The sequence below is a fragment of the Paenirhodobacter ferrireducens genome (assembly GCF_004022265.1).
GTDB lineage: Bacteria > Pseudomonadota > Alphaproteobacteria > Rhodobacterales > Rhodobacteraceae > Rhodobacter > Rhodobacter ferrireducens.
This window is the reverse complement of sequence record NZ_SAVB01000001.1, coordinates 1-111637: the sequence shown is the minus strand read 5'-3', so window position 1 is coordinate 111637 and position 111637 is coordinate 1. Positions and strand designations below refer to the sequence as shown.

General features: G+C 67.2%; 107 protein-coding genes, 2 tRNA genes, 5 pseudogenes and 1 other annotated feature (1 of these 115 cut by a window edge). Of the genes and pseudogenes, 37 read left to right on the top strand and 77 right to left on the bottom strand.

The window, feature by feature from the left end; genetic code table 11:
• The 3 genes in view from glmU to EOW65_RS00550 are tightly spaced (each overlapping or abutting the next) and all read left to right on the top strand, a layout consistent with a single transcriptional unit that may run on beyond the window.
• A protein-coding gene (glmU, locus tag EOW65_RS00560) for a bifunctional UDP-N-acetylglucosamine diphosphorylase/glucosamine-1-phosphate N-acetyltransferase GlmU (RefSeq protein WP_128147077.1) crosses the window boundary here: on the top strand, nucleotides 1-1101 show its 3' portion. It extends 246 nt beyond the left edge of the window; only the last 1101 of its 1347 coding nucleotides appear in the window; its start codon lies beyond the left edge, outside the window; it ends in the stop codon at nucleotides 1099-1101.
• On the top strand, nucleotides 1102-2916 hold the full coding sequence (gene glmS, locus EOW65_RS00555; RefSeq protein ID WP_128147076.1) for a glutamine--fructose-6-phosphate transaminase (isomerizing): 1815 nt from the start codon (nucleotides 1102-1104) through the stop codon (nucleotides 2914-2916).
• Entirely contained in the window at nucleotides 2916-3752 is an 837-nt protein-coding gene (locus tag EOW65_RS00550; RefSeq protein WP_394342718.1) for a DNA alkylation repair protein, read from the top strand. Before glmS ends, EOW65_RS00550 begins: the two co-directional genes overlap by 1 nt.
• A gap of 3 nt (nucleotides 3753-3755) precedes the next feature.
• On the opposite strand, the gene EOW65_RS00545 is transcribed toward EOW65_RS00550, so the two are convergent.
• Together EOW65_RS00545 and EOW65_RS00540 are read right to left on the bottom strand one after the other, a co-directional pair.
• Nucleotides 3756-4529 carry a gamma-glutamyl-gamma-aminobutyrate hydrolase family protein gene (locus EOW65_RS00545; RefSeq protein WP_128147075.1) on the bottom strand — a complete coding sequence of 258 codons (774 nt, stop codon included), beginning with the start codon at nucleotides 4527-4529 and terminating at the stop codon, nucleotides 3756-3758.
• Nucleotides 4530-4713: 184 nt separating this feature from the next.
• The gene (locus EOW65_RS00540) at nucleotides 4714-6870 is read right to left on the bottom strand and encodes a malate synthase G (protein ID WP_128147074.1); all 2157 of its coding nucleotides are present in this window, start codon (nucleotides 6868-6870) and stop codon (nucleotides 4714-4716) included.
• Between the two features lie 220 nt (nucleotides 6871-7090).
• Here EOW65_RS00540 and pepN point away from each other — a divergent pair, with 220 nt between their 5' ends.
• A complete protein-coding gene (gene pepN, locus EOW65_RS00535; RefSeq protein ID WP_128147073.1) occupies nucleotides 7091-9637 on the top strand; it encodes an aminopeptidase N in 2547 nt (848 codons plus the stop codon).
• A gap of 111 nt (nucleotides 9638-9748) precedes the next feature.
• On the opposite strand, the gene EOW65_RS00530 is transcribed toward pepN, so the two are convergent.
• The 6 genes from EOW65_RS00530 to argS are packed head-to-tail and all read right to left on the bottom strand — an operon-like array spanning nucleotide 9749 to nucleotide 15213.
• Complete coding sequence (locus EOW65_RS00530; protein ID WP_128147072.1) at nucleotides 9749-9958, bottom strand: hypothetical protein; 210 nt, start codon at nucleotides 9956-9958, stop codon at nucleotides 9749-9751.
• Nucleotides 9959-9962: 4 nt separating this feature from the next.
• Nucleotides 9963-10595, bottom strand: coding sequence for an SMC-Scp complex subunit ScpB (gene scpB / locus EOW65_RS00525; protein WP_121531321.1), 633 nt, complete (start codon nucleotides 10593-10595; stop codon nucleotides 9963-9965).
• Nucleotides 10592-11392, bottom strand: coding sequence for a segregation and condensation protein A (locus EOW65_RS00520; protein ID WP_128147071.1), 801 nt, complete (start codon nucleotides 11390-11392; stop codon nucleotides 10592-10594). Before EOW65_RS00520 ends, scpB begins: the two co-directional genes overlap by 4 nt.
• Nucleotides 11385-12389: a glycoside hydrolase family 3 N-terminal domain-containing protein gene (locus EOW65_RS00515; RefSeq protein ID WP_128147070.1), complete on the bottom strand. Its 1005-nt coding sequence runs from the start codon at nucleotides 12387-12389 to the stop codon at nucleotides 11385-11387. Before EOW65_RS00515 ends, EOW65_RS00520 begins: the two co-directional genes overlap by 8 nt.
• Nucleotides 12389-13414, bottom strand: coding sequence for an SPOR domain-containing protein (locus tag EOW65_RS00510; protein WP_128147069.1), 1026 nt, complete (start codon nucleotides 13412-13414; stop codon nucleotides 12389-12391). The genes EOW65_RS00515 and EOW65_RS00510 overlap by 1 nt, the downstream gene beginning before the upstream one ends.
• 53 nt (nucleotides 13415-13467) lie before the next feature.
• Complete coding sequence (gene argS / locus EOW65_RS00505; RefSeq protein WP_128147068.1) at nucleotides 13468-15213, bottom strand: arginine--tRNA ligase; 1746 nt, start codon at nucleotides 15211-15213, stop codon at nucleotides 13468-13470.
• Between the two features lie 228 nt (nucleotides 15214-15441).
• On the opposite strand from argS, the gene EOW65_RS00500 reads away from it, so the two are divergent.
• A complete protein-coding gene (locus EOW65_RS00500; RefSeq protein ID WP_128147067.1) occupies nucleotides 15442-16989 on the top strand; it encodes a DEAD/DEAH box helicase in 1548 nt (515 codons plus the stop codon).
• Nucleotides 16990-17136: 147 nt separating this feature from the next.
• Here the strand turns inward: EOW65_RS00500 and EOW65_RS00495 are convergent, their stop codons facing one another.
• The 30 genes from EOW65_RS00495 to EOW65_RS00350 form a co-directional block, all read right to left on the bottom strand.
• The gene (locus tag EOW65_RS00495) at nucleotides 17137-17931 is read right to left on the bottom strand and encodes a PhzF family phenazine biosynthesis protein (RefSeq protein WP_206363996.1); all 795 of its coding nucleotides are present in this window, start codon (nucleotides 17929-17931) and stop codon (nucleotides 17137-17139) included.
• A 201-nt stretch (nucleotides 17932-18132) separates the two neighbouring features.
• Nucleotides 18133-19758 (bottom strand): ribonuclease J, encoded by a 1626-nt coding sequence (locus EOW65_RS00490; RefSeq protein WP_128147240.1) that lies wholly within the window; start codon nucleotides 19756-19758, stop codon nucleotides 18133-18135.
• Between the two features lie 47 nt (nucleotides 19759-19805).
• Complete coding sequence (locus EOW65_RS00485) at nucleotides 19806-20582, bottom strand: type III pantothenate kinase (RefSeq protein WP_128147065.1); 777 nt, start codon at nucleotides 20580-20582, stop codon at nucleotides 19806-19808.
• A gap of 11 nt (nucleotides 20583-20593) precedes the next feature.
• Nucleotides 20594-21355 carry a biotin--[acetyl-CoA-carboxylase] ligase gene (locus EOW65_RS00480; protein WP_394342717.1) on the bottom strand — a complete coding sequence of 254 codons (762 nt, stop codon included), beginning with the start codon at nucleotides 21353-21355 and terminating at the stop codon, nucleotides 20594-20596.
• Nucleotides 21345-22784: an NADH-quinone oxidoreductase subunit NuoN gene (nuoN, locus tag EOW65_RS00475; protein WP_128147064.1), complete on the bottom strand. Its 1440-nt coding sequence runs from the start codon at nucleotides 22782-22784 to the stop codon at nucleotides 21345-21347. The genes EOW65_RS00480 and nuoN overlap by 11 nt, the downstream gene beginning before the upstream one ends.
• A 13-nt stretch (nucleotides 22785-22797) precedes the next feature.
• Complete coding sequence (locus EOW65_RS00470; protein WP_128147063.1) at nucleotides 22798-24333, bottom strand: NADH-quinone oxidoreductase subunit M; 1536 nt, start codon at nucleotides 24331-24333, stop codon at nucleotides 22798-22800.
• Nucleotides 24333-26441: an NADH-quinone oxidoreductase subunit L gene (nuoL, locus tag EOW65_RS00465; RefSeq protein ID WP_128147062.1), complete on the bottom strand. Its 2109-nt coding sequence runs from the start codon at nucleotides 26439-26441 to the stop codon at nucleotides 24333-24335. The genes EOW65_RS00470 and nuoL overlap by 1 nt, the downstream gene beginning before the upstream one ends.
• Nucleotides 26442-26447: 6 nt before the next feature.
• On the bottom strand, nucleotides 26448-26753 hold the full coding sequence (gene nuoK / locus EOW65_RS00460) for an NADH-quinone oxidoreductase subunit NuoK (RefSeq protein WP_121531345.1): 306 nt from the start codon (nucleotides 26751-26753) through the stop codon (nucleotides 26448-26450).
• Between the two features lie 63 nt (nucleotides 26754-26816).
• Nucleotides 26817-27419 (bottom strand): NADH-quinone oxidoreductase subunit J, encoded by a 603-nt coding sequence (locus EOW65_RS00455; RefSeq protein WP_128147061.1) that lies wholly within the window; start codon nucleotides 27417-27419, stop codon nucleotides 26817-26819.
• On the bottom strand, nucleotides 27416-27826 hold the full coding sequence (locus EOW65_RS00450; protein WP_113901018.1) for a carboxymuconolactone decarboxylase family protein: 411 nt from the start codon (nucleotides 27824-27826) through the stop codon (nucleotides 27416-27418). The genes EOW65_RS00455 and EOW65_RS00450 overlap by 4 nt, the downstream gene beginning before the upstream one ends.
• Complete coding sequence (gene nuoI, locus EOW65_RS00445) at nucleotides 27823-28314, bottom strand: NADH-quinone oxidoreductase subunit NuoI (protein WP_128147060.1); 492 nt, start codon at nucleotides 28312-28314, stop codon at nucleotides 27823-27825. Before nuoI ends, EOW65_RS00450 begins: the two co-directional genes overlap by 4 nt.
• Nucleotides 28315-28317: 3 nt before the next feature.
• A complete protein-coding gene (gene nuoH / locus EOW65_RS00440; protein WP_113901020.1) occupies nucleotides 28318-29355 on the bottom strand; it encodes an NADH-quinone oxidoreductase subunit NuoH in 1038 nt (345 codons plus the stop codon).
• Between the two features lie 25 nt (nucleotides 29356-29380).
• Nucleotides 29381-29779, bottom strand: coding sequence for a hypothetical protein (locus EOW65_RS00435; protein WP_121531351.1), 399 nt, complete (start codon nucleotides 29777-29779; stop codon nucleotides 29381-29383).
• A 5-nt stretch (nucleotides 29780-29784) separates the two neighbouring features.
• Entirely contained in the window at nucleotides 29785-31809 is a 2025-nt protein-coding gene (gene nuoG / locus EOW65_RS00430; protein WP_128147059.1) for an NADH-quinone oxidoreductase subunit NuoG, read from the bottom strand.
• Nucleotides 31810-31871: 62 nt separating this feature from the next.
• Nucleotides 31872-32174 carry a hypothetical protein gene (locus EOW65_RS00425; protein ID WP_128147058.1) on the bottom strand — a complete coding sequence of 101 codons (303 nt, stop codon included), beginning with the start codon at nucleotides 32172-32174 and terminating at the stop codon, nucleotides 31872-31874.
• A gap of 8 nt (nucleotides 32175-32182) precedes the next feature.
• Nucleotides 32183-32542: a hypothetical protein gene (locus EOW65_RS00420; RefSeq protein ID WP_164879944.1), complete on the bottom strand. Its 360-nt coding sequence runs from the start codon at nucleotides 32540-32542 to the stop codon at nucleotides 32183-32185.
• 20 nt (nucleotides 32543-32562) lie between these two features.
• Nucleotides 32563-33858, bottom strand: coding sequence for an NADH-quinone oxidoreductase subunit NuoF (gene nuoF, locus EOW65_RS00415; protein WP_128147056.1), 1296 nt, complete (start codon nucleotides 33856-33858; stop codon nucleotides 32563-32565).
• Between the two features lie 90 nt (nucleotides 33859-33948).
• Nucleotides 33949-34245, bottom strand: a complete 297-nt coding sequence (locus EOW65_RS00410; RefSeq protein ID WP_113901026.1) for a hypothetical protein — start codon at nucleotides 34243-34245, stop codon at nucleotides 33949-33951.
• Nucleotides 34246-34297: 52 nt separating this feature from the next.
• A complete protein-coding gene (gene nuoE / locus EOW65_RS00405; protein ID WP_128147055.1) occupies nucleotides 34298-35104 on the bottom strand; it encodes an NADH-quinone oxidoreductase subunit NuoE in 807 nt (268 codons plus the stop codon).
• Nucleotides 35104-36345, bottom strand: coding sequence for an NADH-quinone oxidoreductase subunit D (locus tag EOW65_RS00400; RefSeq protein WP_128147054.1), 1242 nt, complete (start codon nucleotides 36343-36345; stop codon nucleotides 35104-35106). Before EOW65_RS00400 ends, nuoE begins: the two co-directional genes overlap by 1 nt.
• Nucleotides 36346-36399: 54 nt before the next feature.
• Nucleotides 36400-37002, bottom strand: coding sequence for an NADH-quinone oxidoreductase subunit C (locus tag EOW65_RS00395; RefSeq protein WP_128147053.1), 603 nt, complete (start codon nucleotides 37000-37002; stop codon nucleotides 36400-36402).
• Nucleotides 37003-37015: 13 nt separating this feature from the next.
• Nucleotides 37016-37549, bottom strand: coding sequence for a NuoB/complex I 20 kDa subunit family protein (locus tag EOW65_RS00390; RefSeq protein ID WP_183077450.1), 534 nt, complete (start codon nucleotides 37547-37549; stop codon nucleotides 37016-37018).
• Nucleotides 37540-37905: an NADH-quinone oxidoreductase subunit A gene (locus tag EOW65_RS00385; RefSeq protein WP_113901030.1), complete on the bottom strand. Its 366-nt coding sequence runs from the start codon at nucleotides 37903-37905 to the stop codon at nucleotides 37540-37542. The genes EOW65_RS00390 and EOW65_RS00385 overlap by 10 nt, the downstream gene beginning before the upstream one ends.
• Nucleotides 37906-38160: 255 nt before the next feature.
• Entirely contained in the window at nucleotides 38161-38943 is a 783-nt protein-coding gene (locus EOW65_RS00380) for a crotonase/enoyl-CoA hydratase family protein (RefSeq protein WP_128147052.1), read from the bottom strand.
• Complete coding sequence (locus EOW65_RS00375) at nucleotides 38940-39800, bottom strand: hydroxymethylglutaryl-CoA lyase (protein ID WP_128147051.1); 861 nt, start codon at nucleotides 39798-39800, stop codon at nucleotides 38940-38942. The genes EOW65_RS00380 and EOW65_RS00375 overlap by 4 nt, the downstream gene beginning before the upstream one ends.
• A complete protein-coding gene (locus tag EOW65_RS00370; RefSeq protein ID WP_128147050.1) occupies nucleotides 39793-40443 on the bottom strand; it encodes a glutathione S-transferase family protein in 651 nt (216 codons plus the stop codon). The genes EOW65_RS00375 and EOW65_RS00370 overlap by 8 nt, the downstream gene beginning before the upstream one ends.
• Nucleotides 40440-42368 carry an ATP-binding protein gene (locus EOW65_RS00365; protein ID WP_128147049.1) on the bottom strand — a complete coding sequence of 643 codons (1929 nt, stop codon included), beginning with the start codon at nucleotides 42366-42368 and terminating at the stop codon, nucleotides 40440-40442. The genes EOW65_RS00370 and EOW65_RS00365 overlap by 4 nt, the downstream gene beginning before the upstream one ends.
• 127 nt (nucleotides 42369-42495) lie before the next feature.
• The gene (locus EOW65_RS00360; RefSeq protein ID WP_128147048.1) at nucleotides 42496-44100 is read right to left on the bottom strand and encodes a carboxyl transferase domain-containing protein; all 1605 of its coding nucleotides are present in this window, start codon (nucleotides 44098-44100) and stop codon (nucleotides 42496-42498) included.
• Nucleotides 44097-44570, bottom strand: coding sequence for a lysozyme inhibitor LprI family protein (locus tag EOW65_RS00355; RefSeq protein WP_113901036.1), 474 nt, complete (start codon nucleotides 44568-44570; stop codon nucleotides 44097-44099). The genes EOW65_RS00360 and EOW65_RS00355 overlap by 4 nt, the downstream gene beginning before the upstream one ends.
• Nucleotides 44570-45730, bottom strand: coding sequence for an isovaleryl-CoA dehydrogenase (locus tag EOW65_RS00350; RefSeq protein ID WP_128147047.1), 1161 nt, complete (start codon nucleotides 45728-45730; stop codon nucleotides 44570-44572). Before EOW65_RS00350 ends, EOW65_RS00355 begins: the two co-directional genes overlap by 1 nt.
• Nucleotides 45731-45979: 249 nt before the next feature.
• Here EOW65_RS00350 and EOW65_RS20180 point away from each other — a divergent pair, with 249 nt between their 5' ends.
• Nucleotides 45980-46090 carry an excalibur calcium-binding domain-containing protein gene (locus tag EOW65_RS20180; RefSeq protein WP_276319586.1) on the top strand — a complete coding sequence of 37 codons (111 nt, stop codon included), beginning with the start codon at nucleotides 45980-45982 and terminating at the stop codon, nucleotides 46088-46090.
• A gap of 56 nt (nucleotides 46091-46146) precedes the next feature.
• On the top strand, nucleotides 46147-46599 hold the full coding sequence (locus EOW65_RS00340; protein WP_128147046.1) for a CreA family protein: 453 nt from the start codon (nucleotides 46147-46149) through the stop codon (nucleotides 46597-46599).
• Nucleotides 46600-46638: 39 nt separating this feature from the next.
• Here EOW65_RS00340 and EOW65_RS00335 read toward each other — a convergent pair whose 3' ends face one another.
• Nucleotides 46639-47856: an N-acetylmuramoyl-L-alanine amidase gene (locus EOW65_RS00335; protein ID WP_128147045.1), complete on the bottom strand. Its 1218-nt coding sequence runs from the start codon at nucleotides 47854-47856 to the stop codon at nucleotides 46639-46641.
• Nucleotides 47857-47910: 54 nt separating this feature from the next.
• The gene (locus EOW65_RS00330; RefSeq protein WP_128147044.1) at nucleotides 47911-49050 is read right to left on the bottom strand and encodes a pyridoxal phosphate-dependent aminotransferase; all 1140 of its coding nucleotides are present in this window, start codon (nucleotides 49048-49050) and stop codon (nucleotides 47911-47913) included.
• Between the two features lie 189 nt (nucleotides 49051-49239).
• Between EOW65_RS00330 and EOW65_RS00325 the strand changes: the two genes are divergently transcribed.
• Nucleotides 49240-49986 (top strand): DsbA family protein, encoded by a 747-nt coding sequence (locus EOW65_RS00325; protein WP_128147043.1) that lies wholly within the window; start codon nucleotides 49240-49242, stop codon nucleotides 49984-49986.
• 135 nt (nucleotides 49987-50121) lie between these two features.
• On the opposite strand, the gene EOW65_RS00320 is transcribed toward EOW65_RS00325, so the two are convergent.
• The 4 genes from EOW65_RS00320 to hemA form a co-directional block, all read right to left on the bottom strand.
• Complete coding sequence (locus tag EOW65_RS00320; protein ID WP_128147042.1) at nucleotides 50122-50796, bottom strand: DUF1236 domain-containing protein; 675 nt, start codon at nucleotides 50794-50796, stop codon at nucleotides 50122-50124.
• A gap of 145 nt (nucleotides 50797-50941) precedes the next feature.
• Nucleotides 50942-52075, bottom strand: a complete 1134-nt coding sequence (ispG, locus tag EOW65_RS00315) for a flavodoxin-dependent (E)-4-hydroxy-3-methylbut-2-enyl-diphosphate synthase (RefSeq protein WP_128147041.1) — start codon at nucleotides 52073-52075, stop codon at nucleotides 50942-50944.
• Between the two features lie 85 nt (nucleotides 52076-52160).
• Nucleotides 52161-53417 (bottom strand): helix-turn-helix domain-containing protein, encoded by a 1257-nt coding sequence (locus EOW65_RS00310; RefSeq protein WP_128147040.1) that lies wholly within the window; start codon nucleotides 53415-53417, stop codon nucleotides 52161-52163.
• A gap of 111 nt (nucleotides 53418-53528) precedes the next feature.
• Complete coding sequence (gene hemA, locus EOW65_RS00305) at nucleotides 53529-54758, bottom strand: 5-aminolevulinate synthase (RefSeq protein ID WP_128147039.1); 1230 nt, start codon at nucleotides 54756-54758, stop codon at nucleotides 53529-53531.
• Between the two features lie 219 nt (nucleotides 54759-54977).
• Between hemA and EOW65_RS00300 the strand changes: the two genes are divergently transcribed.
• Complete coding sequence (locus EOW65_RS00300) at nucleotides 54978-56354, top strand: dipeptidase (protein WP_128147038.1); 1377 nt, start codon at nucleotides 54978-54980, stop codon at nucleotides 56352-56354.
• A gap of 44 nt (nucleotides 56355-56398) precedes the next feature.
• Here the strand turns inward: EOW65_RS00300 and EOW65_RS00295 are convergent, their stop codons facing one another.
• The 13 genes from EOW65_RS00295 to EOW65_RS00235 all read right to left on the bottom strand — a co-directional run bounded on the left by EOW65_RS00295 (nucleotide 56399) and on the right by EOW65_RS00235 (nucleotide 68249).
• Nucleotides 56399-56665, bottom strand: a complete 267-nt coding sequence (locus EOW65_RS00295) for a DUF1344 domain-containing protein (RefSeq protein WP_128147037.1) — start codon at nucleotides 56663-56665, stop codon at nucleotides 56399-56401.
• Between the two features lie 361 nt (nucleotides 56666-57026).
• The gene (gene proB, locus EOW65_RS00290) at nucleotides 57027-58133 is read right to left on the bottom strand and encodes a glutamate 5-kinase (protein ID WP_394342724.1); all 1107 of its coding nucleotides are present in this window, start codon (nucleotides 58131-58133) and stop codon (nucleotides 57027-57029) included.
• On the bottom strand, nucleotides 58130-59155 hold the full coding sequence (gene obgE, locus EOW65_RS00285; protein ID WP_128147035.1) for a GTPase ObgE: 1026 nt from the start codon (nucleotides 59153-59155) through the stop codon (nucleotides 58130-58132). The genes proB and obgE overlap by 4 nt, the downstream gene beginning before the upstream one ends.
• Nucleotides 59156-59337: 182 nt before the next feature.
• A complete protein-coding gene (locus EOW65_RS00280) occupies nucleotides 59338-59877 on the bottom strand; it encodes a GNAT family N-acetyltransferase (protein ID WP_128147034.1) in 540 nt (179 codons plus the stop codon).
• A gap of 190 nt (nucleotides 59878-60067) precedes the next feature.
• Nucleotides 60068-60337: a 50S ribosomal protein L27 gene (rpmA, locus tag EOW65_RS00275; protein ID WP_121531408.1), complete on the bottom strand. Its 270-nt coding sequence runs from the start codon at nucleotides 60335-60337 to the stop codon at nucleotides 60068-60070.
• Nucleotides 60338-60351: 14 nt separating this feature from the next.
• On the bottom strand, nucleotides 60352-60738 hold the full coding sequence (gene rplU / locus EOW65_RS00270) for a 50S ribosomal protein L21 (RefSeq protein ID WP_121531410.1): 387 nt from the start codon (nucleotides 60736-60738) through the stop codon (nucleotides 60352-60354).
• Nucleotides 60739-60931: 193 nt separating this feature from the next.
• Complete coding sequence (locus tag EOW65_RS00265; protein ID WP_128147033.1) at nucleotides 60932-62041, bottom strand: CaiB/BaiF CoA transferase family protein; 1110 nt, start codon at nucleotides 62039-62041, stop codon at nucleotides 60932-60934.
• 130 nt (nucleotides 62042-62171) lie between these two features.
• A complete protein-coding gene (locus EOW65_RS00260; RefSeq protein WP_128147032.1) occupies nucleotides 62172-63995 on the bottom strand; it encodes an ABC-F family ATP-binding cassette domain-containing protein in 1824 nt (607 codons plus the stop codon).
• A gap of 108 nt (nucleotides 63996-64103) precedes the next feature.
• Nucleotides 64104-64880 (bottom strand): MetQ/NlpA family ABC transporter substrate-binding protein, encoded by a 777-nt coding sequence (locus tag EOW65_RS00255; RefSeq protein ID WP_128147031.1) that lies wholly within the window; start codon nucleotides 64878-64880, stop codon nucleotides 64104-64106.
• Nucleotides 64881-64907: 27 nt separating this feature from the next.
• Nucleotides 64908-65582: a methionine ABC transporter permease gene (locus EOW65_RS00250; RefSeq protein ID WP_128147030.1), complete on the bottom strand. Its 675-nt coding sequence runs from the start codon at nucleotides 65580-65582 to the stop codon at nucleotides 64908-64910.
• Entirely contained in the window at nucleotides 65572-66633 is a 1062-nt protein-coding gene (locus EOW65_RS00245) for a methionine ABC transporter ATP-binding protein (protein WP_128147029.1), read from the bottom strand. Before EOW65_RS00245 ends, EOW65_RS00250 begins: the two co-directional genes overlap by 11 nt.
• Nucleotides 66634-66980: 347 nt before the next feature.
• On the bottom strand, nucleotides 66981-67739 hold the full coding sequence (locus EOW65_RS00240) for a GNAT family N-acetyltransferase (protein ID WP_128147028.1): 759 nt from the start codon (nucleotides 67737-67739) through the stop codon (nucleotides 66981-66983).
• Nucleotides 67740-67826: 87 nt separating this feature from the next.
• Nucleotides 67827-68249, bottom strand: coding sequence for an outer membrane protein assembly factor BamE (locus EOW65_RS00235; protein ID WP_128147237.1), 423 nt, complete (start codon nucleotides 68247-68249; stop codon nucleotides 67827-67829).
• Between the two features lie 151 nt (nucleotides 68250-68400).
• Here EOW65_RS00235 and EOW65_RS00230 point away from each other — a divergent pair, with 151 nt between their 5' ends.
• From EOW65_RS00230 to gatB, 9 genes are all read left to right on the top strand, one after another.
• Nucleotides 68401-68958: a YceD family protein gene (locus EOW65_RS00230; protein WP_128147027.1), complete on the top strand. Its 558-nt coding sequence runs from the start codon at nucleotides 68401-68403 to the stop codon at nucleotides 68956-68958.
• Between the two features lie 208 nt (nucleotides 68959-69166).
• Entirely contained in the window at nucleotides 69167-69373 is a 207-nt protein-coding gene (gene rpmF / locus EOW65_RS00225) for a 50S ribosomal protein L32 (protein ID WP_113901060.1), read from the top strand.
• Nucleotides 69374-69397: 24 nt separating this feature from the next.
• A complete protein-coding gene (gene plsX / locus EOW65_RS00220) occupies nucleotides 69398-70561 on the top strand; it encodes a phosphate acyltransferase PlsX (RefSeq protein ID WP_128147026.1) in 1164 nt (387 codons plus the stop codon).
• The gene (locus EOW65_RS00215; RefSeq protein ID WP_128147025.1) at nucleotides 70558-71532 is read left to right on the top strand and encodes a beta-ketoacyl-ACP synthase III; all 975 of its coding nucleotides are present in this window, start codon (nucleotides 70558-70560) and stop codon (nucleotides 71530-71532) included. Before plsX ends, EOW65_RS00215 begins: the two co-directional genes overlap by 4 nt.
• Before the next feature lie 134 nt (nucleotides 71533-71666).
• On the top strand, nucleotides 71667-71969 hold the full coding sequence (ihfA, locus tag EOW65_RS00210; RefSeq protein ID WP_113901063.1) for an integration host factor subunit alpha: 303 nt from the start codon (nucleotides 71667-71669) through the stop codon (nucleotides 71967-71969).
• A gap of 26 nt (nucleotides 71970-71995) precedes the next feature.
• A complete protein-coding gene (locus EOW65_RS20090; RefSeq protein ID WP_206363995.1) occupies nucleotides 71996-72829 on the top strand; it encodes a MerR family transcriptional regulator in 834 nt (277 codons plus the stop codon).
• A 111-nt stretch (nucleotides 72830-72940) separates the two neighbouring features.
• A tRNA-Pro gene (locus tag EOW65_RS00200) sits at nucleotides 72941-73018 on the top strand.
• 56 nt (nucleotides 73019-73074) lie between these two features.
• Complete coding sequence (locus EOW65_RS00195) at nucleotides 73075-74154, top strand: 2'-deoxycytidine 5'-triphosphate deaminase (RefSeq protein ID WP_128147024.1); 1080 nt, start codon at nucleotides 73075-73077, stop codon at nucleotides 74152-74154.
• Nucleotides 74155-74403: 249 nt separating this feature from the next.
• Nucleotides 74404-75921, top strand: a complete 1518-nt coding sequence (gene gatB / locus EOW65_RS00190; RefSeq protein WP_128147023.1) for an Asp-tRNA(Asn)/Glu-tRNA(Gln) amidotransferase subunit GatB — start codon at nucleotides 74404-74406, stop codon at nucleotides 75919-75921.
• A 51-nt stretch (nucleotides 75922-75972) separates the two neighbouring features.
• Here the strand turns inward: gatB and EOW65_RS00185 are convergent, their stop codons facing one another.
• Entirely contained in the window at nucleotides 75973-76515 is a 543-nt protein-coding gene (locus EOW65_RS00185; protein ID WP_128147022.1) for a flavin reductase family protein, read from the bottom strand.
• Nucleotides 76516-76762: 247 nt separating this feature from the next.
• Here EOW65_RS00185 and EOW65_RS00180 point away from each other — a divergent pair, with 247 nt between their 5' ends.
• Nucleotides 76763-77131 carry a DUF4177 domain-containing protein gene (locus tag EOW65_RS00180; protein ID WP_128147021.1) on the top strand — a complete coding sequence of 123 codons (369 nt, stop codon included), beginning with the start codon at nucleotides 76763-76765 and terminating at the stop codon, nucleotides 77129-77131.
• On the opposite strand, the gene EOW65_RS00175 is transcribed toward EOW65_RS00180, so the two are convergent.
• Nucleotides 77074-77376: a BolA family protein gene (locus tag EOW65_RS00175; RefSeq protein WP_369407164.1), complete on the bottom strand. Its 303-nt coding sequence runs from the start codon at nucleotides 77374-77376 to the stop codon at nucleotides 77074-77076. The genes EOW65_RS00180 and EOW65_RS00175 overlap by 58 nt on opposite strands.
• Nucleotides 77377-77509: 133 nt before the next feature.
• Here EOW65_RS00175 and EOW65_RS00170 point away from each other — a divergent pair, with 133 nt between their 5' ends.
• Nucleotides 77510-78133, top strand: coding sequence for a J domain-containing protein (locus tag EOW65_RS00170; protein WP_128147019.1), 624 nt, complete (start codon nucleotides 77510-77512; stop codon nucleotides 78131-78133).
• A 70-nt stretch (nucleotides 78134-78203) separates the two neighbouring features.
• Here EOW65_RS00170 and EOW65_RS00165 read toward each other — a convergent pair whose 3' ends face one another.
• The gene (locus tag EOW65_RS00165) at nucleotides 78204-78632 is read right to left on the bottom strand and encodes a SufE family protein (RefSeq protein ID WP_128147018.1); all 429 of its coding nucleotides are present in this window, start codon (nucleotides 78630-78632) and stop codon (nucleotides 78204-78206) included.
• A gap of 137 nt (nucleotides 78633-78769) precedes the next feature.
• Here EOW65_RS00165 and EOW65_RS00160 point away from each other — a divergent pair, with 137 nt between their 5' ends.
• Together EOW65_RS00160 and hisC are read left to right on the top strand one after the other, a co-directional pair.
• Nucleotides 78770-79264 carry a hypothetical protein gene (locus tag EOW65_RS00160; protein WP_128147017.1) on the top strand — a complete coding sequence of 165 codons (495 nt, stop codon included), beginning with the start codon at nucleotides 78770-78772 and terminating at the stop codon, nucleotides 79262-79264.
• A gap of 76 nt (nucleotides 79265-79340) precedes the next feature.
• Nucleotides 79341-80402 carry a histidinol-phosphate transaminase gene (gene hisC / locus EOW65_RS00155; protein ID WP_128147016.1) on the top strand — a complete coding sequence of 354 codons (1062 nt, stop codon included), beginning with the start codon at nucleotides 79341-79343 and terminating at the stop codon, nucleotides 80400-80402.
• A 38-nt stretch (nucleotides 80403-80440) separates the two neighbouring features.
• Here hisC and rnd read toward each other — a convergent pair whose 3' ends face one another.
• The 3 genes from rnd to purM all read right to left on the bottom strand — a co-directional run bounded on the left by rnd (nucleotide 80441) and on the right by purM (nucleotide 83487).
• Nucleotides 80441-81598, bottom strand: coding sequence for a ribonuclease D (gene rnd, locus EOW65_RS00150; protein WP_128147236.1), 1158 nt, complete (start codon nucleotides 81596-81598; stop codon nucleotides 80441-80443).
• Between the two features lie 258 nt (nucleotides 81599-81856).
• The gene (gene purN / locus EOW65_RS00145) at nucleotides 81857-82444 is read right to left on the bottom strand and encodes a phosphoribosylglycinamide formyltransferase (protein WP_128147015.1); all 588 of its coding nucleotides are present in this window, start codon (nucleotides 82442-82444) and stop codon (nucleotides 81857-81859) included.
• Nucleotides 82441-83487, bottom strand: a complete 1047-nt coding sequence (gene purM, locus EOW65_RS00140; protein ID WP_128147014.1) for a phosphoribosylformylglycinamidine cyclo-ligase — start codon at nucleotides 83485-83487, stop codon at nucleotides 82441-82443. Before purM ends, purN begins: the two co-directional genes overlap by 4 nt.
• Before the next feature lie 211 nt (nucleotides 83488-83698).
• Between purM and EOW65_RS00135 the strand changes: the two genes are divergently transcribed.
• Together EOW65_RS00135 and EOW65_RS00130 are read left to right on the top strand one after the other, a co-directional pair.
• Nucleotides 83699-83947, top strand: coding sequence for a hypothetical protein (locus EOW65_RS00135; protein WP_128147013.1), 249 nt, complete (start codon nucleotides 83699-83701; stop codon nucleotides 83945-83947).
• Between the two features lie 80 nt (nucleotides 83948-84027).
• Nucleotides 84028-84103 (top strand) — tRNA-Ile (locus EOW65_RS00130).
• A 459-nt stretch (nucleotides 84104-84562) separates the two neighbouring features.
• Here the strand turns inward: EOW65_RS00130 and EOW65_RS00125 are convergent.
• Both EOW65_RS00125 and EOW65_RS00120 read right to left on the bottom strand, forming a co-directional pair.
• Nucleotides 84563-85012 (bottom strand): relaxase family protein, encoded by a 450-nt coding sequence (locus tag EOW65_RS00125; protein WP_206363994.1) that lies wholly within the window; start codon nucleotides 85010-85012, stop codon nucleotides 84563-84565.
• Nucleotides 85006-85494 (bottom strand): plasmid mobilization protein, encoded by a 489-nt coding sequence (locus tag EOW65_RS00120; protein ID WP_128147012.1) that lies wholly within the window; start codon nucleotides 85492-85494, stop codon nucleotides 85006-85008. Before EOW65_RS00120 ends, EOW65_RS00125 begins: the two co-directional genes overlap by 7 nt.
• Before the next feature lie 427 nt (nucleotides 85495-85921).
• Here EOW65_RS00120 and EOW65_RS00115 point away from each other — a divergent pair, with 427 nt between their 5' ends.
• The 3 genes from EOW65_RS00115 to EOW65_RS00105 all read left to right on the top strand — a co-directional run bounded on the left by EOW65_RS00115 (nucleotide 85922) and on the right by EOW65_RS00105 (nucleotide 91557).
• Nucleotides 85922-86485 carry a YdcF family protein gene (locus EOW65_RS00115; protein ID WP_128147011.1) on the top strand — a complete coding sequence of 188 codons (564 nt, stop codon included), beginning with the start codon at nucleotides 85922-85924 and terminating at the stop codon, nucleotides 86483-86485.
• A complete protein-coding gene (locus EOW65_RS00110) occupies nucleotides 86454-90308 on the top strand; it encodes an amino acid adenylation domain-containing protein (RefSeq protein WP_369407166.1) in 3855 nt (1284 codons plus the stop codon). Before EOW65_RS00115 ends, EOW65_RS00110 begins: the two co-directional genes overlap by 32 nt.
• Nucleotides 90309-90489: 181 nt before the next feature.
• Nucleotides 90490-91557: a glycoside hydrolase family 3 protein gene (locus EOW65_RS00105; protein ID WP_164879943.1), complete on the top strand. Its 1068-nt coding sequence runs from the start codon at nucleotides 90490-90492 to the stop codon at nucleotides 91555-91557.
• Between the two features lie 198 nt (nucleotides 91558-91755).
• On the opposite strand, the pseudogene EOW65_RS00100 reads toward EOW65_RS00105, so the two are convergent.
• The 6 genes and pseudogenes from EOW65_RS00100 to EOW65_RS00075 form a co-directional block, all read right to left on the bottom strand.
• A pseudogene (locus tag EOW65_RS00100) lies at nucleotides 91756-91848 on the bottom strand (transposase); the annotation flags it as partial.
• Between the two features lie 79 nt (nucleotides 91849-91927).
• A complete protein-coding gene (locus tag EOW65_RS00095) occupies nucleotides 91928-93193 on the bottom strand; it encodes an ABC transporter permease (protein WP_128147009.1) in 1266 nt (421 codons plus the stop codon).
• Nucleotides 93193-93879, bottom strand: a complete 687-nt coding sequence (locus tag EOW65_RS00090) for an ABC transporter ATP-binding protein (protein ID WP_128147008.1) — start codon at nucleotides 93877-93879, stop codon at nucleotides 93193-93195. Before EOW65_RS00090 ends, EOW65_RS00095 begins: the two co-directional genes overlap by 1 nt.
• 17 nt (nucleotides 93880-93896) lie before the next feature.
• Complete coding sequence (locus EOW65_RS00085) at nucleotides 93897-94364, bottom strand: hypothetical protein (protein ID WP_128147007.1); 468 nt, start codon at nucleotides 94362-94364, stop codon at nucleotides 93897-93899.
• 74 nt (nucleotides 94365-94438) lie between these two features.
• Nucleotides 94439-96196, bottom strand: a complete 1758-nt coding sequence (locus EOW65_RS00080; RefSeq protein ID WP_128147006.1) for an alkaline phosphatase — start codon at nucleotides 96194-96196, stop codon at nucleotides 94439-94441.
• A 58-nt stretch (nucleotides 96197-96254) separates the two neighbouring features.
• Nucleotides 96255-96899, bottom strand: a complete 645-nt coding sequence (locus EOW65_RS00075) for a LysR family transcriptional regulator (RefSeq protein ID WP_164879942.1) — start codon at nucleotides 96897-96899, stop codon at nucleotides 96255-96257.
• Nucleotides 96900-97318: 419 nt separating this feature from the next.
• On the opposite strand from EOW65_RS00075, the gene EOW65_RS20085 reads away from it, so the two are divergent.
• From EOW65_RS20085 to EOW65_RS20075, 3 genes are read left to right on the top strand one after another with little or no spacing between them, the layout of a single operon-like run.
• Nucleotides 97319-97891, top strand: a complete 573-nt coding sequence (locus EOW65_RS20085; protein WP_206363993.1) for an FAD-dependent oxidoreductase — start codon at nucleotides 97319-97321, stop codon at nucleotides 97889-97891.
• Nucleotides 97849-98043: a hypothetical protein gene (locus tag EOW65_RS20080; RefSeq protein ID WP_206363992.1), complete on the top strand. Its 195-nt coding sequence runs from the start codon at nucleotides 97849-97851 to the stop codon at nucleotides 98041-98043. Before EOW65_RS20085 ends, EOW65_RS20080 begins: the two co-directional genes overlap by 43 nt.
• Nucleotides 98031-98378 carry an NAD(P)/FAD-dependent oxidoreductase gene (locus EOW65_RS20075; protein WP_206363991.1) on the top strand — a complete coding sequence of 116 codons (348 nt, stop codon included), beginning with the start codon at nucleotides 98031-98033 and terminating at the stop codon, nucleotides 98376-98378. Before EOW65_RS20080 ends, EOW65_RS20075 begins: the two co-directional genes overlap by 13 nt.
• A gap of 37 nt (nucleotides 98379-98415) precedes the next feature.
• Here EOW65_RS20075 and EOW65_RS00065 read toward each other — a convergent pair.
• From EOW65_RS00065 to EOW65_RS00055, 3 pseudogenes are all read right to left on the bottom strand, one after another.
• Nucleotides 98416-98717: pseudogene (locus EOW65_RS00065) on the bottom strand (integrase core domain-containing protein); the annotation flags it as partial.
• Nucleotides 98718-98721: 4 nt separating this feature from the next.
• A pseudogene (locus EOW65_RS00060) lies at nucleotides 98722-100124 on the bottom strand (IS30 family transposase).
• Nucleotides 100123-101182 (bottom strand): annotated as a pseudogene (locus tag EOW65_RS00055) (IS3 family transposase); the annotation flags it as partial. The pseudogenes EOW65_RS00060 and EOW65_RS00055, both read right to left, overlap by 2 nt.
• Nucleotides 100782-100900: a sequence feature (AL1L pseudoknot), on the bottom strand. It overlaps the preceding pseudogene by 119 nt.
• A gap of 263 nt (nucleotides 101183-101445) precedes the next feature.
• Here EOW65_RS00055 and EOW65_RS20345 point away from each other — a divergent pair.
• Nucleotides 101446-101982, top strand: a complete 537-nt coding sequence (locus EOW65_RS20345) for an NAD(P)-dependent oxidoreductase (protein WP_128147004.1) — start codon at nucleotides 101446-101448, stop codon at nucleotides 101980-101982.
• A 5-nt stretch (nucleotides 101983-101987) separates the two neighbouring features.
• Nucleotides 101988-102557, top strand: coding sequence for an NAD(P)-dependent oxidoreductase (locus tag EOW65_RS20340; protein WP_128147003.1), 570 nt, complete (start codon nucleotides 101988-101990; stop codon nucleotides 102555-102557).
• Nucleotides 102558-102784: 227 nt separating this feature from the next.
• Here the strand turns inward: EOW65_RS20340 and EOW65_RS00040 are convergent, their stop codons facing one another.
• The gene (locus EOW65_RS00040) at nucleotides 102785-103348 is read right to left on the bottom strand and encodes a TetR/AcrR family transcriptional regulator (RefSeq protein ID WP_164879941.1); all 564 of its coding nucleotides are present in this window, start codon (nucleotides 103346-103348) and stop codon (nucleotides 102785-102787) included.
• A 116-nt stretch (nucleotides 103349-103464) separates the two neighbouring features.
• Here EOW65_RS00040 and EOW65_RS00035 point away from each other — a divergent pair, with 116 nt between their 5' ends.
• The 5 genes from EOW65_RS00035 to EOW65_RS00015 all read left to right on the top strand — a co-directional run bounded on the left by EOW65_RS00035 (nucleotide 103465) and on the right by EOW65_RS00015 (nucleotide 110069).
• Nucleotides 103465-104529 (top strand): HlyD family secretion protein, encoded by a 1065-nt coding sequence (locus EOW65_RS00035; RefSeq protein ID WP_128147234.1) that lies wholly within the window; start codon nucleotides 103465-103467, stop codon nucleotides 104527-104529.
• Nucleotides 104526-107240 carry a ribosome-associated ATPase/putative transporter RbbA gene (gene rbbA, locus EOW65_RS00030; protein WP_128147001.1) on the top strand — a complete coding sequence of 905 codons (2715 nt, stop codon included), beginning with the start codon at nucleotides 104526-104528 and terminating at the stop codon, nucleotides 107238-107240. Before EOW65_RS00035 ends, rbbA begins: the two co-directional genes overlap by 4 nt.
• The gene (locus EOW65_RS00025; RefSeq protein WP_128147000.1) at nucleotides 107241-108353 is read left to right on the top strand and encodes an ABC transporter permease; all 1113 of its coding nucleotides are present in this window, start codon (nucleotides 107241-107243) and stop codon (nucleotides 108351-108353) included.
• A 1009-nt stretch (nucleotides 108354-109362) separates the two neighbouring features.
• Nucleotides 109363-109893 (top strand): ASCH domain-containing protein, encoded by a 531-nt coding sequence (locus tag EOW65_RS00020; RefSeq protein ID WP_128146999.1) that lies wholly within the window; start codon nucleotides 109363-109365, stop codon nucleotides 109891-109893.
• On the top strand, nucleotides 109890-110069 hold the full coding sequence (locus EOW65_RS00015) for a hypothetical protein (protein ID WP_128146998.1): 180 nt from the start codon (nucleotides 109890-109892) through the stop codon (nucleotides 110067-110069). Before EOW65_RS00020 ends, EOW65_RS00015 begins: the two co-directional genes overlap by 4 nt.
• Nucleotides 110070-110071: 2 nt before the next feature.
• On the opposite strand, the gene EOW65_RS00010 is transcribed toward EOW65_RS00015, so the two are convergent.
• On the bottom strand, nucleotides 110072-110251 hold the full coding sequence (locus EOW65_RS00010; RefSeq protein ID WP_128146997.1) for a hypothetical protein: 180 nt from the start codon (nucleotides 110249-110251) through the stop codon (nucleotides 110072-110074).
• An 87-nt stretch (nucleotides 110252-110338) separates the two neighbouring features.
• Nucleotides 110339-111541, bottom strand: a pseudogene (locus tag EOW65_RS00005) (IS3 family transposase).
• Between the last annotated feature and the right edge of the window lie 96 nt (nucleotides 111542-111637).

Here is a 111637-nt window from a genome sequence, read left to right as displayed (position 1 = left end):
CACGCCGTGGCGCAGGCCCTGCCCGCGCTTGCGGGCTTCGAGGGCCGGGTGATCGTGCTTTACGGCGACACCCCCTTCATCCGCCCCGAGACGCTTGAGGCGCTGGCGGCAAGCCCCGCCGATGTCACCGTGCTGGGCTTCGAGGCGGCCGATCCCGGGCGCTATGGCCGGCTGGTGGCGCAGGGTGCGACGCTCGAGCGGATCGTCGAGTTCAAGGACGCGACCGAGGCCGAGCGGGCGATCACCCTGTGCAACTCGGGGGTTCTCGCCTGTGACGCCGCGGTGCTGGCCCGCCTTGTCGCCGGGCTTGGCAATGACAATGCGGCGGGCGAATACTACCTGACCGACGTCGTCGCCGCGGCCCGCGCCGAAGGTCTGGCGGCCGAGGTCGTGACCTGCCCCGAGGCCGAGACACTGGGCATCAACACCCGCGCCGAACTCGCGCGCGCCGAAGCGCTCTTCCAGGCGCGGATGCGCGCCGAGGCGCAGGAGAACGGCGTCACCATGACCGACCCGGCGACGGTCTGGTTCGCGCTGGACACCTATATCGGCCGCGACGTGGTGCTGGGCCCGAACATCGTCTTCGGCCCCGGCGTCACCATCGAGAGCGGCGCCACGATCGAGGCCTTCTGCCATCTCGAGGGCTGCCACATCTCGCGCGGCGCCACCATCGGCCCCTTCGCGCGGCTGCGCCCCGGCGCGGAACTGGCCGAGGACGTGCATGTCGGCAACTTCGTCGAGGTGAAGAACTCGATCCTCGGCGAGGGGGTGAAGGTCGGCCACCTGACCTATCTGGGCGACGCCGACATCGGCGAGGGCACCAATATCGGCGCGGGCACCGTGACCTGCAATTACGACGGCGTGTTCAAGCACCGCACCACCATCGGCGCGAATGCCTTCATCGGTTCCGACACGATGCTGGTCGCGCCGGTGACGGTGGGCGACGGCGCCTTGACCGCCTCGGGCTCGGTCATCACCAATGACGTGGCCCCGGGCGCACTGGCGCTTGGCCGCGCCAAGCAAGTGTCGAAGCCGGGCCTTGCCACGAAATTGTTCGAGCGTCTCCGGGCGCAAAAAGCCAGCCTGAAGAAAGGCGCGTAAATGTGTGGGATCATTGGTGTTCTTGGCAATCACGAAGTGGCTCCGCTGCTGGTGGAAAGCCTCAAGCGGCTGGAATATCGCGGCTATGACTCGGCGGGCATCGCCACGGTGAACGGCGGCCGGCTCGACCGGCGCCGCGCGGTCGGCAAGCTGGTGAACCTCTCCGATCTGCTGGTGCACGAACCGCTCGCCGGCAAGGCCGGCATCGGCCACACCCGCTGGGCGACGCATGGCGCGGCGACGGTCGGCAATGCCCACCCGCACCGCTCGGGCCCAGTTGCCGTGGTGCACAACGGCATCATCGAGAACTTCCGCGAACTCCGCGAAGAGGCCGCCGCCGCCGGCCTGCGGGCCGAGACCCAGACCGACACCGAGACCGTCGCGCTCATCACCCGCATGTTCATCGACCGCGGCCTTCCCCCGCGCGAGGCCGCCGTCGCAACGCTGAAGAAGCTCGAGGGCGCCTTTGCGCTGCTGTGGATCTTCGAGGGCGAGGACGACCTGCTGATCGCCGCGCGCAAGGGCTCGCCCCTGGCGATCGGCCATGGCGACGGCGAGATGTTCGTCGGCTCTGACGCGATCGCGCTCGCCCCGCTCACCGACCGCATCACCTATCTGGCCGAGGGTGATTATGCCTTCGTCACCCGCAAGGGCGCCGAGATCTATGACGCCGAGGGCCGCCGCGCGAACCGCGACGAGACCCGCATCGACCTTGGCGCCACCCGCGTCGAAAAGGGCGGCTACAAGCATTTCATGGCGAAGGAAATCGCCGAACAGCCGGTGGTGCTGGGCGATGCGCTGCGCCACTATCTGGGCGAAGATGCCGTCAACCTGCCGGAGACGCTCGATTTCACCGGGCTCGACCAGCTGACGCTCGTCGCCTGCGGCACCGCCTTCTATGCCTGCACCGTGGCGAAATACTGGTTCGAGAGCCTCGCCGGCCTGCCCTGCGAGATCGACGTGGCGTCCGAGTTCCGCTATCGCGAGCCGCCTCTGCCGGAGAACAGCTTCGCCGTCTTCGTCAGCCAGTCGGGCGAGACCGCCGACACCCTCGCCGCGTTGCGCTATTGCGCCGAGAAGGTGCGCAAGACCGTCGCCGTGGTGAACGTCGCCACCTCCTCGATCGCGCGCGAATGTGACGTGGCGCTGCCGATCCTCGCCGGCGTCGAAGTGGGCGTCGCCTCGACAAAGGCCTTCACCTGTCAGCTGCTGGTGCTGGCGGTGATGGCGCTGAAGGCGGGCGTCGACCGGGGCCGGATCGGGCCCGAGGCGCTGGCTGCGCACATGGAGGCGCTGCGGTCGCTTCCGGGGCTGATGAACGCGGCACTGGCGACGTCGGAGCCGATCGTGAAGCTCGCCGAGCGGCTGGCCGAGGCGCAGGACATCCTGTTCCTCGGCCGCGGCCCGATGTTCCCGCTGGCCCTCGAAGGCGCGCTGAAGCTCAAGGAAATCAGCTATATCCACGCCGAAGGCTATGCCTCGGGCGAGCTCAAGCACGGCCCCATCGCGCTGATTGACCGGACCGTGCCGGTGATCGTGATGGCGCCGCATGACCGGCTCTTCGACAAGACCGTGTCGAACATGCAGGAGGTGATGGCGCGTCACGGCATGGTGCTGCTGATCTCGGATGCGAAGGGCATCGCCGAGGCGGCCGAGGGCACCTGGGCGACGCTGAAGATGCCCGCCGTGGCCGAGCCCTTCGCGCCGATCCTCTACGCACTGCCGGCGCAGCTGCTGGCCTATCACACCGCCATCGCCAAGGGCACCGATGTCGACCAGCCGCGCAACCTGGCGAAATCCGTGACGGTGGAGTGATGGGGCGCAGCCGCAAGCCGAAACTGATCCGTCAGGGGCCCGAGCGCGAGATGACCGCCGAGGAGGCGCAGCTTGCCGCCGAGGCCGCGGCCTATGCCGCCTCGGACGCCGCCTATGAGCAATATGCCGAGCCGGAGGCGGCCGAAGACCTCGGCCCGCCGCCCGGCGTCGCGGATGCGATCGCGGCACTCGAGGCCTGTGGCGATGCCGGCCGCGCAGAGGGCGCCGCCGCCTATCACAAGGCCGAGCGCCGCTATCTCGGTGTGCCGGTGCCGCTCATCGAGGATTGCGCGCGGCTGTGGCGGGCGCAGGCGACGCTCGACGAACGCCTCGCCCTCGCCCAAGGCCTGTGGGACAGCAACATCCACGAGGCGATGATCGCCGCGGCGAAACTGCTGACCCAGGCCCGGATGCGCCCCGACGACGCCGCCTGGGAGATGATCGCCGGCTGGGCCGAGGGGTTCGACGCCTGGGCCGTGGCCGACACCGCCTGCGCCGCGGGGGCGCGCCGGCTTACCGCCGATCCCGCCCGGCTCGACCGGGTCGAGAGCTGGATCGACAGCCCCAATATGTGGACCCGGCGCGCGGCGCTGGTGATCACCCTGCCCTTCACCAAGTCGAACCACCCCACCGCCGAAGAAGTCGCGATCCGCGAGCGTGTGCTCGGCTGGGCCGCGCGGCTGGCGCCCGAGCGCGACTGGTTCATCCAAAAGGCGATCGGCTGGTGGCTGCGGGAACTCGCGAAACACGACGCGCCCCGCGTGCGCGCCTGGCTCGCGGCGCATGGCGAAACGCTCAAGCCTTTTGCACGCAAGGAAGCGGCGAAATCCCTCTAGGGCTCAGGCGACCTTCGTCGCCTGCCCCTTGCCTGCCGCCCATTCCCGCACCGCATCGCCGAAGGCGGTGAACAGCGGGCGCGAGACCGGATCGGCCTCGGCGTTCCATTCGGGATGCCATTGCACCGCCAGGGTGAAGCCCGGCGCGTCGCGCACCCAGATCGCCTCGGGCGTGCCATCCTCGGCCCGCCCCTCGATCACCACCCGCGGCCCCGGCTCGGCAATGCCCTGCCCGTGCAGCGTGTTGGTCATCACCTCGCTCGCACCGAACAGCCGCGCAAACCGCCCGCCCGGCGTCAGCTCGACCTTGTGGCGCAGCGCAAAGGCCTCCTCGAGCGTGCCCTCGGGCGGCATCCGGTGGTTCATCCGCCCGGGCAATTCGCGGATCTCGGGGTGGAGCGTGCCGCCCAAGGCCACGTTCACCTCCTGAAAGCCGCGACAGATGCCGAGGAACGGCTGCCCGCGTTCGACGCAGGCGCGCACCAGCGGCAGGGTGATCGCATCGCGGGCACGGTCGAAGGTGCCGTGCTTTTCAGTCTCTTCCTCGCCGTATTCGTTCGGGTGCACATTCGGTCTCCCGCCGGTGAGCAGGAAGCCGTCACAGACCTCGAGCAGTTCCTCGACCGACAGATAGGCCGGGTCGGCCGGGATCAGCAGCGGGATGCACTGTGCCACATGGCTCACCGCGCAGGAGTTCATCTGCCCGCCTTCGTGCACGGGATAGCGCCCGTTGAGCAGGCCGCGATTGCCGATGATGCCGACAACTGGTCTCGTCATGATGAAACTCCCTTCGCGGGAAAAGCTAGTCGGTCCCGCCGCGCCGGAAAAGACGCATCACCGCGCAGGGGCTGTGCATCCGGGAAATCTGCCCCGTTGCCGGGCAAAAACCGCCCCCCTGCTTTCTCCTTGCCCGAAATACCTCGGGGGCGAGGGGGCAGCGCCCCCTCTCCGTCCGCAAGGCTCAGCCGCCCGCCTTCACCTGGGCGCGGCGCGCGTGCAGCACCGGCTCGGTATAGCCCGAGGGCTGCACCGAGCCGAGGAAGACAAGATCGCAGGCCGCCTGGAAGGCAAGCCCGTCATAGCCCGGCGCCATCGGCCGGTAGGCCGGATCGCCGGCGTTCTGCCGGTCGACCACCGCCGCCATCTTGCGCAGCGCCTCCATCACCCGGCCCTCGCTGACCACGCCATGGTGCAGCCAGTTCGCCAGTGCCTGGCTGGAGATGCGGCAGGTGGCGCGGTCTTCCATCAGGCCGACGTCATGGATGTCGGGCACCTTCGAGCAGCCCACCCCCTGATCGACCCAGCGCACGACATAGCCGAGGATGCCCTGCGCGTTGTTCTCGATCTCGTCGGCGATCTCGGCCTCGGAATAGTTCCGCCCGGCGGCCAGCGGGATCGTCAGCAGATCCTCGAGCCGGCCGGGCCGGTTCATCGCCGCGATCTCGCGCTGACGCGCCTTCACGTCGATGCGGTGGTAATGCGTCGCGTGCAGCGTCGCGGCGGTCGGGCTCGGCACCCAGGCGCAGTTCGCGCCCGCGCTCGGATGGCCCACCTTCTGTGCCAGCATGTCGGCCATCTTGTCGGGCGCCGCCCACATGCCCTTGCCGATCTGCGCGCGGCCCGCGAGCCCGCAGCGCAGGCCGATGTCGACGTTGCGGTCCTCATAGGCCTGAATCCAGGGCTGCGACTTCATCTCGCCCTTCCTCAGCATCGGCCCCGCCTCCATCGAGGTGTGGATCTCGTCGCCGGTGCGGTCGAGGAAGCCAGTGTTGATGAAGGCCACCCGATGCGTCGCGGCACGGATGCATTCCTTCAGGTTGACCGAGGTGCGCCGCTCCTCGTCCATGATGCCGAGCTTGACGGTGTGACGCGGCAGGCCCAGCACCTCCTCGACCCGGTCGAAGATCTCGGCGGCGAAGGCCACTTCCTCGGGCCCGTGCATCTTCGGCTTCACCACATAGACCGAGCCGGTGACCGAGTTGCGCGCCCCCGTCTCCTTCTTCAGGTCGTGCATCGCGCACAGAACCGTCACCATCGCGTCCATCAGCCCCTCGAAGGCCTCGGCGCCGTCACGGGTCACGATCGCGGAGGTGGTCATCAGATGGCCCACGTTGCGCACCAGCATCAGCGCCCGGCCCTTCAGCGTGAAGTCGATGCCGTCCGGGTCGACAAAGCTCAGATCCGGGTTCAGCGCGCGGGTGAAGGTGGTCGTGCCCTTCGTCACCTCTTCGGCCAGCGTGCCCTGCATCAGGCCCAGCCAGTTCGCATAGGCGAGCACCTTGTCCTCGGCATCGACGCAGGCGACCGAGTCCTCGCAATCCATGATCGAGGAAATCGCCGCCTCCATCCGCACGTCGCAGATGCCGGCCGGGTCGGTCTTGCCGATCGGATGGCTCGGGTCGATGTCGACGATGACATGCAACCCGTTGTGCTTGAGCACCACCGAGACCGGCGCGCCCGCCTCGCCGGCAAAGCCCGTGAATTGCGCCGGGTCGCGCAGCCCGGTCTCTTCCGAGGTCTCGGCAAACAGCCCGCCATCCTCGACCCACAGCCGCGTGACCGCGGCCCAGCTGCCGGCGACCAGCGGGAAGCTCTGGTCGAGGAAGTCCTTCGCCCAGGCGATCACCTGCGCGCCGCGCGCGGGATCATAGCCCTTGGCGACCGGCGCGGCGCCGAGCGCATCGTTGCCGTAAAGCGCGTCGTAAAGCGAGCCCCAGCGCGCATTCGCCGCGTTCAGCGCATAGCGTGCATTGGTGATCGGCACGACCAGCTGCGGGCCGCAGATGCTGGCGAATTCTGGATCGGTCGCCGCTGTCTCGATGACGAAATCCTCGCCCTCGGGCACGATATAGCCGATCTCCTCGAGGAAGGCGCGATAGGCCACCGCGTCATGGCCCTTGCCACGGTGGTGCAGGTGCCAGTCGTCGATCTTCGACTGGATCGCCTCGCGCTTGTCCAGAAGCGCACGGTTCTTCGGGCCGAGCTCATGGAGCAGCGCCGAGAAGCCCGCCCAGAACCGCGCCGGATCGACCCCGGTGCCCGGCAGTGCCCGTTCCTCGACGAAGGCGGCCAGCTCCGCCGCCACCTGCAACCCTTCGCGTTCCACCCGTGCCGTCATTCTGGCCTCCTTCTTTGCGCGTCACCTTTTGCCCGAGCCTGCCCCCCTGTCCAGCGAAAATGCCGTGATTTCCGCCGTTCCGCGGGGTCCGGCCGATCATTCTGCGCAAGCCCGGCAAGATCCTGCCGCAGGACCGGGCAACGCGCGAACCGCCCCGCCCCCCTTGCCCCTGCCGGCCGCGGGGCCTAGCTTTGGCGCCAATTCCGGAGGCAGAATTCCCATGGACGGCACCACCTATCTTTCCGACTATCGCCCCTATCCCTTCACCCTGAGCACGGTCTCGCTGACCTTCCGCCTCGCCCCGCGCGCGACGCGGGTCACGGCGCGGCTGGCGCTGTCCCCGCGTGCGGCGGGGGCAGCCCTGCATCTGGACGGCGAGGAGCTGAAGCTCATTTCGCTCGCGCTCGACGGGGCGGCGCTCGCGCCCGCCGATTACCGTCTCACCGAGACCGGCCTGACCATCCATCCCGCCGCCCTGCCCGAAGGCCCCTTCACCCTCGAGACCGAGGTCGAGATCGCGCCCGAGACGAACACCGCGCTCGAAGGGCTCTACATGTCGAAGGGCATGTATTGCACGCAATGCGAGGCCGAGGGCTTCCGCAAGATCACCTTCTACCCCGACCGCCCCGACGTGATGGCGCGCTTCCACGTGCGGATCGAGGGCGAGGCACCGGTGCTTCTGTCGAACGGCAACCCGGTCGGCGCGGGCGATGGCTGGGCCGAATGGGACGACCCCTGGCCGAAGCCCGCCTATCTCTTCGCCCTCGTCGCGGGCGAGCTGGTGGCGACGCAGGGCAGCTTCACCACGATGTCCGGGCGCAAGGCCGATCTGAACGTCTGGGTCCGCCCCGGCGACGAAGACCGCACCGACTATGCGCTTGGCGCGATCCAGCGCTCGATGAAATGGGACGAGGAGGCCTTCGGGCGCGAATATGACCTCGATGTCTTCAACCTGGTCGCGGTCGATGACTTCAACATGGGCGCGATGGAGAACAAGGGCCTGAACATCTTCAACTCCAAGCTCGTCCTCGCCTCGCCCGAGACCGCGACAGACCTCGATTACGAACGTATCGAGGGGGTGATCGGGCACGAGTATTTCCACAACTGGACCGGCGACCGCATCACCTGCCGCGACTGGTTCCAGCTGTGCCTGAAGGAAGGGCTGACCGTCTTCCGCGACCAGTCCTTCACCTCGGACATGCGGCTTGGCGCGGTGAAGCGGATCGAGGACGTGATCGCGTTGCGCGCGCGCCAGTTCCGCGAGGATGCCGGCCCCCTCGCCCATCCGCCGCGCCCCGATCATTATCGCGAGATCAACAACTTCTACACCTCGACCGTCTATGAAAAGGGCGCCGAGGTGGTGCGGATGCTGCAGACGCTGCTGGGACCTGACGGGTTCCGCGCGGCGATGGATCTCTATTTTGCGCGCCACGACGGTCAGGCCTGCACCATCGAGGACTGGATCACCGTCTTCGAGGATGCCTCGGGCCGCGATCTTGGCCAGTTCAAGCGCTGGTACACCGACGCCGGCACGCCGCATCTGACGGTGACCGAGACCTTCGAGAACGGCACCTACACGCTCGAGTTCACGCAGGACACAAAGCCGACCCCGGGTCAGGCCGAGAAACCGCCGCGGCTGATCCCGATTGCCGTCGGGCTGATCGGCCCGAATGGCGACGAAGTGGTGCCGACCCGCGTGCTCGAGATGACCGAGGCGCGGCAGAGCTTTGCCTTCGAGGGGCTCGGCGCGAAGCCGGTGCCCTCGATCCTGCGCGGCTTCTCGGCGCCCGTCGTGCTGGAGCGCCAGACCTCGCCCGCCGAGCAGGCCTTCCTGCTCGCAAACGACACCGACCCGTTCAACCGCTGGGAGGCCGGCCGCAGCCTGGCGCGCGAGACGCTGATCGCGATGACCACGGGGGCGGCGCCCGATGCCGAATACCTCGACGCCGTGGGCGGGCTGATCGCCGACGAGGCCGCCGATCCGGCCTTCCGTGCCCTCGTGCTGCGCCTGCCCTCTGAGGACGAGATCGCCCAGGCGATCGCGGCGTCCGGCAAGGTCGCCGACCCCGATGCGATCCATGCCGCGCGCACGGCGCTGATGCAGGCGCTGGCGGCGCGTCACGAGGCCACGCTTGCCGCGACCTATGAGGCCTGCGCCCAGCCCGGGGCCTATCGGCCCGAGGCGGCCGATGCCGGGCGGCGGTCGCTGCGCCTGGCCTGTCTGGCGCTCTTGGGCACACGCGATGGCGGCGCCCGGGCGGCGGCGCTCTTCGATAACGCCACCAACATGACCGAGAGCCTTGGCGCGCTTGGCCTTCTGGTTGCGCAGGGCAAGGGCGAGGCGGCGCTTGCCCGTTTCCGCGCCCGCTGGCAGGACAATGCGCTGGTGATGGACAAGTGGTTCACCACCCAGCTCGCGCTCTGCCCGCCCGCCGAGGCTGCCGACCGGGCCGCACGTCTGGCCGAAGACCCGCTCTTCACCTGGAAGAATCCGAACCGCTTCCGCGCGCTGATGGGCGGGCTGTCGGCCAACCATGCGGGCTTCCACCGCGCCGATGGCGCGGGCTATCGCTTCTATGCCGACTGGCTGATCCGGCTCGATCCGGTGAACCCGCAGACCGCGGCGCGGATGTCGACCGCCTTCGAGACCCGGGCGCGCTATGACGCGGGGCGGCAGGCGAAGATCCGCGCCGAGCTGGAACGGATCGCGGCGGTCGAGGGGCTGAGCCGGGATCTGAGCGAGATGACGGCGCGGTTGCTGGGGTGATCGGGACAGAGAGGGGGCCCTGCCCCCTCTTTTGCGCTGCGCGCAAAATTCATCCCCGGGATATTTGGAGCGATTGGAAGCTGGGGGCCGCGGCTGTGCGGCGCCCCGGGCTCAGCGGATGCGGCGGGTGATGCGGGCGGCCTGACGGGCGCGCTTGACCGCGGCCCGCATGTCGCGGGCGGCCTTGCGCTCGGCCGGCGTCATCTCGGCCGCGGGCTTGCCCTTGCCGGCGGCAAGCTGGGTGCCCTTGCGGATGCCGAAGTTCATCAGCTTCTGCATCACCATCCGGATCACCATGTTGATCAGCTGGTTCATGTTCATCGCGTCACTCCTCCTCGAAGAGTTCGGTCTGGCCGGTGATTTCCTCGTCTTCCTCATCCGTGCCCGGCATCGGCCGGCTGTCAAGCAGCCCGGCCGCGCGCAGCTCCTTCAGCCCGGGCAGATCGCGCGCGCTTTCGAGGCCGAAATGGTCGAGGAAGGTCTCGGTCACCACGAAGGTCACCGGCCGCCCCGGGCTCATCCGGCGCCGGCCGAAGCGGATCCAGTCGAGTTCCAGCAACTGGTCGATGGTGCCGCGTGACACCGCCACGCCGCGGATCTCCTCGATCTCGGCGCGGGTGACGGGCTGGTGATAGGCGACGATGGCGAGGGTCTCGATCGCGGCGCGGCTGAGCTTCTTCTGCTCGACCGTCTCCTTCTGCATCAGGAAGCCGAGGTCCGGCGCAGTGCGGAAGGCCCAGGCGTCGCCGACCCTGACCACATGCACCCCCCGCCCCTCGTAGCGGCGGCGCAGATAGGCGAGCGCCTCGGCCGCGTCGCAGCCATGCGGCATCCGCGCCTCCATCTCGCGCAGGGTCACGGGTTCGGGCGCAGCGAAGAGGATCGCCTCGACCATCCGTTCCTGCTCGGCGATCGGCGGCGCCTCGAACAGCGATTTCTCCTGCGGTGTCCCGGTCATCCCTGCCTCGGCGTGGTTCTTGCGCGGATCGAGATCGGCGCGAAGGTCTCTCGTTGACGGATCTCGATCCGGCCCTGTTTCGCCAGCTCGAGCGAGGCGGCGAAGGTGGCGGCGGCGGCGGTGCGGCGCCGCTTCGGGTCAAGCTGCCATCCCTCGGGCAGATAGTGCATGAGGTCGGTCCAGTCCACCACCTCGCCGAGGATCGGGCGCAGCCGCTCGAGCGCCTGCTCCATCGTCATCAGGTCCTTGCGGTCAAAGGCATAGGGGCGGAACTCGTCGCGGGTGCGGATCCGGGCATAGGCCTGCATCAGCTCGAGGAGCGAGGCGGTATAGGTCACGCGTCGCACCCGCTCGACGCTTTCCTCCTCGCCGCGGGCGAAGAAGTCGCGGCCGAGCTGATCGCGCGCCATCAGCTTTGCCGCGGCCTCGCGCATCGCCGAGAGCCGTTCGAGCTGGAAGGCGAGGTGCGCGGCGAGGTCCTCGGCCGAAGGGCCGTCGGCCGTCGGGTCGGGCGGCAGCAGCAGGCGCGATTTCAGGAAGGCAAGCCAGGCCGCCATCACCAGATAATCGGCCGCAAGCTCGATCCGCAGCGCCTTCGCCTCCTCGACGAAGCGCAGGTATTGCTCGGCCAGCTGCAGCACCGAGATCTTGCGCAGATCGACCTTTTGCGTGCGCGAAAGCATCAAGAGAAGGTCGAGCGGCCCTTCGAAGCCGTCGACATCGACGATCAGCGCCTCGGCGGCCAGCCGCTCGGAGACGCTCGTCGCTTCGAAAAGGTGGATCGGATCCTCAGCCATGTGCCGTGCCGCCCAGCAAAGCCTCAAGCTCGGCTTCAAGGGCACGGATGTCAACGGGGTCAGGCGGCAAACGCCGCGACAGCGCCGCCTCGGCGCGGGCGGCGGCGGCGGGCGACAGCCGGCCGGCGGCGGCAACCGCGGGTTCCATCCCGGCCCGGTCGCCCTTGCAATGCAGCACGAGGTCACAGCCCGCCGCGATCGAGGCGGCGGCACGGTCGCCCATGCCGCCCGCCAGCGCCTCCATGCCGATGTCGTCGGTCATCAGGAGGCCGTCGAAACCGATCTCGTCGCGAATGAGCCCGATCATCCGCGGCGATTGCGTCGCCGGGGCGTCATCGAAGGCGGTGAAGCGGATATGGGCGGTCATCCCCATCGGCAGGTCGGCAAGCGCGCGGAACGGGGCAAAATCGGTCTCCGCCAGCTCGGCCGCGGGCGCGTCGACCACCGGCAGGTGCAGGTGGCTGTCGGCCTCAGCCCGGCCATGGCCCGGCATGTGTTTCATCACCGGCAGCACGCCGCCCGCCAGAAAGCCCTCGGCCGTCGCGCGGGCATTAGCGATCACCGTCGCGGGGGCGGTGCCAAAGCAGCGATTGCGCAGGAACGGGTGCGTGCGCGGGCCGGCGATGTCACAGGTTGGCGCGCAATTCGCGTCGATGCCAAGCGCGCGCAGCTCGTCCGCCATGATCCGCGCCCGCAGCCAGAAGCTGCGCGGGGCCGCGGCACCGGCGGCACGCGCCTGATCGAGCGGCGGCAGCCATTCGCGCCAGTGCGGCGCGCGCAGCCGCTGCACGCGGCCCCCCTCCTGGTCGATCAGGATCGGTGCCTCGCGGCCGACGGCGGCGCGCAGATCGCCGGTCAGGCGGCGGATCTGCTCGGGCGTCTCGACATTGCGGCCGAAGAGGATAAAGCCCCACGGGTCCGCCGCGCGGAAGAAGGCGGCCTCGTCGCGGCCGAGCTGCGCGCCGGCGCAGCCAAGGATCGTCGCGCCGCTCGTCATCAGCGCGCCAGCGTCGGGATGCAGTTCGCGCCTTCGGCGACGAGGGCCGCGCAGAAGCGGCGCGCCTCGTCGACATTGCCGAAGCCCGCGACGCGCAGCCGCCAGAAATCGCGCCCGCCCGAGGTCGCCTTCTGCACGATGCGCTGCTTGCCGTCGAGCAGCGGGTCGAAGCGGGCAGCGATGCGGTCCCATTCCTTGCGCGCGATCTCGGGGCTGTCGAAGGCGCCGATCTGCACCACGCGCGTGCCCTCGGCAAGCTTCGCCGGGTCGACCTCGGTCACCGGCTTCGGCTTCGCCGTCGGGCGGTTACCCGAGGCATCGGCGACGATGGCATTGGCGACAAGGTCCTTCGCCGGACGCTTCATCGGCCGCGGCGAGCGGGCCACGCCGGGAACGGTCGTGGGGATCACCGCGCTTGCGGCAGCGACGGGCTTTGCCGCGGGGGGAATTGCGGCGGGCGGGGCAGCGCCGGCCACGACCACATCCGCTTCCGCGGCCTCGGCGGCGGGATCGGGCACGGCCTCGGCATCGAGCGCGACGGCGCTGCCCTCGGGCAGCTCGGCCACAGGCGGCACGGCCGGCACCGGCTCTTCCGGCGCGGCAGCGCGCGCCGGGCGCGGCACATCTGGCAGCGGGCGCAGCGCCGACATCGGGCCGTCATCATCGGACAGACGCTCCGGATCGGGGGCAAGCACCACGCGCTCGGGCGCGGGCGCGGCAAGGCCCGTGCCGGCAACCTCGTTCACCGAAAGACCGACATGGCGGGCCAGATCGCCGCCCGGGTCCTCGGGTGCGATGCGGCCCGGCCCCTCGAGCGCCCGGATCACCGGCACCCCCGACACGTCGCGCACGGCAAGCCTGTAGCCCCAGACCACGACGCCGAGGATCAGCGCGACCGAGGTGGCGGCACCGGCATATTGCACCCAGCGGGACACCGGATCGGCAACGCCATGCGGCGCGCCGGGCTCGTGCCCGCCGCCGTCATAGCCATAGCCACCGCTGTCGCGATCGTGAAAGCCTGCCATGCTCGCCTCGCCGCCGGTTCACCCGGCATTTGCCTCTCCCGGCGCGGCGCGCTTCAGCGCATCTCTTCCGCCGGGGTCACGCCCAGAATACCAAGACCGGCCGAAATGACAACGGCACAGGCCCGGGCAAGGGCGATTTTCGCCGATGTGGCGGCCGCATCGCCCTCCTGCACGAAGCGCAGCGCGGGCTCGTCATTGCCGCGATTCCACAGCGCATGCAGGTCCGAGGCGATCTCGTAGAGATAGAAGGCCACCCGGTGCGGCTCGTTCGCGCGCGCCGCGATTTCGACCAGACGCGGCCATTCGGCAATCTTCTTCGCCAGCGCCAGCTCCGCCTCGTGGGTGTTGCCCGACAGATCCGCCGCGGCCAGCGCCGCATCCGAGACGTCAAAGCCCAGCTCGCGCGCCTTGCGCAGCACCGAGGAGACCCGGGCATGGGCATATTGCACGTAGAAGACCGGGTTATCCTTCGACTGCTCGAGCACCTTGTCGAAGTCGAAATCGAGCGCTGCGTCGTTCTTGCGGGTCAGCATGTGGAAGCGGGTGACGTCGGCCCCCGCCTGCTCGACCACGTCGCGCAGGGTGACAAAGGTGCCCGCGCGCTTCGACATCTTGAAGGGCTCGCCGTTCTTGTAGAGCTTCACCAGCTGGATCAGCTTGATGTCGAGCGAGACCTTGTTCTCGCTCAGCGCCGCGACCGCGGCCTTCATCCGCTTCACATAGCCGCCGTGATCGGCGCCGAAGACGTCGATCAGCTGCTCGAAGCCACGTTCGATCTTCGACCAGTGATAGGCGATGTCGGGGGCGAAATAGGTCCAGCTGCCATCCGACTTCTTCACCGGCCGGTCGACGTCGTCGCCATAGGCGGTCGAGCGGAACAGGGTCTGCTCGCGCTCTTCCCAATCCTCGGGCAGCTTGCCCTTCGGCGGTTCCAGCACGCCCTCATAGATCAGCCCGAGATCCTCGAGCCGCTTCAGCGCGGCCTCGATCTTGCCGGTGCCGTAAAGCGCCTTTTCCGAGGAATAGACGTCCATTTTCACGTTCAGCAGCGCCAGATCCTCGCGGATCATCGCCATCATCTCGGCGGTGGCGAATTCGCGCACATCGGCGAGCCAGACCTCCTCGGGCTTGTTCAGCAGGCTGTCGCCATACTTGGCCTTCAGCGCCTCGCCGACCGGGATCAGGTAATCGCCCGGATAAAGCCCCTCGCGGATCTCGGGCTCGAGCCCGTTCGCCTCGCGATAGCGCTCGAAGGCCGAGCGGGCGAGCACGTTCACCTGCGCGCCACCATCGTTGATGTAGTATTCGCGCGTCACGTCATAGCCCGCAAAGCCCAGCAGCGCCGCCAGCGCGTCGCCGAAAACGGCGCCGCGGGTATGGCCCACATGCATCGGCCCGGTCGGGTTCGCGGAGACGAATTCGACGTTGACCTTGATCCCCTGCCCAAGCTCAGACCGGCCGTAATCGGTGCCCTCGGCGAGCACCGCCCGGGTGACATCTGCCCAGATCGCCGGTGCGAGACGCAGGTTCAGAAAGCCCGGCCCGGCGACCTCGGCTGCGGTCACGCGCGGATCGGCGGCAAGTTTCGCGGCGAGCGCATCGGCGATCTCGCGCGGCTTCTTGCCTGCGGCCTTCGCCAGCACCATCGCGGCATTCGTCGCCATGTCGCCATGTGCGGCATCTCGCGGCGGCTCCACCGTCACGGCGGCGAAATCGAGCCCCTGGGGCAGCGTGCCCTCGGCGGTCATCTGGTCCAGCGCGGCGATCACGCCCGCGCGCATCTCGGCAAACAGGTTCATTTTCAGGTTTCCTCTGTTGCTTCTTCCCCTGCCAGAGCCCGCGCGCGCCGTCAACCGCCGCCCCCGCAGGCCCGTCCCGCAGAAAACGCATTTTTCGTGCAGTTTGTTGACGTTTCCCGCGCTTTGCAGTAGGGGATTTTCCAGCCGCACCCCGGCGGCTCTCGCCCGGGACGCCCGGAGATTTGCGTCCCCCCCACCGCGTGAAGCGATCACGCCGCAAGGACGCAAATGACGAAGTTTTCTGAACTGAACCTCGATCCCAATGTGCTGAAGGCCGTCGCAGAGGCAGGCTATGAGGCACCGACGCCGATTCAGGAGGGGGCGATCCCTCCCGCGCTCGAGGGCAAGGACGTGCTGGGCATCGCCCAGACCGGCACCGGTAAGACCGCCTCCTTCACCCTGCCGATGCTGACCCGCCTCGCCACCGGCCGCGCCCGCGCCCGGATGCCGCGCTCGCTGGTGCTGGCTCCGACGCGCGAACTTGCGGCACAGGTCGCCGAGAACTTCGACCTCTATGCGAAACATACCAAGCTGACCAAGGCACTCCTGATCGGCGGCGTGTCCTTTGGCGAGCAGGACAAGCTGATCGACCGCGGCGTCGATGTGCTGATCGCGACGCCGGGCCGGCTGCTTGACCATTTCGAGCGCGGCAAGCTGCTGCTGACCGGCGTGCAGATCATGGTGGTGGACGAGGCCGACCGGATGCTCGACATGGGCTTCATCCCGGATATCGAGCGGATCTTCCAGCTCACCCCCTTCACCCGGCAGACGCTGTTCTTCTCGGCCACCATGGCGCCCGAGATCGAGCGCATCACCAACACCTTTCTGCACGCCCCGGTGCGCGTCGAGGTGGCCCGCCAGGCGACGACCTCCGAGACGATCACGCAAAAGCTGGTCGAGATCGTGCCGCCGCGCAAGGACCAGACCGCCAAGGCCAAGCGCGAGCTCTTGCGCGCGCTGATCGAGGCCGAGGGCGAGGCCTGCACCAACGCGATCATCTTCTGCAACCGCAAGTCGGATGTGGACATCGTCGCGAAATCGCTGAAGTCGCACGGTTTCGACGCCGCGCCGATCCATGGCGATCTTGAGCAAAGCGTCCGCATGCGCACCCTCGACGCCTTCCGCGATGGCAAGCTGCAGCTGCTCGTCGCCTCGGACGTCGCCGCGCGCGGGCTCGACATTCCCGCGGTCAGCCATGTCTTCAACTATGACCTGCCGAGCCATGCCGAGGATTACGTCCACCGCATCGGCCGCACCGGCCGCGCCGGTCGTCTGGGCACCGCCTATTCGATCGCGACGCCGTCGGACGAGAAATACCTCGGTGCCATCGAGCATCTGGTGAAGATCACCATCCCGCGCGCCGAGGCGCCCGAAGGCTTCACGCTGAGCGACGCGGCGCATCGCGAGCCGAAGGTCTACGAGGAAAAGGACGGCCGGTCCTCTTCGCGCGGCGGCTCGCGGTCGCGCACCCGCTCGCGCTCGCGCGATCGCGACCGTGACGAGGCCCGCCCCGCCCCCGCCGCCGAGCCGGTGGTCGAGGCCGTCGTCGAGGCCCCGGTGGCCGAGGCGCCGAAGCGCGAGGAACGCCGCGACGAGCGTCGGGAAGAGCGTCGTGACGACCGCCGCGAACGGGATCGTTCGCGCCCGCGCGATCGCGACACCGGGCCCGTCGTCGTCGGCATGGGCGATCACGTCCCCGACTTCCTGCTGCGCCCCTTCCGCCCCTCGAAACCGGCGACGGTGACCGAGGAGGTCGAGGAAACCTCGGAAGGCTGATCCCTTCCGCAGCATCGGAAACGCAAAACCCCGGGCCATTGCCCGGGGTTTTTCATGAAGGACTGCCCGTTTGTCCCGGGTGCCTTGACCGACAGAACTGTCGCCTGTTGGCGAGGGGCAGCTCAGCAGACGAAGCTGCCGGTCGGATCAGGCCGCCTCCGGGATGAGAATAGTAGCTTCCATGAACGTGACGGCGTTGCCTGACAAAAACACTCTCTTCTCGGTCAACTCGCAGTCCAGCCAGCCACCACGCGCCGAAGCCTGAAAACCCCTCAGCCTGACCCGACCCAGCTTTGCAGCCCAATAGGGCACAAGCGTTGCATGGATGGACCCGGTGACCGGATCTTCAGGAATACCCGCGCCGGGTGCGAAATAACGCGAGACAAAATCTGCCGGAGCATCATCAGCTTCCACCCCTGTTACGACCACGCCAACAGAGCCAAGCTTAGAAATTGCGTTCAGATCAGGCACGAAGTTCCGGACAGCTTCGGCACTGCCAAGGTCAACGAAGATGTTCTCGAAGTTCCGGAAGATGCCAGCATGGGGCACTGAAAAAATATCCGCGATTTCAAGTGGCAGGCTCTCAATGGCTTCGGGGTCCAGGCGGGGAACATCGAGGCGGTAACCCCGCGCCACTTTCGATACCCTAAGTTCGCCGACACGGGTATGAAATACAAGATCGGAATCGGCACCTTGCTGCGTGAACAGGATATGCGCCGTTGCCAAAGTGGCATGGCCGCAGAAATCAACCTCATGTGCAGGTGCGAACCAGCGCAGATCCCATGCGCCATCCTGACGAGGTTTGACAAAGGCGGTCTCGGCAAGATTGTTCTCCTGCGTGATGGCCAGCATCAGATCATCAGGAAACCAGTCTTCAAGTACCAGAACGGCGGCGGGATTGCCCGAGAAAAGCTGATCGGTAAAGGCATCGACCTGAAACATGCGCATGGGCAAACCTGAAGTTTGGGAGCGGACTTTCGAAGTATATACGAAGTCGCTGACCGGGGGCTATCGGGCTCGAAACCGTCACTCGGGTGGGGCACATCGAGCGGACAATGCGCTCCGAGCCATGGTCCCTCCGCTCGCCCTGAAGCGGCCGGAAGGACCGATTTCATAGTCCAAGACGGGGCGACTCCCCCCGCCTCACTCCGCCATCAGCCGCGAGACGACCACCGTCACCTCGGGCTTCTTGCCGATCTCTTCCATCGTCACCTGACGCACGATGCGGCGCAGCGCCTCGTCCATCTTGTCGTCGCTCGCCACCACCTTGGCCGAGGCGCGCTCGAGGAACTCGGCCAGCTCGTCCTCCAGCCGCTCGACCAGATCGGCGCCGTTGCGGCCGGTTTCCGACAGGCCCATCAGCTCGACCCAGGCATCGCCGAGCGGCGCGTCGTCTTCGTCGACGATCACGGTGATCAGCACATGGCCGTTCAGCGCCATCCGGATGCGGTCGCGGATCACCCCGTCCATCGCGCCGATCAGCACAGACCCGTCCAGATAGATCCGCCCGGTCTCGATATACTCGACCACCTTCGGCGCCGGGCCGGTCAGGTCGATCATCATGCCGTTCGTCGCCACTTCCGAGGCGATCCCCTTCGCCGTGCCGAGCTTCGCATGTTCGCGCAGGTGACGGTGCTCGCCGTGCATCGGGATCAGGATCTGCGGCCGCAGCAGGTCATGCACCGCCTCGAGATCGGGGCGGTTCGCATGGCCCGAGACGTGATAGCGACCGTCGTGATCCTCGATCACGTCGACGCCCATCTCGGAGAAGGCGTTGATGATGCGGATCACGCCGCGCTCGTTGCCCGGGATCACGCGCGACGAGAACAGGAAGCTGTCGCCCGATTTCATCTCGAGCCCCAGATACTTGCCGCGGCTGAGCTGTGCCGTCGCCGCGCGCCGCTCGCCCTGGCTGCCGGTGACGATCAGCATCAGGTTGTCGCGCCCGACCTCGACCGCATCCTCGGCCGAGATCGTGCCGGGCATGCCGATCAGCACGCCGGTCTCCTCGGCGGCGCTGACCATCCGCTTCATCGCGCGGCCGAGCAGGCAGACCGAGCGCCCCGCGGCCTTGCCGGCCTCGGCGAGCGTCTTCAGACGCGCCACGTTCGAGGCGAAGGTGGTGGCGACGACCATCCCCTTCTGCGCCGCGATCATCTCGCGCAGCGGCTCGACCAGCGTCGCTTCCGACCGCCCCGGCGAGGGCGAGAAGACGTTGGTCGAATCGCAGACCAGCACCTTCACCCCCTGCCCCTCATGCGCGATCTCGTGCCAGACCATCGGGTCGAAGGGTTCGCCGACGACGGGCGAGCCGTCGAGCTTGAAGTCGCCGGTGTGCACGATCCGCCCCGCGGGCGTGTCGATGATCAGCGCCGAGCTTTCCGGGATCGAATGGCTCAGCGGCACGAACTGCACCTTGAAGGGGCCGGCCTCGATCACCTGCGGGCGCGGCTCGACGACCTTCAGCACATCGCTCGGCAGCCCCGCCTCTTCCATCTTCAGCGCGCCGATGCGGGCGGTGAACTTGCGCGCATACATCGTCTTCTTCAGCCGCGGCCACAGATGCGGCAGCGCGCCGATGTGGTCCTCGTGCGCGTGGGTGATGAAGATCGCCTCGATCCGCGCCGCGTTCTGTTCGAGCCAGGCACTGTCGGCCATGATCACGTCGACCCCGGGGGTGCTGTCCATGTCCGGGAAGGTCACGCCGAGGTCGATGACGATCAGCCGCTCCTTCCCCTCGGGCCCGTAGCCGTAGACATAGGTGTTCATGCCGATCTCGCCGGCGCCACCGATGGGAAGATAGATCAGACGGTCACTCACGCGCCAAGCCCCTTGTTGTAATCGTTGATGAGCCGCAGCCCGTGCATGGTAAGGTCATCCTCGACCTTGTCAAAGAGATCGAAGCCCTGATCGAAGAGCGAGGCAAGACCGCCGGTGGCGATCACCCGCATCGGGCGGTCGCGCTCGGCCCGGATCTGCCGCACGATGCCCTCGACAAGGCCGATATAGCCCCAGTAGATGCCCGACTGGATACAGGCAACCGTGTTCGTGCCGATCACCCGCTCGGGGTGGGTGATGTCGACATGCGGCAGCGCCGCGGCCGCCATGTGCAGCGCCTCGAGGCTGAGGTTCACACCGGGCGCGATCACCCCGCCGATATAGGCGCCGTCGTCATCGACCACGTCGAAGGTGGTCGCGGTGCCGAAATCTACGACGACCAGATTGCCGCCGTGCCGGTCATAGCCCGCGACGGTGTTGACCAGCCGGTCGGGCCCGACCGTGGTGCCCGGATCGACACGCGGCGCCACCGGCAGCTCGCAGCCCGGCTTGCCGACGACGAGCGGCCGGCAGTCGTAATAGCGGCTGCACAGGACGCGCAGGTTGAACACCACCCGCGGCACGGTCGAGGAGATGATCGCCTCGGTCACCTTGCCGTCGATGTCGTGCAGCTTCTTCAGCGTGTTGAGCCAGACGAAATACTCGTCGGCGGTGCGGCGGTGATCGGTGGCGATGCGCCAGGTCGAGACGAAGGCCTCGCCATCCCAGATCGAGAACACCGTGTTGGTGTTGCCGCAGTCGATGCAGAGAAGCATCACTCCCCCCTTCAGAAGAAAATCTCGGCGGCGGAAATCGCCATCGGCCCGCCCGCCGTGCGCAGGATCATCGCGCCGGTCTCGTCGATCGTCTCGAAGACGCCCTCATGCGTCTCGGTTCCGGTGCGCGCGACAAGCCGCTCGCCAAGACGCGCGGCGCGGGCAAGCCAGGCGGCGCGGATCGGCGCGAAGCCTTGGGTCGCGAATTGCCGCGCCAGCCGGTCGAAGGCAACAGCCAGAGGGGTCAGGAACTCCTCGGGCGCGATCACCAGGCCCGTTTCGGCCCGCAGGCTCACCGGCGCCATCGCGCCGGCCTCGAGCGTGCCCGGATCGGGGGCCTCGGCGAGGTTCACGCCGATGCCGATGGCAAGCTGGCTGATCCGCCCGCCCTGCCCCAGGCTTTCGAGCAGGATCCCCGCGATCTTGCCGCCATTCAGCAGCACATCGTTCGGCCACTTGATCGACAGCCGCGCATGCGGTCCGGCGACACGCGACAGCGCCTCTTCGAGCGCCAGCGCCGCGACGAAGGAGTAAAGCGCCGCCTGCTGCGGGCTCACCTGCGGATGAAAGACGTAGGTCGCGGCGAAATTGCCCGCAGGCATCCGCCAGGGCCGGCCGCGCCGGCCGCGGCCGCCGGTCTGGTCGAGGGCCAGAATCCACGCAGGCCCCGCAAGATGCGGGGCCAGCCGGGCCGCTTCGGACATGGTGCTGTCCACCCGGCCGAGGACGTGGCGCGCCACGCCCTCAGGCCATTCGGTGCGATCAGTGGACAAGTGCCGCTGCCGCCGCCTGTGCGGCGCCCTCGAGACCGAAGAGGTTCATCGCCCCCGCGACCATCACCAGCGCCGAGGCCATCAGCAGCACCCATTGCACCGCCGGCATCCGGCTGTCGAGCGCCTCGGTCTCGGTGCCGAAGTACATGTAGTAGACGATGCGCAGGTAGTAGAAGGCCGCGATCACCGAGGCGACGACGCCCAGCACCGCAACCCAGGTGTAGCCCGCGAAGAGCGCCGCCTTGATCACCGCGAACTTGGCGAAGAAGCCAAGCATCGGCGGCACACCGGCCAGCGAGAAGAACAGCACCAGAAGCGCCAGCGCCTTCAGCGGCTCGGCCTTCGACAGCATGTTCAGCGCCGAGATGTCGGTCACCGGCTGGCCGTCGCGCTCCATCGCCAGGATGAAGGAGAAGACGCCGATGTTCATCGCGATGTAGATCGACATGTAGATCAGCGTCGCGCTGACACCCGCCTCGGTCCCGGCCAGCACGCCCATCAGCGCAAAGCCCATGTGGGTGATCGAGGAATAGGCCATCAGGCGCTTGATGTTCTTCTGGCCGATCCCGGCGACGGCGCCGAGGAACATCGAGGCCACGGCGACGATCGCGAGCACCTGGCCCCAGTCGCTCGGCACATGGCCGAAGGCGTCATAGACAAGCCGCGCGATCAGCGCCATCGCGGCCATCTTCGGCGCGGTGGCGAAGAAGGCGGTGACCGGCGTCGGCGAGCCTTCGTAGACGTCGGGCGTCCACATGTGGAACGGCACCGCCGAGACCTTGAAGGCGAGCCCCGCGATCATGAACACCATGCCGAACAGCACGCCGAGCGGCAGGTGACCGGCCTCGACCACCGAGATGATCCCGGCGAAATTAGTGGTGCCGGCAAAGCCGTAGGTCAGCGAGGCGCCATAGAGCAGCAGACCCGAGCTGAGCGAGCCCAGCACGAAGTATTTCAGACCGGCTTCCGACGAGCGCTCGGAGTCGCGACGCAGCGCGGCGACGACATAGAGCGACAGCGACATCAGCTCGAGGCCGAGATAGAGCGACATCAGATCGCCCGCCGAGACCATCATCATCATGCCGATGGTGGCGAGGACGACGAGGATCGGGAACTCGAAGCGCAGCAGGCCGCGGCGCACGAGGTAATCGGCGCTCATCGCGAGGATGGCAGCGGCCGAGAACAGGATCGCGACCTTCGAGAAGCGCGCGAAGGGATCGTCGAGGAAGAGCCCGCCGAAGGCGTCACGCGCCCCCGAACCGCCGACCCCGATCCAGAAGCCGATCACCAGCAGCACCGCCACCGTCGCCCAAAGGATCGCGGGGCCCACCTTGTCCTTGCCGGTCCAGACGCCGAAGAGCAGCGCCGCCATCGCGTAGACGGCCAGCAGGAACTCCGGCAGGACCGTGGAGAAATCCGCAGAAGTCATCGTTTTTTCTCCCTCAGTGACCGGCGAGCGCCGCGAGATCGGCGGGCAGGCTGGCGTGATAGTTCTGGATCAGCTGGGCCACCGAAGGCCCGATGATGTCAAGGATCAGGTTCGGGCAGAAGCCGAGGATCAGCGTCGCGGCGATCAGCGGTGCGAAGATCGCCTTCTCGCGGGTGCTCATGTCCTGGATCGTCTTCAGGCTTTCCTTGATCAGCTCGCCGAAGACGACGCGGCGGTAGAGCCACAGCGCGTAGGAGGCCGAGAGGATCACGCCCGTGGCCGCCACCAGCGCCACCCAGGTGTTGACCTGGAAGGTGCCGATCATGGTGAGGAATTCACCGATGAAGCCCGAGGTGCCCGGCAGGCCGATGTTGGCCATGGTGAAGAACATGAAGACCAGCGCATAGCGCGGCATCCGCACCGCAAGCCCGCCATAGGCGTCGATCTCGCGGGTGTGCATCCGGTCATAGATCACGCCGACCGCAAGGAACAGCGCGCCCGAGACGAAGCCGTGGCTCAGCATCTGGAAGATCGCGCCGTCGACGCCCTGCTGGTTCGCCGCGAAGATGCCCATGGTGACATAGCCCATGTGCGCCACCGACGAATAGGCGATCAACTTCTTCATGTCGGATTGTGCCAGCGCGACGAGCGAGGTGTAGACGATGGCGATCGCCGACATCCAGAAGACAAGCGGCGTCAGCAGATCGGCGCCCACCGGGAACATCGGCAGCGAGAAGCGCAGGAAGCCATAGCCGCCCATCTTCAGCATCACCGCAGCCAGGATCACCGAGCCCGCCGTCGGCGCCTGAACGTGCGCGTCGGGCAGCCAGGTGTGCACCGGCCACATCGGCATCTTCACCGCGAAGGAGGCGAAGAAGGCGAGGAACAGCAGCGTCTGCATGCCGCCCACGACATGGAAGCCAAGCACCGAGAAGCTGTCGGTCGGGAACTTGTGGGTCAGCAGCGTGACGATGTCGGTGGTGCCCGCGTCCATGTACATCGCGACCATCGCCACCAGCATCAGCACCGAGCCGAGGAAGGTGTAGAGGAAGAACTTGAAGGTCGCGTAGATCCGGTTCGGCCCGCCCCAGATGCCGATAATCAGGAACATCGGGATCAGCGAGGCTTCGAAGAACAGGTAGAACAGCACCAGATCGAGCGCGGTGAACACGCCGATCATCAGCCCCTCGAGCGCGAGGAAGGCGATCATGTATTCCTTGACCCGCTTCTCGACGTGCCAAGCCGAGGCGATGGTCAGCGGCATCATAAAGGTGGTGAGCAGCACGAACAGGATCGAGATCCCGTCGACGCCCATCTTGTACTTCAGGCCCATGATCCAGTCGCGGTCTTCGACGAACTGGAAGCCGGTGTTGGAGGCGTCAAAGCCGCCAAGCAGGAACAGCGAGATCAGGAAGGTCGCCGAGGTGATCAGCAGCGCCGCCCATTTCGCATTGCGGTCCGCCGCAGGCGTTCCGCCCTTCAGCACCAGTGCGAGGATCGCCGCCGATACCAGGGGAGTGAACGTGATGATGGAAAGAAGGTTTTCCATTAGTGAGACCCCCCGGTCAGGACGACCCAGAACATGAGCACCACGATGCCGATGACCATGGCGAAGGCGTAGTGGAAAAGATAGCCGGACTGCACGCGGCCGGCGAGGCGGGTCAGCGCCGGCACGATGCCGAGCGCGATCCCGTTGATCGCCCCGTCGATGGTGGCGCCGTCACCCTTCTTCCAGAAGAAGGCGCCGAGCCACTTGGCGGGACGGATGAAGAGGAAGTTGTAGAGCTCGTCGAAGTACCACTTGTTCAGCAGGAAGCGGTAGAGCACCGGCTGCGCCTTGGCGAGTTTCGCCGGCAGCGCCGGGTTGACGATGTAGAACAGCCACGACAGCGTCAGACCGATCAGCATCGCGATGAAGGGCGAGACCTTGGCCCAGGTCGGCGCCGCATGGGCGTCTTCCATCACCTTGGTGCTCTCCTCGCTCATGTAGAGCGCACCCTGCGGCGCGTGGCCCTCGGCCACCGCATGACCTTCGGTCGCGGCAACGGCATGGCCCTCGGCCGCCGGCGCCTCGGTCGCAACGCCTTCCGGCATCGCCTCGGTCCCGGCTTCGGCCATCTGCGCCTCGTGCTGCGGCATCCCGAAGAAGGCGAGCATCTTGTCGTGATTGCCGAAGAAGCTGTTGTACCAGACCATGCCGGCGAAGATCGCACCGACCGCCAGCACGCCAAGCGGCACCAGCATCACCATCGGGCTTTCATGCGCGTGCTCGTGGGTGTGGTGATCGCCCTTCTCCTTGCCGAAGAAGGTCATGAAGATCAGACGCCACGAGTAGAACGAGGTGAAGCCCGCGGCGATCACCAGCATCCAGAAGGCATAGCCCGAGCCGGACCCGAAGGCGCTCTCGATGATCGCGTCCTTCGACAGGAAGCCCGCGAAGCCGATCGAGGTCAGCGGCACGCCGACGCCGGTGATGGCGAGGGTGCCGATCACCATGATCCAGTAGGTGAAGGGGATCTTCTTGCGCAGCGCCCCGTAGTTGCGCATGTCCTGCTCGTGGTGCATCGCATGGATCACCGAGCCCGCGCCGAGGAACAGCATCGCCTTGAAGAAGGCGTGCGTCAGCAGGTGGAACATCGCCGCCGAGTAGATGCCGACGCCAGCCGCCACGAACATGTAGCCGAGCTGCGAACAGGTCGAATAGGCGATGACGCGCTTGATGTCGTTCTGAACGAGGCCCACGGTCGCCGCAAAGAAGGCGGTGGTGGCACCGATGTAGACAATGAACATCTTCGCCTGCGGCGCGAATTCGTAAAGCGGCGACATCCGCGACACGAGGAACACGCCCGCGGTCACCATCGTCGCGGCGTGGATCAGCGCCGACACCGGGGTCGGGCCTTCCATCGCGTCCGGCAGCCAGGTGTGCAGGAACAACTGCGCCGATTTGCCCATGGCACCGATGAACAGCAGGAACCCGATCAGGTTCGCCGCGTTCCAGTCGCGCCACAGGAAATGCAGGTTCTCCTGCGCCAGCGTCGGCGCGGCCGCGAAGACCTCGTCGAACTTCAGCGTGCCGGTCAGGTAGAAGATCGCGAACATGCCGAGCAGGAAGCCGAAGTCGCCGACGCGGTTGACCACGAAGGCCTTGATCGCCGCGGCGCCGGCCGAGGGCTTCTTGTAGTAGAAGCCGATCAGCAGGTAGGACGCGAGACCCACGCCTTCCCAGCCGAAGAACATCTGCACCAGGCTGTCCGCCGTCACCAGCGACAGCATGGTGAAGGTGAAGAGCGACAGATAGGCGAAGAAGCGCGCCTTGTAGGCCTCGTCATGGCCCCAGGCCGGGTCATGCGCCATGTAGCCCCAGCTGTAGAGGTGCACCAGCGCCGAGACCGTGGTGACGACGATCAGCATGATCGCGGTCAGCCGGTCGAGCCGGATGCCCCAGCTGACATCGAGCACGCCCGAGCGGATGAAGTCGAACAGGTGGATGTGGCGGGTGACACCGTCGAAGCCGAGGAAGGTGGCCCAGCTCAGCGCGCAGGCGAGGAACAGGAGGCCCGTGGTCAGTGCCATCGCCCCCTTCTCGCCGATCAGCCGCCAGCCGAAGCCGCCGACGACCGCCCCCAGAAGGGGTGCCAGAAGAATGATCGTTTCCATGAGCACTTACCCCTTCATCACGTTGACGTCTTCCACGGCGATCGAGCCGCGGTTGCGGAAGAAGACCACGAGGATCGCGAGGCCGATCGCCGCCTCGGCGGCGGCCACGGTCAGCACGAACATCGTGAAGACCTGCCCCACCAGATCGCCCGAGAAGGACGAGAAGGCGACGAGGTTGATGTTCACCGCAAGCAGCATCAGTTCGATCGACATCAGGATGACGATGACGTTCTTGCGGTTCACGAAGATCCCGAAGATCCCGGTGACGAACAGCGCTGCCGCCACGCCCAGATAATGTTCAAGTCCGATCATCGCTGTCCCTCCGGAGCCCGCGCCCCGTTTTCCCTTGCCCGTTTCGTTCGTCGCAGCAGCTCATCACAGCCCCTGCCCCGGTTTCACATCCACCAGCTCGAGCGACTTCGCCGGATCGCGGTGCATCTGCGCGAGCACGTTCTGCCGCTTGATGTCGGTGCGGTGGCGCAGCGTCAGCAGGATCGCCCCGATCATCGCCACGAGCAGGATCAGACCCGCCGCCTGGAAGAGGTAGATATACTTGTCATAGATCAGCAGCCCGAGCGCCTCGGTGTTCTGCACGCCCTCGGGGGTGGGCGCCGCATGCAGCGCCTGCGCGCCGTCGGCCGACTGCCAGGCGCCGAAGCCCATGCCCAGCATCAGCAGCATGATCACGCCCATCAGCAGGCCGAGCGGCATGTAGCGCACCAGCTCGCCCTTCAGCGCGGCGAAGTCGACGTCGAGCATCATCACCACGAAGAGGAAGAGCACCGCGACCGCGCCGACATAGACGATGATCAGCAGCATCGCGACGAATTCCGCGCCCAGAAGCACGAACAGCCCCGAGGCCGAGAGGAAGGTCAGGATCAGCCAGAGCACCGAATGCACGGGGTTCTTGGACAGGACCACCATCAGGCCCGCGACCACCGCGACCACGGCGAAGAGGTAGAATGCAAACACCGTCATGTGTTTTCCCCCGATTTTTCGTCAAACACCGAACGCGCGATCTCCAGCGCCCGGGTCATGGCGGGAACGCCGCCGAACATGCTCATCTGGAAGATCACCTCGGCGATCTCCCGCTGCGAGGCGCCCGCCTCCATCGCGTGACGGATGGCCAGCCGAAGCTGTGCATCTGCCTGCGCGCCCAGCACGGTGAGCGCCGCGATCGTCACCAGAAGGCGCGTGCGCGCGTCCAGCCCCTCGCGGTTGAAGGTCTTGCCGAACCACATCTCCATCATGTCCTTCGACATGGTGGGGATGAGCTTTTCGAAGGCGACGGGATTGAAACTTTCCAAAGCCGGGTTGAACAGGCGGGCCATCTCGGCCCCCTGCTCCATCATCGCCGAGAACAGTTTCGAGAATTCCTCGGTCATCTGTAGGGCGCATCCAGCTCGATGTTGCGGGCGATCTCGGATTCCCAGCGGGCGCCGTTATCGAGAAGCTTCGCCTTGTCGTAGAACAGCTCCTCGCGGGTCTCGGTGGCGAATTCGAAGTTCGGCCCCTCGACGATCGCATCGACCGGGCAGGCTTCCTGGCAGAAGCCGCAGTAGATGCATTTCGTCATGTCGATGTCGTAGCGCGTGGTGCGGCGCGAGCCGTCCTCGCGCGGTTCGGCATCGATGGTGATCGCCTGGGCGGGGCAGATCGCCTCGCACAGTTTGCAGGCGATGCAGCGCTCTTCCCCGTTCGGATAGCGGCGCAGCGCATGCTCGCCGCGGAAGCGCGGGCTGATCGGCCCCTTCTCGTGCGGGTAGTTGATCGTGGGCTTGGGCGCCACGAAGTACTTCATGCCAAGGCCGAAACCCTTGAAGAAGTCGAACAGCAGGAAGTATTTGGCCGCGCGTGCGTAATCGAAAGCCATGGATCAGCCCCCCATCGTCCAGCGGGCCCAGAAGGCGCCGAGGACCTCATATTTCGCCAGGAATGCCACGATCACCACCCAGGCGAGCGACATCGGCAGGAACACCTTCCAGCCGATCCGCATCAGCTGGTCGTAGCGGTAGCGCGGCACGATCGCCTTCACCATCGCGAAGATGAAGAAGCACAGAAGCATCTTGCCCACCAGCCACAGCACGCCGTCGGGCAGGCCGGGGATCGGGCTGAGCCAGCCGCCGAGGAACAGCAGCGAGACGAGCGCGCACATCAGCACCACCGCCATCAGCTCGCCGATCATGAACAGCAGGAACGGCGTCGAGCTGTATTCGACCTGATAACCGGCAACGAGTTCCGATTCAGCTTCGGGAAGGTCGAAGGGCGGACGGTTGGTCTCGGCCAGCGCCGAGATGAAGAACAGCGCCACCATCGGCAGGTGCGGCAGCCAGTACCAGCCGAAGATGCCATAGCTGGTCTTCTGCGCCTCGACGATCGCGCCGAAGTTCATCGAGCCGGTCGAGATGATCACGCCGATGATGATCAGGCCGAGCGAGACCTCGTAGGAGATCATCTGCGCGGCCGAGCGCAGCGAGCCGAGGAACGGGTATTTCGAGTTCGACGCCCAGCCCCCCATGATCACGCCGTACACTTCAAGCGACGAGACCGCGAAGATGTAGAGGATCGCGACGTTGATGTCCGAGATCACCCAGCCGGTGTTGAACGGGATCACCGCCCAGGCGATCACCGGCAGGATGAAGCTCAGCATCGGGGCGATGAAGTAGACCGCCTTGTCGGCGCCCGCCGGCACGACGATTTCCTTCACGATATACTTCAGGAAGTCGGCGAAGCTCTGCAGCAGGCCGAAGGGGCCCACCACGTTCGGACCGCGACGGATCTGCACCGCCGCCCAGACCTTCCGGTCGGCATACATCAGAAAGGCCAGCGCCACGAGGATGCAGACCGTGACCAGAAGGCACTGCCCGAGGATGAGCAGGAAAGTGCCAAAAGGTGTTGCAAGAAACTCAGCCATTTTGTCCCTCAGACCGCCTTGTCTTTCAAACCGTCGGTATACCTTGATCCGCGCAGTCGCCGACCGTCACCTGAGCGTCGATCGTCTTCAGTCCGCGGGGCAGAGCGGCGGAGATCAGATAGACCGCATCCGCCTGCCAAGTTCCGTTTTCATGGTCGATCTTCGTGCGGATGTGCCGCGCGAAGCCGTAGCCGCGGATCAGCGCATATTGCGCCGCCGCACAGGTGGCATAATCGACCACCGCCGTATCGTCCTTCGCCCCGCGCAGCGCGACGCGAAAATCGACCAGATCGCCTTCGAGGAGACGGGTCTCGACCCCCTCGTAGACGATCTTCGAGGGCGCGGCCCCTTCCGCCGGCGCACAGGCCGCCAGCCCGGCCAGAAGGCCGGGGGCGACGCGCGCAAGGGTGGAAAGCCGCGCCATTCGTGTCACTCCGCCGCAAGCGCCGGACCGGCCGCGCGCGTCTTGGCAAGGGCCGAGCATTCGGCCATCACCACCGAGGCCCGCGCGATCGGGTTGGTGAAGTAGAAGTCATGGATCGCCGGGCGGAAGGTGGCGGCGCCCATGTCGCGCAGCGTGACCGGGGTCCAGCCGTTTTCCGGCACCGCGTCGATCTGGGCGAGATGCGGCACCGCCGCGATCAGCGCCTTGCGCAGACCGGCCAGCGAATTCCACGGCTGCGTGCGGCCCAGCTCGGCCGACAGCGCGCGCAGGATCGCCCAGTTTTCCTTCGCCTCGCCGGGCGCGAAGCCCGCGCGGAAGGCGAGCTGCGGCCGGCCTTCGGTGTTGACGAAGAGGCCGTTTTCCTCGGTGTAGGCGGCGCCCGGCAGGATGATGTCCGCCCGGTTCGCGCCGCGGTCGCCGTGGCTGCCCTGATAGATCACGAAGGGGCCGCCTTCCGAGCGCGGGGTGATTTCCACCTCGTCGGCGCCGAGGTTGTAGATCACCTCCACGCCCTCGACCGCGGCCAGAAGCCCGCCCTCGGTCACCGCGCCCACGTCCATCGCGCCGACGCGACCGGCCGCGGTGTGCAGCATCATGTACTTGCCGCCAAGCTTCTCGGCGAGCGCCATCGCATGTGCGATCACCGCCTCGCCATCGGCTTCCGAGACGGCGCCCTGCCCCACGATCACCAGCGCGCCCTCGACCGGGGTGGCCTCGGCCACCGCCTTCGCCAGCGCCGCGCGGTCGGTGCCGAGCGCGGTGTAGTCATAGGTCAGATCGACCGCCGGCCCGATCAGCGAGACCACGGTGCCATGCGACCAGGCCTTGCGGATGCGCGCGTTCAGCACCGGCGCCTCGTCGCGCGGGTTGGTGCCGATCAGCACGATCTGCTTGGCGCTGTCGATATCCGCGATCGCGGCATTGCCGACATAGGCCGAGCGATTGCCCACCGGCAGGCGCGCGCCGTCGGTGCGGCACTCGACCGAACCGCCAAGGCCCTCGACCAGCTGCTTGAGCGCGAAGGCCGCCTCGACCGGGGCGAGATCGCCCACGAGGCCGAGCACCTTCTTGCCGGTCATCGCCGCGGCGGCAGCGGAAAGCGCCTCGCCCCAGCTTGCCTTGCGCAGCTTGCCGCCCTCGCGGATGTAGGGCGTGTCAAGCCGCTGCCGGCGCAGACCGTCCCAGATGAAGCGGGTCTTGTCCGAGATCCATTCCTCGTTCACCGCGTCGTTGTTGCGCGGCAGGATGCGCATCACTTCGCGGCCCTTGGTGTCGACGCGGATGTTCGAGCCGAGCGCGTCCATCACGTCGATCGATTCCGTCTTCGTCAGCTCCCACGGGCGGGCGGTGAAGGCATAGGGCTTCGAGGTCAGCGCACCGACCGGGCACAGGTCGATGATGTTGCCCTGCATGTTGCTGTCGAGCGTCAGGTTCAGATAGCTGGTGATCTCGCTGTCCTCGCCGCGCCCGGTCTGGCCCATCTGGGTGATGCCGGCCACTTCGGTGGTGAAGCGCACGCAGCGGGTGCAGCTGATGCAGCGGGTCATGCAGGTCTTCACCAGCGGCCCGAGGTTCAGGTCTTCGGAGGCGCGCTTCGCCTCGCGATAGCGGCTGAAGTCCACCCCGTAAGCCATTGCCTGGTCTTGCAGATCGCATTCGCCGCCCTGGTCGCAGATCGGGCAGTCGAGCGGGTGGTTGATGAGCAGGAACTCCATCACCCCTTCACGCGCCTTCTTCACCATCGGCGAGTTGGTCTTGATCACCGAGGGCTCGCCATTCGGGCCCGGGCGCAGATCCTTGACCTGCATCGCGCACGACGCGGTGGGCTTCGGCGGGCCGCCGACGACTTCGACGAGGCACATGCGGCAGTTGCCCGCGATCGAGAGCCGCTCGTGATAGCAGAAGCGCGGCACCTCGATGCCGGCCTGCTCGCAGGCCTGGATGATCGTCAGGTTCGGATCAACCTCGACCTCATGGCCGTCGATGATGATTTTGCGCGTATTCGACATGTGTCTGATCCGTCACTTGGCTCGGGCGCGGAGGCCCGCGCGTTGAATGGTGGTCGGGGCCGTCATGCGCAGCCCCCCGGGAAGATCCAGGCGCCATCCCGGAAATTGTCCTCGGTGCCGGTGACGGCCCCGTTCGCGCCACAGAAGGAATTGGCCGCGCGTTTCGCCTCGGCCCCGTCGGAGTTGGTGAAGGGCGTACCCGCGCGCTTCACGATCAGCTCCCCACCCTGCCCCTTCAGCGCCGTATAGCCGGCAAGCCCCAGCGGCCCCGGTTCCGACGTCTTGGGCGCCGGCGCGACGCACCCCGCGAGCGCTGCCAGCGCCGCGATGCACATCATCCGCTCCATGCCCCGCCCGATCGTCATCGCCGCAGTCACCTCCACACCAGAATGCCCGGGACAATCGATTTGCGCAGACCGCCATCGTCCCAAAGCACATGAGCGTGGTCGTCCTGATTGATCTGCATCGACACCCGCCTGTGGTCGCCCTGAGGCAGAAGCGCGCCCGCGTTGACCTCGAAGGTCCGTCCGTCGGGCTGGCTGCAGCGGAAGGCGACCTTTGCCGTATCACCCTTGATCTTGAACTCGATCTCGCGTCCGGTCCGCATCGTCACCTTGCCCGTGGTGTTGAAGATCTTGCAGGTCGTGCCTTGCGGGAAAAACCCGAAATCCACCGTCAACACATCGGTCACCGCGAAAGCCGGAGTGGCAGTCGCGAGCATCGCAGCGAACATGAGGGCCGGCGCACGCATCATCATTCCGCCGCCATCGCGCCCATGCGGCCGGTCTTGCGGGCCTTGATCCGGTCCTCGATCTCTTCCCGGTAGTGCCGGATCAGGCCCTGGATCGGCCAGGCGGCCGCGTCGCCAAGCGCACAGATGGTGTGGCCCTCGACCTGCTTCGTCACGTTGAAGAGCATGTCGATTTCCTCGATCTCGGCTTCGCCGGTCACCAGACGATCCATCACGCGCATCATCCAGCCGGTGCCTTCGCGGCAGGGCGTGCACTGGCCGCAGCTCTCGTGCTTGAAGAACTTCGCCAGACGCCAGATCGCCTTGATGATGTCGGTCTGCTGATCCATCACGATCATGCAGGCGGTGCCGAAGGACGACTTCAGCTCACGCATCCCGTCGTAATCCATGATCGCGTCTTCGCACAGCGCCGCCGGCAGGACGGGGCACGAGGCGCCGCCCGGGATGACCGCCTTCAGGTTCTTCCAGCCGCCGCGCACGCCACCGCCATGCTTCTCGATCAGTTCCTTCATCGAGATCGACATCGATTCCTCGATGACGCAGGGGGTGTTGACGTGGCCCGACATGGCGAAGAGCTTGACGCCGGTGTTGTTCGGACGCCCGAACGAGGCATACCAGTCCGCGCCGCGGCGCAGGATGGTCGGCACGACGGCGATCGATTCCACGTTGTTCACCGTCGTCGGGCAGCCGTAAAGGCCCGAGCCAGCCGGGAACGGCGGCTTCATCCGCGGCATCCCCTTCTTGCCTTCGAGGCTTTCAAGGAGCGCGGTTTCCTCGCCGCAGATATAGGCGCCGGCGCCGTGGTGCAGGTAGACGTCATAATCGAAGCCCGACTTGCAGGCGTTCTTGCCGATCAGCCCCGCCTCGTAGCATTCGTCGATCGCCTGCTGCAGCGCTTCCTTCTCGCGGATGTATTCGCCGCGGATGTAGATATAGGCGGCGCTCGCGCCCATGGCGAAACCGGCGATCAGCGCCCCTTCGATCAGCGTGTGCGGATCGTGGCGCATGATCTCGCGGTCCTTGCAGGTCGCGGGTTCGGATTCGTCGGCGTTGATGACGAGGAACGAGGGGCGGCCGTCCGACTGCTTCGGCATGAAGGACCATTTCAGCCCGGTCGGGAAGCCCGCACCACCGCGCCCGCGCAGGCCCGAGGCCTTCACCTGCTCGATGATCCAGTCGCGGCCATTGGCCAGGATGTTCGCCGTGCCGTCCCAGTGGCCGCGCATCATCGCGCCTTTCAGGGAGCGGTCGTGCATCCCGTAAAGGTTGGTAAAGATCCGGTCCTGATCTTTCAGCATGTCACTTCCCTCAGTTGCACGGCCACCGGTCACCCGGCCCCCGTTGCGCCCGAACCGGCGCGAAATCCCTTGTCGCCGCGGGCCGAAGCCTCAGCGGTCCTTGCCCGTCGCGGCAGCGGGAGGAGCGATCCCCTCCCCGTCCGCCGTCTTCCTCTCGGCCGCGGCCCGCGCCCGTTCGAGCGCCGCCGGCGGCAGGGCGAAGCGTCGGTCGAGCCCGTCGCAAAAGCCCCAGACGAAGACCGCCCCCGCAAGCAGGAAGGCGATCAGGCCGAGAAAGAGCGCTGCGCCGGGTCCGTGGGCCGGCTGGACGAGAAGACCGGTGACGAGGCCCGTGATCGCGCCCCATGTCCATGCCCTGATCCTGCAGCCCGCCTCGAACCCGCTCATCGTCTCCTTCCGGCCCTTGCGCCGTCTCCCGGGCCCCTGCAGGCCCCGGGTCTCACTCCGTCGCGGCCTTCGCCGCCTTCTCCGCGGCCACCTGCTGCACGGCCGACTTCGGCCGCTCGGTGCCCATCATGCCGATCGGCGCGCGCTGGCCCGACATCTGCCACGGCGCGCGCAGCGCCACTTCGGTGCCGTCGATGCGCTTGATCGTGTCGCCGATCGCGACCGCAAGGCCCACGGTGGCGTTGAACTCTTCGCGCTCGCCCTTGCTGTCCAGCAGCGCGACCTGCTCGCCCGCCCGTTCCGACGAGAACCGGCCGGTCTGCGAGCCGGGGCGCGGGGTCTGGCCGGCGGCCATGGTGTCGATCAGCTTCGCGAGGCTCTCTTCGCTGAGATCCTCGTAATAGTCCTTGCCGATCGCCGCCATCGGCGCGTTCGCGCAGGCGCCGAGGCACTCGACCTCTTCCCAGCTGAACTTGCCGTCCTTCGACAGTTCAAAGGCATGCGGCGCGATCTTTTCCTTGCAGACCCTGATCAGGTCCTCGGCGCCGCAGATCATGCACGAGGTGGTGCCGCAGACCTGGATATGGGCGACCGAGCCCACCGGAGCGAGCTGGAACATGAAGTAGAAGGTCGCAACCTCGAGCGCGCGGATATAGGGCATGCCCAGCATGTCCGCGACATATTCGATCGCCGGTTTCGACAGCCACCCCTCCTGTTCCTGCGCGCGGAACAGCAGCGGAATGATCGCCGAGGCCTGACGGCCCACCGGATACTTGGTGATCTGCGCCTCGGCCCAGGCGAGGTTCGCGGGCGTGAACTCAAACGCAGCGGGCTGCTCGTGATGAAGACGACGGAGCATTAGCGGTCAACCTCCCCGAACACGATATCGAGCGTGCCGATGATGGCCGAAACATCGGCGAGTTGGTGGCCACGGGAGATCTCATCCATCGACTGCAGATGCGAATAGCCCGGGGCGCGGATCTTGGCGCGGTAGGGTTTGTTGGTGCCATCCGACACCAGGAAGACGCCGAATTCGCCCTTCGGCGCCTCGACGGCGGCATAGACCTCGCCGGCCGGCACGTGGAAGCCCTCGGTGTAGAGCTTGAAGTGGTGGATCAGGCTTTCCATGTTGCGCTTCATGTCGCCGCGCTTCGGCGGGGTCATCTTGCCGCGCGCCAGCACGTCGCCCTGGTTCTCGGGCAGGCGCAGCTTGGCGATCGCCTGAAGGATGATCTTGGTCGACTCGCGCATCTCGGCCATGCGGACGAGATAGCGGTCATAGCAGTCGCCGTTCTTGCCGACGCAGACCTTGAAGTCGAACTCGTCATAGCATTCGTAGGGCTGGCTGCGGCGCAGGTCCCAGGCAAAGCCCGAGCCGCGCACCATCACCCCGGTATAGCCCCAGTCCGAGATTTCCTTCTCGGTGATGATCGCGATGTCGACGTTGCGCTGCTTGAAGATCCGGTTCTCGGTCAGCAGCCCGTCGATGTCGTCGAGCTTCTGCGGGAACGCCTTCGCCCACTCCTCGATGTCGTCGATGAGCTTCGGCGGCAGGTCCTGATGGACGCCACCCGGCCGGAAGTAGTTCGAGTGGAGCCGCGCACCGCAGGCCCGCTCGTAGAAGATCATCAGCTTCTCGCGTTCCTCGAAGCCCCACAGCGGCGGGGTCAGCGCGCCGACGTCCATCGCCTGCGTGGTGACGTTCAGCAGGTGGTTCAGGATACGGCCGATTTCCGAGTAGAGAACGCGGATCAGCTGCGCCCGCCGCGGCACCTCGGTGCCGGTCAGCCGCTCGATCGCGAGACACCAGGCATGTTCCTGGTTCATCGGCGCGACGTAGTCGAGACGGTCGAAATAGGGCAGGTTCTGCAGGTAGGTGCGGCTTTCCATCAGCTTCTCGGTGCCGCGATGCAGCAGCCCGATATGCGGGTCCGCGCGCTCGACGATCTCGCCGTCGAGCTCCAGCACCATGCGCAGCACGCCGTGCGCGGCGGGGTGCTGCGGGCCGAAGTTGATGTTGAAGTTGCGGATGCGCTGTTCGCCCGTCAGCACATCGTGCGAGCCGTCATCGTAGGAATTCTGCCGGATGTCGCCGTCCATGGTCCAACCTCTGTCTTGTCCTGTCCGCCGGGCCACGGGAGCCCGACGCGAGGATCAGCCCTGCTTCTCGTCGCCGGGCAGAATGTAATGCGCGCCTTCCCACGGGGAGAGGAAGTCGAATTGCCGATATTCCTGCACAAGCTTCACCGGCTCGTAGACGACGCGCTTCAGCACCTCGTCATAGCGCACCTCGACATAGCCCGTGGTCGGGAAGTCCTTGCGCAGCGGATAGCCGCGGAAGCCGTAGTCGGTGAGGATGCGGCGCAGGTCCGGGTGATCCGAGAACAGGATGCCATACATGTCGAACACTTCGCGCTCGCACCAGTTGGCGTTCGGGAAGGCCTCGACGATCGAGGGGCACATCTCGTCCTCGCGCAGCGCCGCCTTCACGCGGATGCGCTGGTTGCGCCACATCGACAGGAACAGCCAGACCATGTCGAAACGCGCCGGGCGTTCCGGCCAGTCGACGGCGGTCAGCTCGATCAGCGTCGAGAAGCGGCAGCTCGGATCGTCGCGCAGGAATTCCACGAACTCGAGGATCGAGCCGGGCGTGACGGTGACGCACAGTTCGCCAAAGGCGATCTCGGTCTTCAGCACGTCGGCCGAGCGCTTGTGCTCGATGTGGGCGGCCAGTTCCTTCAGGGCTTCGTCGCTCATTCTTCGTCTCCCCTCAGCGGACCAGCGTGCCGGTGCGGCGGATCTTCCGCTGCAGCTGCAAGATGCCGTAGAGCAGCGCCTCGGCCGAGGGCGGGCAGCCCGGCACGTAGATGTCGACCGGCACGATCCGGTCACAGCCGCGCACCACCGAGTAGCTGTAGTGATAGTAACCGCCGCCGTTCGCGCAGGACCCCATCGAGATCACGTAGCGCGGCTCCGGCATCTGGTCATAGACCTTGCGCAGAGCGGGGGCCATCTTGTTGGTCAGCGTGCCCGCGACGATCATCACGTCGGACTGGCGCGGCGAGGCGCGCGGCGCGGTGCCAAAGCGTTCGAGGTCATAGCGCGGCATCGAGACCTGCATCATCTCGACGGCGCAGCAGGCCAGACCGAAGGTCATCCAGTGCAGCGAACCGTTGCGCGCCCAGTTGATCAGGTCTTCGGTCGAGGTCAGCAGGAAACCCTTGTCCTGCAGCTCCTTGTTCAGGGCCTGGGTCGCGGCTTCCTTGTCGGCTCCCGCGGTATTGGCAGAGGTCATCACGCCCATTCCAGCGCCCCTTTCTTCCATTCATAGGCAAAGCCGACGGTCAGCACGCCGAGGAACACCATCATCGACCAGAAGCCCACCATGCTCAGCGACCCGAAGGCCACCGCCCAGGGGAACAGGAAGGCCACTTCGAGATCGAAGATGATGAACAGGATCGAGACGAGGTAGAAGCGCACGTCGAACTTCATGCGCGCATCGTCGAAGGCGTTGAAACCGCATTCGTAAGCCGAGACCTTTTCCGGGTCCGGGTTGCGCACGGCCAGCACGACCGCGGCGAGGACCAGGACAAGCCCGAGCACGATGGCCAATGCAAGGAAGATGAGGATGGGAAGATATTCACGCAGCATGTCGTGCACTGGTTGGCTCCCTTGTGACGCGACCGAGTGTCGCGCAGGTTCCGGCTGAGCGAGCAATATCGCCGCCTCCCGGCCGGGTCAACCGAGTGACGCCGGTTTCGCCTGTGAAAAGTGCGTTTTGTATACCGCTGCACACCGCTTCGGCAGATGCGGCGCCCCTGCCCCGGGGGCAAGAGAACAAGGGCCCGCACGCGGCTGCGCACGGGCCCGAAGCCTTGGCAAACCCGAGAGAATCCCTCGGGTCTGGCGGTGTTCTCAGGTGCTCCAGCCCGGTTTGCGCCGGTCGAAGAAGGCGGCGATTCCCTCGCCCGCCTCGGCGGTTTCCCAACGCGCGACGAGGGCGGCGACGGTCGCCTCCTGCACCGCCGCGTCGATCGGCGGGGCGAGCATCCGGATCAGCGCCTTGGCATCGGCGACGGCGCCCGGCGCACAGCTCAGATAGGGCACGACCTCGGCCTCGATCGCCGCGTCGAGGTCCTCCGGCGCGACGACGCGCGCCAGAAGGTTCAGCGCCTCGGCCTCGGCGGCCTCGAAGAGCCGCGCCGACATGAAGACGCGCCGCGCCTTCGCCGGGCCCATGCGGGCGACGACATAGGGCGAGATCGTCGCCGGCGTCAGGCCGAGCCGGGTCTCGGTCAGGCCGAAGCGCGCGCCACTCACGCCGACGGCCACGTCGCACACCGACATCATGCCGATACCGCCGCCGAAGGCATTGCCCTGCACCCGGCCGATCACCGGCTTCGGGCAGCGGTCGAGCGCGCTGAGCATGGCCGCCAGCCGGCGCGCGCCCGCCGCGCGCTCCTCGGCACTGGCATTCATCTGCGCCTGCATCCATTTCAGATCGCCGCCAGCGCAAAAGCTTGCCCCCTCGGCCGCCAGCACCACCACCCGCACCGCGGGATCGGCGCCAAGCGCACCGATGGCGGCGGTGATCTCGTCCATCATCTGCGCCGAGAGCGCATTGTGCTTCTCGGCGCGCGCCAGCCACAGATGTGCGACACCGCGCGCGTCGATCTCGGTCCGGATCGTCTCGGTCATTGCCCCTGCCCCCTCATTGTCCGCGCAAGCTCTGCCGCCGCGCCGATCACCTCCATGTCGAGCCCGGTCTCGTAGCCGCGCCCGGCAAGCCAGGCGGCCACCTTCTCGGTCGCGACATTGCCCTTCGCCCCCGGCGCATAGGGGCAGCCGCCAAGGCCACCGACGGCCGCATCGAAGACCCGCAGCCCGGCCGCGAGGGACGCCTCGATATTCTCGAGCGCCCGGCCCGCGGTGTCGTGAAAATGCCCCGCCAGACGGTCCGCCGGCATCTCTTCGAGCACCGCGTCCAGCATCGCCGCCACGGTCTCGGCCCGACCCTGACCGATGGTGTCGCCCAGACTGACCTCGTAACAGCCCATCTCGCGCAGCGCCGCGACGACGCGGGCCACCGCCTCGGGCGGGGTCGGCCCGTCATAGGGGCAATCGGTGACCACCGAGACATAGCCGCGCACCGGCATCTCGTCGGCCTGCGCCGCCTGCATCACAGCACGGAAACGATCGAGGCTCTCGGCGATCGAACAGTTCAGGTTCGCGCGCGAAAACCCCTCGGAGGCCGAGGCGAAGATCGCCACCTCGTCCGCACCTGCCGCCCGCGCGCCTTCATAACCCTTCAGGTTCGGCGTCAGCGCCGCGTAGCGCACGCCCGGCGCGCGGATGATACCGGCCAGCACCTGCGCCCCGTCGACCATCTGCGGCACCCATTTCGGGCTGACGAACGAGGCGGTCTCGATCCGCCGGAACCCGGCGCGGCTCAGGCAATCGACCAGCGCGATCTTCTCCGCCGTCGGGATCAGGCGCTTTTCGTTCTGCAGCCCGTCGCGCGGGGCCATCTCGAAGATCTCGACCGTCTCAGCCATCGTTCAGCTCGTAGAAATCCTGGGTGTAGATCGCGCTCGCCCCGCCCTTCGCCACGGCGCGGCGATAGGCCGGACGCGCCTTGCAGCACTCGGCCCAGACGGCGAGCGCCGGAAAGGCCTCGGGACGCACGAAGCGGAACATCGCCTCGAGGTTGAAGCCGAACATCACATCGGCCGCCGAGAAGCTGTCGAGCAGCCAGTCGCGGCCGGCAAGATGCGCCTCCATCGCCCGCATCGTCACTTCGAGCCGCTTGGTGTCGAGCTTCGTCAGCGCCGCCGAGCGCGCGCTTTCGGGGCGCAGGAAGATGTGGTGGATGTTCAGGTTCTGCAAGATGTTCGCCTGCGTCTCGGCGAAATGCAGCCATTGCAGGAAATCGACCCGTTCGGGGGTTCCCGGGCGCGGCGCCAGCCGGCCACGGGTCTCGGTCAGATATTCGACGATCGCGCCCGACTCGAAGATCACCCGCCCGTCGATCTCGAGCGCGGGGATCCGCCCGGCGGGCGAAAGCGCGCGGAATTCGGGGCTGCGCAGGCTACCGTCGGTGAGCGACCAGATCTTCAGCTCGGCCACCTCGCCGAGCTCCTCGAGCAGCCACAGCACCCGGAACGAGCGCGACCCCGGAACGTGATGCAAGCGGATCATGCGGCCTCCTCCTCGGTCTCGTCGGCAAGCCGGATCAGCGCCGCGCCGGCCTCGACCTGCGCGCCGGGGTCGACCAGCACCTCGGCCACGGTACCGGCGCGGGCGGCCAGCATCGTGTGCTCCATCTTCATCGCCTCGAGCACGGCCAGCCGGTCGCCCTCGGCCACCGCCTGACCGGCCGCGACGAAGACCGCCTTCACCAGCCCCGGCATCGGCGCGAGCGTCAGCCCCGAGGCCGGCCCTTCCGAGCGACGCGCGAGCGGATCGGGCCGGGCAAAGCGATAGGCCGCGCCCATGAAGACGGTGACCTCGTCGGCACCGACATGGAACCGCGCGCCGGTCTTGGCGCCCTCGACCCACCAGCCATCGGCGCGCAACGCGCAGTCCTGCGTGGTGCCCGCCACCGTCACCGCGACCCGTCCGGGGCCGGTCACGGCAAGGCTTGCGGGCTCCTCGAAGGGCACGGCACGGGTGAGCGGCGCCCAGAGACTGAAGCCCGGTCCGGTTCCCCCGGCCAGCCCCGCCGCGGCAATCACCGCGAGCGCGCGCGCCGCCGCGGGCGGTTCGGCGGCCGCGGTGAGCGCATCGATCTCGCGCCCGATCAGCCCGGTGTCGACATCGCCCGCGGCAAAGCCCGGATGGCGGGCCAGTGCGCCGAGAAAGCCGAGGTTCGTCACCGTGCCCGCAACCTCGGTCTGTTCCAGCGCGCGGGCAAGCTGCGCCAGCGCCACCGCGCGCGTCGGGCCATGCGTCACCACCTTGGCGATCATCGGGTCATACCAGGGGCTGATCGTGTCGCCGGCGCGCACGCCGGTCTCGATCCGCGCCGCGCCGAAGTTCAGGTGGGCAAGGGTGCCGGTCGCCGGCAGGAAGCCCGCCGGCACGTCCTCGGCGTAAAGCCGCGCCTCGAAGGCATGGCCGGTGATCGTCAGCTCATCCTGCCGGCGCGGCAAGGGCTCGCCCGCCGCCACGCGCAGCTGCCATTCGACCAGATCGACGCCGGTGATCGCCTCGGTCACCGGATGCTCGACCTGCAACCGGGTGTTCATCTCCATGAACCAGAAGCGGTCCTCGCGCAGCCCCTCGGAGGCGTCGACGATGAACTCGATCGTGCCGGCGCCACTGTAGCCGATCGCCTCGGCCGCGCGCACGGCGGCCTGCCCCATCGCGGCGCGCATCGCGGGCGTCATGCCCGGCGCGGGGGCCTCCTCGATCACCTTCTGGTGGCGGCGCTGCAACGAGCAGTCGCGCTCGAAGAGATGCACCGCCGAGGTCCCGTCGCCGAAGACCTGCACCTCGATGTGGCGCGGCTTCTCGACGTATTTCTCGATCAGCACCGCGGGGTTGCCGAAGGCCGTCAGCGCCTCGCCCTGCGCGCTTGCCAGCGCGGCGGCGAAATCGGCGGGCCGGTCGACGCGGCGCATGCCCTTGCCGCCGCCGCCCGCGACCGCCTTGATGAGGACCGGATAGCCCACCGCCTCGGCGGCCCCCGCCAGATGCTCGGGGTCCTGGTTCGCGCCGTGATAGCCCGGCACGACCGGCACGCCCGCCTGCGCCATCAAGGCCTTTGCCGCATCCTTGAGCCCCATCGCCCGGATCGCATCGCCCGAAGGCCCAATGAAGACCAGCCCCGCCGCTTCGACTGCATCGACGAAATCGGGGTTTTCCGAGAGAAACCCATAGCCCGGGTGGATCGCCTCGGCCCCGGTGGCCCGCGCCGCGGCGATGATCGCCGCGCCGCGCAGATAGCTGTCACGCGGCGCCGGGCCACCGATCAGCACGGCCTCGTCGGCAAGGGCGACATGGCGCGCACCGGCGTCGGCCTCGGAATAGACGGCAACGGTCGCCACGCCCATGCGGCGCGCAGTGTCGATGACGCGACAGGCGATCTCGCCGCGGTTGGCGATCAGGATCTTGCGAAACATCGGCTCCTCCCAAGCTTGGATGTCGGAGGGGGCGCTGCCCCCGCTCCTGCGGAGCCCCCCGAGGTATTTCGGGCAAGATGAATGCGATCTCACCTTGCTCCAAATACCTCCGCCGGAGGCATTGAAGTCACATGCGGAACAGGCCGAAGCGCGTCGGTTCGACCGGGGCGCACAGGCTCGCCTGCAGGCTGAGCGAGAGCACCTGACGGGTCTTGCGCGGATCGACGATGCCGTCGTCCCACAGCCGCGCCGAGGCATAGAGCGGGTGGCTTTGGCGCTCGAACATCTCGATCGTCGGGCGCTTGAACTCGGCCTCTTCCTCGGCCGACCAGCTGCCGCCCTTGCGCTCGATCCCCTCTCGGCGCACGGCGGCAAGCACCCCCGCCGCCTGCTCGCCGCCCATCACCGAGATCCGGGAATTGGGCCAGCTCCACAGGAAGCGGGGCGAATAGGCGCGCCCCGCCATGCCGTAATTGCCGGCGCCGAAGCTGCCGCCGACGAGCATGGTGATCTTCGGCACCGAGGTGGTCGCGACGGCGGTCACCATCTTCGCCCCGTGGCGCGCGATGCCCTCGTTCTCGTATTTGCGGCCGACCATGAAGCCGGTGATGTTCTGCAGGAAGATCAGCGGGATGCCGCGTTGCGAGCAAAGCTCGATGAAATGCGCGGCCTTCTGCGCGGCCTCGGAGAAGAGCACGCCGTTGTTCGCGACGATGCCCACCGGGCAGCCCTCGAGATGGGCAAAGCCGGTCACGATCGTCTCGCCGAAGCGGGCCTTGAACTCGTCGAAGCGCGACCCGTCGACCACGCGCGCGATCACCTCGCGGATGTCGTAGGGGGTGCGCAGATCGGCCGGCACAAGGCCGAGGATCTCCTCGGGGTCATAGGCCGGGGGCTCGGGCGATTGCCACTGCACCGTCGCGGGCTTCGCCCGGTTCAGGTTTCCGACCGCCCGGCGGGCGAGCGCCAGCGCATGGGCGTCGTCCTCGGCGAGGTAATCGGCCACGCCCGAAAGACGCGTGTGCACATCGCCGCCGCCGAGGTCTTCGGCCGTGACCACCTCACCGGTCGCCGCCTTCACCAAGGGCGGGCCAGCGAGGAAGATCGTGCCCTGTTCCTTCACGATGATCGTCACGTCGGACATCGCCGGCACATAGGCGCCACCCGCGGTGCAGCTGCCCATCACCACCGCGATCTGCGCGATGCCCTTCGCCGACATCCGCGCCTGGTTGTAGAAGATCCGGCCGAAATGGTCGCGGTCGGGGAAGACCTCGTCCTGGTTGGGCAGGTTCGCGCCGCCGCTGTCGACCAGATAGACGCAGGGCAGATTGCAGTCCTCGGCGATCTCCTGCGCGCGCAGATGCTTCTTCACCGTCATCGGGTAATAGGTACCGCCCTTCACCGTGGCGTCATTCGCCACGACCATCACCTCGAGCCCCATCACCCGGCCGATGCCGGCGATGACGCCCGCCCCCGGCGCGGCGCCGTCATACATGCCGTGCGCTGCCGTCGCGCCGATTTCGAGGAAGGGCGAGCCGGGGTCCAAAAGCCCCGCCACCCGCTCGCGCGGCGCCATCTTGCCGCGCGCCACATGGCGCGCCGTCGCCTCGGGCCCGCCCCCCGCGGCGGCCGCCATCGCCGCCGCGCGCACGGTTTCGAGCATCTCGAGATGGGCCGCGCGGTTGGCGCGGAAGCCCTCGGAGGAGGGCAGGACGGAGGAGGTCAGCTTCATTCCTGTGCCTTCTTGTCTCGCAGCTGCGCCGCGCGCGCGGCGGTCATTTCCATCATGCAATTCGCCCCGACGATCCGGCTGGCCGAGGCATCGCCCCAGCGCGCGACCTCGAGCCCGCATTCGGCATCGCGAAAGGCGATCCAGGCGCGCTGTGCGGCGAGCAGCTTGTCGTTCAGCCCGGGCGCCGTCAGCTCGGCGCGGCGGGCCTTGTATTCGGTGTTGAGCAGATCGTCCCAGACCAGCGTCTCGGCCCCGATGCAGGCGACGATAGCGACCGTCGTGTCGCCCGCCGCGGCGGTGCAGCCCTGCGCCGCCTGGCCAAGGCAGCTCGGCCCGCCGGCATAGGGATTGTAGTCGGCAAAACAGGCGCGCACCGTTTCCTCGAGCCCCTCGGTCGCCGACGGTGGCAGATCCTGCGCGGCGGCAAGGGCGGGGGTCAGGGCAAGAACGGCGGCAAGCATCGAACGCATCAGGCTTTCTCCATGATTTCACGTCCGATCAGCATACGGCGGATTTCGCTGGTGCCAGCCCCGATTTCCATCAGCTTCGCATCGCGGAAGAGCCGCGAGACCACCGAGTCATTGAGGAACCCGGCCCCGCCGAGCGCCTGCACCGCCTGATGCGCCTGCACCATCGCCTGTTCCGAGGCATAGAGCACCGTCGCGGCGGCATCCTGCCGGGTGACCAGCCCCTTGTCGCAGGCCTTCGCGACCTCGTAGGTATAGGCGCGGGCGGTGTTCATCGCGACATACATGTCGGCAATCTTCGCCTGCATCAGCTGGAAATTCCCGATCGGCTGGCCGAACTGCTGGCGCTCCTTGGCATAGGGCACCACCTCGTCAAGGCAGGCTGCCATGATGCCGGTGCCGATGCCCGAGAGCACCACGCGCTCGTAATCGAGCCCCGACATCAGCACCCGAACGCCCTTGCCCTCGGTGCCGAGCACGTTCTCGAACGGCACCTCGCAATCCTCGAAGAACAGCTGTGCCGTGTTCGAGCCGCGCATCCCGAGCTTGTCGAAATGCTTCGAGGTCGAGAACCCCTTGACCCCCTTCTCGACGATGAAGGCGGTAATGCCCTTCGAGCCCGCCTCGGGGTCGGTCTTGGCATAGACCACCAGCGTATCGGCATCGGGGCCGTTGGTGATCCAGTACTTGTGGCCATTGAGCACATAGTAGCCGTTGCGCTTCTCGGCCCGCAGCTTCATGCCGACGACATCCGAGCCCGCGCCGGATTCCGACATCGCGAGCGCACCGACCTTGGCACCCGAAACGAGATCGGGCAGGTATTTCGCCTTCTGCTCGGCCGAGCCGTTCAGCTTCAGCTGGTTCACGCAGAGGTTCGAATGCGCCCCGTAGCTGAGCGAGATCGAGGCCGAGACGCGCGCGATCTCCTCGGTGGCGATGACATGGGCAAGATAGCCCATCCCCGAGCCGCCGTATTCCTCGGGCACGGTGATGCCAAGCAAGCCAAGCGCGCCCATCTCGGCCCAGAGCTCGGCCGGAAAGACGTTGTCGCGATCGACGGCCGCGGCGATCGGCGCCAGCCGCTCCTGCGCCCAGCCGTGCACCATCTCGCGCAGCGCATTGACGTCCTCGCCCAGGTCGAACTGCATGGAACCTGCGAACATCGGCCTCCCCTCCGATTATTGAACACTCGTTCATTTATGGGGAGGCGGCGATTCGCGTCAAGCCCCCGCGACGCTGCGTCCCATCGCGCGGACCTTGCCGAAGGCGCGCAGCAGGCATTGAAAGGGGACGGACGGAGGACCTGGCGATGATGACGGCACTGGCGGCGGCACTGGCCCTCGGGCTGGCACCCGATCCCGCGGCTGGCACAGTCATGGTCATGCAGCCCGCGCAAGACCTGTTCGAAGACCATTGAAAGCTGCGAAGAAGCCTATTGGCTGCTCGAGAACTGCTCCTGGGGCGGCAAGCTCGACCGCGACGGGGACGGCGTGCCCTGCGAGACCCTCTGCCCCGGCGGCTGAACCGGTTGCGCCCCCGCCCCCGCGCCCCCATCTTCGGGAAAACCAAGGAGGTTTCCATGCGTGCCCTGACCGCCGCCGCCCTGATCGCCCTCGCAGCCACCCCTGCCCTCGCCGAGGAGGTCGGCCGCGTCGGCGTCGACTGGACCGGCAACGACATCGTCATCGAGGCGATCGAGGACCCGAAGGTGCAGGGCGTGACCTGCCACGTCTCCTATTTCGACCGCTCGATCTTCGACCGGCTGAAACAGGGCAACTGGTTCGAGGACCCGTCGAACGCCTCGATCGCCTGCCGCCAGACCGGGCCGATCACGCTTGGCGACATCGCGCGCGGGCCGAAGGGGGAAAAGGTATTCTCCGAAAGCCGCTCGCTGATCTTCAAGAGCCTGCGGGTGACGCGCATCTATGACGAGGATCACCAGACGCTGATCTATCTCACCCATGCGAACCAGGTGGTCGAGGGCTCGGCGAAGATGTCGATCTCGACGGTGCCGCTTTACGGCGCGAAATGACGGCCAAGGCAGGGGGCGCTGCCCCCCCTGCCCGGCCGGTTATTGGCGCAACAGCCGGGCCTCGGCCGCATCGGCCTGGGCCCAGGTCGCGACGCCCCGGGTGATCGCCTGCGCCATCTGCGCCTGCCAGGTCGGATCGAGCAGGCGCTGGCGGTCGGCCTCGGACGACAGGAAGCCGAGCTCGATCAGCAGCGAGGGGATGTCGGGCGATTTCAGCACCGAGAAATCCGCCGTCTGCACCGGATGCTTGTGCATCCGCAGATGCGCCGACTTGATCGCGCCGGCAATCACCTGGCTGGCGCGCAGCGCGCGCGGCTGGGTCTCGGTGCGGGCAAGATCCATCAGCACCCCCGCCACCGCATCGTCATGGCCATCAAGATCGACGCCCGCGAGCAGGTCGGCGCGGTCGTGCCGCTCGGCGAGTTTCTGCGACGCCTCGTCCGAGGCCTTGTCGTCGAGCAGATAGACGGTCGCGCCGGTGGCATCGCCCTCGGGGAGCGCATCGGCATGGAGCGACAGGAAAAGATCGGCCCCCGCCGCGCGCGCGACGGTGATCCGGGTTTCCAGCGGCACGAAGACATCTTCCTCGCGGGTCATGATGACCTGCATGCCGGCGCGCGTCATCGCCTCTTTCAGCGCGCGCGCGAAGGTCAGCGTCAGCACGGCTTCCTTCAGGTTGTCGGCCTCGGCGCCCGGATCGATGCCGCCGTGACCCGGATCAATCACCACCTTCAGCGGCGCGCTGCCATCCTGGCGGCGATGCGGCGGCTCGGTCGCGGCGGGCTGCGGCAGGTCCCATAGCGCCGAAGAGGGCGCGCCGGCGCGGGCGGCGAAATCCTCGGCGGCGACGGGCGAAAGGCGCAGCACGACGCGCGGCGCCTCGCCGGTCTCCTCGACCGCGGTGTCGATCCGCGCCGGCCCCGACAGATCCGCGACCAGCCGCGACCAGCCCGGCCGGAACCGGCCCCAGCGGACGGTGCCGATCAACCCCTTGTCCGCCAGCGCCCCGGCGCGGCCGGCGGAGAAATCGACCTCGCGGAAATCGACGACAAGGCGCGGCGGCGCGTCGAGCAGGAAGGCGCGGAACGGCACCGCCTGGGTCAGGCCGAGCGCGACCTCGGTCGCCTGACCGGACGTGGTGACCGAACTGCGCCCGGGCTCGAGCCGGGCCAGCGCCGAAAGCCCGGTCTCCTGCGCCGTGGCGAGCCCCGCGAGCCCGAGCCAGAGCGCCGCGAAAAGCCGAAGGATGCGTGTCATGCCTGCTCCGTTTTTCGGGCGACTATAGCGCGGGCCGATGCGGCGCGAAACCGCTCAGCGCGCCGCCATGAAGGCGGTGAGGCGGGCGAGCCCCTCCTCGATCTCGGCGGTGCCCTGCGCATAGGAGAAGCGCAGCGTGCGGTGGCCGCGCGCCGGATCGAAGTCGAGCCCCGGGGTGACGGCGACACCGGCCTTGTCGAGGATCTCGGCGGCGAAAGCGCGGCTGTCCCCGGTCAGATCGGACACGTCGGCATAGATGTAGAAGGCGCCATCGGGCGGGGCGATCTCGGTGAAGCCCGCCTTCGGCAGCCCCTCGAGCATCAGCCGCCGGTTCGCGGCATAGACGGCGCGGTTCGCCTCGAGCTCGTCGATCGCGCCAAGAGCGGCAAGCGCCGCCACCTGGCTCGCATGCGGCGGGCAGATGAACATGTTCTGCGCCAGCCGCTCGACGGTGCGGACGTGGTCCTCGGGCACCACCATCCAGCCGACGCGCCAGCCCGTCATCGAGAAGTATTTCGAGAAGGAGTTGATCACATAGGCCTCGTCCGAGACCTCGAGCGCGCTGATCGCGCGGCCCTCGTAATCGAGGCCGTGATAGATCTCGTCGGAGACGAAGGCGATGTCGCGCGCCGAGGCCGCCTGCATCAGCGCGGAAAGCTCCGGCTTGCCGAGCATCGTGCCCGAGGGGTTGCCGGGCGAGGCGACAATCAGCCCCTGCACGTTTTCGGGGATGTCGGCAGGCACCGGCTGATAGCGGTTTTCGGCGCTGGTGGGCATGCCCACCGGGGTCACCGACATCGCGCGCAGGATCTGGCGATAGCTCGGATAGCCCGGCTCGCCAAGCGCGACGCGGTCGCCCGCATCGAAAAGCGCCGAGAAGGCGAGCAGGAAGGCGCCCGAGGAGCCCGCGGTGACGATCACCCGGCCGGGGTCGAGATCGACACCATACCAGCGGGCATAAAGCGCCGCGATGCCCGCGCGCAGATCGGGCAGGCCGAGCGCGACGGTATAGCCGAGCGGGTTCTCATCGAGCGCCGCGGCAAGCGCCTTGCGCGCCGCAGCGGGCGCGGGCGTCGAGGGCTGGCCCACCTCCATGTGGATGATGCGCCGGCCGGCGGCCTCGGCGGCGCGGGCGGCTTCCATCACGTCCATCACAATAAAGGGATCGACCTGACCACGGGTTGAGAAGCGCATGTCCCTGCTCCATCCTGAAAATCCTTAAGGGGCGATAGGACGGCCCGGGCCCGGGGTCAATGGTCGGTGCCTCGGGGTCTGGCCTTGCTCCCTGCACCGGCGCGCCCGCCCCCTTGCGCCTGCCCGCCCGATTGGCCAGTGTGGCCGCGACCTGCCCCGCTTCCCCGGGGCGACACAAAGGATGATCCGATGACCCGCACGCTGCTGTCCGCCCTTGCCCTCTCCACGGCGCTTGCCGCACCGGCGGGCGCGCTCGATCTGTCGAAGATGACGACCGAGGAGAAGGCCGCCTTCGGCGAGGCGGTGAAGGACTATCTGATGCAGAACCCCGAGGTTCTGGTCGAGGCGATCAACGTGCTCGAGGAGCGTCAGCAGGCTGCCGCGGTCGAGAACGACAAGACCCTCGTCGACACCAATGCCAAGGACATCTTCGAGGATGGCTTCAGCTGGGTCGGCGGCAATCCCGAGGGCGACGTGACCATCGTCGAGTTCATGGATTACAAGTGCACCTACTGCAAGAAGGCCTTCCCCGAGGTCGAGGACCTGCTCAAGAAGGATGGCAACATCCGCCTGATCGTGAAGGAATTCCCGATCCTGAGCCAGCAGTCGGAACTGGGCGCCCGCTTTGCGGTGGCGACGAAGCAGGTGGCGGGCGATGCGGCCTACAAGACCGTGCATGACGCGCTGATCGGGATGCGCGGCGACATCAGCCTCGAGGGGCTGAAGCGTCTGGCCGAGGACAACAAGTTCGACGCCGACGCGATCATCAAGAAGATGAACACCGAGGAGGTGACGGCGGTGCTGCGTGCGAACCACCAGCTCGCCGAGCGGATGAACATCTCGGGCACGCCGACCTTCATCATCGGCAACGAGATGCTGCGCGGCTATGCCCCCGAGGAGGCGATGGCGAAGATCGTCGCCGAGCAGCGCGGCTGAGACGGCGAAGGGGGGGGGGCGCTGCCCCCCGCCCGTGTCCCGGGCTCCCCCCGGGATATTTGGGGCAACTGGACGCAGGCAGAAGGGGCGCAGGTTTGCGCCCCTTTGTCATGCCATGCCGGGGGAGGCCTGCGGTCAGTTCACGATATAGACGATCTGGCGGTTGTCGGGGGTCACCAGCACCGGGTGATCGTTCACGTTCACATAGGCATAGGGGCTGTCGGGCACCGGGACGAGCGTGACGGTGTCGGGCAGCACCGCGCCCGGGGCGAGATCGCCCGAGAGATAGACCGGCGGCACCGGGTTCTTCTCGACGAAGGTCTCGGTCTCGGTCGTGGGTTTCGCCGCCTCGCCGAAGGCGACGCCGCCGAGAAGCGCCCCGACCACGGCGCCCGCCGGCCCGCCGATCGCCGCCCCCGCGGCAGCCCCCGAGCCGACCCCGGCAAGTGCCGCGGCGCCCTGCCCTTCCTTGGTGCCGGTCTGATAGGTCACGGTCTTCACCGTGACGCCCGCCGGACGCTCGGACAGCATCACCATCTTGTCGCCGCTCTGCACGCCGAGCTGGCCCGCCGGGGCCCAGCCCGCGACGCCGTTATAGGTGACCTCGCACCAGGGCGCGTCGGCGAGACAGCCCTCGACGGTGAGCGCGGTGGCAGCCGGCGCATCGGCCACCGCCTGCGCCCCCGGGGCGGGGGCGGCGTAAAGGGTGACGGGCGCGGCAACGACGGCCTGCAGCGCCGCGGCCGACCCGGCGGCGGTGACGAGGCCGAGACCCGCAAGGGCGAAGATCCTGGTCGAACGGTTGAACATCTGCTGTCCTCCTTGTGGCGGCGGCTGTGCGCGCCGCGATGTGAAGGAGAAACGGGAAACGGCCGCCCCCGTTCCGGAGACGGCCGTCACAATGATTTCAGGTGCTTCGCGGGAACCGGCGGGGATTTGCCGTCCCCTGCGGCCTTTACTGGGCCGCAGCCTCGGCCGCCTGAGCCTCGGCCTCGAGCCGTGCCGCGCGCTCCTCGACGAGGCGCACGATCTCGTCGACCATCTGCTCGTTCGACAGCTTGTGGCTCTGCTTGCCGGCCATGTAGACCATGCCCGCCCCCGCGCCGCCGCCGGTGAAGCCGATATCGGTCATCAGCGCCTCGCCGGGCCCGTTCACCACGCAGCCGATGATGCTGAGGCTCATCGGCGTCTTGATGTGTTCAAGCCGCTTCTCAAGGACCTCGACCGTCTTGATCACGTCGAAGCCCTGCCGCGCGCAGCTCGGGCAGGAGATGATCTGCACGCCGCGGGTGCGCAGGCCGAGCGACTTCAGGATCTCGAAGCCGACCTTCACCTCCTCGACCGGATCGGCCGAGAGGCTGACGCGGATCGTGTCGCCGATGCCCATCCACAAGAGGTTGCCCAGCCCGATCGCCGATTTCACCGTGCCGGCAATCATCCCGCCCGCCTCGGTGATGCCAAGGTGGATGGGCGCGTCGGTCGCCTCGGCGAGGCCCTGATAGGCGGCGGCGGCAAGGAACACGTCCGAGGCCTTCACCGAGACCTTGTACTCGCGGAAGTCGTTGTCCTCGAGGATGCGGATATGTTCGAGCGCGCTTTCGACCATCGCGTCGGGGCACGGCTCGCCGTATTTCTCGAGCAGATGCTTCTCGAGCGAGCCGGCATTCACCCCGATCCGGATCGAGCAGCCATGGTCCTTGGCGGCGCGGATCACTTCCCTGACCCGACGCTCGTCGCCGATGTTGCCCGGGTTTATGCGCAGGCAGGCGGCGCCGGCCTCGGCGGCCTCGATCGCGCGGCGATAGTGGAAATGGATGTCGGCGACGATCGGCACCGGGCTTTCGCGGCAGATCTCCTTCAGCGCCCGGGTCGAGGCCTCGTCCGGGGTCGAGACGCGGACGATGTCGGCGCCGACCTCGGCCGCGCGCAGCACCTGATCGAGCGTCGCCTTCACATCCGAGGTGTCGGTATTGGTCATCGTCTGCACCGAGATCGGCGCATCGCCCCCTACCGGGACCTTGCCCACCATGATCTGCCGCGATTTGCGGCGTTCAATGTTGCGCCAGGGACGGATGGGATTGAGCGACATGTCGGGCCTCCGATTGCTGCCCCAGACATAGAGCGGCCGCTGCCCGAGGGCAACGGCCGAAGGGATTTCGCATCATGCGCGGCGCTTACTCGCCCGCCTGCTCCGCGGCGGCGGGCACCAGGGCGCTCGCATCGGCAACGGCGGTCATCTTCGCCAGATCGCCATCCGCGGTGATGTCAGCCACGGCGTATTTCTGATCGAGCGCCTCGGGCGAGAGCACGATGTTCTTCGTCACCTCGCCACGCTTGCCCACCGGGCCATGCGCGATGCCGTTCACCGCGAAATAGATCGCCCCCGACTCGCCCGCGCGCATCACCGGCGCCTCTTCCAGCTTCGGCACGATGTAGCGCTCGCCGGCGTCCATCACCTTCTCGAACAGAACCGAGCCATCCGCCGCCGAGATCCGCACCCAGGAGGGCCGCACCGCCAGCACCTCGACCGCCGGCACATCGGCGCCGAGCGTGCGCACCACGGCGCCATCGGGGCCGGGCTGCACTGGGGTCGCGGCGGCCATCTGCACGCCCTGCCCGGCGGGCACGGTGCCCGCCTGAACCTGGGCCACGGCGGTCTGCGCCGGCGCGACGCCGGTGCCCGCCAGCACGCCAACCTGATTCGGGTCGATCGCGGCGATCGGGCCGTCACGGGCGATCAGCACCGGCACGTCGAGCGTCTGCGGCCGGTAGATCCGGTCGAGCGCCTCGGGCGCCGGGGCGGAGGGCGGCATGTCGTTGTCTGCGGTCTGCACCGGGGTCACCGATTGCAGCGGGTCGATTTCGGCGACCACGCCGGGGGTCTGGTCGACCGGGGCGAGATGCACGCGCTGCACTTCCTGCAGCACGGTCCAGCCGCCATAGCCGATGCCGCCGGCGACCAGCGCCAGAACCAGCACCGAGCCCACGGCCCGCGGTTCGATCTTGGTCCAGAACGCCTCGGTCTTCGGCACGAAGGTGGCGTTCGGATTGGCCAGCGCCTCGGCCACATCGGCCGGGCGGCGCTGCGGTTTGGGACCGGAGGCGGCGGCGGCCATGCCATGCGTCGGCTGGAAGCCCGCCTCGGCGCAGAAGCGGCGGAAGGCCCAGTCCGGGTCGAGGCCCAGATAGCGCGCATAGGAGCGCACATAGCCCGCGATGAAGGAGGGCGTCTCGAAGGCCGCGACATCGCCGCTCTCGATCGCGGCGATATAGGCCGCCTTGATGCGCAGCTCGCGCTGCACGTCAAGCAACGACTTGGCGAGCGTCGCGCGCTCGCCCCGCATCACGTCGCCAAGCCGCAGCTCGAAGTCATCGAAGCCTTTCGGCTTGTCCTCTTCCTGCGTCGAAGGAGCAATCCTCCGCCCGATCATGTGCCCGATCCTGCCTTCAAGTTCCTGAGTTTCTCGAATCGCGATCCCCGTCCGCGATTCATGGTCATTTCCTATCACAAGGCGGAGAGCCGTGCACACGCAGAAAATGCCTCAGGCACTCGCCTCAGCGCGATTCAGCGCACAACGCGACCACAGCATGTCCATCCCGCGCACAAGGTGGTCGATCTGCTGCAGATCGTGCACCGGCGAGGGGGTGAAACGCAGCCGCTCGGTGCCGCGCGGGACGGTCGGGAAGTTGATCGGCTGCACGTAGACGCCGAATTCCTCGAGCAGCATGTCCGAGAGCGCCTTGGTGTGCTTCGGGTCGCCAATCACCACCGGCACGATGTGGCTGCCATGGTCGATGATCGGCATGCCGAGCGCTTTCAGCCGCATCTTCAGGATCTTGGCATGCAGCTGCTGCTTGTCGCGCAGCTCCTGCCCGGCGGCGGTCTTCAGGAAGGCGATCGAGGCGGCGGCGCCCGCGGCGATCACTGGCGGCAGCGAGGTGGTGAAGATGAAGCCCGGCGCATAGGAGCGCAGCGCGTCCATCATCTTCGCCGTGCCCGCGACATAGCCGCCGAAGACGCCGAAGGCCTTGCCGAGCGTGCCGTTGAAGATGTCGATGCGGCCCATCTCGCCCAGCTTCTCGGCGATACCGGCGCCGCGCGGGCCATACATGCCGACCGCATGCACCTCGTCGAGATAGGTCAGCGCGTTGAATTCCTTGGCGAGATCGCAGATCTCGGTGATCTTGCCGAAATCGCCATCCATCGAATAGACCGATTCAAAGGCGATCAGCTTCGGCACCGCCGGATCGTCGGCGGCCAGCAGCTCGCGCAGATGGGCGACGTCATTGTGGCGGAAGATCCGCTTCGGGCCGGCGTTGCGCTTGATCCCCTCGATCATCGAGGCGTGGTTGAGCGCGTCCGAATAGATGATCAGGCCGGGGAACAGCACCCGCAGCGTCGAGAGCGTCGCGTCATTGGCGATATAGGCGCTCGAGAACACCAGCGCCGCTTCCTTCTGATGCAGGTCGGCAAGCTCCGCCTCGAGCTGCTTGTGATAGACCGTGGTGCCCGAGATGTTGCGCGTGCCGCCCGAGCCCGCGCCGGTGGCATCAAGCGCCTCGTGCATCGCCGCAAGCACCACCGGGTGCTGGCCCATGCCGAGATAATCGTTGCCACACCAGATGGTGATCTCTTTCTTCGAGCCGTCGGGGCGCGTCCACATCGCCTTCGGGAAGGCGCCCTTTTCGCGCTCGATGTCGATGAAGACCCGGTAGCGGCCCTCGTCGTGCAGCTTCTGGATCGCCTGATCGAGCGCGAGATCGTAGTCCATTTCCGTTTCCCTTGCCTGGTTCGCTGGGTCTGCCTTAGCGGCCTGTGTCGCGTGGCCGCATTGATAGAGGTCAAACGGCCCGGATGGGAGCGAAAAATTGTCGCGCACCCTGCCCCGCCCGGCCAAGCCCGACCAAAGGTGCAGATGCCTCCACTCCTGCCCGGGCGCACTGGACAGTGCCGCCCCCGGTGCTAGGGTGCGCCGATACAGGAGGCACGCATGACCATTGACGCCGTTCTCACCCGCATCGACGCAGAGCTGCCGCAGGCGATCGACCGCCTGATGGAGCTTCTGCGCATCCCCTCGATCTCGACCGATCCGGCGTGGAAGGGCGATTGCGCCCGCGCCGCCGACTGGCTGGTCAAGGAATTGACCTCGCTCGGTTTCAAGGCCGAGATCCGGCCCACCCCCGGCCACCCGATGGTGGTGGCGCGGCACGAGGGCCCGGGCCCGCACCTGCTGTTCTACGGCCATTATGACGTGCAGCCGGTCGACCCGCTGAACCTGTGGACGCGCGAGCCCTTCGACCCGGCGATCGAGGAAACCGCGAACGGCCCGGTGATCCGCGGCCGCGGCTCCTCGGACGACAAGGGGCAGCTGATGACCTTCCTCGAGGCCTGCCGCGCTTACAAGGACGTGAACGGCACCCTGCCCGGCAACCTGACGATCTTCTTCGAGGGCGAAGAGGAATCGGGTTCGCCCTCGCTCATCCCCTTCCTGCAGGCGAACAAGGACGAGCTGAGCTGCGACCTTGCGCTCATTTGCGACACCTCGATGGTCTCGCCCGGCGTGCCCTCGATCGCCGGCCAGCTGCGCGGTATGCTGAAGGAAGAGTTCACCCTGCACGGCCCGCGCATCGACCTGCATTCGGGTCATTACGGCGGCCCGGCGCTGAACCCGCTGCGCGAGATCTCGAAGCTGATCGCGAGCTTCCACGACGAGGACGGCCGCGTCGCGGTCGAAGGCTTCTACGAGGGCGTGCACGAGGTTCCCGAGGAGCTGAAACGGCAGTGGGAAAACTGCGGCTTCGACGAGGCCGAGTATCTCGCCCATGCCGGCATGACCGTCGCCCATGGCGAGGCGGGCTATTCGACCCTCGAACAGCAATGGGCGCGCCCGACGCTCGAGATCAACGGCCTCTGGGGGGGCTATCAGGGCGCAGGCTCGAAAACCGTGATCCCGGCCGAGGCGCATTGCAAGATCACCTGCCGGCTGGTGGGCGACATGGACCCGGCGAAGGTCCGCGCGGCGGTCCGCCGCCATGTCGAGGCGCATCTGCCGGTCGATGCCCGCGTCACCTGGGACAGCGATCTCGACGGTGCGCCGGCCGCGGTGATGAACACCGCCCGCCCCGAGTTCGAGGCGGCGCGTCAGGCGCTGTCGGACGAGTGGAACCGCGAGGCGGTGATCGTCGGCATGGGCGGCTCGATCCCGATCGCCTATTACTTCAAGTCGATCCTCGGCATGGACGCGATGCTGATCGGCTATGCCAATGACGATGACGCGATCCATTCGCCGAACGAGAAATACGACGTGAAGTCGTTCCACAAGGGCATCCGCAGCTGGGCCCGCGTGCTCGACCGCATCGCCAAGTGAGCAAAGGGGGCGGAGGCCGCGCGGCCTCCGCCCCCCTCCGGGCCTCAGCCCTTGACGGCGACGAGCGCCGTGGCCTCGTTCACCTTGCCCTTCTGTTCCCAGGTGACGGCGACCTTCTCGCCGACCTTGAACGCCTTCAGCTTGACCGTCTTCGGCATGCTGTAGGTGCTGCCATCCGACAGCGTGACGGAATGCGCTTTCTTGTCGATCGACTTGATCGTGCCGTCGGTCGTGGTCGCGCCCGCGGCCATGGCAAGCGAGGCCGAGCCGAGCGCGAGAGCGGTGACGACGGGAAGAAGGATGGAACGCATGATCTGCTCCGTGAAGCCGGCCCCTGTGTGCGGCGGGCCGGTGGGACGAAACCTTCATGGCCGGTCGCGTCAATGGCACGGCGCCACCCGACAGACCCAGGCTTCGGAGATCAGATTAGCCGTCCTCCGGCCGTGCCGGCAGGGGGGGCCTCGCCATTTGATCGGCCGTGATCGACCCTGGTGAAAGCGATGAATTCCACGTGATTTCGGTGCGTTGCGCGGCATCCCCCGGCTGCACCGCGGGCCGGATTTCGTGCCGCGCCAAGGCCCTGACAGCGAAACGCCCGCCACCGGGGCGGGCGCTGCAAATCACGCTCGGGAGAGGGGCGCGTCATCGCCCCTCGCGGCCGGCGGGGCCGGATCAGCCCACCACCATGTCGTCACGGTGAATCAGCGCCGCCCGCCCCGGATAGCCGAGGATCTCCTCGATCTCGCGCGAACGGTGACCGGCGATCTTGTGCGCCTCCTCGGCGGTATAGCGCACCAGCCCCTTCGCCAGGATCGCCCGATCGGGGCCGGCAACGGCCACGGGCTCGCCACGGCCGAAGGTGCCCACGACCTTGGTGACGCCCGCCGGCAACAGCGACTTGCCCGACATCAGCGCCTCGACCGCGCCCGCATCGACGAAGATCTCGCCGCGCGGCTTCATCGCCGCGATCCAGCGCTTGCGCGCCACCTGCGGGTCGCCCTCGGGCAGGAACCAGGTGCTGTTCGCGCCCTCGGCCAGCGCCGAAAGCGGCCGCGCGACCGAGCCTTCCATGATCGCCATGGCACAACCGCCGGCGACCGCGGTCTTCGCCGCCAGAAGCTTCGTCTTCATCCCGCCCTTCGACAGCCCCGAAATCGGGTCGCCCGCCATCGCCTCGATCTCGGGCGAGATATGCTCGACGATCTCGAAGCGCTCGGCGCCCGGGTCTTCCTTCGGGTTCGCGGTATAGAAGCCGTCGACATCCGACAGCAGGATCAGCTGATCGGCCCCCACGGTGACGGCGATCTGCGCTGCCAGCCGGTCGTTGTCGCCAAAGCGGATCTCGTCGGTGGCAACGGTGTCGTTCTCGTTCACGATCGGCACGACGCCGAGCGAAAGGAGCGTCTCCATCGTGGCGCGGCTGTTCAGATAGCGGCGCCGGTCATCGGTATCCTCGAGCGTCACCAGCACCTGCGCCGTGGTCACCCCATGCGGGGCCAGAACCTCTTCATAGGCGCGGGCAAGGCGGATCTGCCCCACCGCCGCCGCAGCCTGACTCTGCTCGAGCGCCAGCGGCCCTGCCGGCAGACCGAGCACCCGCCGACCGAGCGCGATCGAGCCCGAGGAGACCAGCACCACATCCGCGCCGCGCGCCCGCGCCGCGGCCACGTCCTCGGCCAGCGCGACAAGCCAGTCGGTCTTGAGACCGCCCTCCCCCACCAGCAGCGCCGAGCCGATCTTGATCACCAGCCGCGAGGCGGCCCGCACATCCGGCTTCAGGGACGCCACGGCGTCACCTCTTCCTCGCCGGCGCGATCCTCCGAGATCTCGGCCCAGAGCTTGCGCAGCACCTCGTTCACGCCCTGCTTCGACACGCCCGACATCAGCAGAACCGGCCCGCCCGACGCCTTCTCGAGCGCCCGCTTGCGGTTCGAGAGCGTCTTCGGATCGAGCGCGTCGACCTTGTTCAGCACCGTCACCCGCGGCTTCTCGGCGAGGTCCGGCGAATAGGCCTCGAGCTCGCCGATGATGGTGCGGTAATCCTTGGTCAGGGTCGACGAAGTGCCGTCGACCAGATGCAGGAGCACCGAGCAGCGCTCGACGTGGCCGAGGAACTGGTCGCCCAGCCCCCGCCCCTCGGAGGCGCCCTCGATCAGGCCGGGAATGTCGGCGATGACGAATTCCTTGCCGTCGATGCCGACGACGCCAAGGTTCGGCACCAGCGTGGTGAAGGGGTAATCGGCAATCTTCGGCCGCGCGTTCGAGACCGCGGCAAGGAAGGTCGACTTGCCGGCATTCGGCAGGCCCAGAAGCCCCGCGTCGGCGATCAGCTTGAGCCGCAGCCAGAGCGTGCGCTCGACCCCTTCCTGTCCCGGGTTCGCGCGCGACGGCGCACGGTTCGTCGAGCTCTTGAAACGCAGGTTGCCCCAGCCGCCATTGCCGCCCTTCGCCAGCAGCACCCGGCTGCCCGGCTCGGTCAGATCGGCGAGGACGGTTTCCTCGTCTTCGTCGATGATCTCGGTGCCGACCGGCACCTTCAGGACGATGTCATCGCCATCCGCGCCGGTGCGCTGGCTGCCCATGCCGTGCTGGCCGTTCTGCGCGAAGAAATGCTGCTGATAGCGGAAGTCGATGAGCGTGTTCAGCCCCTCGACCGCCTCGGCCCAGACCGAGCCGCCCTTGCCGCCGTCACCGCCGTCAGGTCCACCGAACTCGATGAACTTCTCCCGGCGGAAGCTGACGGAGCCGCCGCCACCGGCGCCGGAGCGGATGTAGACTTTGGCGAGGTCGAGGAATTTCATCGGCGGTCGTCCCTGTTTGCAAGGCGTCCGTTTACGCCGGCACGCCGCATTCTTCAAGCCACGCGTGGGGGCGCCGCCCCCACACCCCCGAGGTATTTATGGCAAGATGAAAGAGACCCACCCTTCATCTTGCCATAAATACCTCGGGAGGGTCCGGGAGGGCAGCGCCCTCCCGTCTGCCCTCAGCCCATCTTGCGCAGATAGGTCCAGGTCGGCACCCGGCCGCCCCGCGCCACCGACCAGCTTTCGGCATCGCCCAGATATTCGAAGCCCGAGTTCGTCAGGACACGGGCCGAACCCGGGTTATCCTGGAACACCTCGGCAAAGAGAGTGCGCGAATTGTGCGGGTTCGCCGCGACGAGCGCGGCCACCGCCTCGGAAGCGAAGCCGGTGTTCCAGAACCCCGGCCCGACCCAGAAGCCGACCTCGGACTGGTCGGGCTCGACCCGGGTCAGCGAGACGATGCCCAGCACCTCGGCCAGACCGTGCGTCGAGCCGTCCATCGCCCAGACATCCTCCGTCCGCTTCTCGGCCATGGCGCGGGCGACGAAGTTCTCGGCGGCCCCGGGCGGCAGCGGATGCGGGATGGCGCGGGTGCCCTCGGCGACGCGGCGATCGGCCGTGTACATCGAGATCAGCCCGGCGTCCGAGCGGCGCAGCGGGCGCAGCACGAAGCGGCCGGCCTCGATCACGGGTTGAGCGGTGAGGGTTTCCTGAAACATCTGCGCTCCTCCTCGAAACGCGGGCCTGTTCACTTTGGTCCTGAAAATGGGGCGGGACGATGACAATTTGAACCCTACCCGTTTGAAAATTCGATGAATTCTTCGAGATCACCATGCCGCATCGCAGCAAAGACAAAGGGGACCGGCCTTGCAGCCGATCCCCCTGTTCCTGTCCGGATTGCGGTTCGGCTTACTCGGCCGCCTCCGCAACGGGAAGAACCGAGATGAAGGTCCGGCCTTTGAGGCCTTTCTTGAAGGTGACCTTGCCCTCGGTGACGGCGAAAATGGTGTGGTCCTTGCCCATCATCACGCCTTCGCCCGGCCACCAGGTGGTGCCGCGCTGACGCACGATGATGTTGCCCGAAACCGCAGCCTGACCGCCGTAGAGCTTGACGCCAAGACGACGACCGGCAGAGTCGCGGCCGTTGCGGGACGAACCGCCTGCTTTCTTGTGAGCCATCTGTCAGTCTCCTCTTACTTCGCTTCGTGCGCGGCGACGCGCGCAGCAGCGGTGCCGACGGCTTCCTTCACGCCCGAGGCAGCGGCGCCCGAGGCGAGAACCTCGGTCACGCGCACCAGCGTCAGCTTCTGACGGTGGCCACGGGTACGCTGCGACGAATGCTTGCGGCGGCGCTTGTGATAGGTGATGACCTTGTCGGCCTTGATGGTGTCGATGACTTCCGCGACGACCGCAGCGCCTTCGACGAGCGGGGCGCCAACGGTCAGGGTGTCGCCGCCAACCATCAGAATCTCGTTGAACTGGACCTTGTCGCCAGCAACGGCAGCGATCAGTTCCACGCGGAGCACGTCGCCCGCCTGGACCTTGTATTGCTTGCCGCCAGTCTTGAGGACCGCAAACATGCGTTCTTCCTTTTCCAAGCCGCGCCCTGTGGCCCCTTGCGGAGTTTCACGGCCCTTGCGGGCCCGCCTCGGGCAGCGCGCCCCTCCCGGGGCGTTGTTGCACATGATTCCCCCCGCAAGAGGGTGTCCTCTGCCGGGTTGGCGGCTTATCGGAGATCGGGGGGTGCAAGTCAAGGCTCTTGCGCGCCGCCGCTCAGGCGCTCCAGCGGGCGAGCGCATCCTCGCGCCCGATCCGGGCAAGGGTCGAGCCCGGCCCGATCGCGCCCGGGGTGCGGCTCAGCTTCGGCGCGGGGGCGGGCTGCACGATGCCCTCGTGGCGCAGATAGGCGCCGCGGGCGACGTTATGCGGGTGGCTCACCGCCTCCGACACCGTCAGAACCGGCGTCGCACAGGCGTCGGTGCCCTCGAAGATCGCCTCCCACTCGGCGCGGCTCTTCTCGAGGAAGCGCGCACCGATGCGCGCACGCAGCTCGGGCCAGAGGGTACGGTCGGCGCGGTCGGGCAGCTCGCCCGGGGCAAAGCCCATCAGGTGCTGGAACTCGGCCCAGAATTTCTCCTCGATCGGGCCGATGGCGAAATGGCCGCCCGCCTTGCAGGGATAGACCCCGTAATAGGGCACGCCGCCGTCGAGCAGGTTCTCGCCGCGCCGGTCGGACCAGAGCCCGCTCGCCGCAAGCCCGTGCACCATGCCCAGAAGCCCGGCGATGCCGTCGGTGATCGCAGCATCGACGACCTGCCCCTGCCCCGTCGCCTTCGCATGCCACAGCGCCGCCATGATCCCGAAGGCGAGCCACATCGAGCCGCCGCCGAAATCGCCCACCAGATTGAGCGGGATCACCGGCGTCTCGGGCGTGCCAATCGCGCCGAGCGCGCCCGAGAGCGCGACGAAGTTGATGTCGTGCCCCGCGGTCTGGGCGAGCGGGCCGCTCTGCCCCCAGCCGGTCATCCGGCCATAGACGAGGCGCGGGTTCTCGGGGAAGTCGGCAGGGCCGAGGCCGAGGCGCTCCATCACGCCCGGGCGCATCCCCTCGACCAGAGCGTCGGCCTTGGCGATCAGCCGCCGCGCGATGGCGAGATCTTCGGTCGCCTTGAGGTCAAGCTCCAGCACGTCGCGGCCGCGCTCGATCGGGTCGTTCGCGATGCCGAGCACGTGGTTCGCCGCGCCACCCGAGTTCGGCCGCGCGATGCGGATCACCTCGGCCCCCATGTCGGCGAAGAGCTGCACGGTGAAGGGCGTGGGGCCGAGGCCCGAAATCTCGACGATGCGGAGCCCGGCGAGCGGGCCTTGCGGCGATGTGGTCATCTGTCCTCCCTCAGGCGCACGGTCCGGCGCGGCCGGGGGTTTTGCACCCCCGGACCCCCGCAAGGTATTTCCGGCAAGATGAAAGGGTAAAGGCTGTGGCAGCGTGACGCGGCGTCACTGCGCCCGGGAGTCAGCCCTGCGCCTTTTCCTCGAGCGTCAGCCATTCCTCCTCGGCCGCACTCAGCGCTGCCTGACGCTCGCCCAGCATCTCGGTGGCCTTCCTGAACTTCACCGGCTCGCGGGTGAAGAGCTCGGGATCGGAGAGGAGCTCGGAGAGCTTGCCGATCTCGCGCTCGAGCTTGTCGATGACACCGGGCAGCTCCTCGAGCCGGTGCTTCTCGGTGAAGCTGAGGCCCGGCTTCTTCGGCGCGGCCTTCGGGGCGGCGGCGGGCTCGGCCCTCTTCGCGGCGGGGGCGGTCGCGGCGGCCGGCGCCGCGGGGGCGCTCAGCGCCTTTTGCGCCTGATAGTCGCTCCAGCCGCCGGCATAGACCGTGGCGCGGCCGTCGCCCTCCATCGCGATCGTCGTCGTCGCGACGCGGTCGATGAAATCGCGGTCGTGGCTGACCAGCAGCACCGTGCCGTCATACTCGCCGAGGATGTCCTGCAGCAGATCGAGCGTCTCGACGTCGAGATCGTTCGTCGGTTCGTCGAGGATCAGCAGGTTCGAGGGCTTCGCCATGATCCGCGCAAGCAGCAGCCGTGCCCGTTCGCCGCCCGAGAGCGAGCCGATCGGCGCCCGCGCCTGGCTCTCGTCGAAGAGGAAATCCTTGAGATAGGCCACCACATGCTTCGGCCGGCCGCGCACCATCACCTGATCGGACTGGCCCGAGACCCGCATGTCGGGGTCGTTCACCATCCCGCCCCACAGCGTCTGGTCGAGGTCGAGCGTGGCGCGCGCCTGATCGAAGACCGCGATCTCGAGATTGGTGCCGAGCGTCACCGTGCCCGCATCGGGCGCGATCTCGCCGGTCAGCATCTTCAGCAGCGTGGTCTTGCCCACGCCGTTCGGGCCGACGAAGGCGACGCGGTCGCCGCGCAGCACGCGCAGGTCGAAATTCTTCACGATCGCCTTGTCGCCGAAGGACTTGGTGAGGCCCTTCGCCTCGATCACCCGCTTGCCCGAGGTGCCCGAGCTTTCAAGTTCCATCGCCGCGGTGCCCTGCCGGCGGATCTGGCCTGCGCGTTCGGCGCGCAGCGCCTCGAGCGCCCGCACCCGGCCCATGTTGCGCTTGCGCCGCGCCGAGATCCCCTCGACCGCCCATTTCGCCTCGGCCTTGATCTTGCGGTCGAGCTTGTGGCGGGCCTCGTCCTCTTCGGTCCAGATCTGTTCGCGCCAGTCCTCGAAGGCCTCGAAGCCGCGCTCCTGCCGGCGCAGCGCGCCGCGGTCGAGCCAGAGCGTGGCCCGCGTCAGGTTGCGCAGGAAGGCGCGGTCATGCGAGATCAGCACGAAGGCGGTGCGGGTGGTCTTCAGCTCGTTTTCCAGCCAGCCGATCGCCTCGATGTCGAGGTGGTTGGTGGGTTCGTCGAGCAGCATGAGTTCGGGCGCCTCGGCCAGAAGCTTGGCCAGCGCCGCGCGCCGCCGCTCGCCGCCCGAGGCGGTGGCGACCGGGGTCTCGGGGCGGAACTTCAGCCCCTCGGCCACCATCTCGACGCGGTAGTGTTCGGCCTCGGAGAGGCCCGATCCGGCGAAATCGCCAAGCGTCGCAAAGCCCGAGAGGTCGGGCTCCTGCTCCATGTAGCCCACGCGCGTGCCGCTCGGCACCACGCGCGATCCGTGGTCGGGCTCGACCAGCCCCGCCATCACCTTCATCAGCGTCGACTTGCCCGAGCCGTTGCGGCCCACGAGCGCGATGCGGTCGCCCTCCTGAACGGTGAGATCGAGCCCCTCGAAGACGGGGTCGCCGCCGAAGGTGAGGGAGATGCCGGAAAGCTGGAGAAGGGGTGCGCGTGCCATGGCTCTCCGCTAGCCGGGCGGCGGCGAAAGGTCAACGGGGGCGTGCAGGGGGCCGCACATGCAAACGGGCGCCCGAAGGGGCGCCCGCCGATTGGATCCCGGAACGGCTCACCAGGAGGTCAGCACCGTGCCGTGATACTTGTCCTCGATGAATTTCTTCACCTCGTCCGAGTGGTAGGCCGAAACCAGCGTCTTCACCCAGGGCGCGGTCTCGTCGCCTTCGCGCACCACGATGATGTTCACATAGGGGTTGTCGGCCTTTTCCATCGCGATGGTGTCGGTCTTCGGATTCAGACCGGCGGCGATGGCATAGTTCGTGTTGATCATCGCCGCGTCGAGATCGGCGAGCGAGCGCGGCAGCTGCGCGGCGTCGAGTTCCTGGAACTTCAGGTTCTTCGGATTCTCGGTGACGTCGAGCACGGTCGGGGTCAGGCCGGTGCCGTCGGCAAGCTTGATCAGGCCGAAGTCCTGCAGCACCAGAAGCGCGCGGCCGCCATTCGTCGGGTCGTTCGGGATGCCGACGGTATCGCCGTCCTTCAGCTCGGCCGGCGACTTCACCTTGTTCGAATAGAGCCCCATCGGCGTGGTGATCGTGGTCCCCACCGGCACCAGCTTGAAGCCGCGGTCCTTGATCTGGTTGTCGAGATAGGGCTTGTGCTGGAACGAGTTCGCCTCGATGTCGCCATCGGCCAGCGCCTGGTTCGGCACCACGTAATCCGAGAACTCGATCACCTTGATATCAAGGCCCATCGGCTTGGCGACCTTCGCCACCTCTTCCATGATCTCGGCATGCTCGCCCGGCGAGACCCCGACCTTGATGTCCTCGGCCATCGCGGTCCCGGCCGTGAGCGCGAGCACGGAGATCAGCGTCATCAGCTTTTTCATCGGAATTTTCCCTCTGAGCTTGAAAAGTTATGCGCCACGGTTGCCGGGCGCGCGTTTGTCCACCCGCCGTGCGATCCATTCGCCGATGGTCTGCACGAGCTGGACGAGAACGATCAGGATGACCACCACCACCGCCATCACGTCGGGCATGAAGCGCTGGTAGCCATAGCGGATGCCAAGGTCGCCCAGCCCCTCGCCGCCGACAGCGCCCACCATCGCCGAATAGCCGATCAGGCTGACGACGGCGAGGGTGAGGCCAAGCGTGATGCCCGGCAGCGCCTCGGGGATCAGCACCTTGCGGATGATCTGCAAGGGCGTCGCGCCCATCGACCGCGCCGCCTCGATCAGCCCCGCATCGACCTCGCGGATCGCATTCTCGATCAGCCGCGCGATGAAGGGCACGGCGGCGATGGTCAGCGGCACGATCGCGGCGGTGGTGCCGATCGAAGTGCCGGCGATCAGCCGGGTGAAGGGGATGATCGCCACGACGAGGATGATGAAGGGGATCGAGCGGGTCGCGTTGACGACGATGCCCAGCACCTTGTTCACCGCCGGCGCCGACAACAGCTCGCCGCGCCGCGAACAGGCAAGGAACACGCCGATCGGCAGGCCGATCAACGCGCCGATCAGCGTCGACAGGAAGACCATGTAGAGCGTCTGCCAGGTGGCCGAGATCAGCAGGTTGATCAGATTAGAGGACATAGCCCAGCACCTCCGTGCGCTGCTGATGGCTTTCGAGATAGGCCCGCGCCTCGGCCGCCCGCGCTGCGTCGATCGAGACCAGCAGGTTGCCGAAGGGGCGCGGCCCGATCTCCTCGATGGCGCCGGCGAGGATGTTGACATCGAGCCCCAGCGTCGCGCTCATCCGCGCGAGCAGCGGGTCGGTCGCGTTGTCGCCCAGGAAGGTGATGCGGATTACCTCGCGCGCCGGCCCGGCGGGGCGGTCGGTCTGCAGCCTGTCGGCGATGAAGCGCGGCAGGGTGACGCCGGTGACGCCGGCAAGGAAGCTGCGCGTCGTCGGGTGCTGCGGCGCGGTGAAGACGTCATAGGTGAGCCCCTGCTCGACGATCCGCCCGCCCTCGATCACCGCGACATGGCTCGCGATGTCGCGCACCACCGCCATCTCGTGGGTGATGAGAAGAATCGTCAGCCCGAGGTCGCGGTTGATGTCGGCCAGAAGCCGCAGCACCGTCCGCGTCGTCTCGGGGTCGAGCGCCGAGGTCGCCTCGTCCGACAGCAGCACCTTCGGATCGGTGGCGAGCGCGCGGGCGATGCCGACGCGCTGCTTCTGCCCGCCCGACAGCTCGGCCGGATAGCGCCCGGCCAGCTGTTCAAGGCCGACACGGGCGATCAGATCGCGCACCCGCGGGCGGATCTTCGCCGCGGGAATGCCGGCAATCTCCATCGGCAGCGCCACATTGTCCTCGACCGTGCGCGACGAGAGCAGGTTGAAGTGCTGGAAGATCATCCCGACCTCGCGCCGGATCTCGCGCAGCGCCGCACCGCGGGCCCGGCCGACGTCGCGCCCGGCCACGGTGATCGTGCCCGCCGTCGGCTGCTCGAGCCCGTTGACCATCCGCAGCAACGTGGACTTGCCCGCACCGGACCGCCCGATGATTCCGGTGATCGAACCGGCCGGCACCTCGAAGGAAATCCCCTCGAGCGCCGTGACGCTGCCGCCGCCCGTCTTCGGATAGCTCTTGCCGACCCCGTCGAAGGTGATGGCCGCGCCGCTGGTGATATCCCGTTGCATCCCTGTGTCCGATATGGCTGTGGACTCGATTTGACCGCCCATAAAGGGGAAGCGGCCGGCAGATACAACCCCGCGCCGGGGCCCGGGACACCCGATGCGCCCCGTCCCGGGTGTTACGCCAGATCCGCGCGCCGGGTTCAAGCAAACAATCACGCTAAAATTTGTCGGGTTTTAGGGATATTCTTCCACCCCCCGGAAGCCGCGGCCATAAAGCGTTCCACGCCGCGAAACCGCCCCCTGAAGCACGCGGAGAATCGCCCCGACATGCGCGCCCCTCCCCGCTTCCAACTGCTCCAAATATCCCGGGGGTGAATTTTGCCGTCAGGCAAAAGAGGGGGCGGCGCCCCCTACCCCGCTACCATCCGCAGCGCCCGCGCCCGGGCCGGCGGAATCGCGCCGATCTCGAGCCCGGTGAAGACATGGAGCGTGCCCAGATCCTCGTCGACCACGGCATGATCGCTGACCCACCCCCCCATCGTCAGATAGCTGCGCAACAGCGGCGGCATCCGCAGCATCGCCTGTTTCGGGTCCCCCGGCCGGCCGATCAGCGCGCGGGCATAGCGCACCACCTTCGGCGCCTTCACCCGCGGCCACCAGCGCCGCGGCGCAAGGTGACGCTCAGCCAGCACTGCGAAGGCATCGGCGAAATATTCCCAGTCGGTACCGGTGAAAGACGAACAGCCGAACAGCATCTCGACCTTCCCGGCATCGACGAAGCGCGTCATCGCGCCCCAGGCCAGGCGCAGGATGTCGGGATCGTGCAGGCCGGGCTCCATGCAGAAGCGCCCCATCTCGACCATCGGCCCGGAAAATCCGCGCAGCGCCGAAAGCTCGTAATATCGTGCGGAATAGCTGCGACCAATCTCGCTGCCATCTTTCAGCGGCAGCAGCCGGAAGCAGCACACCAGCCGCCCCGTCGCCACCTCCTCGACCAGCACATGCCGGCAGACGGCATCAAACTCATCGGCATCGAGTGGCACCGCATCGGCAGCGATGCCGCCACGGGCGCCGACGAAGCTGCGCCAGCGCAGCGCCTGCGCGGCGCGAAGGTCGGACGGGGTCGCGGCGAAACGCGCGCCGTAACGTCCCCTCGCGAGCGAAAACATGGTGGCTCCCCGGGTTGGCCCGAACGGGAGCGATCATAGGCGACTCGGCACCGCGACGGAAGAAAAACCGCCGCGGCGCGGCAAAGCTCACTGCGTGAGTTGCGTCGCCGACACCCGGCCGAGGCTGCCCAGAAGCTGCCGCACGACACTGATGCCCTTGATGTTCGACTTGGTGACGCGCCGCGACAGCACCACCACCTCGCCGCGCTCAAGGCCGAAGCGCTCGACATTGGCGACGGTGCCGGCCTTGTCGAAGCTGACCGCGACGACCTGGCGGTCGATCTCCTGCGGCGCCCGGGCGCCATAGTATTTCCAGCGCGAGCCGACGTAATACCACGCCGAGCCCTCGAGCACGCCCGAGGCCGAAGGACGGCCCACGGCCGCCGCCACGTCATCGCGCGAACTCTTGCCAACCTGGACCTGCGCCAGATCCTCCTCGGTCGGGACATAGCCGTGATTCTGGTAAATCGCCGTACAGCCAGCCGCCAAGAGGCTCGCGCCAAGGGCCATCGCCAGCGCAATGCGCCGCGTCACGGTTCCGGTGCTCACCTGTTACCCCCTCTTGCCTCATGGCCTGCGGCCTTTTATCCCGCTTACAACAACCCGGCCCGGCCCTCAAGCACGATGCGGCGACCGCCGGCCCCGAGACCCAGGAGCTGCCATGACCGATGCCCCCCTTCCCTGGAGCGTGCCGCTCCGCCCCGCCGAGCTTGCCGGCCGCAAACCCAATCGTTTCGACCTGCGCCCCGATGCCGAGACCCGCGCGGCGATCGCCACCTGGGCCGGGGTTGAGGCGCTCAACTCTTTGCGACTGAACGGAACGCTGACCCCGCAGGGGCGCAGCGACTGGACGTTGCAGGCGGAATTCGAGGCCGAGGTGGTCCAATCCTGCGTCGTCACCCTTGCCCCAGTCACCACCCGGCTGAGCGAGGGCGTGCAGCGCCACTACCTCGCCGACATGCCCGAACCCGAGGGTGACGAGGTCGAGATGCCCGAGGACGACACGAGCGAGCCGCTGCCCGCGGTGATCGACCTTGCCGCAGTGGCACTCGAGGTGCTCGAACTTGCGCTGCCGCTCTATCCGCGGGCGCCGGGCGCCGAGCTCGACGAGACCGTGGTGACCGAACCGGGCGCCGTGCCGATGCGCGACGAGGACACCCGCCCCTTCGCCAACCTGCGCGACCTGATGGCGAAGAAGGACGAGACGGGCGACGAGTGAGCGCCCGTTTACGCGCCGCCTGCCCGGCTTTTGCACATCGGCGCCTGCACGGCGCGGCAGCGCAAGAAAGGGCTTGCAACGGAGCGGAATCGCAGTATGTTCCCGGCCTCATTCGAAGTCTGGGTTCGCACCCGGTCCGCTCTCCGGCGCCAGTGACGATACTCAAGGAAATCAGGGCCCTGTGCCCGCGAACAATCGAGGATTAGACATGGCTGTCCCGCAGAACCGAGTCACGCGCTCCCGCCGTAACATGCGCCGTGCGCATGACGCCCTTGTGGCCGCCAATCCGGCTGAATGCCCGAACTGTGGCGAACTGAAGCGTCCGCACCACGTCTGCGGCGCCTGCGGTCACTATGACGACCGCGAAGTCGTTGCGCAGGCCGTCGAAGTCGATCTGGACGACGACGCCGCGTAAGCGCGTCGCCCGAGCCTCTGATCCATGCTGCCTGAACAAGAGCAGACGCGGGCCGAAGGCCGGGCCGATGCCGCGCAGACGGATGGCCGCGAGACCGCGGCCAAGGCGCCGGCCGTGTCCGGCGCCCTCGTCATTTCTGTCGACGCCATGGGCAGCGACCGCGGCCCGGTTGCGGTGCTCGACGGCGTGCAGATCGCCCATCGGGCCAACCCTGCCCTGCGCTTCATCCTGCACGGCCGTGAGGACGAGCTCGCTCCGTTGATCGCTGCGCGCGGCCTTGCCGACTGCGCAGTGCTGCACCATGCCGAGGGCGTGGTGACAATGCACGACAAGCCGTCGCAGGTGATGCGGCGCGGCAAGGACACCTCGATGTGGTCGGCGATCGAGTCGGTGCGCGAGCGAGAGGCGGCGGTTGCCGTCTCCTGCGGCAACACTGGCGCGCTGATGGCGGTGTCGATGCTTCGGCTGCGCAAGCTGCCCGGGGTGAACCGCCCCGCCATCGCCTCGTTCTGGCCGTCGCGCAATCCGACCGGCTGGAACGTCATGCTCGACATGGGCGCCGACGTGAAGGCCGACGCCCCCGATCTGCTGACCTATGCGCTGATGGGCACCTCCTACGCCCGCAACGCACTCGGCCTTGCCCGGCCCCGCGTCGGGTTGCTCAATGTCGGCACCGAGGAACACAAGGGGCATGCCGAGCTAAGGCTCGCGCATGAGATGATCGGCGCGGCGCAAGAGGCCGGCGCCTTCGATTTCGTCGGCTTCGTCGAGGGCAACGACCTGCCCTCGGACCGCGTCGACGTGATCGTCACCGACGGCTTCACCGGCAACGTTGCGCTGAAAACCGCCGAGGGCACGGCGAAATTCGCCGCCGAACTACTGCGCGGGGCGCTGACCGCGACGCCGCTCAGCAAGCTCGGCGCCTTCCTCGCGATGGGGCCGCTGAAGCGGATGAGCGCGCAGATCGACCCGCGTCGGGCGAATGGCGGCGTCTTCCTCGGGCTGAACGGCACCGTGGTGAAGTCGCATGGCTCGGCCGATGCGACCGGCGTCGCCGCCGCGATCGAGCTGGCCGCCCGCCTCGCCCGCTCCGGTTTCGTCGAAAGGCTCGCGGCACGGGTTGCCTCTGCGTCAGTGGCAAGGCAGGATGCGCCCTCGGGAGAGGCATCCAGCGAGAACGAACTATGAAGATCAGATCCGTCGTCCGCGGCGTCGGCCATTACCTGCCGGCGCGCGTCGTCGAGAACGGCGAGTTCGAGGCCACGCTCGACACCTCGGATGAATGGATCCGCGCCCGCACCGGCATTGAGCGGCGTCACTTCGCCGCCGAGGGCGAAACCACCTCGCAGCTTGCGATCAAGGCGGCGCAGGCGGCGCTCGAGGATGCCGGCATCCCCGCGGACCGCATCGACGCGATCGTTGTCGCCACCTCGACCCCCGATTTCACCTTCCCCTCCGTCGCCACCATGGTGCAGGCCGGGCTCGGCTCGACGCATGGTTTCGCCTATGATGTGCAGGCGGTCTGTGCGGGCTTCGTCTATGCGCTGGCGAATGCGAACGGGCTGATCGTCTCGGGTCAGGCCGAACGCGTGCTGGTGATCGGGGCCGAGACCTTCTCGCGCATCATGGACTGGACCGACCGCGGCACCTGTGTGCTCTTCGGCGACGGAGCCGGCGCGCTGGTGCTCGAGGCGGCCGAGGGCAGCGGTACGAACAGCGACCGTGGCGTGCTCTCGACCGATCTGCATTCCGACGGCCGCTATCGCGAGCTGCTTTACGTCGATGGCGGCGTCTCGACCACGGGCGTGGCCGGGCATCTGCGGATGCAGGGCAACGCGGTCTTCAAGCATGCCGTGCAGAAGCTGGCCGAAACCGCCCATACCGCGCTCGACAAGATCGGCATGAGCGGCGAGGATGTCGACTGGATCGTGCCGCATCAGGCCAATCTGCGGATCATTTCGGCCACGGCCGAGCGGATGCAGGTGCCGATGGAACGCGTCGTGCTGACCGTTCAGGACCACGGCAACACCTCGGCCGCATCGATTCCCCTCGCCCTCTCGGTCGGCAAGCAGCGCGGCCAGATCAAGACCGGCGACCTGCTCGTCACCGAGGCGATCGGCGGCGGCCTTGCCTGGGGCTCGGTGGTGCTGCGCTGGTAAGCGCCGCGTCCGCCCGCGTTGCGGGCATCCCCCTGCGGCAGAGCGCCGCGCAAGCCGTTGACAAGCCGTTCTTATTGACACCGGCATGGATTTGCGCCCATCGTGGGCGCAGTCACATCCGGGGGGATGACACGATGTCCGAAAAGACCCTGACGCGCATGGACCTGAGCGAAGCGGTGTTCCGCGAAGTTGGTCTGAGCCGCAACGAATCCGCGCAGCTTGTCGAAAGCGTGCTGCGCCACATGTCCGACGCGCTGGCCAATGGCGAGACGGTGAAGATCTCGTCCTTCGGCACCTTCTCGGTGCGCGAGAAAAGCTCGCGCATGGGGCGCAACCCGAAAACCGGCGAGGAAGTGCCGATCAGCCCGCGCCGCGTGCTCTCGTTCCGGCCCTCGCACCTGATGAAGGATCGCGTCGCGGCCGGCAACGCGAAGTGACGCGCCGCCGCGACCAGGACCGCGAGATGAACAAGTCCGCCCATGCCTTCCGCACCATTTCCGAAGTGGCCGAGCTTCTGGAAACGCCCACCCATGTGCTGCGTTTCTGGGAAAGCCGCTTTCCGCAGGTAAAGCCGGTCAAGGGCGCGGGCGGGCGGCGCTATTACCGCCCCGACGACGTGCAGCTGCTCGCCGGCATCAAGAAGCTCCTGCACGATGACGGGATGACAATCCGTGGCGTGCAGAAGCTGCTGCGCGAACAAGGCGCGAAACAGGTCGCGGCCCGGGGCGAGCTGAGCTTCGACGCGGCCGAGGATACGTCCGAAGCCGCCCTGCCCGAAGCTGACCGGACCGAGGCCGACGGGATCGAGGCCGCGTCTGCCCTGCCCGCCGAAGACGCGACGCCCGGCCCCGATGCACCGGCCGGCACCCTGCTTACCCCACGTGTTGCCTCCTGGCGCCAGGCCTCGCTCTTTGAGGCGCCGGCGCCGGAGGGAGCCGGGATCGTCGCCGAGATCGAGACCGCGCCCCTCGTCGAGATCGAAGATGCAGATGATTCGCCGCCCGAGCCCGAGCCGGTGCCCGAGGCACCGATTGCCCTCGACGTCGAGCCGGAAGCCCCCGAGGCACTCGCCCACGTGGTGAGTCTGCTCGTCGCCGGCAGCGCCCGCCCCGACGAGACCACCCCCGCCCTGCCGCCCACGCCGGAGCCCGCGCTTGCGGTGCTGTCGCGCGGCCTGACCGGGCTCGATCTTGCGGGTCTCGGCACCGTCGAGCGGATGCGGCTTCTGACCGCCTGCGACCGGCTCACGGCGCTGCAGGCCCGGATGGGCCAGCCGCCGCGTGCCCTGCCGCACTGAGCTGGCGCGCAGGCCAGGGCACCGCCGCGCGGGCTTCCGGCAGGCCGTTGCAAAAAGTTGCGTTTTGCCGCTTGCACCCGCCGCCCGGATACCTCTATACACGCCTCGTGTCGGGCCGTGGCGCAGCCTGGTTAGCGCGTCCGTCTGGGGGGCGGAAGGTCGAGAGTTCGAATCTCTCCGGCCCGACCATCACGAGAAACGCCCACCCTTCGGGGTGGGCGTTCGTCTATGCGAGGGAGGCTGCGATGACCCACGGCGTTCTGCCCGACAGCGCGATCCGCGCGATGGTCGAGCACGGCGAGATCACTGCCGCCCTGCCCCTCGTGCCCGGCCAGATCCAGCCCGCGAGCCTTGATCTGCGGCTCGGCAGCGTCGCCTACCGGATCCGCGCCTCCTTCCTCGCCGGCCGCGGCACCCGCGTCGAGACCAAGCTCGCCGATTTCGAGATGCACCGGATGGATCTCTCGCATGGGGCGGTGCTGGAAAAGGGCTGCGTCTACCTCGTGCCACTGATGGAGGGGCTGGCGCTGCCCGAGGGCATCACCGCCGTCGCCAATGCAAAAAGCTCGACCGGCCGGCTTGACCTGCTGACCCGGGTGATCACCGACGGCGGCACCGAATTCGACCGCATCCCCGAGGGCTATGCCGGCCCGCTCTATGCCGAGATCTGCCCGCGCTCCTTCTCGGTGCTGGTGCGGCCCGGCATGCGGCTCAATCAGATCCGCTTCCGCCGCGGTCAGGCCGTGCTGAGCGACCCGGAACTGAAGGCGCTGCACGCGGCCGAGCCGCTCGTCACCGGAGAGGCGGTGATCGACGCCGGGCTCGGCTTCTCGGTCGACCTGCTGCCCGAGACCGGCGACCTCGTCGGCTACCGCGCGAAGCCGCACACCGGGGTGATCGACCTTGACCGCATCGGCCATTACCTCGCCGCCGATTTCTGGGAGGAGCTGCGCACCCGTGAGGGACGCATCATCCTCGACCCCGGCGCCTTCTACATCCTCGTCTCGCGCGAGGCGGTGACGATCCCGCCCGATTACGCCGCCGAGATGGCGCCCTATCTCGCCATGGTGGGCGAGTTCCGGGTGCATTACGCCGGCTTCTTCGACCCGGGCTTCGGCCATGGTGCGGCGGGCGGCACAGGCTCGCGCGGCGTGCTTGAGGTGCGCTGTCACGAGGCGCCCTTTGTTCTGGAACACGGACAGGTCGTGGGCCGGCTCGTCTACGAGCGGATGACCGCGCGCCCGGAACGGCTTTACGGCACCGGCATCGCCTCGAACTATCAGGGGCAGGGGCTGAAACTCGCCAAGCATTTCCGCGCCGGCTGAACCCGGCGGGGCAGAAGGGGGCGCTGCCCCCTCTTGGCTGCGCCAATTCACCCCCGAGGTATTTCGGGCAAGGCGAAAGCGCGAAGGGGTTTTTGCGTCCAATTTCCCCCGATATCCCGTGAGTGAGGGCGAAGCCCGAGGGCGCCGCGCCCCCTTGTGCACGGAACCGGGCTTGAAACGCCCGGGGTTCTTGCCCCGGCGGCGCCGACGTCCTAGAACGCGAGCCAGACCCTGATACGGAAGCGGACCATGCTCGACCATCTCAGCTACAAGACCCCCGAACCGAAAGTCATCGCCGGCGCAAAGGCCGACTGGGAACTGGTGATCGGGATGGAGGTGCACGCGCAGGTGAGCTCGAACGCCAAGCTCTTCTCCGGCGCCTCGACCGGCTTCGGCGCGGAACCGAACAGCCACGTCGCCTTCGTCGACGCCGCGATGCCCGGCATGCTGCCGGTGATCAACGAATTCTGCATCGCCCAGGCGGTGAAGACCGGGCTTGGCCTGAAAGCGGCGATCAACCTGCGCTCGGCCTTCGACCGGAAGAACTACTTCTATCCCGACCTGCCGCAGGGCTATCAGATCAGCCAGCTCTACCACCCGATCGTGGGCGAGGGCGAGATCCTCGTCGACATGGGCCCGGGCGTTGCCCGCAAGGTGCGGATCGAGCGCATCCACCTCGAGCAGGACGCCGGCAAGTCGATCCACGACATGGACCCGACCATGTCCTTCGTCGACCTGAACCGCACCGGCGTCGCGCTGATGGAGATCGTCTCGCGCCCCGACATCCGCGGCCCTGAGGAGGCGGCTGCCTATGTCGTGAAGCTGCGCCAGATCCTGCGCTATCTGGGCACCTGTGACGGCAACATGCAAAACGGCAACCTGCGCTGCGACGTGAACGTCTCGGTCTGCCGCCCCGGGCAATACGAGAAATACCAGGAAACGCAGGATTTCAGCCATCTCGGCACGCGCTGCGAGCTGAAGAACATGAACTCGATGCGCTTCATCCAGGCCGCGATCGACTACGAGGCGCGCCGCCAGATCGCGATTCTCGAGGATGGCGGCGTGGTGGTGCAGGAAACCCGCCTCTACGATCCGGACAAGAACGAGACGCGCTCGATGCGCTCGAAGGAAGAGGCGCATGACTATCGCTACTTCCCCTGCCCCGACCTGCTGCCGCTCGAGATCGAGCAGGGCTGGGTCGACGGCATCGCCGCGGCGATGCCGGAGTTGCCGGACGAGAAGAAGGCGCGCTTCGTCGATGCGCTTGGGCTGAGCGAATACGACGCCTCGGTGCTGACCGCCGAGGTCGAGAATGCCGATTACTTCGAGGCGGTCGTGGCGGTGTGCGACGACGGCAAGCTGGCCGCGAACTGGGTCATCAACGAGCTCTTCGGCCGGCTGAAGAAGGACGGTGCCGAGATCGACGCAAGCCCGATGAGCCCCGCGCAGCTTGGCGGCATCATCACCCTGATCAAGTCGGGCGACATCTCGGGCAAGATCGCCAAGGACCTGTTCGAGATCGTCTATACCGAGGGCGGCGATCCGGCCGAGATCGTCACCGCACGCGGCATGAAGCAGGTCACCGACCTTGGCGCGATCGAGGCTGCGGTGGACAAGATCATCGCGGAAAGCCCGGCCGAGGTCGAGAAGGCGAAGGCCAACCCGAAGCTGGTGGGCTGGTTCGTCGGCCAGGTGATCAAGGCCTCGGGCGGCAAGGCGAACCCGGCCGCGGTGAAGGAAATCGTGGCGCAGAAGCTCGGGATCTGATCCCGGGGCCGCGCGACAGGGGTCAGGGCGCCTTCGGGCGCCCTGTTCCGTTCAGATCCCCGGCGGCAGTTTCGAGGCCATCTGCGCGCGCCGGTCGAAATGCTCGCCATCGGCGATGAAGGTGCCGTCGCCCACGGCATGCAGCATCCGCGCCCCCGAAAGCGCCGGGTTGGTCCAGGCCGCCACGCCCTGCAGCACCACGATGCTGTGCGCCTCGACGATGTCGACGACGCGGCATTCGACAGCGGCGATGCAATCGGCAAGGAGCGGCGGGCGGACGTGGCGCGCGGGCTGGGTGCGCAGGCCGAAGCGCGCGATCTTGTCCACCACCTTGCCCGAGCAGGTCCCCACCCCCAGCACGGTGTCGATCATCTCGGCCGGCGGAATTGCGATCACGCAGTCGCGCTGTTCCTCGAGCGCGGCATAGGAGCTGTTCCAGGGCCCGGTGCAGATCGCGAAACGCGCATCGAAGTCGAGCACTATCGTCCAGCTGATCGTCATCACATTCGCCCGCGTCCCGTCGTCGGTCACCACCCAGATCACCGGCCCGGGCTCGAGCAGGGTGAACGCCCTGCCCAGCGGCATCTCTTCCATCACCGGTCTCCCTTGCCATGCTGCTCCCAGCACAGCGCCCGGGCCACAAATGTGCAAGTGGGGTTTTCCACCGCTTTACGCAGGCCAGCCCCCCGCAACCCCGACTTTTTCTTCCCCCCGCCCCTCCACGGTCGCGGCGTTCGCCGCGGCGGGACTGCACCGCAGTCCCGCTTTTTCGCGGCTCACCCCTTCGTTCCTTGACCGTCCCGCACAACTCGGTAACAACGGCCCCGCAAAGAGGTGCGTCATGCAGGCTTATGAATACAAGGTGATCCCCGCCCCGCAACGAGGCGAGAAGGAACGCGGGCTGAAGACCGGGGCGGAACGTTTCGCCCATGCGCTCACGCTCACGATGAACGAACTCGCGGCGGAGGGCTGGGAATACTGGCGCGCCGAGGCGCTTCCGGCCGAGGAGCGCGCGGGCCTGACCTCGAAGACGACGGTGTTCCACAACCTGCTCGTCTTCCGTCGCCCGTTCCGCGGCGAGGGGATCTCGGGCGAGGCCCCCGCGCTGGCTGCGCAAAGCGCCGCCGAGCGGCGGGCGCGGATGCTCTCGGTCTATGCGCCCGAGGGCAAGGCGCCGCGACTCGGCCCGGCCGAGGAAGAAGAGGTCTGATCCTCGAACTCGATCGCCAGCGCATGAACCCGGGCCAGCAGCCCGGGCCCGAGTGCGGCATGGACGGCCCGGTGCCGTGCGATCCGCGAGGCCTGCGCCAGAGACGGCACCCAAAGCCGCAGCCGGAAATGGCTTTCGCCGGCCACGGCGGCGGCCGAATGGCCGGCGTGACGCGCGCTTTCGTCGATGATTTCCAGATGGCTCGGTTCGAGCGCCGCAAGCCGCGCCCGGATCTCGTCAGCCACCGGTGAATTTCCGCCCGTCATCGTGCTGCGCCCCTTTCGCCTCGTGGCAAATTGCTTAGACTGCGTGGCCCGAGTCGGCCGGCCCCGTCAAGCGGGCCGCCACGCGGGAATGCGAAAAGGACAAGAGGCAGACATGAGCGGGACCGATCCCTTCGGCTTCAACATCTCGGCAGCCGCCGACAAGAAGCGTCGGACCAAGGGCAAGCGCGGGATGTCGGGCGCATTCGAGACCTCGACGCGCAAATGCGACCACGAGGGCTGCACCGAGCCCGGCCAGTACCGGGCGCCGAAAAGCCCGAAGGTGCTCGACGACTATTTCTGGTTCTGCAAGGACCATGTGCGCGAGTACAACCTGAACTGGAACTATTTCCAGGGACAGTCGGAAGAGGAGTTCCAGCGCTTCCTCGAGAATGCAACGGTCTGGGAACGGCCGACGAAGCCCTTCGGGCGCTCGAAGGAGGAAATGGGCTGGGCCCGGCACGGGATCTCGGACCCGCAGGAGCTGCTGGGCGAGAACGCCACGCAGAACCCCGGCCGCACCGTCGTCGGGCGCAAGCTGCCGCCGACCGAGCGCCGCGCGCTCGACATTCTCGACGCCAAGGACAGCATGACCAAGGCCGAGATCCGCAAGAGCTACAAGGCGCTGATCAAGGTGTTGCACCCGGACATGAACGGCGGCGACCGCAGCCAGGAGGAAATGCTGCAGGAGGTGGTCTGGGCCTGGGACCAGATCAAGGACAGCCGCAACTTCAAATGAGACCGGGGGGCGCAAGCCCCCCGTTTTCAGTCCACTGCTCGCCGGGGGCGACGCCCCCTGCCCGTCTCTCTCAGCCCGCCGCAGCCTCGGCCGCGAGCTTGCGGATCCGTTCGACCATCGCCGCAAGCCCGTTCGAGCGCTGCTGGCTCAGGTGCTCGTTCAGACCGAGCCGGCCAAGCTCGGCCTTGGCGTCGACGGTCAGCACCTCGGACGCGCTCAGCCCGGAATAGAGCGCGTGCAGGATCGCGATCAGCCCCTCGACGATCATCGCATCCGACTCGCCCTCGAAGTCGACGCGCGCGGCGGGGCCGGTGCCCGCGATCCGCGGCAAGAGCCAGACCTGGCTTGCACAGCCCTCGACCTTGGTCGCCGGCACTTTCAGCGCCGGGTCCATGTCCGGCAGCGCCTTTCCCAGCTCGATGACGTGGCGATAGCGGTCTTCCCAGTCATCCAGGAAGTCGAAGGTTTCGGCGATCTCCTCGAAGGCGGCGCTGGCCATGGTCCCCTCCTTGCACGGGTTTTCCCCTGCCTACCCCCGCACGCCGCAAGGGTCCAGTGGCGGCTTTTCAAAAGCCCCGCGATCGGCTACCCAAGGGCAAAGCGCACGCCTGCCGCGCGCACCAGACCGGAGACGCCATGAAACCGCTTCGCCCCGCCCTTGTCCTTCCGCTCGCCCTTTCCGTCGCGCTCGCCGGCTGCGGCGGCTGGAAGGAAAGCCGGGTGAACCCGCGGAACTGGTTCGGCAAGTCCGAAAAGGTGCAGACCCTCGAGCCGAAGACCGGCTATCTCAAGGCCAAGGCCGATCACCGCACCCTCGTGGCCGACGTCAGCACGCTCGAGATCAAGCGCACGCCGACCGGCGCCATCGTCTCGGTCACCGGCCTGCCGCCGACGCAAGGGTGGTGGGGCGCCGCGCTCGAGGCCGATGACGACGCCCGCCCGGTCGATGGCGTCATCACCTACCGCTTCGTCGTCGCCCCGCCCGAGCCCGGCTCGCCCGCCTCGCAGCGGGTGATGAACGCAGGCTCGCGCACGGTGACGGCAGCGGCCTTCATCAACAACGTGCGCCTTGCCGACACCCGCAAGATCGTGGTGATCGGGGCGCAGAACGAACGCTCGATCAGCCGCTGAGCGCCGTTTCGCGATGGTCGCGGTGCCGGGCCTGCGCTAGGTTGCGGCCCGGAACGGCCACAAGCGGAGGCACAGCATGAGCAGGTTCTGGAGCCCGGGGGTCGAGGCGCTTGCCCCCTACACGCCGGGCGAGCAGCCGAAGGACCGCACCTTCGTCAAGCTCAACACCAACGAGAACCCCTATGGCCCCTCGCCCCGCGCCATCGAGGCGATCCGGGCCGCGACCGGCGATGCGCTGCGGCTTTACCCCGACCCGACGGCGGCGGCACTGCGCACCGCGATCGGTGCGCGCTTCGGCCTCGGCGCGGATCACGTCTTTGCCGGCAACGGCTCGGACGAGGTGCTGGCCCATGCCTTCCACGCCTTCTTCCGCGGCAAGGGAGAACTGCTGTTCCCCGATGTCAGCTACAGCTTCTATCCGACCTATTGCACGCTTTACGGCATCCCGTTCCGGCAGGTGCCGCTCGATGCCGATTTCAGCCTGAACACCGAGGCGCTTGCGGGCCCCTGCGCCGGCATCGTGATCGCCAACCCCAATGCCCCGACCGGCATCGCCCTGCCCCCGGCCGCGATCGAGCGGGTGCTGCAGGCGAACCCCGATGTCGTGGTGCTGGTCGACGAGGCCTATATCGATTTCGGCGCGGACAGCATGGCGCCGCTGGTCGCGCGCTACGACAACCTGCTGGTGGTGCAGACCTTCTCGAAATCGCGCAGCCTTGCCGGGTTGCGGGTGGGCTTTGCGCTTGGCCAGCCCGCGCTGATCGAGGGGCTCACCCGGATCAAGGACAGTTTCAACTCCTACCCGCTCGACCGGCTGGCGCTCGCTGGCGCGCTGGCAGCTTGGGAGGATACGGCCTGGTTCGACGAGACGCGGCACAAGGTGATGGCCGACCGTGCGCGGCTGACCGCGGGGCTTCAGGCCCGCGGCTTTTCGGTGCTGCCCTCGGCCGCGAACTTCGTCTTTGCCTCCCCAACGGGCCTTGGCGCGGCCGAGATGCTGCAGGCGCTGCGCGAGCGCGGCATCCTGGTGCGGCATTTCGCGAAGGGGCGGACACGGGACTGGCTGCGGATCTCGATCGGCACCGCCGCTGACTGCGACCGGCTGCTGTCCGAGATCGACGCGATCAAGGCCGCCTGAGCGGCACTCGGGCCCGGACAAGCCGGGCCCGAAAAGTCTTACACCACGACGACGCGCACCGCGCCACCTGCGGCGGTGAGGCCGATCTCGCCCTTCGCCAGACGCAGCGCATCGCGGCCAAAGACATCGGCGCGCCAGCCGGTCAGCGCCGGCACGTCGCGCTTGCCCGCGGCGATGCGGTCGAGATCGGACGAGGTGGCGATCAGCTTGGCCGCCACCCCGGTCTCCTCGGATTTCGCCTTCAGCAGCACACGCAGCAGGTCGGCCAGTGCCGTGTTCACCTGCAGCTGGTGCTGCTCGTCGGGCACATGCGGATAGTTCTCCGGCTCCATCTCGAGCGCGGCCTTCACCGCGGTGATGATGCCCTCGGCGATGTCGCCCCGCCGCGCCTCGCGCAGCAGAAGCCGCGACTTGCCGAGCTCGTCGAGCGTGGTGGGCCGGGTCGAAGCCAGTTCCAGCAATGCGTCATCCTTGAAGATGCGCGAGCGCGGGATGTTCTTGTTCTGCGCATAGCCCTCGCGGAAGCGGGCAAGCTCGCGCACCACGGCGAGGAACCGCCCCGAGGTGGTGCGGGTCTTCACCCGAAGCCAGGCGTCTTCGGGCAGCGTGGTATAGGTGTCGGGCGAAAGCAAGATCGCCTCCTCTTCCTCGACCCAGACGTGGCGGCCCGATTTCTCCAGCTCCTTCGACAGGAACTCGTAGATCACCCGCAGATGGGTGACATCGGCGATGGCGTAATTCTTCTGCGCATCGGTCAGCGGCCGGCGCGACCAGTCGGTGAAGCGCGAGGTCTTGTCGAGCGCCTGGCGGGCGATCTTCTTCACCAGCGTCTCGTAGCCGACCTGCTCGCCGAAGCCGCACACCATCGCGGCGACCTGGGTGTCGAAGAGCGGCTTCGGGAAGAGGCCCGCGTCGACGAAGAAGATCTCGAGATCCTGACGCGCGGCATGGAAGACCTTCACCGTCGCCTCGTGGCGGAAGAGGTCGTAGAGCGGTTCGAGCGAGAGCCCCTCGGCCAGCGGGTCGAGAAGCACCGCCTCGCCGTCCTTGGCCGGCGGGATCGCGAGTTGCACGAGGCACAGCTTCGACCAGTAGGTGCGTTCGCGCAGGAACTCGGTGTCGACGGTGACGTAGGGCTGGGCTTTCGCCTTCGCACAGAATTCGGCGAGGGCTTCGGTGGTGGTGATGGTCTGCATCGGCGTCCTGTCCGCGGGGTCATCCCGCATTCCGTTGTTTTCCGACCTTTAGGGAGTCGCCGGCGGAAAGGAAAGCCGCTTGCGGGGCCGCGCGTGCAAATACCTGCTCCGGCAGGGCCCGCGGCGCGGCCGGAAGCCTCCGGCGGGAGGATTTGGCCCAAGAAAAAGCCCGGTCGCGAAAGGACCGGGCCATCGGCTTTCATCTTGCCGAAAATACCTCCGCCGGAGGCGCCAACCTTGCGGCCGGGCGCGGCGGCGTCAGAGCAGAACCGGCGTCCGGTCGCCCGCCACGAAGCGGCGCAGCACGGCGGGGTAAAGCTGATGTTCCATTGTCAGCACCCGCGCGGCGAGCGTGTCGGCATCGTCGCCCGGCAGCACCGGCACCCGCGCCTGACCGAGGATCGGGCCATCGTCGAGCACCGGCGTGACCTCGTGCACGGTGCAGCCGGCCTCGGCATCGCCGGCATCGAGGGCACGCTGATGCGTGTGCAGCCCCGGGTATTTCGGCAAGAGCGAGGGGTGGATGTTCAGCATCCGCCCCGAGAAGCGGGTGACGAAGCCGGGCGTCAGCACCCGCATGAAGCCCGCAAGGCAGAGCACGTCCGGCTCGGCCGCCAGCAGCGGTTGCAGCAGCTCGGCCTCGAAGGCGGCGCGATCCTTGCCGAAGGGGCGATGGTCGACGGCGACGGTCGGAACCCCCTTCACCGCGGCCTTCGCAAGCCCCGCCGCCGTGGGGTCGTTCGAAGCGACCAGCACCGGCGCCGCATAGCCCTCGGCCTGCATCGTCTCGACGAGGCGGATCATGTTCGACCCGCCCCCCGAGATCAGGATCGCGACGCGTTTCACAGAAGCGCGCCCGTATAGGCGACGCCCTGCCCCGCGGTGACGGTGCCGATCACGGTGACCGTCTCGCCCTCGGCCTCGAGCAGCGCCTTGAGCTCGGCGGCACGATCGGGGGCGACGACGGCGATCATGCCGATGCCGCAGTTGAAGGTCTTCAGCAGTTCCGGCTCGGCCATCTGCGCAGTCTCGGCCAGCCAGCGGAACACGCCCGGCAGCTGCCACGACGACAGATCGATGGTCGCGCCCAGCCCCTCGGGCAGCACGCGCGGCAGGTTCTCGGTCAGGCCGCCGCCGGTGATATGAGCGAGCGCATGCACGCCGCCCGCGCGCACCGCGGCCAGCGCCTGCTTGACGTAAAGCCGGGTCGGGGCCAGCAGCGCGGCGCCGAGCGTGCCCTCGGCGAAGGGGCAGTCGGCCTGCCAGCCAAGGCCCGATAGCTCGACCACCTTGCGCACGAAGCTGTAGCCGTTCGAATGCACGCCGTTCGAGCCGAGGCCGAGCAGCACGTCGCCCGCGGCCACGCCCGCCGGCAGATCGGCGCCACGCTCCATCGCGCCGACGGCGAAACCGGCAAGGTCGAAATCGTCCTTCGCGTACATGCCGGGCATCTCGGCGGTCTCGCCGCCGATGAGCGCACAGCCCGACTGCGCGCAACCCTCGGCGATGCCCTCGATGATCCGGGTGGCCTGATCGACATCGAGCTTGCCGGTGGCGAAATAGTCGAGGAACAGCAGCGGCTCGGCGCCCTGGCAGACGAGGTCGTTCACGCACATCGCGACGAGGTCGATGCCGATCGTGTCGACGTTGCCGGTGTCGATGGCGATGCGGAGTTTCGTGCCGACACCATCGGTCGCGGCAACGAGGATCGGGTCATTGTAGCCCGCGGCCTTCAGGTCAAAAAGCGCGCCGAAGCCGCCAAGCCCCGACATCGTGCCCGACCGGGCCGTGCGCTTCGCGGCCGGCTTGATCCGTTCGACGAGCGCATTGCCCGCATCGATGTCCACCCCTGCATCGGCATAGGTCAGGCCGGGTTTCGTGTCGGTCATGGCAGGCTCCGGGTTCGCGACAGGTTTCGCCCTGCCTTTATCGCGTTCGCGGCGCAGGGGCAATCGTCCCGCCCGCCCCTGCGGCACAATCTCCGCCGCCGTGCCACCTTGCGCAGCAAGGCGCGCCGGCGCTAGAGTCACGGGGATTTCAAGAGCGCATCAGGGCGGGCTCAAAGCCGCCTCGCCATGCGCGCGTCATTTCGAGGACAGGATGAAACGCATCGCCGTTGCAACCCTGCTCGTGATCGCGGGCACCGGCTCCGCGGTTCTTGCCGGCGGCGTCACCGCGCCCGTGGGCGAGCCCTCCCCCGTGGTGCGGGAGGAGACGACACCGCCCGACCGGCCCGATGGCACACAAAGCGGCCCCACCGCGGAAAGCGCCAGCCAGCCGGCACGAGATTCGGCCGCCACCTCCTGCAGTTCGGTCTTCGATCGCGGCACGCCGGCGTGCCGGAGCTGATCGCCGGCCGCAAATCCGCGCCTCCCGGTGCAGGCATTCCTTGACGCTCGCAGTCACCATGATAGACGGAAAACCATGCTGGGCCTGTAGCTCAATGGTCAGAGCAGGGCGCTCATAACGCCTTGGTTGGGGGTTCGAATCCCTCCGGGCCTACCAAATACCATAATTTTCCCTTTTTTCTCAGAGTCTTACCTTCATTTTTGCCGAACCCATCAAGAGGGTTCGTCAATCCCTGCTCCCCATTTCCCCCGCTCGGAAGGCTGGAAATCGCAGCGTCGGCCTTCTTCTTGCGACCGAACGTGCGCACTATTTCTGCGCTTCCTTGATGTCGGTGTGACCACTGACCGCCATCACCTTGAAGACGTCCCCCTCGATTTCGGCCACACGCCGGCAAATTGCCTTGCGGAGTCCATGCGCCGAACAGAGCGGCAGTCCCGCTTTGTCGCACCCTTTCCGCATCGAGGAGCTGAGCCCCGTGGCCGTGCGGGCACGCCCTGCCACGGTTTCAAGGAAAGTGAAAGCACCCGCCGCACCTCCTGTGCGTGCGCGATGTCCATCGGATCGGCCCAGCCGTGGGTCTTGTTCATCAGGTCGCGCAGGCTGTCGAAGGCCCGTTCATAGCCGGACGGCGCGATGTTGAAGGCTCTTGCCGCTTTCCAGCTCCATCCGCGGCGTGCAGAAATGCAGCTCGATCCGTCCCTCGTGGCTGTGGCGCACCCGGAGCATGTCGTAGCCATCGGGATCGAGCCCCGCAAAGGCCAGCTCCTCAAAGCGATCCATGACTTCCTGCTGCCCGGCCTCGCTCGGCGCGTCCTCGGCCGGTGACGCGATGACACCGGCGCGGTAGCTCCAGTCATGCGGGCAAGTGTCGATCAGCGCCTCGGTGCGCTTGGGATCACCGCGCAGCACCTCGGACAAGGTGTCGCGGATCACGGTCGTCGGCCGACCGTCGTCGCCCCGGATCTTGTCGCGGCTCTCGTCATAGGCCAGCACCTCGCGCGCGACGAGATAGCCGACTGGCCCGGCGCCCGCGCCCTTGCCGTTCGGGAAGAACTTGATCAGCATCGGCCCACCTCCGCGATCAGCGGGGCAAGCTGGCGCTCGATGGCAACCAGTTGCCGGGCGACCTGCAAGGCGTCGATCTGGCGGCTCTCGCCGGCACGCGCGGCCCGGTTGAGCCAGCGGGCGATCTGGTTGAGGTTGCCGCCGATCCGCCCGACCGCCCGCACCAGCTCTGGCGCGGCACGGGGGATCGGCTTGCGCCGGCGGGCCTCGGTGAACCTCAGAGCCTCGAGCAATAAATCAGCCGCCGACAGGCCCGCCGCTTCAGCCTTGGCTCGAAGCGCGGCCTTTTCGGCCGGGGTGCAGCGAAAGACGAAGGTTTCGCTCCGCCGCTCCTTGGCGGGGGCATCGCCCGCGCCGGTGGGGTTCGAAGGGGAGGCTTGCCGCCCCTCGCAAGGTCCCCGGTCAGAAGCGTCCGCGTATGACAGGGGTCGCCTTGCTCTTTGCTCAGCCTGCGCAATGCCTGCTTGATCGGATATCTGCATCAGGCCTTCTCTCGCACGAACTGCATCAGCTCACCGATCAGCGTTTCCATCACAGCGACGCCTCGCGCTTTCCTTTCTGGCGAGCCCAAAGAAAGCCCCGACGGGATTGCGAACCCCAAACTTGCCGGTACGTTTGGAATTCCGGTCGGCCAAGAGAAGGCAGAGCGAGGCGCGCGTCTCTCCCAAGCTGTCGCGCGCAGCGTCCCAATCGGCGCCGGACACACCCAGCATCATCGCCCGCTCCCGAGCGCCCAGTTCGATGCTGCGCCAACTTGGGCGGCTCGGACATCCCTCAGCTTCGGCATAAAGCTCGATGGCCTCACGCAACTCTTTTCCAGAAAGTGCTCAAACCGTTTTCGATTGCCCCGAGGTGGATATCGCTTAAAGTCAGCCCCTTGAAAAGCGAGCGCAAATTGAGGAAAGCGGTATGGATACATATGACAGCCGCACTGCCATCAGCGCCTTCCTGTTCAAGAAATGCCGCCCGGAAGCCGTGGATCTGGCATTCGTTTTCTGTAGCCCGACGATCAGCAGCATCCACCCGGCAATTGCTCTCTACAAGGCGGGGCTGGTCCCGAAACTGTTAGTCTCGGGCGCAGGCACTGCCGTCGATGGATCGGCCGAATGGTCCTTTTACCGCGATCACGCGCTCGCCTCGGGCGTGGCGGAAAGCGCGCTGCTGCTGGAGAAATCCGCCCGCAATACCGCCGAGAACGCGGCGTTCGGTGCAGCCCTGATCGAGACGGAGCTGGGCTGGGACCGGGTCCGCAGCCTTGCCGTCTGCGCCAAGCCCTTTCACATGCGCCGCGCGATCATGACCCTGCGCCGGCATATCCCGGCCGATATACGGTTGATTGCTCAGCCCCCGGACGATCCCGGCGATCTGTCTGCGGAAACCTGGTGGCAGACCGCGCGGGGCCGGCAGCGCATCTTCACCGAGCTGGGAAAAATCAGTGAGTATGCCCTCAAGGGAGATCTGGGCGATGTCTGACCCAGCGCGGCTGCACCTGATCGGGGTCGGAGGAAGCGGCATGCTGCCTCTGGCGCTCCTGCTCAAGCAGGCGGGCCACCCCGTCACCGGCAGCGACACGCTCTGCGCCCCTGCACGTCTTGCCATTCTGGAAGCACAGGGGATCGCGGTCCTTTCGGGCGCCGATCCGGCCCTTGCGCGGGCTGCGGATTGTGTCGTGGCAAGTCCGGCCATCCCCGAGACCCATGTGGAACGGCGCGCGGCGCGGCGCGATGGCATTCCCGTCAAGACCCGCGCCCGGATGCTGGCCGAGCTGATCTCGGGGCGTCGCAGCATCTGCGTGGCGGGCAGCCATGGCAAATCGACGGTGACAGCGATGCTCGTCGAGATCCTGCACGCTGCGGGACCAGACGATTTCGGTTATATGTTGGGGGCGTCCTTTGCCGATCCCGACATTGCCCCCGCACGGCTGGGTGCGCCCGGCGCGCCTTTCGTGACCGAAGCCTGCGAAGCCCATGGCGCTCTGGCGCAGTGGCAACCGACATATGCCATTCTGACCAACCTCGATGACGATCACGCCGATCACTATGGCGGGTTGACCGGGGTGCGGCGCGCCTTCGCGGACTTCCTGTCGCGGCTGCCGCCCGAGGGGCGGGCGGTGGTCTGCGGCGACGACCCGGCGGTCGTCGATGCCCTGGGTCAAGCACGCTGTGCGGCCCTGACATATGGCTTTGGCGACGGGAATGCGTTGCGGGCGGTGCCCGACGGGTCGCAGGGGACCACCGTCTTCCTGCACGGAAACGCACTGGGCACGCTGAGCCTGGCGGTTCCGGGGCGCCACAACCTGCTCAATGCGATGGCCGCTCTGGGGATGGCGATGACCCTTGGCATCGACTTTCAGACCACAGCCGGCGCCCTGGCCGCATTCCGCGGGATCGCGCGGCGGTTGCAGCGCGTATCTCCGGAAGGCCGGCCGCGCGTCTTCGACGACTTCGCCCATCACCCGACCGAGATCGCGGCCGCGCTGGCCGTCCTGCGCGAGACGACGCAGGGACGGCTGATCGCGGTCCTCGAGCCGCAGCTGCACAGCCGGGTCACGCGCATGGCCGCGCGCTTCGCGCAGGCTCTGGCGGCGGCGGACCGCAGCTTCATCCTGCCGGTGGCGGCGCTCGGCGAGAGCGTGCAGGCGGGGGACGGAGATGCTGCGCTGGCCGATGCCTGCCGGGCCGCGGGGCTTTCGTGCCAACACGTCCCGGACGTGTCAGAGCTGCTGCTGCGGTTGCAGGACGATCTGCGAGACGACGACACGGTGGTCGTCATGGCCGGAGCCAGCGGCGCGGCCCTCGCCCCACGTCTTGCCGAGACGCTGTCGCACCCGGCCGCGCGCCCGCCTCCACCAGCCCCCACGCCAAGCGTCCTGATCGGAGAGAGCCGGCCGTTGCCGCCCGATCTGCTGTCCCTTGTCGCCGGGCACGCCGACCGGCAGCCAACGGCGCCCGCCGTTGAAATGGGGCATCGCCGTCTCAGCTACGCGGATCTTGTCCTCAGAACCGATGATCTCGCTTCAGCCCTGGCCGCAGCCGGCGTCAGCGCCGGCGACAGCGTGGGCGTGTGTCTTGGCCGGACGGTCGACCGGGTGAGCGCATTCCTCGCCATTCTCCGGCTTGGCGGCATCTTCGTCCCGCTCGACCCGGCTCTGCCGGAGGAACGGTTGCGCTACATGCTGGAGACCGCAGGCGTGCGGACGGTCGTCGTGAATGCCGCAAGCCCTGCCTTGCCGGACATTGGCCTCAGTTTCGTCAATTGCGGCCAGTTGCCGGATCCTGACGGCAGGCCTGCCCCCCGGTGGCACGCGGCGGACAGCGCCGCGGATGCGCTGGCCTATATGATCTTCACCTCCGGCACGACCGGACAGCCCAAGGCGGTCGAGATCCCGCGCGGCGCGCTTGCCAATTACGCGGTCGCGGCGTCGCGGCACTTCCAGATTACCCCCGGCGCGCGCGTCTCGCAGATCAGTGGATTCGGCTTCGATGTCTCAGTGGGGGATCTGGCCGTGACGCTGGCCGCCGGGGCCTGCCTTGTCTATCCGACCGATTTGCAGGCGGTCCCCGGCCCGCCCGTCGGTCGCTTCATCGCGCAGGCCCGGCTGACGCATCTGTCGCTGACGCCCTCGGCGCTGGCGATCATTCCGCCGGCAGAACATCCGCATCTGACCCATGTGATCGTGGCGGGCGAAGCCTGCTCGCCCGCGCTGGTCGAACGCTGGGGCAAGGGCCGCAGCTTCATCAACGCCTATGGGCCGACGGAAGCCACGGTCGAGGCGCTGTTCGCCCCGTGCACGCCCGGCAGCCCGGTCACCATCGGGCGGCCCTTCGACAACATGGGGGCGTGTCTGATGGACGAGACCCTCCGGCTTGTCGCACCGGGACAGGAGGGAGAGCTTTGCCTGTTCGGGTCCGGACTGGCCCGGGGCTATCGCCACCAGCCCGAGCTGACCGCGCAGCGCTTCCCGGTGGTCGACCTCCCCGGCCGGGGCCCCACCCGCATCTATCGGACCGGAGACCGGGCAAAAGCCGGTGCCGACGGCGCGTTCATCTGTCTGGGACGCATGGACAGCCAGCTGAAGGTCAACGGTTACCGCATCGAGCCAGGCGAGGTCGAGGCAGCCCTGTGCAGCCTGCCCGGCGTCAGCGACGCGGCCGTCTCGCTCGCCTCCTCTCCTCATTCCTCAGATCGTCTGATCGCCCATGTGGTGATGATGCCCGACGTGCCCGCGCCCGATCCGGTCGATCTGCGCGCCCGGCTGCGACAGCAGCTGCCGTCCTACATGGTGCCCTCAGTCTTCCTTCCCGTTCCCGAGATTCCGCGCAATGCCAATGGCAAGCGTGACCGCCGCGCGCTGCCGGTCCCGCCCCACCTGACGCGGCCGCCCAATGCCCACACCACCGGCACCGCGACCGAGGCGAAGCTCATGGCGCTGATCGATAAGGAAGCCGGGGGCAGTGTCGTCGCCGGCACACGGGACAGCCTGCGCGATGCGGGGATCGACTCTCTGACGATGGCGAACCTCCTGTTCGCGATCGAGGAGGCTTTCGGCATCACGCTCGATACCGGGCTCGAAGCGGGTTTCGACACCGTCGAGGTTCTGGCCCTGATGGTGGATGCCCGTCTCAAGGCCCCGAATGTCCCCACCGCGCCCGACATCGGGGAGGCGCTGAACGCGAAGATCCTGCCCCATCTCGCGACATGGCCCGGCCAGCGCCTTGGCAAGGCCGGACTGGTGCGGAGCCTGAGCGCAGAGCGGCCGCTTCCGAAGCTTTTCTGGTGCTTCCAGTCCGGACAGGAGCTTGCACGGCTGAGCGAGTGTCTGGACGATGCGGTCTCGCTGTTCGGCATGCGCTCGGGACATCTTGCCGTCGAATACACGGCCGAAACTCTGGCGGCGCTCGGCCGGCTCTATGCCGACGAGATAACGTCCATCGCCCCGACCGGCCCGCTGTTCCTTGGCGGGAATTGTCAGGGGGGACTGGTGATGCGCGAAGCCGGGCTGGAGCTGATGCGTCAGGGCCGCACTGTCGCCCTAACCATCCTCATGGAGCAGGGCCGCTTTTTCCATTATCCGGGCACGACCCTGCTTCTCTTCGGCGCGGGCAGCTATCTCAATCCCTATGGGCATATCGCTGCGCCGGAACAGTTATTCCGCACCGCCTATCCTGCGGGCCATGATGTCGAGATCATCCCCGGGGCGCATGGGCATTATTTCAGGCCGGGGAATGTCGAGGCCCTCGCCGCGACGGTCCTCCGCCACATCGACCGCCATCATAACGGAGGAGGGGCGTTGTGAAGCCACATCACCTGACACAGGCGCAAGTTTGCGTTCATCCGGTCTGATCATGGCAGCCCGCCGCATCGCCACTGCCATGAAGCAACTGCACAAGACGACGAACCGCGCAATCGGCGCCCCTCGCACAAGCTTGCGACGGCTCTGGCGCGCCGTTCGTGCGGTTCGGGGCTTCGGACGCGGCATGCTCGACTATCCCGCCGCCTGGTTCGGCCTGTTCCGACCGCGCGACGAGCTTGCAGCTGCGGTTGCAGAACTGCTCGTCGTGGGGTTCTATGGGGCGAATGCCCGGTCCCCGTCGGCGCGGCTCCTGGCCCGGCAGGTCCAGCGCGGCCAGGTTGGCGGGGTGTTCTTTGTCACTCAGAACATTGGCACGATCGATGAGTTGGCCGATCTGATACGCCTGTTCCGCGCCGGCGATAATCAGCCGCTGATCGCCATTGATCATGAAGGCGGCGTGGTTCAGCGACTGACCCCGGCGCACGGCGTCAGACGGCTTCCCGCCGCCCGGACGGTCGCGGAAACGCTGTCGCCGACGGAGGCCCGCCAGCTTTACGCCAAGGCGGGGCGGGAGCTCGCGGCACTCGGTTTCAACATCAATCTTGGTCCCGTTCTGGATGTCGACGATCCGGAAAATCCGGTGATCGGCAGGCCGAAGCGCTCCTATGGCACCGATCCCGAACGCATCGCCGCCTATGCCGAATCCTTTGCCAGCGGCTTTGCCAGCGCCGGTATTCTTTGCGCGGCCAAGCATTTTCCCGGCCATGGCCGCTCGACGAGTGACAGCCATAGCGGGGTCGTCGACATTTCCGCGCGTTGGACCGAGGCGGAACTGGAGCCTTTCTCGCGACTGTTCGTCTCGCCCCACGTCCCCGCCATAGTGATGACGGGCCATTTATGTCTTGAACACTTGGCTCCTGACGGCCGGCCGGCCACTGTCTCGGCCCCTATCGTGACAGATCTTCTGCGGCAGAAGCTCGGATACCGGGGGGTCGTGATGACGGATGATGTCGATATGGACGCCATCCGACATCTTATGAGCCGGAGGGAGGCCGTCGTGCAGGCGCTCGCCGCCGGAAATGATCTGATTATGATCAAGAACCTGTTTGGCTACGACCCCTTGCTGCCAGACCGCGCGGTGCGCTGGGTTCGCAAGGCCATCGCCCAAGGGGTACTGACCGAAGCGCAGATCACCGCGGCGGTCGCGCGTGTGCGTGCGATTCGCCGGCAGGCCTGGCAGGACAGGGCCTGACGCGCGGTCCGACATGGGGAGCCTCCAGCGCGTTTGCGTTGGTGCGAGACGTTCAGGCCACTGAGACACGGGGATCATTCCCGCGCAAATTTATTGCATCGTGTCTATGTGCTCGGGCTGTTGGCTCCGCCCATCCCTGCCGCCGGGATCAGCGGCAGATGAACACACTTAATTACACGCCGCACTTGATGCCGTGGAATCCCGGCACGCCTGCGAGACCGAAACACCCCGTTCGGTCAGCAGCTTCACCGCCTCGATCTTGAACTCGCGGCTGAACTTCCGTCTCCTCATATCCGCTCTCCAGCGCCTTGGTCACGATCTTATCTTCGTGTCCACGACCCCGGCAGCAGCTCAATCGGCGCCGCACCGTTCAGCTCCGCATCGCGGCAAGCGGCGGCTGCCGCCAGACCAGCGCGGCCGGGATCAGCGGGATCAGCACGCTTGCCGCACCGAGCAGCGCAAGCCCGCCCAGATCGTCGCGGCTGAACTCCACCGGCAAGGGGAACCCCTGTCGGGCGCTGAAGGCCTGCGCCATCAGACTGGCCGCCAGGTATCCCAGCCCGAGACCGATCACCGCCCCCGCCAGAAGCAGCACCGACAGCTCGCCCCAGACGATCCCGAAGATCGCCCAGCGCGGCGCCCCGAGCGCGCGCAAGGCGCCGATCTGGCGCCGCCGCTGGCCGACATGGATCACCGCGACGAGCAGCAGCGCCGCCGCAACCAGCGCCTGCGTGCCGACCGCGATCGCCGAGAGCACGCTGCGCGCATCCCCCATCATCGCGTAAAGACCGGTCAGCACCTCGGCGGGAAACACCCCGACGGTGTCCGGCCGCAGCCGGTATTCGCGGCGCAGCGCATAAGCATCGGCGATGCTCTTCGGTTTGACCAGGATCGCGGGCAGGCCGGGCGGGATCTCGCCCCAGGTCTCGTCGAGCGGCGCATCGAGCTCGAAGAGACCATCTGCAGGATCGTGATCCGCCACCCCGCCCGGAGCCTGATCGTGCCCCTGCGCCGCCGCCCCATCCTGCCCGGCGTCAAGGTCATGCACATGCCAGACCGCCTGGATCGGCACCAGGATCGCACGATCCCAAGGCGTTCCGGTGGGCGCGAGCCGGCCGACGACGCGATACCCCACCCCCTCGTGCATCTGCCCTCCGGTATCGGCCTCGCCATGCATCGAGGCGACATGCGCACCGGGAGCAAGCGGCACCGCCGCGCCGACGACGGCCTCGCCCTCGGCCGCGAAAATCCGCCCGAGCGAAACCCCCGATGCAGTGTCGCGAAGCAGCGCGCGCGAGGTGCCGACGATCGGGTAGCCATCGAAGGAATCGCCAAAGCCCACCGGCGCGGCCCAGGCGACACGCGGATCGGCATTCAGCCGCTGCAGGATATCGCCGTGCATCAGAGGCAGCGCCGCCGGCTGCAGGAAGACGGTGGAGAGCACGAGCTGGGTCTCGCTGCCCGGCGCGCCGATCACCAGATCGAACTTGTCGGAGGCCCGCGCGCTGCCAAGGCGCAGCGCGCGCTCCTGCAGCGTGACGGTCGCGCCAAGTGCGACGGCCAGCGCCACCAGCACCACCACCACGACCGCCCCCGGCCACAGCCGGCGCAGGTCGGCGAAGATGAAACGCAGCATCAGCCCGCCTCCGACAGGGTTTCGTCGGCACTCACCGTGCCATCCGCCAGCGCGATCCGGCGCGGGAAGGCGGCAATCAGCCGCGGGTCATGGCTGACGACGATCAGCGTCGCACCGGACTGGCGCGCCAGATCGCGCAGCAAGGTGCCGATCGCGGCGCCGTTCACCGGGTCGAGGCTCGCCGTCGGCTCGTCGGCGACGATCACCCCCGGCGCGCGCAGCAGGGCGCGGGCGACGGCCACGCGCTGCATCTCGCCGCGCGACATGGTCTCGATCGGCTGATCGGGGCGCGACAGGCCGACCCGCTCGAGCAGCGCCACCGCGCGGGCGACCGTTTCCTTGCCGGCGACACGTGCAAGCCGCGCCGGCAAAAGCACGTTCTCGCGCGCCGAAAGCCCGGGGAACAGGTGGAAATCCTGCATCACCAGCCCGACATTGGCCCCCCGCCAGCGGTCCCGCACCGGCTCGGACAGCGCCGCGAGATCGGTGCCGTTCCAGCTCACCGCCCCCGCCGCAGGACGCAGCAGGCCGGTGATGACATTGACCAGTGTCGACTTGCCCGAACCCGAGGGACCGGAAAGCACAACCTGCGCCGCGGCCGGAATTTCGAGGCGCTCGATGCGCAGCCCCGGCGTCTCGAGACCGGGAAACCGGACTTCGACCCCGGCCAGCGAGAGGGATAGCATGGAGATCTCCTGCGCGTTCAGACCGCGTCGTACTGCGCCTGGCGCAGGCGCAGCTGGCTGACGAAACCGGTGTCCGGATCGACCCAGGCGCCACGGTCGAGCACCCCCGTCACCTCGATCGTCCGGTTCGGCTGGGTGAAGGTCTGGCGATGGTCGAGATAGACGACGACGATATTGTCGGGCCAGTCGGCATCCGAGGAGCAGAACGGGCACAGCGCCATCGGGATCTGCGTCAGCACGAAAAACTTCGCCTCGGCCCGCAGCGGCGGCGCCATGAAGCCGCGGATGCGGACCTCCTGGCCGGTCAGTGCCTTGACCTTGTCGGAGAACTCGAGCCCGAGCGGGCTGAAGCTGGCATAAAGTTCGTCAAAGCTCAGCGCTGCGGCGCCGGCGAGCGCCGGCCGTGCGGTCAGCGTGGCCCCGAGTGCCGCCACGCCCGACAGCCAGGCCCGGCGGGACAGCCGCAAGGAGAAAGGTCCGTGCATCGCGTGCTCCCGGTTGGAAAAGACGGGGCCGGCCCGGAGCAGTTGCTCCGGGCCGGCAGTTCTTACGCGTCGGGTCACTTCTGCACAGTGCCAAGGGCGAAGGCGTCGGCCAGCACCTTGTAGACGTCCGACTGTTCCATATAGCCCTTGAATGCGTCCGAGCCCGGCCCGGTCGATTGCAGCACCACGTCATCGACCGCGTGCACGCCGGTATCCTCGTCCTTCGGCAGGTTGCCGATGCGCAGCACCGCGCCGGGGACATCCTTGTAGGCCTCATTGGCGACATAGGTGCCGTTTTCGGTCTTCACCGCCGGCTCGAAGGGGCCGTCCATCTTCGGGCGCCAGGTCTCGTAATAGTCCGGGAAGTTGCTCGAGAAGATCGCGAGACGCTTCGAGACGTCGATCTTGTCCGGGAAACCGTCGCCATTGGCGTCGGTGTAGTTCGGATAGCCGGCGGCGTCATAGGTACCGACCTTCTCGCGCATCTCCTCACCGGGCTTGTCGTCGTCGATCGTGCCGATCACCGAAACCCCATGGGTGTGGTCGCCGGTCACCACGACGAGGGTGTCGGGATGGGTCTTGGCGAATTCCATCCCGGCGGCGACCGCCTGATCGAACTCGATCGTGTCGACCACGGCGCGATCCCAGTCGAGCGGGTGGGACATCTTGTCGATCGTGGCGCCTTCGACCATCAGGAAGAAGCCCTCGGGGTTCTTCGAAAGCTGATCGAGCGCGGTCGTGGTCATCGCGACGAGGCCCGGCTGATCGGGGAATTTCCCGACGGTGCCCATCTTCAGCTGGTTGCGGTCGAGCCAGCTGTCCATGTTGCCGGTGTGGAACAGGCCCAGCACCTTGCCACTGTTCGCGCCGGCGGCGGCCGACAGCTCGGTCGCGTTGGTCGCGAGCGCATAGCCCGCGTCCCGGAACATCGCGATGTAATCCTTGTCATCCTTGCGCTTCGAGCCGGGAATGTCGGCTTTCAGGAAATAGGCCGAGCCGCCGCCGAGGATGACCTCGGGCTGCACATCATAGAACATGCCGACGATATCGGCCTTGTCGGCGCGCTTGCGGGTGTGGGCGACCACAGCGGCCGGGGTCGCATCCTCGATCTCGGCGGTCGAGACGACACCGATCGACTTGTTGGTGGTGCGGCGCAGCGCCTCGGCGATGGTCTCGACCTTCGGGTCATCCTGAGTGTCCGGGGTGCGGTCGGCATAGACGCCGAGCGCGTTCACCCGGGCCTTGTGGCCGGTCATGTAGGCCGACATCGTGTTGGCCGAATCCGTGGCGATCGAATGGGTCGAAGAGGTGCCGATGAAGGCCATACGGTCGAGATCGTCCATCGCCAGCCGGCCGTCGGCCTTGCCGTCATGCATACCGTGAGACATGATCCGGGCCGCGGTGCGGTGGGCAACCGAAAGCCCGTCGCCGACGAAGAAGAGGATATTCTTCGCCTTCGGTGTTCCGGGCGTGCCGAAGACGGTCCAGGTGACCGACTTGCTCTCGTCGCCGGCCTTGACCTCGATGGCGTAGTCGCCCGGAGTCGCGAGCACGAGGTCGCGCAGGATCAGCGCCGAGCCCAGCACGGTGTCGTCCTTGCCCTTTTCCTCGGCAACGAAATCCGCCGGCTTGCCGAACACCTCGGCATAGGGCTTGCCGTTCACAGTGACGGCGATGTCCGCCTCGGCATGGACCTTGTCGAGCTCGATCTTGAAGTCGAAGGGCGAGCCGGCGAGGATCGTGGCCCGGTCGAGCGGCATGATCGTGGCGCCGGCATGCGCCGTACCCGCGAGCATCGTGGTCGCGGCGAGGGTGAAGAGAAGCTTGTGCATTATTGCCCCATAGACGTTGGCGATTCCGTTTTCCGACAGTTCCACTAGGGGCGAAGCATCACAGGCACGTGACAATCGGGGCATCCGGTACGAAGTTGCGCAGCCGCAGTTGCGCCCCGGCGAGACGGAAAGCGTTGCGTGCCACGCCCGCGACGGTCGGCACCGGCACTCCGATCCGGCCCGGACTGTTGCTTTTTCGCGACGGCGGCCGCGGACGGGAAGATGACCGAGGAGAGAGGCCGCGCCACGAGTCGCACCCGCGCAGGATCGCGATGTCGACCTCGGTCGCCTCGAAATCGAGCCCCTGCGTCGCGGTGGGGATCTCGATCAGCACCGCCGGGTTGGCGGTGAGGAAGCCTTGCAGCCGCAGCGACAGCCAGCGCGAGGACAGCGTCGGATGGGCGCAGATCAGCAAGCGGTCGTCGAGCTTGCGGCCGCGCACCGTGTCGATCGAGGCCCGCTCGATCTCGTCGAGAAGCCGCGAGATTTCCTTCAGATAGGCGCCACCGGCATTGGTCAGCACGATGCGCGAGCCGATCCGCTCGAACAGTCGCACGCCGAGGAAGGTCTCGAGGTTGCCGATCTGCCGGCTCACCCCGCTCTGGGTGATCGCCAGATCCTCGGCGGCCTTGGTGAAGCTGCCGTGGCGGCCGGCCGACTCGAAGGCCAGCAGAGCGGAAAGGGACGGAAGGAATCTGCGCATCATGGCCTTCCTCATGACCAAAACTCATGGCGGAGTGACGCTTTCAAGAATTTTCGGTCGGGCAACGCACTGCCATGACTGAGACAGGAAAACACCGCCCGCCGACGCCCAAAACATGGGCATGGCGCAAGAAATACACGATGATCTTCCGGCATGGCGCTGCGTTCCGGGCCCTCGCGGCTCAGGCGCTCCGCGGCCCGGCATGCGGGAAAATCATTCCAACACGGAGAGGGTTGCGCGATGGCTGCAAACTCGAAACATGTCGTCGCCATCGCCGCGAGCATCGTCGGGGCCACAACCGCGCTTCGCCTCGTGCAGGAAGGGCACCGCGTCCCCCTGATCGAGCCGGGCAGCCCGGCGGAACCCAGGCCGCGAGCCACGGCAACGGCGCCTTTCTCAGCCCCGCGTCGATCATCCCGATGTCGGGCCCGGGTCTGTGGAGGCAGGTGCCGGGCTATCTGCTCGACCCGACCGGCGCGCTGACGATCCGCTGGCGTTACCTGCCGCGGCGGCTGCCCTGGCTGTGGCGCTTCCTGCTCTCGGGCTTCACCGCGGCCCGGATCGAGCGCACCGCCGCCGCGCTGTCGCAGCTTCTGCGCGACGCCCCCGCACGCCATGCCGCACAGGCCGAGGCGATCGGCCGGCCCGATCTGATCCGCCCCGACGGGCTGATCTATGCCTTTGCCGACCGCACCGCCTTCGAGACCGAAGCGCTGAGCTGGGGGTTGCGGCGCAAGTTCGGCGTGCAGATGCGCGAGCTTGACGCGGCCGAGCTGCACCGGCGCCTGCCGGCGCTCGCCCCCACCTATCACTTCGCGATCGAGCTGAGCGAGGGTGGGCATTGCACCGATCCGGGCGGCTATGTCACGGCGCTCGTCGAGGCGGCGATGCAACGCTGCGCCCCACCGCGGCCACCGGCCTTGCGATCGAGAACGGCCGGCTGCGCGCGGTGCGCACCGCCGCGGGAGAGATCCCCTGCGACGCCGCGGTGATCGCCTCCGGCGTGTGCTCGAAACCGCTTGCCCGGACGGCGGGCGACCGCATCCCGATGGAAAGCGAGCGCGGCTATTACGTCGAGATCGCCGATCCCGCCGTCGATCTTGCGGTGCCGGTGATCCGCAAGACGGCAAGATGGCGAATGTGATGACCAGCGGCGGGTTGCGGGCCTCGGGTCAGGTCGAGCTTGCCTCGGACGACGCCGCGCCGGACTGGCGCCGCGCCGACATCCTGCTTGGCCATCTCAAGCGCACCTGGCCCGGACTGGCCCGCCCCGAGACCGACGGCAAGGTGCGGCGCTGGCAGGGCAACCGCCCCTCCACCCCGGACGGCAAGCCGGTGATCTGCGCCGCGCGGGACTGCCTGCAGGTCATCCACGCCTTCGGCCACGGCCATATCGGCCTCTCTTTCGCGCCGATGACCGCCGAGATCATCGCCGCGCCGATCGACGGTCGTGCGCCGCCGATCGACATCGCCCCCTGAACCGCGCCAGGTTTGCCGGAGGCTGATTGGGGTTGAGTTACGCGGCCATGTCTTCAGTTTCCAGAACGGCGTAGAAGTTTGCCTCCGCTTCCGCCGGCGGGATGTTCCGATCGGTTCGAGCAGGCGGCGGTTGTTGAACCAGTCGCCCCATTCGAGGGTGGCATATTCAGCGGCCTCGAAGCTCCGCCACGGCCCGCGTCGATGGATGACCTCCGCCTTGAAGAGACCGTTGATCGTCTCCGCCAAGGCGTTGTCGTAGCTGTCGCCGACGCTGCCCACGGATGGTTCGATGCTGGCCTCACCCAACCGCTCGGTGTAGCGCATGGACAGGTATTGGGCAGATTCAACCGGTCGTCGCAACACCTTCGATCATATCCTGTTTGAGCAGCCGGTCGAGAGCCTCTGCCGGTGTTTGCCACCCCAGCGTTTTCCGGGGGCGCGTGTTCAGCGCTTGGGCAACGGCGCTGAGCTCTTCGGCACCATGCTGGCTGAGATCCGTGCCCTTGGGGAAGTATTGGCGGAGCAGACCGTTGGTGTTCTCGTTGCTGCCGCGTTGCCACGGGCTCTGAGGGTCGCAGAAGTAGATCTCGAGACCGGTATCGATCCGAAGCTGCGCGTGTTGGGACATCTCAGCCCCCTGGTCCCAGGTCAATGAGCGACGCAGGTGGGCAGGCAGGCTGCTGATCGTCCCTGCGATGGCATCCCGGACGGCCTCGGCACCGTGGCCGGCAAGGGCTGGCCCATTCTTGACAGACTTGCCCGTCCCGTGTCCCTCCATGCGCGGCACGTGCAGGAGCATGGTGAAGCGGGTCGTGCGTTCGACCAGCGTGCCGATCGCCGAGCTGCCGAGACCGAGAATGAGGTCGCCTTCCCAATGACCAGGAACAGCCCGGTCATCGATCTCCGCCGGGCGGTCGCTGATCATCAACGCGTCGGCAATGAAGGCCTTGCCGCGGTCCGGGCTCGTTCGCGAGGCAACCTGAGGGCGCGGCCAGAGCGGAGACAGGCTGAGAGTTCTCGCCTCAGTGCCCCACGTCCTTGAATGTATAGCGCCTGATAGATGGCTTCATGGCTGATGCGCATGGTCGGATCCCCGGGGAAGTCCACCTTCAGGCGCTGCGAGATCTGCTCCGGACTCCAGGCAGATGACCAGCGTCGGCTTTGCCGGAGAACGGCCCGCCGTCCTTTCCATACCACGACGGGTCCTTCGAAGGCGATGCCGTCCGGTGTGGCAATGAGGCCGGAGAGCCGTTCCTGCACGTAGTCGCGCAGGACGGGGGTGACTGCGAGCCTGCTGATCTTTGGACGCTTGGCCGCACGATCCGCATGCCATTGCGCGGCAATGGCCCGATAGTCGAACTCTCCGCTGCGCGTCGCCGAGTTGCACCTGATCTCACGCGAGATCGTGCTGGGTGACCGGCCCAGCTTGCGCGCGATTGCCCGCACGCCGGTGCCGCGAGCGCATTCGAGGGCTATCTCCTCGCGTTCCACGAACGAAAGGCCACGGTGCTCCGGCACAGGAGCCGATGGCGCGAGATGTGTAGGAGGCATTCCGCCAGAACTCCGAAACCATCGGGTTCCGACCGGAGCGGAAACTCCCGCTGCAACAGCGGCTTCTTCGCTGGACAGCCCCGCTGCAATTTCCCGCCAGAACCGGTACAGATGCTCACGCCGCCAGACTGGCGGCCGACCTGGCGAGGATAATTTCCGTCGCGTCGAACGCTCCGACTTCCGTCTTCCTGACATCAACAACACCTCCAATAGCGGGGTGTTGCGACGACCGGTTGAATCTGCCTTGCGACCCGCGGTCGGAATGGTGGACGAGCCCCGCGCCCTTGACCGTGCGTCAATCGTGAACAGCCTGTTCGAGGGCATCAAGCACGAAGCCTGCGTGGGCTGTTTGGCTCGCCCGCCAGCCGACGATCTTGCGGGCATAGGCATCGATGACGAAGGCGACATACACAAACCCCTTCCAGGTGGCGACGTAAGTGAAATCGCTGACCCAGAGCATGTTCGGCGCAGGCGCGCGGAACTGCCGGTTCACCTTGTCCAGCGGGCACAAGGCCTTCTTGTCGGGGATCGTCGTGCGGTGTGGCTTGCCCCGGATGATGACTTGAATACCATTCGCTCATTGTCCTCGGACCAATGGCGGACAAGGGCTCATTCCTTCATCAGCCTGGCGACTGTGCAACGGGCGACATCGAAGCCTTCCCGATCCAGCTGACGCCAGACCTTGCGCACGCCGTAGACGCGCCAGTTCTCTTCGAAGACACGCTCGATCTCGGGCCGCAGGGCTGCGTCGCGCCGGGTGCGATCCGACAATCGGGCCGGATCGGCCCGCTTCGCCAGGTGATCGTAGTAGGTGGACGGGGCGATCGGCGTTCGCCGCCGGGCTTGAACCAATGGCGCCTTCGGCGGCTCACCCTGCAGATCGGCTCGACCCCGTGCTTCCCTCGCTGATCGTCGATGAACCCCACCATCACTTCGACCGGCGGTCGAGCTCCGCCATGGCAAAATATGCGCTCGCCTTGCGCAGGATCTCGTTCGCCTGGCGCAGTTCCCGGTTCTCCCGCTCCAGCGCCTTCATCTTCTCGGCCATGTCGCTTGAAATGCCAGCGCGCTGCCCGCTGTCCACCTCGGCCTTCTTGACCCACTCGTTCAGGGGCTGCGGCGCACAGCCGATCTTCGCGGAAATCGACATGACTGCCTGCCAGCGCGATCCATGCTGACCCTCATTGTCGAGAACCAGGCGCACCGCACGTTCGCGCACTTCGGGGGGGAAACTTGTTCGTCGTCTTGCCCATGATGCTCCATCCTGCTCAGGAGTTGGAGCCTTCGGCAAACCCGGAGCGGTTCAAGGCTCGATCGGGCAGCCGCTTCGGCTGAACCCCGTTTCTTCCGCGCCCCTTCCCCGCCTCCGGCCGCCCTCCCCGCGGCCCGTGTCCTCACCCCTGAGACCAGGATATTGCCATGACCAAACATGACACGATGACCTCCCTCCTGCCGGCCAAGGACAGGCTGCACATCCTTTTCGCCCACGGCGCCTATGACATGAAGCCGATCTTCGATGCCCGCGGCAGCGGCATCACCACGGCGAAGGTCTCGGGCGAAGGTCTCGCCCCACGCCGATCTGGCCGCGGCGCTACCAGAGGCGGATGTGCTCGTCGTCTCCGGCCTGTGGAGGAACGACCTGCTCGCCCATGCGCCGAAGCTGAAATACATCCAGTCGGTCAGCTCGGGGACGAACCAGAACGACAAGGCGGCCTTCGCCGAGCGCGGTATCCGCCTTGCCTCGGGTCAGGGGATGAACAAGAATGCGGTGTCCGAACATGCGATCGGGCTGCTGCTCTCGCTCACCCGCCGCCTGGCGCTCGCCCGCGACAACCAGTCGGCAAAGATCTGGCGCCCCGAGCAGACCGACCCGATGGCACGCGAGGAGGAGCTGCCCGGCAAGGTGATGGTGATCCTCGGCACCGGCGGCATCGGCGACCGGATCGCACGCATCGCCAAGGCCTTCGACATGCGGGTGATCGGTCTGCGCCGCGCCCCGGCCAAGGGCAAGGGCAAGGGCCGGCCGACGAGATCCGCAGCTTCCGTGACCTGAAGGCAGTGCTGCCCGAGGCCGATGGCCTCATGCTGAGCTGCCCGCTCACCGAGGAAACCGCGAACCTGATCGATGCCGCGGCGATCGCCCTGATGAAACCCACCGCGCAACTCATCAACGTCGCCCGCGGCGGCTGCGTCGACGAGCCCGCACTGATCGCGGCGCTGGCCGGGCACTACAGCCACCCCGAGACCCCCGTTTGCCCCGGGCCCGGCACAACGCCCGAACACCGCGACCTCGTCGCACGCGAGATCGCCGCATTGCGTGGGGAGATCGGCCGGGGCGGCCTGCTCGAAGCCGTGATCCGCGCCCTGACCTGGAGGATCAGCATGCGCCGGCAGCAGATTGACGAGCGCCGGTTCAATCTCGCCTTCGAGCTCAAGCCCGCGCGGCGGACATTGCCGGTCGGGAGTTTCCGCACCGTCGTGCGGCGGCAGATGGGGATCATGATGCTCGATGCCGAGGCCGGGCCGCACGAACACCTGCGGCTGCAACAAATGGTGGCACTGCTACGCTCCTGCCAACCGGGACCGGAGTCCCCCGCGTCACCCCACACGACCGGAAACCCGGCATGAGACGACCCGTTCTCATCCTGACGGGCCGGACCTTCGATTCCGCAGCCCGGGCGGTGATTGCCCGCAAGATGTTCAACGCGGCACAGCTTCTGCCGCTTGCCAGTCTCTTGCGGCGCGCGTTGTTCCACCACCTCCGCAACCGGATGGGTTTCGGGGCCGATCTGCTGCTGTCGCGGTTCCTGGGCGGGACCCCGACCAGCCCGGCGCTCCTCACCGCCGCCCGGCACTCAGGCCAAAAGCCGCATCATCGCGTCGTAAACCGCCGCGCGCAGTTCCTCATCAGGGGTCGAGGCGAGCGGCTCGATCCCGAGCGCATTGCGCTGCGTCACCGTGCCGAACAGCAGGCTGATCGCAAGCATCACCCGCATCGTCATCTCCCCCCCGAACTTGGCGATCATCGGTTCGTGGAACCGGGCGATGCTGAGCTCGCGCAGGATGTCGCGGGTCTCGGCATTGGTGCAGGAGCGCAGGACCAGGTCAATGGGCCCGGCCTCGCCGTTGGTGCGCGGGTTTCTTGCCGTCATCTGCTCGCACAGGCGGCGGATCACGCCTTCCCGCGTGACCGGCTCCGCGAAGACCGCATCGAAGTCGAACCCCGCTTCCAGCGCCTGGCGGAACAGACCGACCTTGGAACCGAAGGCGCGGTGCACATAGGCGACGTCCACCTGCGCGTCCCGGGCGATGTCGCGCAGGCTGACCTCGGAGAATGTCTGGCACGAAAACCGCGAGATCGCCACGTCGAGGATTCGCTGCCGCGCGGGACGTTCGTCATGCCCCGGTTTCATCTCCATCTGTCCTCTCCTTTTCACGATCCCGCCAGTCAACATCAGTTGACAAGGACCGCCGCGCCCTTATGGTCCCAGCTGTGGATTTTTCAGCCACCGCATTAACAGAGTTGCGCATGATGATGAAGCTCGACAGGAAATGGATCTGGACGGCGCTGGCTGTCGCCGTCTGCGGGGCGGGCTGGTATGGCTGGCAAACTTTAAAAACGCCCCCCCTGCCCGCCGGGATCGCCTCTGGCAACGGCCGGATCGAGGCGACCGAGGTCGACATCGCCGCGCTCTCCAGCGGCAAGATCGCCGCGATCAAGGTGCGCGAGGGCGATTTCGTGCACCGCGACGACGTGCTGGTGCAGATGGATGTGGTCCAGCTTCTGGCACAGAAGCGGCAGGCCGAGGCGCAGCTGCGCCGGGCCCGGATCGGCGTGGACACGGCAACGGCACTGGTCGCTCAGGCCGAGGCACAGCTGCGCGCGGCAATCGCGCAGGTCGACCAGGCACAGGCGGTGCTGGATGCCGCAGTGCTGCGGCTGAACCGCTCGGAGCAGCTGGTCAAGAACAGCACCCTGTCGCAGCAGACGCTGGACGACGACCGTGCCAGCGAACGTCAGGCGCGCGCCGGCCTCGCCTCGGCGCAGGCTTCAGTGGCCGCCGCCGAGGCCGGGGTCGGGTCGGCGAAGGCGCAGGTGGTCGACGCCGAGGCAGCGGTCGATGCGTCGCAGGCGACGATCGATTCCGTGACCTCCTCACTCGATGATGCCACCCTGGAATCGCCGCGCGACGGGCGCGTGCAATATCTGGTGGCGCAGGAGGGCGAGGTGGTCTCCGCCGGAGGGCGGGTACTCAACCTCGTCGATCTGAGCGATGTCTACATGACCTTCTTCCTGCCGACCTCGCAGGCGGGCAAGGTGCGCGCAGGATCCGAGGTGCGGCTGGTGATGGATGCCGCGCCCGGTTACGTCCTGCCCGCGACGGTGTCCTACGTCGCCGATGTGGCGCAGTTCACACCGAAGACGGTCGAGACCGCCGAGGAGCGCGAGAAGCTGATGTTCCGGGTCCGCGCCCGGATCGACCCGGCGCTGCTGCGCGAATACATCGACTATGTGAAGACCGGCCTGCCAGGCATGGCCTATGTCCGGCTTGACCCGTCGGTGGACTGGCCCGCCTCGCTTGCGAATGTGGTGAAATGAGCGCCCCGGTCGCCTCGGTCGCGGGGCTGACACTGCGCTACGGCGCGGTGACGGCGCTCGACGGCGTGACACTCGACATTCCCGCCGGCCGGATGGTCGGGCTGATCGGTCCCGACGGGGTCGGCAAGTCGAGCCTGCTGTCGCTGCTTGCCGGTGCGCGGCAAATCCAGCAGGGGAGCGTGAGCGTTCTGGGCGGCGACATGGCCGACAAGGGCCACCGCGGCCGGATCTGCCCGCGCACCGCCTATATGCCGCAGGGCCTCGGGAGGAACCTCTATCCGACGCTGTCGGTGCAGGAGAACCTCGATTTCTTCGGCCGCCTGTTCGGTCAGGACGCCGCGGAACGCGAGCAGCGGATCTCCGGCCTGCTGGCAGCCACCGGCATGTCGGCTTTCCGCGACCGGCCGGCGGCGAAACTTTCGGGCGGGATGAAGCAGAAGCTCGGCCTGTGCTGCGCGCTGATCCACGACCCCGATCTGCTGATCCTCGACGAGCCGACGACCGGCGTCGATCCGCTGTCGCGACGCCAGTTCTGGGACCTGATCGACACCATCCGGGCCTCCCGCCCGACGATGAGCGTGATCGTCGCCACCGCCTACATGGAAGAAGCGGCAGATTTCGACTGGCTGGTGGCGATGAACGCGGGCGCGGTGCTGGCGACCGGCACCACGGCCGAGCTGTTGCAGCGCACCGGCGCGACCACCCTCGATGACGCCTTCATCGCGCTGCTGCCCGAGGAGGCGAAGGCCGGCCACAGCCGCGTCGTCATCCCGCCGCGCGCGGCGAGCGGTGAGGTGGCGATCGAGGCCGAACACCTGACCATGCGGTTCGGCACCTTCACTGCGGTCGACGACGTCAGCTTCCGTATCGAAAAAGGCGAGATCTTCGGCTTTCTCGGCTCGAACGGCTGCGGCAAGACCACCACGATGAAGATGCTCACCGGCCTTCTGCAACCGACGGAAGGGCGCGCCAGACTGTTCGGCCAGGAGGTCGATCCGACCGACATGGCCGTGCGCCGCCGCGTGGGCTTCATGAGCCAGGCCTTTTCGCTCTATGGCGAACTGACCTGCCGCCAGAACCTCGACCTCCACGCCCGGCTGTTCAAGCTCGACCCGGACCGCATCCCGGCGCGGGTCGAAGAGATGATCGCGCGTTTCGGACTTGCAGAAGAGGCCGATACCTTGCCCGGGGCACTGCCGCTTGGCATCCGCCAGCGGCTTTCGCTTGCGGTGGCGATGATCCACGGCCCCGAAATCCTGATCCTCGACGAACCCACCTCGGGCGTCGATCCGGTTGCGCGCGACAGCTTTTGGCAGATCCTCGGCTCGCTGTCGCGGCAGGACGGCGTGACGATCTTCATCTCGACCCATTTCATGAACGAGGCGGCGCTGTGCGACCGGATCTCGCTGATGCACGCCGGGCGTGTGCTGGTGAGCGATACGGCGCAGGCGATCACCGCCTCAAGAGGGGCGACGACGCTGGAGGAGGCCTTCATCACCTATCTCGTAGAGGCGATGGGGGAAAGCGCGGCGGCCCCCGCGCCCGTCGCCGCCCCCGAAACGACGTCGCTTCCCTCCGTGCGCAGCTTCAGCCTGCGCCGCCTGCTCAGCTATTCGCGACTGGAATCGTTGCAGCTTCGGCGCGACCCGATCCGGCTGACGATGGCGCTGCTCGGCTCGGTCCTGCTGATGTTCGTCATCGGCTACGGCATCAACATGGATATCGAGAACCTCAATTTCGCCGTCCTCGACCGTGACCAGACCAACACCAGCCGCGATTACATCCTCGACATCTCCGGTTCGCGCTATTTCGCCGAACAGCCACCGCTCAGCAATTACGACGAAATGGATGCACGCATGCGCAGTGGCGAGCTCAGTCTGGCGATCGAGATCCCGCCACATTTCGCCGAGAACATTGCGCGCGGGCGCGACGTCGAGGTTGGGGCCTGGATCGACGGCGCCAACCCGACGCGAGCCAATACCGTGGTAGGCTATGTGCAGGGCATCCACGCGGCATGGCTGACCCGCCAGGCGCGCGCGCTTTACGGCGACGCGGCGGTGCAGGGCAATTTCGAACTGGTCACCCGCTATCGCTACAATCCCGACATCAAGAGCATCGTCGCCATCGTCCCCGCGGTGATGCCGCTGCTGCTGCTGATCATCCCGGCGATGCTGACGACGCTGAGCGTCGCGCGCGAAAAGGAACTCGGCTCGATCACCAATTTCTATGTCACACCGGTGACGCAGCTCGAATTCCTGCTGGGCAAACAGCTTCCCTATGTCTTTCTGGGGATGCTGAATTTCGCTCTGCTGATGGCGATGTCAGTAATATTGTTCGGCGTGCCATTCCGCGGCAGCCTGCCGTCACTGACGCTGGCGGCCTTCCTGTACGTGCTGAGCACCACGGCGATCGGCCTGTTGGTTTCGGTGTTCATCTCGAGCCAGGTGGCGGCTCTGTTCGCCACCGCGCTCTTCACCATCATTCCCGGCGCGCAATATTCGGGCCTGATAGACCCGGTCTCGGCACTGAGTGGCGCCGGGCGGATGATCGGCGAACTCTATCCGACGACCTGGTTCATCGTCGCCGCGCGGGGCACCTTCTCCAAGGGGTTGGGCATCGGAGATCTGACCCAGGCGTTGCTGATGCTCACCGTCGCTGTGCCGGTGTTGATCGGCCTTGCCGCCACCTTCCTGCGCAAACAGGAGCGGTGAATGGACCTGCGCAATGTCTGGCAGCTTGGGGTGAAGGAGTTGCGCGGCCTGCTCCGCGATCCGGTCATGCTGGTGCTGATCGTCTATTCCTTCTCGCTGTCGATCTATTCCTCCTCGAAGGCGATGCCGGATGCGTTGTCGAGCGCGGCGATCTCGATCGTGGACGAGGACCGTTCGCATCTCTCGGGACGGATCTTCGACGCCTTCTACCCCCCCTATTTCGTGCCCCCGAACCGGATCACCACCTCGGAGATGGACCGCCGGATGGATGCCGGGCTCGATACCTTCGCGCTTGACATCCCGCCCGATTTCGAACGCGACGTTCTGGCGGGCAAGGTCCCCGCGATCCAGCTCAACGTCGATGCCACACGGATGAGCCAGGCCTTCACCGGCAACAGCTACATCCAGCAGATCGTGACCAGCGAGATTTCCGAATATGTCGCGCGTTACCGCGCGGCCGGCAGCCTGCAGGTCGGCCTGACGCTGCGGGCGCGCTATAACCAGAACCTCGATCCGGTCTGGTTCGGCGCGATCAACAACGTCGTGCAGGCGATCATGATGCTGTCGATCGTGCTCACCGGCGCCGCGCTGATCCGCGAGAAGGAACATGGCACGATCGAGCATCTGCTGGTGATGCCGATCACCGCCGGAGAGATCATGCTCTCCAAGGTCTGGTCGATGGGGCTTGTGGTGCTGATCGCCTCCGGTCTGGCGATTGCCTTCGTGGTGCAGGGGCTGCTGGCGGTGCCGATCCTCGGTTCGGTCGGGCTGTTCATGGCGGGGGCGGTGCTGATGCTCTTCGCGATGACGGCGCTCGGCATCTTCCTCGCCACCGCCGCGGGCTCGATGCCGCAGTTCGGCCTGCTGATGATGCTGGTCATGCTGCCGCTGCAGGTGCTGTCGGGCGGTCTGACGCCGCGCGAAAGCATGCCTGAGCTGATCCAGAACATCATGCTTCTGGCGCCGACGACGCATTTCATCATGTTGTCGCAGTCAATCCTGTTCCGCGGCGCCGGGTTTGCGGTAGTCTGGCCGCAGTTCGCCGCGCTCGCGGCGATCGGCGCGGTGCTGTTCTGGCTGGCACTCGGGCGGTTCCGGAAATTCCTGCAATGAGGTGCAGACCCCTCATCCCCGTGCAGTCTGCCTGCGGCGAGGCGCACCCGACGCCCAAGCCCTGCCACGCCGACATGCGCGTGACGCCCGCACCGCCGCGGCCGGCAGGGACTGCCCGGCCCCCGTATGCCTGCGGCCCCGAACGGACGGCGGGGCCGGATCGCACAGACGGTGTCCTTGATCCCCGCCCCCTTTGAGAAATGCCCCGCGCCTGATCGTCGGCCACGGTGCCGTCGGTGCACCACGACGCCAACCGGCTGGCAACATGGGGCCCGGCGCCCCCAAGGATGACAAGACCATGCCGGCCGTGATCGCAGCGGGCCCCCGTCAAAAGGCCGACCCGGCATGGAGACCGGATCGGCAGGGGGGATGCTTGCCTCGGGGGAGGCCGCCGCGACGGGCGTGATCGCGCCCTCTGACGGAGATCTGCGCTCCATCACGTCCGTCGCAACACCGAGAAAGATACAGCAGCAATGTCAAATGTCAACAATCGTTGACTCCTTGTTTTCCAATGCACTATCACAGCTCTACGCGCATCGTCTCGGCGTTGGGGCGACGGTTTTCCCGGCACGTCTCACCGTCCGGAGCCATGCACGGGAGAGGCCAGGATGAGCCCGGCCCCACCGCGATCCGGAAATCCTGCGATACCGCAGCGAAACCGTGGGGCACTGCTGATCTGGCCGGAGAAGAACACCCAATGGCGCGCGCCGCAGCCAGAGCGCAAGGCCGTCATCGCCCCCTTGCCTCATAAGGGCAAGGAAGACCTCCGCGAAACTCGGGGCTCTTCCCTCTTCTCCGTCCGTTTCCGCAAAGTCAGGCCGATTTACGAATTGGAAAGCAGTATGAAAACCCGCACCACATACCACCGCAGGGTGAGGTCGACGCGCCCGATGACCTCTACAAGCAGGGCTGGCGCACCGCGAAGTGGCGCGATGACATTGACACCGAACGCTTGGCGGAGATCGGAAGCGCGGCATGATCCGTTCATATCCGGACCTCCCCAGTCAGGGTGCAGTCGATCCGCCAGCCGTGGGCATGGGCCGTCTTCCATGCCGGAAAAGGCGAGGAAAACCGCAACCGGAGCGCCAGCTTCCGAGGGCCGGTCTGCGTCCATGCCGCGATGATCGATGCGCTGATGCGCCGGGAACGGGGCCGGCAGAAGGCTGGAAAAACCCGTGCCACGCGGACGAGCACGACCGGTGCCGGCCCGCGACCTCAGGAGAGAACGACGATGACCGATAAAATCGGGGACTTTACCGATCTGATCACAGCCGGGGAAGCGAACGCCCCTGATCCGGCGCTCCGGGCGCCCGCCGTTCTGGCGGAGCTGAGCGCGATCATCGGGCAAGAGGCGCGCCTCGGCAAAAAGAGCACCCGCGTTCCGGGAAAACAGGTCACCGTCAGAGGTTCCTCAGCCGAATTCAATGTGGCTGGTGTCTATGAGGCTGTTGTGGGCGCGGGCTGTCGGCTCAACACCCGCAGCGAAGACCGTCAATTCGCCGACGTCTGGTTCGAGATCCGTTGCGGGGATGGTGAATGATGGGCACGTTCCTGTTCTATCTTGGGGCGCTGCTCGGCATCATGGCAATGGTCGTGCCTCTGGTGTACGGAGTGCAGCTTCCAGCGGATACCATCGCACAGAGCTATGGGGCGGCGCTGTTCTGGATGGTCTTCGGCCTCGGGGTTCACTTCCTGCACATCAGGAAGAGAAAGTGACGTTAGGTCATCTGCCGGACGCCACAGAACGGCGAGTCCGGGAACTGCTTGTCGATCAGCAACATGAGGTCGAGGTTCATTTCCGTCTCGCCCTGAGGGGTGTCGTAGAACGACGACCGTGAGATCGCCAGCAGACGGCACTGCACGCCGACCGACAGGCTGGGCTGGTTCTTCTCGACCATAGCGTTCGGGATCGGCCTCGAACCAGTGGCAACTCGCCTCCTCATCACTTGCCAATCCAGGTGACCTGCCCCCCTGAGAGTCCGCGTTTATGAGTTCGCTCTGTTCAGGTTTTGGTCTTCTCTTGACCGTTGGTGATACTCCCACGGGGTGAGCCCGTCGAGGCTCGAGTGTGGGCGATGATGGTTGTAGTCGTCCCGCCAGGCAGTGATCAGAGCCCTTGCGTGGCGTAGGTTGGCAAACAGGTGTTCGTTGAGGCACTCGTCCCTCAGGCGGCCGTTGAAGCTCTCCACGAAGCCGTGTCTCGCATGGGTTTGCCCGGCGCGATGTAGTGCCACTCGACCTGGCGCTCCTCTCGCCACTTCAGGATCGCGTTCGAGGTGAGCTCAGTGCCGTTGTCGGAGACCACCATGCAGGGATCCCCCGCATCTCGGCGATCCGGTCCAACTCTCGGGCAACACGGTGGCCCGACAGCGAGGTGTCGACCACCGAGGCCAAGCATTCCCGGCTGAAGTCGTCGATCACGTTCAGGATGCGGAACCGGCGCCCCTCGGAGAGCGTGTCGGACACAAAGTCGAGCGACCAGCGCTGGTTCGGCCCCTGCGGGATCGCCATCGGCGCCCGTGTCCCGAGCGCCCGTTTGCAGCCGCCTCGCTTGCGCACGGTCAGCCCCTCTTCCCGGTAGATCCGGTAGAGCTTCTTCCAGTTCACGGCCCAGCCCTCGCGCTGCAGCAAGATGTGCAGGCGTCGACAGCCGAACCTTCGGCGCTCACTGGACAGCTTGAGCAACCGAGCTCGCAGCGCCTTGTCCTCGCCCATCTTCGGCTCGCGCCGATACACACGCGGATCGGGCCCGGCCAGGGCACAAGCCCGCCTTTGGGAATAGCTCTTCTCTTTTATAGCCCAGTCCACGGCACGTCTCCTCGAACTGGGCTTCAGAAGCGTCCGCAGGCTCACTCGAACGCATGGCGTTCGCCTGCTCCCATTCCCAGCATCTCCTTCAGCGTGGCTACATCGAGCATTTGCTCGGCCAGCATCTTCTTGAGCTTGGCGTTCTCAGCCTCCAGCGCCTTCAGTCGCCGGGCGTCCGACACTTCCATGCCGCCATACTTCGACCGCCAATTATAGAACGTCCCGTCGCTGATCCCGTGCTTGCGGCACAGCTCCTTCGCCCCAAGCCCTGCCTGGTGTTCCTTCAGGACGCCAATGATCTGCTCTTCGCTGAATCGGCTCTTCTTTGTAAGCGTTGCATGCAGCACGACCTTGATGCTGTAACCGCCCCCCGACGGCATCTGTGTGCCAAGGTGGGTTTGCGAGGATCCACAAAGGAGAGCGGTCATGTCGGAGATTATCACGGTCGGGCTCGATCTGGCGAAGAATGTGTTTCA

Coding starts and splice junctions, on each gene's coding strand:
- EOW65_RS00240 (WP_128147028.1), bottom strand. CDS start 67,739: ATGTTTTCGCTCGCGAGGGGACGTTACGGCGCGCGTTTCGCCGCGACC.
- EOW65_RS00450 (WP_113901018.1), bottom strand. CDS start 27,826: ATGACCGAGGAATTCTCGAAACTGTTCTCGGCGATGATGGAGCAGGGG.
- EOW65_RS00025 (WP_128147000.1), top strand. CDS start 107,241: ATGGACCTGCGCAATGTCTGGCAGCTTGGGGTGAAGGAGTTGCGCGGC.
- EOW65_RS20090 (WP_206363995.1), top strand. CDS start 71,996: ATGAACAAGTCCGCCCATGCCTTCCGCACCATTTCCGAAGTGGCCGAG.
- EOW65_RS00080 (WP_128147006.1), bottom strand. CDS start 96,196: ATGCACAAGCTTCTCTTCACCCTCGCCGCGACCACGATGCTCGCGGGT.
- EOW65_RS00215 (WP_128147025.1), top strand. CDS start 70,558: ATGAAGATCAGATCCGTCGTCCGCGGCGTCGGCCATTACCTGCCGGCG.
- EOW65_RS00310 (WP_128147040.1), bottom strand. CDS start 53,417: ATGATCGGGCGGAGGATTGCTCCTTCGACGCAGGAAGAGGACAAGCCG.
- nuoI (WP_128147060.1), bottom strand. CDS start 28,314: ATGGCTTTCGATTACGCACGCGCGGCCAAATACTTCCTGCTGTTCGAC.
- EOW65_RS00035 (WP_128147234.1), top strand. CDS start 103,465: ATGAAGCTCGACAGGAAATGGATCTGGACGGCGCTGGCTGTCGCCGTC.
- nuoH (WP_113901020.1), bottom strand. CDS start 29,355: ATGGCTGAGTTTCTTGCAACACCTTTTGGCACTTTCCTGCTCATCCTC.
- EOW65_RS00425 (WP_128147058.1), bottom strand. CDS start 32,174: ATGACGATCGGGCGGGGCATGGAGCGGATGATGTGCATCGCGGCGCTG.
- rplU (WP_121531410.1), bottom strand. CDS start 60,738: ATGTTTGCGGTCCTCAAGACTGGCGGCAAGCAATACAAGGTCCAGGCG.
- EOW65_RS00390 (WP_183077450.1), bottom strand. CDS start 37,549: ATGGGCGTGATGACCTCTGCCAATACCGCGGGAGCCGACAAGGAAGCC.
- glmS (WP_128147076.1), top strand. CDS start 1,102: ATGTGTGGGATCATTGGTGTTCTTGGCAATCACGAAGTGGCTCCGCTG.
- EOW65_RS00370 (WP_128147050.1), bottom strand. CDS start 40,443: ATGATCCGCTTGCATCACGTTCCGGGGTCGCGCTCGTTCCGGGTGCTG.
- EOW65_RS00300 (WP_128147038.1), top strand. CDS start 54,978: ATGACCATTGACGCCGTTCTCACCCGCATCGACGCAGAGCTGCCGCAG.
- EOW65_RS00235 (WP_128147237.1), bottom strand. CDS start 68,249: ATGGCCCTTGGCGCGAGCCTCTTGGCGGCTGGCTGTACGGCGATTTAC.
- EOW65_RS00160 (WP_128147017.1), top strand. CDS start 78,770: ATGAAACCGCTTCGCCCCGCCCTTGTCCTTCCGCTCGCCCTTTCCGTC.
- EOW65_RS00245 (WP_128147029.1), bottom strand. CDS start 66,633: ATGCAACGGGATATCACCAGCGGCGCGGCCATCACCTTCGACGGGGTC.
- rbbA (WP_128147001.1), top strand. CDS start 104,526: ATGAGCGCCCCGGTCGCCTCGGTCGCGGGGCTGACACTGCGCTACGGC.
- nuoG (WP_128147059.1), bottom strand. CDS start 31,809: ATGTCGAATACGCGCAAAATCATCATCGACGGCCATGAGGTCGAGGTT.
- EOW65_RS00365 (WP_128147049.1), bottom strand. CDS start 42,368: ATGTTTCGCAAGATCCTGATCGCCAACCGCGGCGAGATCGCCTGTCGC.
- rnd (WP_128147236.1), bottom strand. CDS start 81,598: ATGCAGACCATCACCACCACCGAAGCCCTCGCCGAATTCTGTGCGAAG.
- EOW65_RS00335 (WP_128147045.1), bottom strand. CDS start 47,856: ATGACACGCATCCTTCGGCTTTTCGCGGCGCTCTGGCTCGGGCTCGCG.
- EOW65_RS00010 (WP_128146997.1), bottom strand. CDS start 110,251: ATGGTCGAGAAGAACCAGCCCAGCCTGTCGGTCGGCGTGCAGTGCCGT.
- EOW65_RS00170 (WP_128147019.1), top strand. CDS start 77,510: ATGAGCGGGACCGATCCCTTCGGCTTCAACATCTCGGCAGCCGCCGAC.
- EOW65_RS00250 (WP_128147030.1), bottom strand. CDS start 65,582: ATGTCCTCTAATCTGATCAACCTGCTGATCTCGGCCACCTGGCAGACG.
- EOW65_RS00040 (WP_164879941.1), bottom strand. CDS start 103,348: ATGGAGATGAAACCGGGGCATGACGAACGTCCCGCGCGGCAGCGAATC.
- EOW65_RS00470 (WP_128147063.1), bottom strand. CDS start 24,333: ATGGAAAACCTTCTTTCCATCATCACGTTCACTCCCCTGGTATCGGCG.
- EOW65_RS00530 (WP_128147072.1), bottom strand. CDS start 9,958: ATGAACATGAACCAGCTGATCAACATGGTGATCCGGATGGTGATGCAG.
- scpB (WP_121531321.1), bottom strand. CDS start 10,595: ATGACCGGGACACCGCAGGAGAAATCGCTGTTCGAGGCGCCGCCGATC.
- EOW65_RS00410 (WP_113901026.1), bottom strand. CDS start 34,245: ATGAGCGGGTTCGAGGCGGGCTGCAGGATCAGGGCATGGACATGGGGC.
- EOW65_RS00375 (WP_128147051.1), bottom strand. CDS start 39,800: ATGGCTGAGACGGTCGAGATCTTCGAGATGGCCCCGCGCGACGGGCTG.
- EOW65_RS00075 (WP_164879942.1), bottom strand. CDS start 96,899: ATGCGCAGATTCCTTCCGTCCCTTTCCGCTCTGCTGGCCTTCGAGTCG.
- EOW65_RS00135 (WP_128147013.1), top strand. CDS start 83,699: ATGAAACGCATCGCCGTTGCAACCCTGCTCGTGATCGCGGGCACCGGC.
- ihfA (WP_113901063.1), top strand. CDS start 71,667: ATGTCCGAAAAGACCCTGACGCGCATGGACCTGAGCGAAGCGGTGTTC.
- EOW65_RS20085 (WP_206363993.1), top strand. CDS start 97,319: ATGTCGGGCCCGGGTCTGTGGAGGCAGGTGCCGGGCTATCTGCTCGAC.
- nuoF (WP_128147056.1), bottom strand. CDS start 33,858: ATGCTGAAAGATCAGGACCGGATCTTTACCAACCTTTACGGGATGCAC.
- hemA (WP_128147039.1), bottom strand. CDS start 54,758: ATGGACTACGATCTCGCGCTCGATCAGGCGATCCAGAAGCTGCACGAC.
- EOW65_RS00105 (WP_164879943.1), top strand. CDS start 90,490: ATGCTCGACTATCCCGCCGCCTGGTTCGGCCTGTTCCGACCGCGCGAC.
- EOW65_RS00510 (WP_128147069.1), bottom strand. CDS start 13,414: ATGGCAGGCTTTCACGATCGCGACAGCGGTGGCTATGGCTATGACGGC.
- EOW65_RS00090 (WP_128147008.1), bottom strand. CDS start 93,879: ATGCTATCCCTCTCGCTGGCCGGGGTCGAAGTCCGGTTTCCCGGTCTC.
- EOW65_RS00265 (WP_128147033.1), bottom strand. CDS start 62,041: ATGACCACATCGCCGCAAGGCCCGCTCGCCGGGCTCCGCATCGTCGAG.
- hisC (WP_128147016.1), top strand. CDS start 79,341: ATGAGCAGGTTCTGGAGCCCGGGGGTCGAGGCGCTTGCCCCCTACACG.
- pepN (WP_128147073.1), top strand. CDS start 7,091: ATGGACGGCACCACCTATCTTTCCGACTATCGCCCCTATCCCTTCACC.
- EOW65_RS00325 (WP_128147043.1), top strand. CDS start 49,240: ATGACCCGCACGCTGCTGTCCGCCCTTGCCCTCTCCACGGCGCTTGCC.
- EOW65_RS00540 (WP_128147074.1), bottom strand. CDS start 6,870: ATGACGGCACGGGTGGAACGCGAAGGGTTGCAGGTGGCGGCGGAGCTG.
- EOW65_RS00495 (WP_206363996.1), bottom strand. CDS start 17,931: ATGTTTCAGGTCGATGCCTTTACCGATCAGCTTTTCTCGGGCAATCCC.
- nuoL (WP_128147062.1), bottom strand. CDS start 26,441: ATGGAAACGATCATTCTTCTGGCACCCCTTCTGGGGGCGGTCGTCGGC.
- EOW65_RS00320 (WP_128147042.1), bottom strand. CDS start 50,796: ATGTTCAACCGTTCGACCAGGATCTTCGCCCTTGCGGGTCTCGGCCTC.
- EOW65_RS20345 (WP_128147004.1), top strand. CDS start 101,446: ATGCCCGCGGCAGCGGCATCACCACGGCGAAGGTCTCGGGCGAAGGTC.
- EOW65_RS00180 (WP_128147021.1), top strand. CDS start 76,763: ATGCAGGCTTATGAATACAAGGTGATCCCCGCCCCGCAACGAGGCGAG.
- argS (WP_128147068.1), bottom strand. CDS start 15,213: ATGAACCTGTTTGCCGAGATGCGCGCGGGCGTGATCGCCGCGCTGGAC.
- ispG (WP_128147041.1), bottom strand. CDS start 52,075: ATGTCGCTCAATCCCATCCGTCCCTGGCGCAACATTGAACGCCGCAAA.
- obgE (WP_128147035.1), bottom strand. CDS start 59,155: ATGAAATTCCTCGACCTCGCCAAAGTCTACATCCGCTCCGGCGCCGGT.
- purM (WP_128147014.1), bottom strand. CDS start 83,487: ATGACCGACACGAAACCCGGCCTGACCTATGCCGATGCAGGGGTGGAC.
- EOW65_RS00380 (WP_128147052.1), bottom strand. CDS start 38,943: ATGACCGAGACGATCCGGACCGAGATCGACGCGCGCGGTGTCGCACAT.
- plsX (WP_128147026.1), top strand. CDS start 69,398: ATGCTGCCTGAACAAGAGCAGACGCGGGCCGAAGGCCGGGCCGATGCC.
- EOW65_RS00400 (WP_128147054.1), bottom strand. CDS start 36,345: ATGGACGGCGACATCCGGCAGAATTCCTACGATGACGGCTCGCACGAT.
- EOW65_RS00120 (WP_128147012.1), bottom strand. CDS start 85,494: ATGCAGATATCCGATCAAGCAGGCATTGCGCAGGCTGAGCAAAGAGCA.
- EOW65_RS00350 (WP_128147047.1), bottom strand. CDS start 45,730: ATGTTCGCAGGTTCCATGCAGTTCGACCTGGGCGAGGACGTCAATGCG.
- EOW65_RS00355 (WP_113901036.1), bottom strand. CDS start 44,570: ATGCGTTCGATGCTTGCCGCCGTTCTTGCCCTGACCCCCGCCCTTGCC.
- EOW65_RS00330 (WP_128147044.1), bottom strand. CDS start 49,050: ATGCGCTTCTCAACCCGTGGTCAGGTCGATCCCTTTATTGTGATGGAC.
- nuoK (WP_121531345.1), bottom strand. CDS start 26,753: ATGATCGGACTTGAACATTATCTGGGCGTGGCGGCAGCGCTGTTCGTC.
- EOW65_RS00515 (WP_128147070.1), bottom strand. CDS start 12,389: ATGACGAGCGGCGCGACGATCCTTGGCTGCGCCGGCGCGCAGCTCGGC.
- EOW65_RS00545 (WP_128147075.1), bottom strand. CDS start 4,529: ATGACGAGACCAGTTGTCGGCATCATCGGCAATCGCGGCCTGCTCAAC.
- EOW65_RS00360 (WP_128147048.1), bottom strand. CDS start 44,100: ATGAAGCTGACCTCCTCCGTCCTGCCCTCCTCCGAGGGCTTCCGCGCC.
- gatB (WP_128147023.1), top strand. CDS start 74,404: ATGCTCGACCATCTCAGCTACAAGACCCCCGAACCGAAAGTCATCGCC.
- EOW65_RS00085 (WP_128147007.1), bottom strand. CDS start 94,364: ATGCACGGACCTTTCTCCTTGCGGCTGTCCCGCCGGGCCTGGCTGTCG.
- EOW65_RS00185 (WP_128147022.1), bottom strand. CDS start 76,515: ATGGAAGAGATGCCGCTGGGCAGGGCGTTCACCCTGCTCGAGCCCGGG.
- EOW65_RS00110 (WP_369407166.1), top strand. CDS start 86,454: ATGCCCTCAAGGGAGATCTGGGCGATGTCTGACCCAGCGCGGCTGCAC.
- EOW65_RS00340 (WP_128147046.1), top strand. CDS start 46,147: ATGCGTGCCCTGACCGCCGCCGCCCTGATCGCCCTCGCAGCCACCCCT.
- EOW65_RS00125 (WP_206363994.1), bottom strand. CDS start 85,012: ATGCTGATCAAGTTCTTCCCGAACGGCAAGGGCGCGGGCGCCGGGCCA.
- EOW65_RS00015 (WP_128146998.1), top strand. CDS start 109,890: ATGATGGGCACGTTCCTGTTCTATCTTGGGGCGCTGCTCGGCATCATG.
- EOW65_RS00255 (WP_128147031.1), bottom strand. CDS start 64,880: ATGAAAAAGCTGATGACGCTGATCTCCGTGCTCGCGCTCACGGCCGGG.
- EOW65_RS20075 (WP_206363991.1), top strand. CDS start 98,031: ATGGCGAATGTGATGACCAGCGGCGGGTTGCGGGCCTCGGGTCAGGTC.
- EOW65_RS00230 (WP_128147027.1), top strand. CDS start 68,401: ATGACCGATGCCCCCCTTCCCTGGAGCGTGCCGCTCCGCCCCGCCGAG.
- EOW65_RS00500 (WP_128147067.1), top strand. CDS start 15,442: ATGACGAAGTTTTCTGAACTGAACCTCGATCCCAATGTGCTGAAGGCC.
- EOW65_RS00295 (WP_128147037.1), bottom strand. CDS start 56,665: ATGCGTTCCATCCTTCTTCCCGTCGTCACCGCTCTCGCGCTCGGCTCG.
- EOW65_RS00455 (WP_128147061.1), bottom strand. CDS start 27,419: ATGACGGTGTTTGCATTCTACCTCTTCGCCGTGGTCGCGGTGGTCGCG.
- EOW65_RS00550 (WP_394342718.1), top strand. CDS start 2,916: ATGGGGCGCAGCCGCAAGCCGAAACTGATCCGTCAGGGGCCCGAGCGC.
- EOW65_RS00490 (WP_128147240.1), bottom strand. CDS start 19,758: ATGAACACCTATGTCTACGGCTACGGGCCCGAGGGGAAGGAGCGGCTG.
- EOW65_RS00520 (WP_128147071.1), bottom strand. CDS start 11,392: ATGGCTGAGGATCCGATCCACCTTTTCGAAGCGACGAGCGTCTCCGAG.
- EOW65_RS00395 (WP_128147053.1), bottom strand. CDS start 37,002: ATGAGCGACGAAGCCCTGAAGGAACTGGCCGCCCACATCGAGCACAAG.
- EOW65_RS00115 (WP_128147011.1), top strand. CDS start 85,922: ATGGATACATATGACAGCCGCACTGCCATCAGCGCCTTCCTGTTCAAG.
- nuoE (WP_128147055.1), bottom strand. CDS start 35,104: ATGCTCCGTCGTCTTCATCACGAGCAGCCCGCTGCGTTTGAGTTCACG.
- rpmA (WP_121531408.1), bottom strand. CDS start 60,337: ATGGCTCACAAGAAAGCAGGCGGTTCGTCCCGCAACGGCCGCGACTCT.
- EOW65_RS00420 (WP_164879944.1), bottom strand. CDS start 32,542: ATGTTCGCTGCGATGCTCGCGACTGCCACTCCGGCTTTCGCGGTGACC.
- EOW65_RS00195 (WP_128147024.1), top strand. CDS start 73,075: ATGACCCACGGCGTTCTGCCCGACAGCGCGATCCGCGCGATGGTCGAG.
- EOW65_RS00095 (WP_128147009.1), bottom strand. CDS start 93,193: ATGCTGCGTTTCATCTTCGCCGACCTGCGCCGGCTGTGGCCGGGGGCG.
- rpmF (WP_113901060.1), top strand. CDS start 69,167: ATGGCTGTCCCGCAGAACCGAGTCACGCGCTCCCGCCGTAACATGCGC.
- nuoN (WP_128147064.1), bottom strand. CDS start 22,784: ATGACTTCTGCGGATTTCTCCACGGTCCTGCCGGAGTTCCTGCTGGCC.
- EOW65_RS00280 (WP_128147034.1), bottom strand. CDS start 59,877: ATGTTTCAGGAAACCCTCACCGCTCAACCCGTGATCGAGGCCGGCCGC.
- EOW65_RS00165 (WP_128147018.1), bottom strand. CDS start 78,632: ATGGCCAGCGCCGCCTTCGAGGAGATCGCCGAAACCTTCGACTTCCTG.
- EOW65_RS00260 (WP_128147032.1), bottom strand. CDS start 63,995: ATGGCACGCGCACCCCTTCTCCAGCTTTCCGGCATCTCCCTCACCTTC.
- EOW65_RS00435 (WP_121531351.1), bottom strand. CDS start 29,779: ATGGCGCGGCTTTCCACCCTTGCGCGCGTCGCCCCCGGCCTTCTGGCC.
- EOW65_RS00485 (WP_128147065.1), bottom strand. CDS start 20,582: ATGCTTCTCTGCATCGACTGCGGCAACACCAACACGGTGTTCTCGATC.